This window comes from Bacteroides neonati (assembly GCF_000499785.1).
GTDB classification, from domain to species: Bacteria; Bacteroidota; Bacteroidia; order Bacteroidales; family Bacteroidaceae; genus Bacteroides; species Bacteroides neonati.
Genome location: NZ_HG726023.1, coordinates 507,597 through 595,790 on the forward strand (window position 1 = coordinate 507,597; position 88,194 = coordinate 595,790).

Sequence of the window (88,194 nt, forward strand, 5' to 3'; positions counted from 1 at the left end):
GATAGGTGTTTATCACCTCGGCAGGCTTCATGCGCAGGCTGCTCCCGATGCGCTCAATGTCTTTGTCGGTGATACGCGGTCCCAAGGTGCGGCAGCAGTTGGCACACTCCAGGCAGTCGGTAACACGAAACTCTTCTTCATGCAGCACATGTATCGTGTCGTCCAATTCGCGAAGGCGTCCCTTCTTGATGGCTTTAAAAAATGATTTGCTCTCTTTCTCTACTCTCTTTGCTTTTTCGGGGAGGGAGTTTACATCCATACATTATTATATTAAGGCTGCAAAGCTACAATTAAAAATCAGTTGTCGAAATGCTTGTCTTAAAGTTTAACGACTTTTCAGTGCTGCGTCTTTGCACCGGCCATGCGCAGCCCGCTGATGATAGCGGCTGCTACTGCAAAAGCACCACCCACCAACAGGCAACTTGCCGTACTCTTGCCTTGTGCAACGAAGCTAAAGAGCAGTGCCACGGCCGTTGTTCCGAACGTTTGCCCCAGTAAACGCGCCATGCCCAACATACCGCTCGCACCCCCCGAACGATTGGTGGGAGCCGAGGAGATAATCGTACTGTTGTTGGGCGTTTGAAACAGACCGAAACCGATACCGCATACTGCCAATCGCCAAATGATGGTACTATCGGCTGATGCGCTGGTGAGTGTCGAGAGTGAGAACAATCCGGCGGCAAAGATCAACATGCCGATACTGCCCAGTATGCCGGCGTTCACATGCCGTTCGACCAGAAATCCTGCGATCGGTGCCGAAATCAATGTGGCGATTGGCCAGGGAGTGAGCAATAAACCCGTCATAACCTCGCTGTGTCCCAGCGTTCTTTGCAAGAAGAAAGGCAGCGAAACCATTGCCAGCATTTGTGCGGTGAAAGAAAAAATACTGGTGATGATGGATAGGCTGAAAATGGGACTCTTCATAAGATCGACGGGCAATAGGGGAGAAGGCTCTCCCAGCTGTCGACGAATGTAGTAGATGCCTACCACGACGATGATGACTCCCTGAAGTGCTAACTGCTCCCAACGCTGGTGATGGGCAAAGCCGTCGAGGGTAAAGATCAACAACCCAAAAACAATGGCGTTGGCCAGCGCACTGATGCGATCGAACTTTCCCGGAGAACGCTTTTCTTTGCGAGGCAAATACTTAGCTCCCAGTATCAGAGCAATGATGCCCAGCGGGATATTGATGGCAAACAGCCAGTTCCACGAAGCGATGGAAAGAATACCGCTGGCAACCGATGGGCCGGCAGCGGCAGCAATGGCGATAACCATGGCATTGATGCCCATGCCTCTGCCGATTTGTGCGCGCGGATAGATGCTGCGCAACTGTGCCGTATTGACACTGGTGATAGCCGATGCACTAAACCCTTGGAAGATGCGTGCCACAAGCAGTGTCCAGAAAGAGTCGGACAAAGCGCAAATAAGTGAGGTGATGCAAAACAAACCGATACCCGACAAGAAGATACGGCGGTATCCGAAGATATCTCCCAGCGAGGCAAAAGAGAGCAGTGAAATGACAATCGCCAACTGATAGCCGTTGATGATCCAGGTCGTGATGGAGGGAGAGGTGCCGAAGTCGCTCGAAAGAGTAGGCAGTACCACGTTCACGATATTCACATCGAGCACAGCCATGGTCAGTGCAAACGAAATTCCGACGATGGCTCCTATTCGTTGTCGAACAGGAAGCCCGTCGGTATCGTTGACTCCGGAAGTTGCTTGTTTGATCATAAAGAGATGGTTTTATGATAGAAAACAAACAAAAGAGAGTGTTGTTTATCGTTTCAGTCGTATAATTCGTTGATTGCTGCTGCCCCGAAACTCCAGATAAGGAGAAGAGAGTGCTTTGACGAATCGCCCCTCGACCAGCACGTCAATGTATTCGAGCACCGCTGCCAGACGGGCATCGGCCATAATTTCTTCGTACGTATAGCCCGTATAGCACCAGATATTCTGCCCCGTCTCCCGTCTGATTCGCTGAATGAGTATCAACAAAGCCTCGGGATCAAAAAAAGGGTCGCCCCCCGAGAACGTCACACCGTCGAGTAGCGGATTGGCATTTATTTCGCGGACGATGGTCGATATACGCTCTTCCGTCAGCTCCGAACCCGCTTGCGGATTCCAGCTTTCGAGGTTGTGGCAGCCGGCGCAGTGATGCCTGCAACCGGCCAGATAGATCGAGTAGCGGATACCCTCTCCGTCGACAATGGTTTCGGGATAGGTATATAGAATATTCATGAACCTCACATTATTGGTGCTTCACCCGGTCTTTCTCTTCGGCTCGTTTGGCAGAGTTCCACGAGTTTAAATCTCCGGTCAAATATCCTGTGATACGGCGCATACGCAATATCTTCTCGCTTTGGCAAACAGGGCATTTGTCAAAGATAACCCCTTTGTAGCCACAGTTATGACACGTATCAACCGGATGGTTGATCGAACCGTAGCCAATTCCCTCATCGTGCATTACTTTGACGATCTTGGCAATGGCGCGAATGTTCTTTTGCGCCTCGCCGTCGAGCTCTACATATGTGATGTGTCCGCCGCGGGTGATGGCATGGAAAGGAGCCTCCAGCTTAATTTTCTCGGTGATGCTCACCGATTCGGTTACGTCGATGTGGAAAGAGTTTACATAATAATCCTTATCGGTCACTCCCGGTATACTACCGTACTTTCTGCGGTCCATGCGGGTGAAACGACCCGAAAGCCCTTCGGCCGGAGTGGCGAGTACCGAATAGTTGAGGTCGTATTTGGCCTTGTACTCGTCGGCTACGCGGTTCATCTCCATGACGGCCTCGTACAGGGTATCCCATGCCTGCTGTTTGTGCGCATGTCCTTGTCCGTATAGAGCCACCATGGCGTTGTGTCCGCCGATGAAGCCGATGCCGAGTGTACCGCTGCGCAATACATCGCCCACCTCTTTGGTCGGATCAAGGGCAGCTCCGCCCTTCCATACATCATTGCCCATCATGAAGGGGAACTGACGGGGTAGTGCCGTGCGTTGGTATTGGTAGCGGGCATACAGTTGCTCGGCCAGCAATACCGACATTTCGCGTACCGACTCGATGAAGAGCTCTTTCGCTTTCTGCTCCACTGCATTTTTGTTGTGGCTGTCCTCGACCATGCTTTCGGCTTTGATGCGGGCTTCGATCGCCAAGCGCGGCATGTTGAGGGTGCTGAACGAAAGGTTTCCGCGTCCGAGTGATGATTTCTCACCGGCTACGTTCTCGAATACACGCGTGCGGCAACCCATGGTTGCCAATTCGTAGCGATAACGTTTCGGGTCGGCGGCATCCCACTTGTCGTTTTGGTTGAACGGTGCGTCGAGGAACATGAAGTTAGGGAACAATGCCTTGGCCGTTGTGCGGCAAGCGGTCAGGAAGAGGTCAAAGTTGGGTGTACTGAACTTCATGTTGCCTGATTCGGCAGCTTCGAAATCGCCCATTGCTTTCGCCATATCTGCATCCGAATAAGATACACCGTCTTTGATCTTGAATATCTGGATCGGGAATACGGGTACTTCGCCCCGTGTGCCCAAGCCCTCGATGGTGGCTTTGAGCAGCTCTTCGATCACCATGCGTCCCTCGGCCGACGTATCGGTTCCGTAATTGATGGAGCTGAATACGACCTGGTTTCCTCCACGCGAATGCATCGTGTTCAAGTTGTGAATGAAGCCTTCCATGGCTTGGTGGGTATCTTTTCGTGTCTGAGCAAACGCCTTTTCGATGATGTGGCTCAGGTGCTCTTTCTCAATATTGATTTGCAGCGCGGTGAGTGCCATGCGGAATGTCTCTTTTTCGAGTTCGGCAGGGATGATCGAGGATATATGTTCGGCTGCCAACACGCGAATGGCCTTTTCTTCGACCACCGGTCCGCCATTCATCGAAATATAGAAACTGATGAACGAGGCCAGATGCTTGCGAAACGACTTACTTACTCCTTTGGCCATGAAGAAGTCGAATGCCGGAATCGATTGTCCGCCATGCTGCTCGTTCTGATTGGTTTGAAAGATGATTGTGGCCAGCGTTGCATAACTTTGAATGCTCTGCGGCGTGCGGATGCTGCCGTTCTTGGTTCTGAACCCACGTTCGAACAGATCGTCCATATCATACTGAATACAGGTAGTCGTCTTGGTGGGGTAGTAATCGAGATCGTGGATGTGGATATCGCCCAACTGGTGCGCTTCGGCATATCGTTTCGGCAACAGGTATTTATAGGTATAGTCTTTGGTTACCTCCGATGCAAAAGTCATCATCTGTCCGGCCGGGGTATGGCTGCTCATGTTGGCATTGCTCAGGTTTACATCATTTTTGTCGATGGCCACAATGCCATCCATGACGTGTTTCATCTGAGTTTTCTTTTCGCGTTCGGTGTTGCGCCACTCGCGATAGATAATGTACTTTTTGGCCACTTCGGGACGTACCTTCATCAGCTCCTTTTCCACTAAATCCTGAATCTCTTCGACCGTTACCGTAGGGGTAGCAAACTTGTTGATTACATTCATGGTGATGTCGGCCACCAATGAAGACTCTTCGGTGATGCCGGAGGCATTGAATGCCTTCGTTACCGCACTTTTAATCTTACTAATAGAGAAATCTTCTCTTTTACCATCGCGTTTGATGATACAAATTTCAGCGTAGTTCATGACTTTAACTCCCGAAAGTTTTAGAAATTAATATTATGTTTTTAACTCCTCCGGCAGGTCTTCTGACTTATCTCTCCCTCGTATCGCCTTCCCACACCGGTGTTCGATGCAGTGGCATTATGTACGGATTCTTTGAGAATTACAGCAGCGGGTACTGTCGCCGATTTGCACGGCGTTCCCTTATCACTAAACCTCTTTTTAGTACCGGAATTGGATACAAAGATAATGGATATATTGATAGGTTCGCTTGGTTTGAATAATTAATTTCGGGAAACTTTTCTTTGTGTCTGATACAGAAAGTTTTCCGTTTTGGAAAACTTTTAGCTATTTCTTTTTTATAAAATCATCCAAATAGCGATGATATGCCCAATGCTTCCCAAGAGGACGAAGAGGTGAAAAACCGAGTGCATATAGGGCTTACGTAGTGAATAAAAGGCTGCACCGACAATGTAGGCGGCTCCTCCACCAATGAGCCACCAGAAAGAAGCCGTGGCATGAATGGCCGATAAGCAATCGAGTAGCGGCTTCATGGCTACTAAAATAGAACCACCCATGGCTACGTAGCAAACCGTTTCGAGATTACTGTGCTCTTTCAATCGGGTGAAACTCAAAATGAATCCGACGATTGCCGACAGCCATACGAAAGCAAAAATGCTCCATCCCCACGCGCCGGCATGGCGCATCACTAATAGCGTAAAGGGAGTGTACGTGCCTGCAATATGTAAATAAATTGCTCCATGATCAAATTTACGAAGCAGCTCCTTTCGAGGGCCCGGACGGCTAGCGTGATACCAAGTCGAACAGAGGTAGGAGGAGAGCATCCCTGCCAGATAAATAGAAACACAAGCTACTGCCCAATACGGGGTGTTTCCTATGGCAGCTTTATAGATAAGAATGATTCCGGCTATCACGCCAAGTATAATGCCTCCTGCGTGGCTTAGGGTATTGGCTAGCTCTTCGCCCCGAGAGTATCTATGATTGACTTTCTTCACGAGTTGTATGGTCTTTGTTATTTTAAAAGGTTGTAAAGGTACGTCAATATTCGGAAATCATTTCTTATTCTTTCTTTAAAAATCGAAATCTTTCATTTGCTATCAGGATTGCAAGCCTTGATCGGTCAAATAAAAGCTGTAATCAAGAGGTGAAAAAGGTGTAGAGCTTTTTGAAAAAGCCCGCGGGAAAAATAAAAAAGTCGGCGGCCTTTTTGAAAAACGCCACCGACTTTTGTTCAAAGGACAAGAACATCTACAAATATCTATTATTTATCCTTACTTAGATATATGGTGAGCTTTATTGAAATTGTAGGCTGTTGGCTATGCATTGATATCTCGATAATAGGGTAGAGAAAGTTGCCAGAGAGATAAGTCTCTTGCTAAGAATAACTGATTAGGAATGTAAAAGATGCGTATTAACCAGGAAAAATAAAAACAGGACTCTGTATATTTAATATTTTGAATATAAGTGTTTTATATTGTTTTTTAGGGGTTGTGAAGATTTGCTTTTCCTTGTTTACAAAAGTACTATTTTAAAGGTCTGTTAAATACGTAGTTAATACACCAAAGAATACGTATTCATCTATATCAAAACTACGTATTGTTGTATATTGAAAAATAGGGGAAAGAAACAATGCTTAACACTATTAAAAGATCTGTTGCTATTTAATAAAGGAAGATTCGACCATAAGTGCTTTTTACCATTTATGGGAACCTTCCATCTATTTATTAAACGATTAGTCTATTACACTCTGTATTTCTTGTATTATTTTACATCGCGTATACAACGTACTTGCCATGAGTTTCCTTTATCTTGAAGTGAAAGTCCTACACCAGAAGAAAGATTGCTACCGATAAATGCTCGGTTTCTATTTGCTAGATCCAAAGCTAGGTTATAGGTATAGTCGGAAGCACACCATATTGGATTTGGACCTATTACATTTAAACGCGACATTAACTGTAATTCTCTTTGGTTAGGCATACGCCAAGTTCCTTTATCAGATTGGTTTACAGTGTCTTCAAAGTAGTCACGACAGCTCTTTGCGGGATTGGCTGTTCCTCTAATAGCTGTCCAGGTAAAAGATTCTCCTCCCCATAGAAGTGCCGAAGCTACTTGAAATTTACTTGCAGGTATATTTTCCGGTGATCTCTCTGTGTGATTGGGGTATTGTCCTTGAAAGTAGTCTGTTGTCGTATTACGATAATTTTCACTTTTTATTCGGCTATCTGTCAAAGCAGGATCTACTAGAGAAACAGTGCGGGTAGCGGCTGTGTATGTAACAATATCTGCTGGCTGTTCATCAACTGTGCCATGAAGGTTTCGCATACAGCGTGTGTAGAATTTATCTCGTGCAAGCTTGCCATATGATCCATTTGGCGGCATCGGTAGCCATGCATTATTAACCGGGCCGCTAAGCGGACCGACAGAAGTCCCCTCTTTAGACCAGAGTACTTTAGGATTGCTGCGCTCACTTGCCGAGTTTGCTGTACTAGTCATATAGAGGACATAAGGTAACCGACCGAGTAGGGTATAATATTCAGGAAGACGATACATCTGATCTTCGCGCATAATTGAAGAGGAACCATACCAGATATTAATCAGTTGATTAACAGCAGGCGCATACCAACGCACCTCATCTTTATCAATAAACCCGTTACCATTCAGATCGCGATTACGTGCCATACAGGCATATCGGGCTGTATTTTGTGTGGTTCCGGCTGGTTTGGGTGCAATAATTCCATTTTTCACTAATAGATTCGTTCCTCCTCCATAGATTTGTGCAGGGTCTTTTATAGCTGTGGAATTAATATAATTGTCCCATCGTCTGACGGGGGCTTGCGTCCAGGCTGCTGTACGAGGATCTCCGGTAATTAATTCCCAGTCAAGGCAAGAGTTTTTCCATCCGTCATTGAAATCTGTATTCCCTTTATTTGAAGCTGTCTCATCGCTGTATGTTTCTCCCCAGTTTTCATCCATCACTTCAAAGCCTGCAGCTTTTGTTGAGAGTTTTTCGTCATAGATTGTTCGAATAGATTTTTGTCGTATTATAATAATATTATCGAAAAGAGAACTTTCTTTGTCAGGACTATCATAACGTGTAACGCCGACCATTAACTCTCTGTCGGGTTTGTTAACAAACTCTTTCCAGCTAATTGGAGCTCCTGTTATAGGATGTTGTTCATAATAATATTCATTAACGAAGGCTGTGAAAAAAGCATAGTCTTTACCATCGTTAGGATCGGTGAAATAAAAGCCGGGTGTATTATTTATATGGGCATTTTTCATCGTATTATGAACCGTAGTAATACTCATGAGTAAGTCATTATTCTTACCTGGATATGCTTGGGGGGTTATTCGAGATGCATTATCTGTGTTAGAGTTCTTAAGAAATGTTACCCATCCAATATCATCCTTTCCTGATATGTCAAACGGAGTCTTAACTGAATAGAAGGACTCTAGCGAATTAGCACTCGTAACAGATTCTCTCGGTAATTTTATGACACACGTAACATAGTGAGCATCGAACATATAAGTCGTCTTCGCCTTTATTACCGTCCCCGTAGCGTTGGGTGATGGCTCTATAGATGCATCTGTGGCTTGTGCTTCTGTCGTAATATCATTTACTCCGTTTATGGTAACAGTATATTGATAGTAGTTATTGCGTAGACAGTTGAAATCATTCGGATTAGAATTGATATATCCTAAATGTATAACGTAAGAAACTTCTGCGATAACTGAAGCACCATTACCCTCAGCTTTTTCATAACGTCCTTTTATGATGATATACGTTGCATTTTTATCTGCATGTACATAATCACCATTCAGAACAGGATTAGTCCCGGTCTTCGTTTGTTTTTCTCTAAGTTTATAGGCTGCGTTGCCCGTTTCTGATATGGCTAATTTAGGTCCTTTCCGGTTTTCATATTGATAATAGACGAATGTATTGCCTGTTCCTTCAAAAGTTCTATTCTCTGTATCGAAGAAATCGCTATCTGCTGTCACATTGCCATCAACAGATGTTGTATTTTCTGTTAGTTTAACTTTGCGAGGCACTCGCATTACTCTCCATGATGTGGGGGTAAAACTAATACCTGCACCAGAATTGATGGTAAATCTTATTTTTGAGCATACACGTTTTAATTGCAGATTAATATTATTTGCTCCTGCCTGAATCGTGGATGAGGTTGAACCGGACATAAGAAACTTGCCATCGACTCGGAGAATTGTGTTTATCCCATCTTTATATCCGACAATTATCTCTGCTAGCTGTTGCTTATTTGTGATATTGTCCAATGTGCTTTTCGCTATGTTGGCAATTGGTTGCTTATCATCTATGTTAGCGATAGCGTATATTGTTTTCTCTCCTGAAGTAGTATTTACAGTCACCCATCCAGTCGTATTATTCCCTTCAACTTTTCCCTGTAGAGCATTATAGTCAAAAAAGCCTTTTCCGGAGATTGTGCCGTCGGCATTAAATACAAGTACATAGAGATTGTGTACTTTGTTTTCCTCTGTCTCAGATGTTTCGGCACGAGTCAGTGTCTCTATAGGAAAAGAACCAGTATTAAACGTTATTTTCAGTTGTGCCTGCTGTCCTTCTATGACGTGACACAATTCTTCCGTACAAGAGGCTAATAGCGAGACCAATAATATGATATGTATAAGTTTAAATGATTTCATCAGAGAGCGTTTATGTATGTTATAACTAATTGAATGCCGGTATTGAAATAGATTGTGATGTCCATGGAATTACTTGATAAGTAATTTTCATTTCATAGTCAGTTATAATCGCTACTATGCGATAAAGATTGTTTTTTTTAAGAGAAAATTTATCGGTAGTGCTTAGTGAGCCATCTCCAATATTAGACTCGAATGTTTTAGCTATCCCATCGATGGTTACGTCTAGTTTTATTCTAGTTGATTTTGTTGGATCTACCTCAGAATAAACACTAGCATAAGAATAGAAAGAGCCTTTTGCGTTCGTGTTTATCAGAGTGCTATAATCGAAAGGAACCATCGCTTCCTGATTAATGGTAATAGGCATTCCCTGTAACTCCTTATTTTCTGCTAAAGGTATTTCGGGCATAAGATTGATTGTTGGACCATACGTAATATTGCTCCGCTTCTGTTGGTTGACAAGTGTGACTTTGTTTAAAACCACATTTTTTGTACTCATTCCCATACCTTTGTAGGGATGTAAATCGATACGCGCTGTCATTCGAACTGGACTTATAGAGATATATTGTGATTCGGCTCCCGCATCTATTGTCTGGACAAGCTTCCCTACCATTAACAGCCCATCCGTAGAGGGGTTAAAAAGAGCATTTTCAGCCACAAGAGCATCTAGTTGATTGCGCTGAGTTGTATTAGCAAGAGGATAATTAAATGTTACTCCATGATAATTAACCAGAACATACACCGTTTTAGTACCTGGAAAAAGTGAAACTTCTTTATCCCAATCATATATGGGATGAGTAGGAGATGTTGTAGTAATCCCTGTCTGAAAGAAGCTCCATTCCGCGACTTGGTTATTGTTATTAAATATATAGATAGCAATGCTTTTTATTTTGTCGTCATTATAAAGAGCTTGAGGGTCAGAAGCTCTTGTATTCACTCCTAAGTTAACCGTAATACGCTCGTTTAATATTGTATGTTCTTTGTCACAACTGATTGTAAGTACCGTCAAAGCGATGTATAGAGCGTATATTATTCCTTTATATATATGATTTATTCTATCCATTCTATTTTAATATTAATATTCCGGTATTACATTAATTTCGTTCCATTGCTCTATCGTGACACCTATCCATATATTTTTGAGGAATGCAATTACTATTTCCAGTGGTGCTTCGTTATTTTCATTCAGATTAATACCATGTTCCTTTAAATAATCTTCTAATGTAGTCTTAAATATCGTTTCACCGATATCGTTTTTTAATATAATCGTAATCTGATCAAAGCGTCGATCGATGATATTGGATGAAAACAAATAAGGATTAATATCTGTGTTACCTTTCATATAGTAAGTTTCTGGTTTACCAAAGGGCTCACCATCTAAACCTTTTTTTGATAAGACCCCTTGCAACTCTATACTCATACCCTTAGGAAGGTCGGCTTGCATGCTCTTAATTAGTATATTCAACTTAATATGAGATTTCTTAAACGGAAGAATGAAATCCTCTGAGGTCGGAAAATCTGGGGTTGTAACCTCTATACGCCCTAAATAGATAGGGTCAATTCCACTTTTTTTCTCACTTTCAGATAAGGCGGTAATATAAAAATCATTTAGGTTAAGACGTGATAAGTCTGAAGTCGGATAAATAGCGGAATGTGAAAAAATATTGCCAACTGCTACGAGGGTGTATTTTTTGTTTGAAAGCAAACTGAGCTTCACCGTATTGTCAAAGTATTCTTGTGCGGAGACTTCTCTAACTTCAATAAAAGCACCGTTGGAATCAAATATATAAAGTAATATCTTTTTTATCTTATCATATAGAAGGTTTTCACCCTGATTCTTATATTCAAAGTGTATGTATATTGATGAAGGGCAATCTGAATTATCTTCATTGATATTACACGATACGATAGTCAGGAACAGCAAAATTCCTGAAATACATCCATAAGTATATTGATAAACTGCTTTCATTGGTCTTGTCTTAAACCTCCAAAGAGAAACATGTCTCTTTGGAGGAATATATCAATAATCGATTAAAACGTCGGAGTCACATTTACAACTGTCCAAGGAGTAATAGATACACCGACCCAAACAGACTTTTGAATGACATCTACATCTTCGGTAATGTTGTTTACATCAATTCCGTTTTCTCCCGAAAGATCTAATTTATAAACATTATTAGCAGTAAGACTAGCTACCGAAGTTCCATTGCTCTTAAAGCCTCTGATAACTATATAGTATTTCTTTGTAGCATCATCACCATAGTTTACGTTTCCAGTCAACTTGATGTTAGAAAGCTTTAATACCATAATCGGTGTAGCCGCTGCAGCAAGTTGAAATCCGGCAATATTGCTGCTTGTAAATGTGATCGGAGAGATTAGATTTCTCATGTTTTTATCGGTACCGCTATAAGTTCCGTCACTCTCTGTATAATATGCTGTATTCAGTGTCTGTCCAGCATCTGCAGTAATGTTCGAATAATCAACCAAACTTCCTGCAGTACTTCCTAATGTTATAGTTTGATGTAGCTTTTTTATGAATACTCCGTCAATGGTAAAAGAGCTAATCTGACTACCTGTTTTGGGAGTGACATTGGTCACTTCGACTCTTGCTACCAAGGGGGATACGATTACATTTGCATACAAATCAGCTGCCTGTGCATTAGGACCAAAACCAGCTGTCACTGCATCTGCTGTAAGTATATCTTTTCCATACATGGTGATCGTACCGGTTGAATTTGCGTCCGCTGCTTCAGCTTTTGTATTCATATCATTAATTTGAAGAACAGCGGCATTTAACTCTGCAATTGTTTTATTAACGACGGCAAGGTTGGTGATTGCAGTTGTACTATTCAATACTACATAAACATGAGTGGCTGCAGTAGGAACTTTAATTGTATATCCCTTGTTACCATTTGTGCTAGACATTAGTTGAGTCAAGTCGGATCCTGTAAGGGGTTTTGCAAATACAATAGTAGATGTGTTATCGTTTCCATTTGTGAAGATTACTAAGGCATTTTTGACGAGATTTACTGTTGCTGCTGTGACGGGGGATTCTAAAGAACGTGTTCCCATATTGCCATTAGAAATCTGAATGGTAACATTTTTTTCTGTTCGAATGTTCTCTGGTATCACGGTGTCACTACTGTTACAAGCAACTAACCCCAATGTGATAATTCCAATTAAAAAAAAGTAATTTAGTCTCATAATTAAAAAGTGTTTTTAGATTGTTAATACTATTAATATCTCCAATGGTTCATAGCGCCTGACAAATAGTCTATACTACTGAAGTTTGCAAATATTTTAGTGTTTTAAATTGGGGCGCAAAGATTGTGATTTTAATATTTAAATTCTTTATCATTAAAGGACATTTATTTTTCAAATGAGGTCTCCTTGCTATATTTTTTATATGCCATAAACAAATTGATCCATATATCTAGATGGCATAAATATCCACCACGGAGTAAACTTAGTTCTTTCCAGATTGAAAGTGGGTTGGTTATGATGAATGATTTCTAAAATAATTGAGTTTAGGAACATCTTGATTATACATAGTTGGGTGGTTTATAGGAGGCTTCAGGCTAGGCTTTCAGCTTTTTCATGCTGATAATAAAACATCTTAGTAGAAAAAGGTTGTCTCATTTTGATAAAAAAATGTCTCTTTCTGATAATGAGTGTGCTATTTCTATTCATCATATTTGCAAACAATTTTAGGAATACTTTTGAAGTATATGTAGATATAGAAAACACTTGTATTAAAAAAAAAAGGAGTTCATAGAGTTTGACAAGAAACGACAAAATGGTGTATCATAATTATGCTTATTATGCTTAATTAGAGATTTCTATGTAGTTTGTATGATTTTGTATATTTTTAATTAATCTTTTAAAAACATGAAAGTAAAAACGAAAGCAATTTGCTTGTTATCAGCCTTATTGGTTGTGGGGAATGGTGTTATCGAAGCTCAGACATCGACAACATCCGATAAATACAAAGTAGAGACCAATTCCTTTTGGGATAATTGGTTTATACAAGTCGGCGGAGGCGGACAGGTTTATTTTGGTGATGGTGATAGTCAAGGAAGTTTCGGCAAGCGTATTGCCCCTGCGCTTGATATCGCTGTTGGTAAATGGTTTACTCCCGGATTAGGACTTCGCTTGGAGTATAGCGGTTTACAAATCAAAGGCTTCGGTTATATTCCGGGTAGTTATGCTACAGGTGCCAGAAATGCCAAAGGTGCGTATGCCCAGCAGTGGGATGTAGCACATTTGCATGGCGATATCTTATTTAATGTTTCCAATGTGCTTTTTGGGTATAATGAAAAGCGCGTGTACAATTTCATTCCTTATGTAGGTGTGGGCGTGATGCACTCTTGGGACAAACCTAAGACGAACGAACTGGCGGCTACCGTGGGTTTAATCAATCAGTTCCGCCTTTCGTCGGCCTTTTCGTTAAACCTCGAGGCCAGAGGTACATTGCTGCACGATCGTTTCGATTCTGAAGTAGGTGGTAATGGTAAGGAAGGCTTACTTGCAGTGACTGCGGGTCTTACCTATCGTTTCAAACAGCGTGGATGGACTTCGGGCGGCAAGGTGGTATCCACAGGTATCAGCGAAGAAGAGATGCGTCGTGTTCGTGAGCAACTGGCAGCTGCCGATAGAGAAAAACAGGCGCTACAGACTGCTTTGGATGAAGCTCGCAGAAAGCCGGCTCAAACAATTGTGGAGAAAGAATTTGTAGGCACGTCTCGCATTATCATCTTCCCATTGGGTAAGAGTACGTTGAGTAAGCAAGGACGGGTGAATCTGGAATATTATGCTAAGGCTATAAAGAACGCTCCGGCCGATAAGGTATTTACGATTGTGGGCTATGCCGACAATAAGACCGGTAGTGATGCCATCAATATGCGTTTGAGCAAGGAACGTGCAGAGGCTGTTCGTGATGTCTTGGTGAAAGAATTCGGTGTTAATCCTTCTCAGTTACGGATTGAGTACAAGGGCGGAGTTGATAATATGTTCTACGATGATGCAGCGCTTAGTAGAGCGGTAATTGTCGATTAAGATCGCTATGAAAAAAGGAAAGGAACACTTTTTATTTTTAAAGTGTTCCTTTCAAAATAAAAATAATGCTTAGCCAATAGGGGGAAATCTATAAAAGAACGTTTTCTATATAAATTAAAGATTAATGAGTATTTGTTGAATCATTTTCGCTGTATTAAATTTAAATCACACTCTATGGGACGATTCGATTTGCAAGAGCATCTTTCTTGTTCCTACTATGTAAAAACGATGGACGAGGGGTTTCGCTATTTTAATGGAAAAATGGGCGAATCAATGACAACTAAAAGAACAATTTCTAATCAGATTATATTTATTATAGAAGGAGAACTTGAAATAACTTATGGAACATTTGCCGCCGTAAAGGGATGCTCTGGACAAATGTTTTTTATTCCGCGATATACCTCTTTGGAGTATACTATTATCAAAGAAGGGCTTTTTATTGTGGCTTCCTACAATACTGTTACACATTTTTGTATTACTACCGCTATTTCAGCCTTGTCAAAGACGATACATCAGGTTGCATATGAGTTTAAACCGTTTGAAATCAAGGAGACTTTGGCTTCTTTTCTTAACCTATTATATGTGTATATTCTCGATGGTGTAAACTGTCGGCACATACATGACATAAAAATTGAGGAGCTTTTCTTTATTTTTAAAGTGTATTATAAAAAAGAAGAGTTGGCTGCTTTTCTATACCCTATGGTGGGCACTTCGCTTGACTTTAGAAATAAGGTTTTTAATTACTCAAGTTTCGGATTTAGGCTGACATCCTAATTCTAGACATAAAAAAAGCTTTGAGACTTTCCGTAAATCTCGGAAATTTAGTAAATTAGCAGTGACCAAACAACTAATTAACCATTCTCAAAGCCATGAGCAAAATTACTAAAATTCCGTCAGAAATCCGCAATATTTTGAGTGAAAAACGCCGTTGCTCTGTGATGGACTCATTTTCAGGACTGTTAGAGTCTCTTCATCTTGACAGCCGTTGTCTTGGAGGGAACAAACGTGAAAACTGTCAGTTGACCAATCTTCAGCTGTTTCAGATTCTTGTCCTGATGCCGTTTTTCGCCATAAAAGGTTTTTCCCATTATCCTGATTCGGCTTTAAGTCGAATGTTCGGCGGCAAGAAGGATGTCTTGTATTCGTTTATGTCACATGATAATATCAACTGGCGCAATCTGATATACCGCATTGTTGTCAAGCTGATAGCCAAAGTGACTAACCGTCAGGATTTCAAGAAGAGTCATCTTCCTGTAGTACTCATCGCTGATGACTCTGACTTGCCTAAAACCGGAATGCGTATGGAGTCTATCGGCAAGATATTCTCACATGTTCATCAGAAATGTATTCTTGGGTATAAAGCGCTTATGCTGTGCTGGAGTGACGGGCGCACCCAGTTTATGCTTGACTCATCTCTGCATGGAGAGAAAGGCAAGGTAGAGGGTAAGGAACAGGGGTTAAGCGCAAAGCAACGACAGAACCGTTATAATAGGAAACGAGATGAGAACTCCCATGTGGCCAAACGTAAAGAGGAATATTTCATGAGTAAGGGAAAGAAACTCATTGAAATGGTCAGACGCGCCATCAAAGCAAAGATTCCTTTTGAATATCTGCTTGTTGACAGTTGGTTCACTTGTTCCGGGCTTGTCGATTTCGTATACAACAGTCATAAGAAGTTTCACTTGTTAGGGATGGCAAAGATGGGTAATACCAAATATCTCACCAAAAAGTGGGGTGAACTGACGGCAAAAGCCATAATCAGTAAGCTGCTGGGCTCTAAATCTGTGATATACAGTAGACGGTACCGTTGCCACTATGCGTCGGTGGACGTGATGCTCGGTGGGCGCAAGGTGCGGCTGTTCTTCTGTCGCAGAGGAAAGAGAGAGGGATGGAAAATATTGCTGACAACCAATGTAAAACTTGATTTCTTGCGGGCATATGAAATCTATGCAATGCGTTGGGCTATTGAGGTTTTCTTTGCCGATAGCAAGCGATTGCTTAATCTTGCAGGATGCTCGGCAAGAGACTTTTCCTCGCAGATAGCGCACGTATCACTGGTTATGATACGCTACAATTTGCTTGCCTCGGTAAAAAGGAGTCTGGACTACGAAACAATCGGTGGGTTGTTCAACGATATTTTTGCCGGAGTACACGAACTGACTGTTATGGAGAAGATATGGGCAATCATATTAGAAGTAGTGGCAGTCGTGGCTGAACTCACAGGGGCTGATGAAGAGCAACTGATGATACAGATCATAGAAAATGACAGACGACTTGCAGCACTCCGAGCGTACGCTCAAACGGCTTGATTTCTAAATCCGAAACTTGAGTTAATTATTGTCATCAATCAGGAACGGTACGTGAATTAGCTGAGTTATGTGGAATCTCTTTAAAGACATTCAACAGACAGTTTGTGGCAGAGTTTGGAGAAGCACCGTCTTTATGGATGCAGAAGCGTCTGATCGAAGACATTAAATACAGACTGGCCGATAAACGTATTCCTTTGAAAGAACTCGTTGAAGAGTTTAATTTATCTTCTGTATCTCATTTGGTTAGGCTCTGCAAAAAGTATTTAGGAGAAACCCCAGGAGAGTTTAGGCGGAACTTAGGAAACGATATGAAGTGAATTCACTAAAAGAAGTATCGTTCCTTTTATTGATAAATAAATGTCTTTAAATGATAATCGCCATAAGTAACAAACTTGTCATCTTTGTAAAGTGACTTAGTGATAAGAATCATACTTTTTAAAATAAACACACTCATACACAAAAGAAATTATAGAATACATACATAATGAAGAGATTATTTATACTATTGTTGTTTGTAGGTATGCTTTATCAAGGAATATATAGTCAGCATGTGGGGATAAAGAGTAATCTGCTCTACGATGCTACTACTACGTTGAATCTTGGAGTCGAATATCGTCTGTCTTCTCGATGGAGTCTCGACTTTTCAGGGAACTACAATCCTTGGAGTTTTTCAGCTAATAAAAAATGGAAACATTGGTTGATTCAGCCCGAATTGCGCTATTGGAAAAATGAAGTGTTCAGAGGACATTTTTTTGCCGTACATGCATTGGGAACCCAGTTTAATGTGAGTAATGTACATCTTCCTTTCGGTATATATGAAGGTCTTCAATCTAACCGTTATCAAGGTTGGGCAGTTGGTGCAGGTTTAGGTTATGGTTATGCGTGGAACTTGAATTGCAACTGGAACATAGAAGCAGAGGTAGGAGTAGGGTATGTTTATGCGGATTATAAAAGATATTTATGCACAAAATGTGGACAACAAACAGGTGCTGGAGCAAAGCATTATTTAGGTCCCACTAAGTTGGCAGTTAATTTGGTATATGTCATTGGAGGGCGCGAGCGCTGTTCTTCTAAAAAAAGTCGTGAGGCAGAAATGTTATATGATCAACAGTTGGACAAAGAGGCTGAAGAACGTGATAGAAGAAAGGCTGAGGAACAGGAAAAATCTCGCTTAATGACAGAGCCTACTTTACCTAATGAGGTAGCGATAGATAAATCGGTAAAATCAATCACTGAAAATAAGAACGGAGAATTCAGAATTCATTTTATTGTAGGTCGTACGCTTGTCCTGAAAGATTTTGAAGATAATGCCACTGAACTCAATAAGCTAAAACAATTGCTTGATGAACTCACAAAGAACTCCAAAGTAACCATTACTCGTATTCGTTTGGATGGCTATTCGTCAATCGAGGGAACGGTAATACTTAATAAACAGTTGGCGCAAGATCGTGTAGAGAAAGTACGTGAATATATACGGCAAAATGAATTAGCACAACTTTCGAATTGCATTATCACAGCGCATGGTGAAGATTGGGAGGGTTTGGTTTCTTTGATTAAGCAGGATACCAATATGGCTCATGCGAGTAAAGTTCTTCGGATCATTGAACAGACGGACATCATGAAAGGAAGAGAAAAGCAGTTGATGGAACTTGCGGCCGGTGTGCCTTATCGTTACATGGCAGAACATATGTTTCCTCAACTGCGTCGGGTGGAATGTCTAATTGAATACCAAATAGAAAAATAAAATAGCTTCAAATAAAAGTTACTTATTGGAATAATAAAAATAGATTTTTTTAGAAGCCTTGTCTTGCTTAATTGCGAAATATCAGAGTTTAACAAAAATGAGGAAGCTATGCTATCATTAAACGTAATTGGAGAGATACAGATTTTATCTGTTTTAGATGCTAAGTGTCCGATTAATACGATGGATGGGGATAAACGTGCCACACTTTCGCTCAAAGAATTAAAAGCAAAGTGCACGATCGATCTTACTCATTTTCGTATAGCATTGGTTCTCTTGCTTCAGTCTAAATATATCGGGAAGAACTCTTATTATCCGATTAAGTATTTCCTCCTAAAACCTTTGGAAAATATCTCTCTTTATGATTTGATCAAGGTTTTCCATTCGGGTTTGGTGATCGGTGATAAGAATGTATTGAATACGCTATATAGTGGCTTGAACGAAGAATGGTCTTCACTAGTTTATATGGATGAGCAATTATCGCTAAGTTTTAGCTATCAGCTTCGTCAAATAAAGCTGTCACATTTTAAACAAATGCGAAATGAAGAAAGCGTATCTTCGATTCTCAATGCTCTTAATCCCTTTTTTGTCTATTGTTTGAGAGCTCCTGAAGATGATCGCGAAGGGTAATCTCTTTAACCCCACAATAAAAATAAAAGAGAAAGTTAAGGTATAATTAGAAGACAGCGTATGCTTTGATGTGAATCACGACTACGCTACTGTTTGTTTAGTTTATGTAATCACATTCTTGGCTGGTGAAGCAAGGGGTGTGATTACATTTTTTTATACCGCGTGATCGATCCGCTTTTCGCAGTCGTCCGGCAGAAAATCAACAACGGTATTTTTAGTATTAATATGTTTAGCCCGGCTATTGCTTCATAAAAGCAATAGCCGGGCTAAACATATTAATACTGTATAAGGATACTTCCTTCTTCAGCACTTTTTATAATGGCTTATATCTCTTATTTTGTACCGTTGAACGAAGTGTAGATAACCTCTAATTTCAATTTGTTCTCCTTATTTTCAGGATTAAGACCATCTTTCCCACCTTTCAATTTTGCATAGCCCGGTTTCAGATCATTCTGTATGCTGATAACTTGGGGAGGGTTGGTCGAGGTGTTAAACTGAATAACAACAGGAATCAAAGCTACTTTGTTCCAAGACGGGTTTTCTTTCAACCATTCGTCTTCGTCCCATGCTACTCCGGCCTTTTTGCGAGCTTCTTCTTTTTCTGCCAAACAAGCAGATACTAGTTTGGTTATATTCGGGAAAACATATTGATTGGTTCCTAGACTGTTGTGTTGAGAATAATAGGAAGTTATATTGTCTGTTATTTCATTCTTCTCAAAGAACGTTTCTTTATCTTTTTCACGTACCAATAATACATGGGTTGGCGCACTCATGCTGAATTCATACTTATTATAATCATTGGTTTGATTATAATTTGTAAAGGCCAGTTTTACTGCATTAATTGTATCTTTACTTAGTTGCGTCTCAATTTCCTTCAGAGGTAAGCTTGCTTGTGTGTAAATGCCGGCAGGTGTTTTCAAATATGTCCATTGTGTCTCTTCCTGGCGTTCTTTGATAAGGTTCTTATCGCTCTTGAATTGATTTGCCTGGATTATTTCTTTTGTCGCAACAAACAAACGTCTGCCATAAGCTGTCGAGTCTTTAAGATTTCCCTGCTCATCTTTTTCGTATTTTTTCTTCAGTACTTTCGTATTGGTACTATCTTTTACATAAACTTCATAAGCAATGTTTAGTTCAATCTGATCTACATATAAAACGCTACCGTCGCCGTAATCGCTTTTTACATAAATACCTTTGAAAATTTTCTGGAAATCAGCATTGCTAAGTCCATCTTTACCAGCATCTTTACAGGCTTTATATATCTTGTTTCCAAGACTTTTAGGAAGAGGTACTCGTACAGATGGATAAAATTCCTTCAATTTACGGATTGAATCGCTGATAGACAAATCTACGGCACTATAAGCTTTCCGACCGAGTAAACCGGTTGAGGCATTATAGTATTCGGCAGGATCAATATTGGTATAAAGTGCTGCGTCTTTATTCAAATCTTTGTCAAGCTCGTACACGCTCATTCGGCAAGCGTTCAGAGAATCTCCAAAATAGGTGGAATAAGAAAGAACCAACTCAGCCAGATAAATTTCATCCTTTACCATAACTCCGGTAGGATTCTCTGCGCTATATATAGTTGGGAAAGTCATGTTTTCCGTGCAATGCAATTGAGTCAGAAAGCCGGCTTCGTAAAAGCCGAAATACGGATCGGTAAACTTACCAACATATCCGATGCTTGTTTTGGCAAACACTTTTCCGGAGAGTTCGGATTGGGTTGTTACATCAAAGGTTGTTAAATGTCCTTTGATATTCTGATCGCTGTCCGGAAACATATTTAAGCCCAGCGAACCGGTGTTGTCATCACATCCGAAGATAGTAAGAGCGATTAACGCTGCCCATGCATATTTTAGTTTCATGATCGTTGTTTCTTAGTTCAACTGTTTATTTTTGTTCTGTTTCCCACACCTTATCATAAAACTCGTTACAAGCTTCTGCATAAGTATCGGGAGTTTGATAGTCGAGTACCAGTTTGCCCGATTCACGGGCGTAATTCATAACTTCTTCGTTTACCTTTTCGCTGTTCTGTATAACACCGTCCGAATAATCGACGGCCAGTTTGCAAAGGGCAGCAAAATCTGCCGGTTCTTTCAATGAAGCTACGTCTTTTTTTGAAATACCTTTTAGCAATAACTTCGTAGAAAAATCATCACTAAGGGTACTTTTGAAATCGTCTTCGTAAAGTGAAAAGACTACTTTTGCATCACGGAATGAAGGTTCATCTTTATATGCTTTCTTTATATAAAGTGGTGCCAAAGCGGTCATCCAACCATGGCAGTGAATAACATCCGGACACCAGCGAAGCTTTTTCACTGTTTCTAAAACACCTCTTGCATAGAAAATAGCGCGACTGTCATTGTCGTCGTATTCCACACCGTTCTCATCGCATGTTTGTAGTCTGTTTTGAAAATAATCATCATTATCAATGAAATATACCTGCATACGTGCAGATTGAATGGAAGCTACTTTTATAATTAGCGGGTGATCCGTATCGTCAATAATCAAATTCATACCAGATAAACGTATTACCTCATGTAGTTGATTTCTTCGTTCATTGATGTTTCCCCATTTGGGCATAAAAGTACGGATTTCTCTGCCTTTTTCCTGAATGGCTTGTGGTAAGTTTCTACCAATGTTAGCCATTTCAGATTCTGAAACGTAGGGAGTAATCTCCTGAGTAATAAATAAAACCTTGTTCGCCTTTGTCATAATGCACTCGTTCTCGTAAATATTCTGCAAAGATACAAAAAAAAACGGGCATTAAACAGCATAATCTTTCTTTATATGGTAAATATTAGTTTATTTTGCAGAGTTTTTGCAAACAACGAAGAATCATAAACCTATTTAAGAATAATGGAAGTAATACATACCATCAAAGATCTACAGGCTGAGCTTTCGGCATTGAAGATCTTGGGTAAGAAAGTGGGGCTGGTACCTACCATGGGCGCATTGCACACAGGACATGCATCGCTTGTGAAACGTAGCGTTAGTGAGAATGAAGTAACGGTTGTAAGTGTTTTTGTGAACCCTACTCAGTTTAATGATAAAAATGATCTGGAGAAATATCCCCGTACCTTAAAAGCCGATTGTCAGTTGCTGGAATCGTGTGGTGCCAACTTTGTTTTTGCACCCTCGGTCGAAGAAATGTATCCGCAGCCAGATACCCGTGAGTTTACTTATGCTCCTTTGGATACAGTCATGGAAGGAGCTTTCCGTCCCGGCCATTTTAACGGAGTTTGTCAAATTGTTAGTAAATTGTTCGATGCCGTACGTCCCGATCGGGCTTACTTTGGCGAGAAAGATTTTCAACAATTGGCAATTATTCGTGAGATGGTTCGGCAGATGCAATTAAAGATTGAAATCGTCGGTTGTCCGATTATCCGTGAAGTAGACGGATTGGCTATGAGTAGTCGCAATGCCCGTCTGTCCAAAGAAGAACGTGAAAATGCATTAAATATATCTCGAACTTTATTTAAAAGTCGTACCTTTGCTGCCACTCACGCGGTGAGTGAAACACAGAAAATGGTAGAAGATGCTATTGATGCTGCACCGGGATTGCGCCTTGAGTATTTCGAAATCGTAGACGGAAATACCTTGCAGAAGATTGGTAGCTGGGATGAAACATCGTATGTGGTAGGCTGTATAACAGTATTCTGTGGCGATGTTCGACTGATTGATAATATAAAATACAAAGAGATTTAAACTAAAAAAAGACCAATCCTTATGATGATTGAAGTGTTGAAGTCAAAAATCCATTGTGCTCGTGTGACAGAGGCTAATCTCAACTACATGGGTAGTATTACGATTGATGAGGACTTGCTAGATGCTGCAAATATGATTGCAGGTGAAAAAGTATACATTGTCGATAATAATAACGGTGAACGTTTTGAGACGTACATAATTAAAGGAGAGCGCGGTTCCGGTAAAATATGTCTTAACGGTGCTGCCGCCCGTAAGGTTCAACCGGATGATATCGTTATCATTATGTCTTATGCGTTATTGGATTTTGAAGAAGCTAAACTATTTAAACCTTCGGTGATATTTCCCGACCCGGCTACAAATAGTGTGGTGAAGTAGAAAGAATGAATGTTTATAGAATAAAAAAAGAATCCCGTTTACAAATCGTAAACGGGATTCTTTTTTTATCTAACCAGCTGTATTCTTAGCCTTTTAACTGCTCATTCATTGCAGCAGCAGCTTTACGTCCATCTCCCATAGCGAGAATAACAGTAGCACCTCCACGAACAATATCTCCACCTGCATAAATAGTAGGTATCGATGATTGCATCTGTTCGTTGACCGTGATGGTTCCTCTGCGACTAACTTCAAGCCCTTTTATTGAGCTGGGAACGATCGGGTTTGGAGACACACCTACACTGACAATTGCCAAATCAATATCAATTGTTTCGGTAGCGCCCGGAATGGCAATCGGACTGCGACGACCCGAAGCATCGGGTTCGCCAAGCTCCATCTTTTGCAATACAACTTGCTTAACGCGTCCTTGCTCATCTGCCAGATATTCGATCGGGTTGTGCAGTGTCAAGAATTCGATTCCTTCTTCTTTGGCATGTTTTACTTCTTCCAAACGAGCAGGCATTTCTTCTTCCGAACGACGATAGATAATCATGGCGCGTTCGGCACCAAGGCGTCTTGCCGTACGTACGGAGTCCATGGCTGTATTGCCGCCACCAATCACAGCTACATTCTTACCGAAAGAGACCGGGGTATCTGAATCGGGGCTGGCAGCATCCATCAGGTTCACACGAGTGAGGTATTCGTTGGATGACATGATGTTGATCGAGTTCTCTCCCGGAATATTCATGAAGTTAGGAAGACCCGCTCCCGAAGCTACAAATACTCCTTTGAATCCCTCTGCTTCCAGATCCTCCACACCGATTGTTTTTCCTACAATACAGTCTTTGATGAACTTAACACCCATCTGCGCCAGATTTCCTATCTCAACATCTACAATTTTGTTGGGTAGGCGGAACTCGGGAATTCCGTATTTCAATACACCACCAATCTCGTGCAATGCTTCAAATACTGTTACGTCATATCCGTACTTTGCCATGTCGCCGGCAAATGATAGTCCGGCAGGACCAGAGCCGATAACAGCTACTTTGATTCCATTCTTTTCGGCAATGGTCGGTACGGAAATCTGTCCGCTTTCGCGTTCGTAATCAGCAGTAAAGCGTTCCAAGTGACCAATAGCAACAGCCTCTTTATTCATTTTTAAATGAATACATTTGGCTTCGCACTGCTTTTCCTGCGGACATACACGGCCGCATACAGCCGGCAGGGCACTTGTTTCTTTTAAGGTTTTAGCAGCTTCCAAGAACTCGCCACGCTCGATGTTCTTGATGAAACGAGGAATATCGATACCTACCGGACAGCCTTCCATGCAACCGGGATTGGCGCAATCCAGACAGCGTTTGGCTTCGGTCATGGCTTGTTCCTTCGTCAGTCCCTGATTCACTTCTTCTTTACGGCTGTGCGAACGGTATTCCGCATCTAGCTCGTTCATGTGGCAGCGTTCGATATTTGAGCGCTCTTTAGCCTTTATCGATTTACGTAATTCTTCGCGCCAAGGTGCGTTACGACTGTTCTCGTCGTTTTCTTTGACAGCTTCGCAATGCTCCTCGAGTTTGGTCATCTCTTCGCGTTCGATGCTTTTGAAAGCACCCATACGCTTCAACATTTCGTCGAAATCTACCTGATGTCCATCGAACTCCGGACCATCTACACAAACAAATTTAGTTTTTCCACCGATGGTTATACGACAAGCTCCGCACATACCCGTACCATCTACCATAATGGTATTCAATGAAACGTCGGTTGGAATTTCATATTTTTTTGTCAGTAAGCAAACGAACTTCATCATGATGGCCGGACCGATGGCAAAGCATTTGTCTACTTTTTCGCGTTTAAGAACCTCTTCTACACCTTCCGTAACCAATCCTTTTTGTCCGTACGAACCATCATCTGTCATAATGATTACATCGTCCGAGCTTTCACGAATTTCCTTTTCAAGAATGATTAAATCTTTGCTGCGGCCTGCCAAAACGGAGATTACCCGGTTGCCGGCTGCTTTCAAAGCTTGTACAATGGGGAGCATCGGTGCAGTACCTACGCCACCGGCTGCACAAATTACGGTACCGAAGTTTTCAATGTGAGTAGCTTGTCCCAAAGGGCCTACTACGTCAGTGATATAGTCTCCTACCTTCAATTCGCACAGGCGTGTCGATGATAATCCCACCTCCTGTACAACGAGGGTAATTGTTCCTTTTTTAACGTCGGCACCGGCAATAGTCAGCGGCATACGTTCTCCTTTATCGCCCACACGGACGATTACAAAATGACCTGCTTTACGTGATTTCGCAATCAACGGGGCCTCAATCTCCAGTTTAAATACTTTCTCTGAGAAATGTTCCTTGCTAATGATTTTGTTCATTATATAATTAATTTGTTAGATAGATTACGCAACTACTATCAGAATGATATTTTCACAAAGATATGGCTATTTTGGGAAATATAAAAGAAAAGTAATAAATCTCCCGAAAAAGTATTTAAATGATGATCAATTACTGTTATTTAGTTCTGATTTTGTATCCGGCTATTCCGTGAGTAAACAATAAACAAGAAGCAAGGCAAATAAATCCAGTAAGCATTTTGTGCTCCGGCCATCTCTTTGAATAAGCCAAACAGGGTAGGCATTACTGCGCCACCTACCATAGCCATGATAAGAAGCGATGATCCTGCTTTGGTCAATTGACTTAAATCGGCCATTACCAAAGACCATAGAGCAGGTCACATCAGGGAATAGCCCAATGCCAATAATGCCAGGCAATAAATAGAAAGATCGGCTGGTGTAAGAACAACCGGCAACGAGCCAACAATGGCAACGGTCGAACCAATTTTCAATGCTGTAGCTTGGCTAATGTATTTAGGACTAAAGATGATACTTTATCGTTGAAGTCTTCACCGGCAGCTTTTACTTCGGGTAGCGGAGATATCAGCGAGATAAGTCCAAGTACAATAAAGATAGCGATAATTACGTAGAAAGGTAGAAACAAATATAAGAAACGAGTTAATACCCAATGTGAAGCCGATTGCAAAGAACATGATACCGATAAATGCTAAAGGTAAAGCAACGCTTTTTTGTCATGGTATTATTTTTCTGATATCTATAAAAATACCTCTTGCAGTAGATGGGCTTCATCTTTGCAAGAGGCTGTATTTCGAAATGATTAATCGATGATATCGAAACCGCAGTAAGGTACCAATGCTTTTGGAATTCGAATACCTTCGGGTGTCTGGTTATTTTCAAGCAATGCGGCCACAATACGTGGCAAGGCCAAAGCGGAGCCATTTAATGTGTGGCAAAGTTCTGTTTTCTTATCTGCATTGCGATAACGACATTTCAGGCGATTGGCTTGATACGTATCAAAGTTCGATACGGAACTAACCTCCAACCAGCGTTTCTGTGCTTCCGAATATACTTCAAAGTCAAAACAAAGTGCTGCTGTAAAGCTCATATCGCCACCACATAAGCGGAGAATACGATAGGGGAGTTCCAGCTTCTGCAACAGACCCTCTACATGGTTCAACATTTCTTGATGCGACTCACGAGAGTGTTCGGGTTTGTCAATGCGAACTAGCTCTACTTTGGCAAATTCGTGTAAGCGATTGAGCCCTCGTACATCTTTACCATAAGAACCTGCTTCGCGACGGAAGCACTGTGTGTAGGCACAGTTCTTAATTGGCAATTGTTTTTCGTCGAGTATAACATCCCGGTAAATGTTGGTCACAGGAACTTCTGCCGTCGGTATTAAATAGAGATCATCTACTTCACAATGATACATCTGTCCTTCTTTGTCGGGAAGTTGACCGGTTCCGTATCCTGATGCCGTATTGACCACTGTCGGAGGCATGATTTCGAGATAACCCGATTTGCGTGCTTCGTCCAAGAAGAAATTGATAAGTGCACGCTGAAGCTGAGCGCCTTTACCTTTGTATACCGGAAAACCGGCACCGGCGATCTTAACGCCCAAATCAAAATCGACCAGATCGTATTTTTGTGTGAGCTCCCAGTGAGGAAGAGCATCTGTAGGCAATTCGGTTTCCATTCCGCCCATCTTTGCAACAATATTGTCTTCTGCACAGACTCCTTCGGGCACCTCTTCGTATGGTATGTTGGGGATTGTGTAAAGCAGATTCAGCAATTCGGTAGAAGCATTGCTCATCGCTTCATCGAATACTTTGTTGGCTTCTTTGAGTTCGGCAACACGAGCCCGGGCAGTTTCGGCTTCCTCTTTCTTGCCTTCTTTCATTAGTTGTCCGATGGTTTTCGAAAGCGAGTTTACCTCTGCCAGGTTCTTGTCTAATTCATTTTGTGCATTACGTCTTTTGTCGTTGACTTCGATTACTTGTGCAATCGTTTCGGGCGCACCTTTGAAGCGCTTCTTTTCCAGACCGCGGAGCACCGCGTCTGTGTTTTCTGTAATCTGTTTAATGGTAAGCATATCTATGACTTTTAATGAACTTATCAGTTTAAGAGCACAAAGATACAAATAAAAATGATTGAAGGTAAAATAAGGCTTATTATAAATAATAGGATAAGCCTATTTGCAAAGAAGGTAGAAATAAATTTATTCTGCTCCTTGATTGCAGTGTATTATTTAACGAAGAATACTTATTTCTTGGCTTTATGGGAGCATATATAGCACCTGCTTCTATTTTTGCTCCCCAGTACTTGGCAAAAGCATATTCGTATCCGATATTGAGGTTGATACAAATTCCAGAGTATTCGGCTTTATATGCGTCACTTAGTTTAAACTGAGTATCGCTTATGTATCGCAAATAGCCAATACCAAAGTCAATTAATCCAAAGCAGTTAGCAAATGCTGTCTCTCTCTTTATGAAAGAAATTTGGGGGGCAACATAGGTTATTCTTGTGTTTTCTTTTGCTTGAATAAGCTGATTAGATAAATAGTGATTTTTATGGTGTGTGAAGTCGTAAAAGTAAACTCCATATCCAATGACTTTTTTCTGAGAATAGCTCATGAGCCTGAAAGAGTAAGAAAGTCCGCTAGTACTTTTGTTATCGGCATCTTCCCAGATAGACTCCCCTTTATTAGAGGCACTTGGGCTGAATCCGATACCGGCGTGAAGGATGAGTATTTGCTTCTTTGCTGTACTATCTTCAGAAAAAGGAAGTGGTTGTGCCAGAATGTAGCAGCTGTAAGTAAGTAAGCCCAAGAACGAGATTACTTGCTTACAGTGACTGATGTATTCTGTTATTCTACAGTTGTCCATAGAGAGTAGCTGTTTTCTGCAATTGATAATATCGATTTTAAGTAATCCGCTTTTTCTGAACTGATTGATAAATCGTCAATTTGTTTGTTTATCTGTATGCTAAAAGATCTTACTTTTTCTTTATCGTCTATATTCCCAATGTATGGTATCGACTCTTTTAATGGCTGTTGCAACTGAGGATACTGCGGCGGATACAAGTGTAAGCCTTTAATCTAAATTAGATCTTCTTCCCCATGAGTATCCACAGGCATCTGAATATAGGACAGATAATAATCGCTTGAAAAATCGAGGTCTTCTTGTTTGAGGCTGGTAGTGTTCTTTGTTGAGCCTTTTTGTTTGCAATGTTAATGTTTGGGTTTTAGCATTGTCATTACAATGGATTTCATTAGTGATAACAGGGGGTTCATCTCGAGTAATACATGCACTCAATAAGACTACACATATCAAAATTGATAATAAGGTTTTCATATAGAGATTTATATTTGGGCTATATGCAAATATATATTAAATAATGTTTTATTGGATGCTGCTTATTTTATTTTAGCTTTATTTAACCCCGTTTGGCAAAAAAAGAAAGGAGATGTAATCACACGTGATTACATCTCCTTCTTTTTTGTATTTGTTTAGAAACTTATGCTTCTGTGCTTTCGAGTGGAATAATAGAGCAAGAGCGTTTGTCGCCTTTACCTACTTTGAAGCTTACTGTTCCGTCTACTAATGCGAAAAGAGTATGGTCTTTACCCATTCCCATGTTTTCACCTGGGTGGAATTCTGTACCTCTCTGGCGGATGATGATGTTGCCTGCTTTGCAAACTTCGCCACCAAATATCTTTACGCCTAATCTTTTGCTATGAGATTCACGGCCGTTCTTAGAACTACCAACTCCTTTTTTATGTGCCATTTCTTTTTACTTTTTAATTGATTAAGCTACTACTTCTGTGATTGTTACTTCTGTAAATTGCTGACGGTGACCGTTGCGTTTTCTGTAACCTTTTCTTCTTTTCTTGTGGAAAACGATTACTTTGTCACCTTTTACAAGGTTAGAAACGATTTGGCAAACGACTTTAGCACCTTCTACTGTAGGAGCACCTACGGTGATTGTTCCGTCTTTGTCTACTAAAAGAACTTTGTCGAATTCTACTGTTGCACCATTCTCAGCATCTTGGATGTGGTGAACAAACATTTTCTTTCCGGCTTCAGCTTTGAACTGTTGGCCATTGATTTCTACAATTGCGTACATTTGTTATGTATAGTAATGTAAGTTAGCTCCGTCGGGTGGTCTTTAATCACTTAGAGAACACTTGGTTGAACCCGGTGCGGAATAATCAGGGCACAAAAGTAGTGCATTTATTCGTTAAGAGCAAATATTTCTTTCTTTTTTTCAGAAAAGAATGCTCTCTTACAAGGAAATACGTATGACGCAAATAGTTCCAGATGTAGAGGTAAGTTGCACCATCGCTATTTTAATACTCCTGTAAGATTATCGACAATTTTCTTGTGAGGATACGCTTTCAGCTCTTTATCGGTTGTAATTCCGTTGGTCACTCCGACAAAATCAATATTTGCTGCGGCGGCAGTTTCCGCATCGACAGTGCTATCGCCTATATAGAGTGTCTTTGACGGAGTGGCCTGCAATTGCTCTATGGCTAGCAACAGTCCTTCGGGATGTGGCTTGTGGCGACTTACATCTTCTCCGCCTATAATCAAGTCGAACCACTCCTCTGCCTGACTCTCTTTGAGGTAGCTCACAATCATGTGGCGATACTTCGTTGAAATAATCCCGATACGTACTCCTTGCTTTTTAAGCTCGGTGAGTGTTGTTATGGTCTCGGGAAAAAAGAACGTATTTTTGTTCATGTATTTGGCCGATTCGATCGAGTACTCTTTTCGCCAGGCAGCCAGTGTTTCGGGGTCTTTGACACCTGTTAGGATAGAAAAAGAGTCTTCGAGTGTTTTGCCAATAGTCCGTTTAATCGCCTCGTCTGATACATCGGTATATTGATGCCGATCGAGTACGATCCGGAAGCAAGTAACGATACCTTTCGAAGAGTCTGCCAATGTATAGTCGAAGTCAAATAAATATGTCGTGTACTTCATTCTTGATCTGTTTTAGCTGTAAAAATAACCCTGAATCAGGGCTATTTTACAGCTTCTATTTTATATCCTTGTTGTTCGAGTAAATTGAGTAATCCTTCTTTCCCCGGTAGGTGTAGTGCTCCTACTGCAATAAAGGTCGGAGCCTCTTTCATGATGGTTGGTAGCTTTTTTGCCCAATCTTTATTCCGATGATTAATCATCGCTTCTTTCTCACCGGGTAGCGGATCGCATTCATCTCCTTGCAGTTCTTCCGAAAGTTTATACATGGCATCCAAATCTTGTGCATTATAATAAGCTGTCAGCCTCTTCATCTGATCAATATTTTTGTCGATGTTGTTTAACATGCATAACAACGACTGAGCTTGCCGGGTGAGTGAACTTCCATTGTATAGCAAGTTGAACTGAAACTCGGGAGTCTCCAGGGCTCCTACTTTTTTCCCATTACCGGTTGCCAACGTTTGGAAATATGTATCGAGTTGTTCTTGCGGATTAAAGCCGCCTACGTGTTTCATGTATAGAATCACTATCAGGTTATTGGATAGGAAAGCGGGTTTAACTTTGGGCATCATGGCAATATCGAACATTAAATTCTCTTTGCTGTATTTGTTGATCATGTCATACTCTTCGGGCGTAAAGAGCGATTTGAATGTAGTGTCGCTTGCAATAATCATCGCTTTTTGCATGAGCTGCATGATAGCCGGTTTTTGTACTTCAGACATGAGTAATTCGCCATACACTTGTTTCGTATCGTTCAATGCCTGCTTCATGCCGGCAATGCTGTCTTTAATGCTTAACGGCGATAGGTGATGAGTGCCCATAATATACGAGGGCTGCGTTAAGCCATTGCCCGATACTTTCCACAAAAGCTGTGCTTGCACAGATAGTGTTGCACAGATCAATAATAATAGTCCGAGAATCTTTTTCATCCTGATTGGGTGTTTTTAATGAGATGATTTTTCGTGTATATAGCTTATTCCACGTTGAAGTAATCTTCCAGTTCTTTCTCAGCCGAGTTGTCCTCGTTGTTGATATCGCGAATGATAACGCCATGTTCGAGCAAGGCAATGCGCGGACAGATGTCGACCGTGTGATTGAGGTTATGACTCGAGATGATAACCGTTGCATTATGTTCCTCGTTATACCTCTTTAAAAGGTGTTTAATGATTGATTGCGAACTGGGGTCCAGAAAGTTGAACGGTTCATCGAGTATTAGCAACTGCGGATAATGCAACATGGCCGAGATAATACCGATCTTCTGTTTGTTTCCTGCTGAGAAGTTGCGGATGTATTTCTTCTGCCCCATCACTTCATCACCCATCAAACGTTCGAAAGGAAGCAAGCGTTCGTCTACCTCTTCTTTTTTCAAACCATACATTTTACCGATAAAGTAGAAGTACTCCTCCGGAGTGAGGTAGTCAATCAAAAAGCCATCATCGATAAAGGCGCCGGTGATTGTTTTCCAATCTTCGCTTTGGCTTACGTCAATATGATTGATTGTAACATTGCCTGCATCGGCTTTTAATAGATCCAGCATTAAACGAAAGAGGGTTGTTTTTCCTGCTCCATTGTTTCCTACCAATCCCACCATATCGCCTTGATGGATGGTGTAGTTCTCTATATGAACGGCTTGTTTATCGCCAAAGTTCTTTTGAAGTTGGTTGATTGTAATCATGTATAATAAACGGATTAATGGTTAATGATGAATGAATAAGTTTGCACTTTAGTCACTCTTATTCGCGGCTGTCTCTGAAGCCTTCCATGTTTTTGTAGCGTCGTTTCATGAAGCGGTTGTATACGTTGGTTATCCATATACGCGAAGTCGCTATAAACCCGATGCCGATAACGAGAAGTATGTATAGACTTACTGTTTCATTAAAAATCGACTTTAAGACGAAATACAGCAAAATCGGTAGTCCCAGCGTGGCGAAGCTAACCAGGTTCTGCAAGCCTGTTCCTGAGTTTTGGCGCACGCCTATTTTGGCATTAAGCGGTACCGTCTTCGTGTTGTAAACCACCAACTGAAACAGCGCGAAATAGATAAATCCGATGCTGAATATCGCCCATGATACGGCCATCAATATGGCTATTTTCCCCATCACAATAGCGGGTATCATCAGTACGAGAGGAATCAGCATACCTATGCTGTAGAGATAATATTTGGCTCTCAATAGGCTGAGAATTGACTCTTTGCGACTCATCAGTCCGTCTATGTAATTGCCTTCGTAGCTCATTACGGTAGATAGGAAAAGGAGACCAAAAATGGCGAAATTGTAGATTGCAATAAAGTTGGTCATGAATACGCCGTCGTAAATATCCGAGAAGCTCAGTACTAAACTGAACCCCACTGTTACGAGAAGCACCATGCGCAAGCCGTGTTTACACGTTTTGTTGCGCAATAGGAGTTTAAGTTCTAACCGCATATATTCGCCTACTTCGCCGTATTTATCGAGAAACTTATACTCCGACAGATGTTTCACCTTTGTGTCTTCGGTTTTGTTTAGCTCCGAATAGGCCAATGCCGACATGATTTTACGGTTGATTACCCACATTACTAATATGGCCAGCAAGGTACCTCCAAAGAACAGTAGGTTTCCTTCAATGTATCCTTCGCCCAGATTAACGAAAAAATCGCCTAACAGGCTCTCTTTAGGAATAAAAATCGCTGCTGCTATGCCTCCATAGACTACTATCGGTAAAATGATCCACCAAATGCGCTCGCTTATCAGGGTGCGACAAAGTAAAAACCAGTAGTTGTTGAAAACCATGAGTAGCCAAATACCGATGCTATAGCTCACTACCCCCATTATGCCGAAGTATTTAGGAAGGGTGATGATTGCAAACGGAACGAATAAGAAAAGCCAGAATAGATTAAAGGTATCCAGTCCCGAGCGGATGAGCAGGAAATCAATGATTTTATTCCGCTTAACCGGTAGCAGGAGGTAAGGTTTTACCTCCTGCGTCGGTGTTTTTTGAAACGGAAAACGCATGATAAAGTCGATAGCCAGAACAAAAATCAACCCACTATTCAATAGGTGATACGGTTCCATGCTTTCGGTGTCGAGGGCAAATGCAAAGGTCATACCGAAGAAGACCAGATAACCTGCCCAAAATATCGACATGGCAATCATTAAATACTTGCCGAAGCGGTTTTTGTCATACATTGGATGCCGCTTGGCAGCCAATTTGCCATGTTTGCGTAATTCGTTAAAGAGCATCATTTTGTCTCAGGGCTTGTCATGGTCACTTCCACTTCGTTCTTTTGCTTGAGCAGGTCTGCTGCAAACTTCTGTATATCCTTGGCAGTGACACTATTGATTGTTGTCTCATAATTTTTGGTAATATCCATACCCGTGAGTAAGTATTCGTCGATAGCCTTGAGCCAGTAGCTGTTCTCTTTCACGTTTTCGGTATATTTCTTGAGCATGTATTCTTTTACTTTGCTTAGGTTGGCTTCCGATGGTCCGGATATTCCCAACTTATCAGCTTCGGCAAAGATGATTTTCATCAACTCGGCTTTCTTGCTAGGAGCTGTATCAAATATAATCTGCACGTAAGCATTCTCTTTCGGATAACGGGTGATATCGCCACCTACATATACGCCATAGGTTCCACCGGCTTCTTCACGAACTTTCTCCGTATAAACAAGGTCTAAAATCTGGCTTGTCATATCCATCAGGATGCTGTTCTTTAAATCATATTTACACGTGCCGTTATACAACACAAGTACCGATGTTTTGGGAGTCTCCTGTTGCTTGATGAACTCGTTCTTATAGATACCTTTGCGCATATCCATCTTATTGTCCTTGAATGTTTCCTTGCGGTTGATGGCAGGTAGTGCACCCAGGTATTCGGCAATCAGTGCTTTGTCCTTGGCCGTATCTACGTTGCCTACAAAGATGAAGGTAAAGTCGCTTGCATCTTTGAAGCGGTCTTGATACATCGACATTATCTTGTCATAATCAATCTTATCGACCATATCAGCCTTTAAGCGGATTGCTCTGGGGTGTTTGTTGTAGATTGCAGCTTGAATAGAGTCGCTAAAGGCAACCATCGGGTTGAGTTCTTGATTTTGTAAACTGGCTTTCGCACGGTTTTTGTACGAAGTAAATGCATCTACATCCTTTCGTGGTGCGGTAAATGTGAGGTAAGTCAGTTGCAGCAAGGTTTCGAAATCTTTGGGCGAACAGCTACCGTTTACGGCTTCTGTCAGGTTTCCTATACCGGCTTTTACGCTGGCTTTTTTGCCGGCGAGTACTTTCTCAAGATCTACTTTGCTAAAGTTGCCCAAACCACCTACACCAATCACATCGTTCAACTCTTTGATGTTGATGATTTCCGAGTCGGGGAATAGCGAGCTACCGCCCAGACTAACACCCTTCATTTGTATCTCATCGGCTTTGAAGTCGGTCTTTTTAAGAATTACTTTCACACCGTTTGATAAAGTCAACTCGGTTGTACCAAACTGTTTGTTCTCTTTTTCTGATACGATTTTTCCACCCTTAGGCTTTTCGGCCATCAATGGTTCGGTCGATACTTTGTCTACATAAGCAGTTAGTTTTTCGCTTTTCACTTCTTTGATCGTGTTCAGAATCGCTTCTTTCGACGGGATGACCATGCCTTCTTTTTCGGGGGCAAGAATGGCAACAACCAAGTTGCTGTCTGTAACTAGCTCTTGCATCATCTGGTTAAGTGCTGCTACGGGGATGGCAGGAGCTACTTGGTTGATGATTGCATACTCATTCTCAATTCCCGGAATCGGTTCTTTGTCGAGGAAGTGACGAACATATTCGTTGATATATTCTTCGTTTTTACGTTTGTCGCGTTCGTTGTAGGCCGACTCCAATTGGCGCAGGTACTCTGCACGAGCGCGGGTATATTCCGATTCGGTAAAGCCAAACTGACGGGCACGTTCTGTTTCGCGCAATAAACTTGCGATACCGCTATCCACCGCTCCTTCTTTACAAACAACGATACCGGTAAAGGCATCCTTCGTTTTGGCTACAAAGAAATCCGAGTCATAGGCTCCTGCATAGATAAAGGGAGGGTTTGCAGTTTGGGCTAGTTCGCTCAGGCGAGCATTGAGCATATTGCTTATCAATGTAGTCGCATAGTTTTGAACGAGGTAACCCATATTGTTCTTTTGGTCGGTGGGAGTGGCTTCGTGCTTGTTGAATACCAGAACTTGGATGTGCGGTTGCTCTTTGTCTTTTTCAATGATGACAATGGGCTCTTTATTATCATTAACCGGATAATACTCACGTTTGGCTGCATTGGGCTGTGCAGGAATGTCGGCAAATATCTTTTTGATTTGAGCCTCTATATCATCAACGTTGATATCACCTACTACCACAATACCTTGCAAGTCGGGGCGATACCATTTTTCGTAATAGTCTTTCAGTGTTTGATACTTGAAGTTCATCACCACATCCATTGTTCCGATAGGAAAGCAGGTAGCATACTTTGTACCTTCGTACATCTGTGGCAATAACTTTTCCTGCAAACGTTGCATGGCACTCATGCGGGTACGCCACTCTTCGTTGATAACCCCACGCTCTTTATCGATTTCTTTGGGGTCGAGCAACAAATCGTTCGACCAGTCATGCAAAATCAGTAAACAAGAATCGATTGCTCCCGGTGTTTGTACCGGAACGTTCGAGATATTATAGACTGTTTCGTCGATAGCGGTATATGCATTGAGGTTCTCACCAAATTTAACACCGATCTTTGCCAGATAAGATGTCAGAGAGTTGCCCGGGAAGTGGGTTGTTCCATTAAAACACATATGTTCCAGAAAGTGAGCCAATCCACGTTGATTAGCCTCTTCTTGAATGGAACCTACCTTTTGTGCGATATAAAAATCAGCACGGTTGGCCGGAAGTGCATTTTTGCGAATGTAATACGTCAATCCGTTATCGAGTTGCCCGATACGTACGTTCGGATCGACTGGGATAGGAGGTAGCTGCTGTTGGGCCATTGCTTGTTGAAAGCTGCAACAAATCATTGTTGCAGCTAAAAATAAACCGCGGAATAAATGTTTCATTTTCGTTTTATTTTAAAAGTTATTCGTTCAATGCTACATCAGTCGGAGGAAAGAAGTGAAAAATCACAAACCGGCATAAATATTTAATGATCAGTTCGTCTTACTTGACGGCCTGCCTGATGCGAACTAGCTTTGTCAGTAGTTCTTCCAATAAATCGAGCTTCAGCATATTGGCTCCATCGCTTTTGGCTATAGCCGGATTTTCGTGTGTTTCGATAAATAAACCATCGGCTCCAACTGCTATACCCGCTTTGGCAACAGTCTCGATCAGTTGAGGCATACCACCTGTTACACCGCTTGTTTGGTTGGGTTGTTGCAGCGAATGTGTTACGTCGAGTATCACCGGGAAACCAAATGTTTGCATTTCGGGGATACCGCGATAATCTACAATCAGATCCTGATAGCCGAAGGTCGTTCCACGTTCGGTAATCATTACCTGTTTATTTCCTGCTTCTACTACCTTGTCGGCTGCAAAGCGCATGGCTTGTGGAGAAAGGAACTGGCCTTTTTTGATGTTGACCACCTTGTCTGTTTGTGCGGCGGCTACCAGCAAGTCGGTCTGTCGGCAAAGGAAAGCCGGGATTTGTAGAATATCGACATAAGCCGCAGCCATTTCTGCCTCTTCGGCCGTATGAATATCGGTTACGGTAGGTACTCCGAATGTATCGTGTACTTTCTTCAATATTTTCAAGGCTTGTTCGTCTCCAATGCCGGTGAAAGAATCGAGGCGTGAACGGTTTGCCTTGCGGTAAGACCCTTTAAATACATACGGTATTTGCAAACGTTCGGTAATACCGATTACGCGTTCGGCAATACGCATAGCCATCTCTTCTCCTTCTATCACGCACGGACCGGCAAGCAGAAAGAAGTTTCCGGCCGGGTTGTTTTTAAGTTCTATCATAAATTGTTTATTAATTCGGTATAATCAATGTAATTTTCTCGGGCAGGATACCTATCTCGAGTGGGAAATGTTTGGGCAATATTCTACCATCCAGATCGACGGCTGCATTTTTGGCGCGTAGCACCTTTACCTTTTTGGTGCGGTAGCTTTTCACGACCTTATGATTCAGTATACGCCCTTGTATGAGCATCCACAACCCCGACATGGTTTGTAAGAGTTCGGGACGATAGATAACCGATACATCGAGCCAGCCATTGTAAGGCACAGCACTCGGTGTTTGTCCGTAGCCACAAGCACTACCTACACATACGGTCATGATGCGTCCGCGAATGTGTTCATCGTTAATTCGCAGGTGCATACGATACAAGCTTCGCTCAAAAACCAACAGGAAGAACGCGGCCAGATAGGAGAGGTATTTTACTCCCCAGAAACGTTTGGTCTGATCGGTGATTTTCACAATACGGGCTCCCAGCCCGATATTGATCGCGTTGAGGAAATATCGCTTCTGGTGCTCGGTACCATCAAAGAAACTGCAATAGCCTACATCGATTTTTTTGCGGCGGTTGTTTATAATCCAGTCTACGGCCTGCTTGTATTCCATATCGAGTTCCCAGAATTTGGCAAAATCATTGCCGATACCGTTGGGAATGATACCGATGGCGATGTTCTCTTTTTGTTCGGCATTCGAGTTCATAATGCCGTTGATCGCATCATTGAGTGCTCCATCACCACCTACTACAACGATGATGCGATATCCATTGTTGGCCAGGATGCCGGCAAGTCGTTCTACCGACCCAAAACCTTCGGACTGCACATAGTCATAAGACACCCCTTTGGTATCCATGTACTCTTTTATCTCTTTCCACCGTTTCTGCACTTTTCGTGTTCCGGCTTTCGGGTTATAAATGACACCCCATTTTCCTGGTTCTACACTCATATTCTTTATCTTTTCCCTGTATGTTCTGTTTTCGATCTTTCCTTGTGTTCGTCTGCGCCCGATAAACACTTCGCCAAAGATATTAAACTTCTCTGAGTTTTGTTGTTACAAAAGCTATCTTTTCTTCCATAGGCCATAAAGCATCTACCCAATGAATGGTAAAGCCCCGCCGCTCCATTCCCCTGAACCAGGTCATTTGCCGTTTGGCAAACTGATGAATGGCCACTTCCAGCCCGTTGAACATCTCTTCGTATGTGATTTTTCCGATGACATACAGGGTTAGGTATTTATATTCTAATCCGTAGTATATCAAGTCATCGGCTGCAATGCCTTCGGCGAGCAAACGGCGCACTTCATCGATCATTCCTTCGTCTAATCGCTGTTTCAGCCTACGCGTTATCTTCTCCCGGCGCAACTCCCGATCAATATCCACCCCGATGATGAGGCTGTTCAAGGCGGGGAATTCCCGTTCGGGCACCGGGTTGAGTTTATAGTACTCTTCAATTTCGATGGCTCGTATGGCTCGCTTTACCGTATCTACATCCGTTGAGTTATGTAACGTTTTGTATTGCTCCAATGTTTTCGTTAATTCTTCGAGCGATTTCGTTTCCAGCCGTTGGCGCAGCTCCGGATTCTCCGGAACGGGCATCAATCGATACCCTTTGAGTACCGATTCCAGGTATAAACCGGTTCCTCCACACACAATCGGGAGTAAGCTCCGTTGTTTAATAGTCTCGTATGCGGTTAGAAAATCACGTTGATATTCGAAAACGTTGTATTTATAGCCCGGATCGGCAATGTCGATCAGGTGATAAGGTATTTGTTGTCCGTTTACTGTATAATCGTCCAAGTCTTTTCCCGTGCCCAGATCCATTCCACGGTAGATTTGGCGTGAGTCGGCACTGATAATTTCCGTATGTAGTGTAGCAGCCAGTGCGGTTGCAAATGGCGTTTTTCCCGATGCAGTAGGGCCCAGTATGGCGATTAAATCATAATTCGGCATGGATTCTTGTCTTTTGTTTATGACAAAGATATGAAAAAGGAAGTGAAAACAGGATGCAAAAGGCTTAAATGGTGTTATAAACACTCCGTTTCCGCACACAAAGCTTGCTAGTTTCGAAAAACTGCGTACCTTTGCACTGTGTTTTTCATAGTATTAGATTTAAGGTTAACAAAGGTTGGAGCAAGGCGTTGCTCCTTTTTTTTTATCCATACCCTATCTTTTTGAAAGCACAATGGGGGAATCGGCACCCAATTAAATACCGAAAACGTAGGTGTTATCTTTGGCAATCAATCAATATATTCTTAAAATAGTAAGATAGCTCTGATTAAAAAAAGTAGAAGGGTGAGGGATGACTAGGGAGGTTATATAACTTTATTTATCCGAATCATATATTCTTTTTATTTTCTTTTTTTTTAGAATACAAAGGTTAACATTCTCCCTCATCATCCCTCACACTTGGATGGAAAGTGCTTCACAATGTACTGTAGCTTAGACAAGATAAATAGCATGTAGTAAGATACTTGCTTACTGTTTGCAAAAAAAGTTGGCGGCATTTGATTAAAACGCCGCCAACTTTTATATTTTTCCCGCCGTCTTTTTCAAAAAGGCGGCGGGCTTTTCTTTGCTATTGTTTATACCAAGTGTCCGATCCACTCTTCGCGGTCGCCCGGAAGTAAGTCGATCACCGGTACTTCGACCATGGTATAGCAACCCGGCTGTTGCTTCATAGAAGCACGGGCTACACAAACCAACACCTGTGCTGTAAGTGCCGGGTTATTGATATGCATGTTGAATTCGAACAACTGATTCTGAGTTTTGCCCGATACGCCTTTGCGAGTCAGATTTACACCGTGTCCCATATCGAGCAGGGCATCTACGCTCTCTACCTGTTTTACGTGTGTTTCATCGTTTACGAAATAGGCATCGGCTTTGATGGCTGCTGCTACTTCTTCGAATTTATATCCGTCTTTCACTTCGATATAAACCATGCGGCGATGGATACCCGTACCTGTAGGAATGGTCATAGACAATGCAGCCTGTACACCGGGCACAGCCTTCACGGCTACCGTATGACCCATGCTCATACCGGGGCCGAAGTTGGTATAGGTAATGCCTTTCGGAGCGATGGCTTCGAGCATGGTGCGAACGATAGAATCGCTACCCGGATCCCATCCGGCAGAGATGATCGAAACTGCTTTGTACTCTTTGGCGCAGCCGTTCAGTTCGCGACGAAGATCAAGAATACCGGTATGGATGTCGAAACTGTCGACCGTATTGATACCCATTGCCAAAATCTCCTTGGCGTATTTCTCAACGCTGCGCGTGGGGGTGCAGAGAATCGCTACTTCGACACCTTCGAGCTCTTTTATATCTTTAACTACGGGGTAGTCATTGAGTTCTGCCGGTTTATTTTCGGCTCCTGCACGACGAACAATACCTGCTATTTCGAAATCGGGTGCTGCCTGAAGTGCTTCCAGAACGTAACGACCAATATTGCCATAACCAACGATGGCTGCTCTTACCTTTTTCATGCTTTTACTAATTTAGTTAAACACATTTCTTTTATTTAGGCACAAAAGTAGACATTTTATCTGTTATTTTGCCCGTACAGGTGTTAAAGATCGTTTTTACAGCTCAACTTCGCCGCACACAATATTTCGCGCGTGCCTGCGTTATACAAGTATTATGATAGAATATATTAAGGGCGACCTTGTCGAACTCAGTCCGGCAACCGCAGTTGTTGATTGCAATGGCTTAGGCTATGGAGTGAATATTTCGTTGAATACCTATTCGGCCATTCAGGGAAAACCAAGCTGTAAACTATATATCTACGAAGCAATTCGCGAGGATGCTTACATTCTGTATGGCTTTGCCGACAAACAAGAGAGAGAACTTTTTCTGCAATTAATCTCCGTATCGGGTATTGGAGGCAATACGGCTCGGATGATTCTGTCGGCTCTCTCGCCAAGCGAATTGGTCAATGTGATTAGTACCGAGAATGCCAATCTGCTTAAGACGGTTAAGGGTATTGGACTCAAGACGGCGCAGCGTGTCATTGTCGATTTGAAGGATAAAATAAAAACGGCCGGTTCCGTCGGCGGAACTTTATCGGGCGGTGTGTTGTTGCAGTCCTTGAATGCCGAAGTGCAGGAAGAGGCCATTGCAGCCTTGACCATGTTGGGCTTTGCTCCTGCACCTTCGCAAAAAGTTGTATTGGCCATCTTGAAAGAAGAGCCCGAAGCTCCGGTTGAGAAGGTGATAAAACTTGCATTGAAAAGGCTGTAAGAGTGTATTAATTCCTATCTTTGCATCTCATTAAAACTCCATGAACGTATGGCTATAAGAAAGAGTAATGTCCGCCAAGACAGTGGGCACCCAAAGAGTACCGGCAAAAGCCAGTCGACTGGCAAGCGGATTGGCAAGTCGAAGCCTGCGAAGGCAAATAATCAATTAAATCGTCGCATCAAAGATTAATAATAGATGTGCAGAGGGTCGGACGATCACAGGCAAAGGGTCGGACCATAAGCAACAAAGGGTCGGAACCTTTGCGCTTATGGTTCGACCCTTTTTTTAATATAACACAGCCTCTTGTCAAAGCGGCAACCGCTCAACAACGACTCTGCTGCTTATTTGGCTTGTTCTTCTGCCTTTTTTCTTTCGATCAGCTTCTCTACAAAGCCGATTTTTAATTTAGCCTCTTCGGTCTCTTTCTTTATCTGCTCCATCGACGAGAGCAGTTGCGAAAGCTCGTATATTTTCGTCAGAGCCAGTCGGTCTGCCGGAGTCATATTGAATGTATATTTTCGTTCGCCGATGTACTCTACTTTGATATTCTTATCCCGATTCAAGTAAAGAAAGCTCATCACATTACCGTCAGCTCCCATGGTGAAGTCTGCCTTTTCAATCTTCTCGCCCAGATCGGTGGTTTCGTAGCTGTCTTTGGATGCAGGTGTTTCGGCAAACGTGCCGTCGGGTGCTGTTACCTTGACGGCAAAGTGGTGAATGTTACTCTTGCCGCAGTAGATCGATGTCATGAGCATGATTCCCTGCTCGTTGACCTGGAAACGGAGGAACGAACGGTGCAGGTTCTTCTCCACCGTTTGAGTTGGCCAGAAGTAATTGCCCTCTTCCTGATAGGTGGCATCTTTCTCCAACGTATATTGTCCGACGATGGCTTTGAGCTCCTGTTGCTTGCTTTGCATCATGCTGTCCAGATAGACCAGACTTTGTTGTTGCTCTTTGATTTCGACTTGCTGCATCAGCTTATTGCCTTCGCGTCGCGTGTCGAACTCTTTGGGGTAGAGCAGCTTGATGCTGTCGAGCTGAATCTTAGCCTCGTTATAGTCGCCACGCTCGAAAGCTGCCTGAGCTACAGCCAGCTTTTCGTTTGCTTTTTGTGTTGTATTGTTGCCACACGAAGCCAGCAACAAGGCATAACACACCAGAATGATCCCTTTCTTCATTTTGTTGTTCTTTAGATTAGAGGGACAAAAATACAAATAATATCCCTATCTTTGCATCTTAAAAACGTAAAATAGATAACTTCATGATAGAGTTGACACAAGAGGAGTTGAAGCAGTATTTTCGCGAACCCATCTTTGAACATATTTCAGAAACAGCCGATGAGCTGGGTCTGGAGTGTTATGCAGTAGGCGGTTATGTACGCGATATTTTCCTGCAACGTCCTTCAAAAGATATAGATGTGGTAGTAGTGGGCAGCGGCATTGCTATGGCGCAGGCACTGGGCCACCGTCTGGGGCGAGGTGCGAATGTATCTGTTTTCAAGAATTTTGGTACGGCACAAGTAAAATACCGCGGCACCGAGGTCGAGTTTGTCGGTGCTCGAAAAGAGTCCTATCAGCGCGATTCGCGTAAGCCCATTGTCGAAGACGGTACATTGGAAGACGATCAGAATCGTCGCGACTTTACCATCAACGCCTTGGCTGTTTGTTTAAACAAAGCGCGTTTCGGCGAGTTGGTCGATCCTTTTAATGGGATGAACGATCTCAAAGAGAAAGTGATTCGTACCCCCCTCGATCCCGATATTACCTTCAGCGACGATCCGTTGCGTATGATGCGTTGCATTCGTTTCGCCACGCAATTAAACTTCTATATAGACGACGCTACGTTCGAGTCGCTTTGCCGCAACCGCGAACGTATTTCGATTATCTCGCGCGAGCGTATTGCCGACGAGTTGAATAAAATCATCCTGTCGCCCATACCCTCGAAAGGGTTTATCGACCTTGACCGTAGCGGCTTGCTGGCACTAATCTTCCCCGAAATGATGGCTTTGCAGGGAGTCGAAACGCGCAACGGACGGGCGCATAAGGATAATTTCTATCACACCCTCGAGGTGCTTGATAATATCAGCAAAGTGACCGATAACCTTTGGTTGCGCTGGTCGGCTTTGCTGCACGATATTGCCAAACCCGTTACCAAACGCTGGGAGCCGAAGGCGGGTTGGACTTTTCATAATCATAACTTCATCGGCGAACGGATGATTCCCACACTTTTCCGCAACATGAAACTGCCGATGAACGAGAAGATGAAGTACGTTCAAAAGATGGTGAGTCTGCACATGCGCCCCATTGTCATTGCCGATGATATTGTAAGCGACTCGGCCGTGCGCCGGTTGTTGTGTGAGGCAGGCGATGATATTGATGATTTAATGGTGCTGTGCGAAGCTGATATCACATCGAAAAACATGGAGCGCAAGCAACGCTTCCTGAACAACTTTCAACTGGTACGCCAGAAATTGAAGGATTTGGAAGAGAAAGACCGGGTACGCAACTTTCAGCCTCCTGTGAGTGGCGAAGAGATTATGGAGATATTTAACCTGCAACCCTGTAGAGAGGTGGGGGCTTTGAAGAGTGCCATCAAAGATGCGATTCTGGATGGGGTGATTCCCAATGAATACGAAGCGGCGCGCGCCTTTATGCTCGAACGGGCAGCCAAAATGGGCTTAAAGCGACCGGAGTAGTGATAAGCTTCTGTTTGTACATGAAACAATAAATGACGAAGTGGGCTGTAAAGCACCGGCTTCGTCATTTGTCGTTTATAATCTCTGTTGTTTAGACTCTCTGTTATACTATATGAGGCTACAACTCTATAATCTCTTCGTTGCAGATCGTTAGTTTTTCGACCCCTTCGGTAGTCACTACCCAAGAGTTTTCGATACCTACCGGCCCAATGCCCGGAAGTACGATTTTGGGCTCGAGCGCAAACACCATGCCCGGCTCTAACTTCTGCTTTACACGAGGAGCCAGTACGGGAGCTTCGTTGATTTCAAGACCGATACCATGCCCGATGAAACGTGCTTGCTGGGTGATACCCATGAAGTAATTGGCAAATCCGGCTTGTGTAACCAGGTCGATGGCGGCATTGTACAAATCCTCACATACGACACCCGGCTGTGCCATAGCGGCAATCTGCTCCTGAATATCGAGACATACCTGATGGGCGATGTAGGCCTCTTCTTTAAGCTTACCGATAGAGAATACACGGCTCATATCACCCATATATCCGTTGAAGTTGCCTCCCAAATCGACCATTACGCTATGGCCCTCCTGCAAAACGGTGCCATTGGCTCCACCCGGTAGGGCGGGATCAAACCCTTCGCCTCCCAATGCAAAATCATAGGGCGAAGGTGCGGCGGCATTATCGCCCGTAAGCAAGCTACCCATGAAAATCTCCATGCTTTGACCGAACACGCGGAAGATACCCAGACAGCCTTCGAGGCGCATGAGGCGTTCTATTTCGATAGATAGTTCGAGGTCGGTCATGCCATGACGATAGACGGAGGGGATATTGTTGTATGCTCTGGCATGCGCTGCCCCCGACCGACGGAAGAGTTCTACTTCGACCGGCGTTTTAATACTTCGTGCCTGACGAATGATGGGGGTTCCGTTTACTATTTCGGCATCGGGAAACATACCTGCCAGCCGATTGTATTCGGAGTAAGGCAGTTCATCTCCTTCCAACATCAGTTTGGTAGGCAGGGGGAGGTTGTTCTCTTTTAGCAACTCGAGTATCTGTTCGGGTTTGCGGATGGCGAAGATATGTTCGCCCGAGATGTTGTTGGGGCGTTTTACAAATAGGCGAGCAGGAGCATTGAGGGGTAAATATAGATATCCGCTAACCACACGGCCGTATGTATAGAGCATGTTCACGTTGCAGGTGATGAGTGCGGCATCAATACCTTGTTGAGCCATAAGCCAGCGTATTTTATCGCGGCGTATTTTTAATTCAGGTTGTAGCATCTTGTATCGTTTTAAATTTCGAGAGGCAAAGGTAAGGATTTTAATTCATAATCGTACATTAACAAAGAAAGAGTGCCTTTCGGTCGGCGATATCGCTGAACCGAAAGACACTCTTTGCAAAAATGCTGAATGTTAAGAGTTAGATAATTCCTTGTCCCATCATGGCGTGTGCCACTTTCATGAAACCTGCAATGTTAGCCCCTTTAACATAATTAATATATCCACCGGGTTCGGTTCCATATTTTACGCATTGGGCGTGGATGCCGTGCATGATAGACAATAACTTCTCGTCTACCTCTGCAGCACTCCAGCTCAGGTGCATGGCGTTTTGCGACATTTCGAGTCCCGATGTAGCTACACCACCTGCATTTACTGCTTTACCCGGTGCATACATGGTTTTATGTTCGATAAACAGGTCGATGGCTTCGGGAGTACAACCCATGTTTGATATTTCGCCTACGCAAAGTACACCGTTGTCAATCAGATGTTTGGCATCTTCTCCATTCAACTCGTTTTGAGTAGCACAAGGCAGAGCGATGTCTGCTTTTACCTCCCATGGACGTTTGCCTGCTACAAAAGTAGAGCCGGGGAACTCATCGGCGTATGGAGCTACGATATCATTGCCTGTAGCACGTAGTTCGAGCATATAGTCAATTTTTTCTCCACTGATACCATTCGGGTCATAGATATATCCGTCGGGTCCGGAGATGGTAATCACCTTGGCGCCCAGTTCGGTTGCTTTGAGTGCGGCACCCCAGGCTACGTTTCCGAATCCTGAAATAGCGACTGTCTTTCCTTTCATATCAATGCCTTTGGTTTCGAGCATCTGGTGCACGAAGTATAAACCGCCAAATCCGGTTGCTTCGGGACGAATCAATGAACCGCCAAACTCCAATCCTTTGCCGGTAAAGGTTCCGGTAAATTCACGGGTTAGTTTCTTGTACATGCCGAACATATAGCCTACTTCGCGTCCGCCCACACCGATATCGCCTGCGGGAACATCCATGTCGGGACCCAGATGACGCCATAACTCCAGCATAAATGCTTGGCAGAAACGCATTACTTCACCATCGCTCTTGCCGCGTGGCGAGAAGTCGGAACCACCTTTGCCGCCACCCATAGGCAGTGTAGTGAGTGCATTCTTAAATGTTTGTTCAAAACCTAAGAACTTCAAGATAGACAGATTCACCGAAGCATGGAAACGGATACCGCCTTTGTACGGGCCGATAGCGTTATTGAATTGTACGCGATAGCCCAAGTTTGTTTGAACATCGCCTTTATCGTCTACCCAGGTTACGCGGAAGGTAAAGATACGATCCGGCTCAACCAATCTTTCGATGATTTTAGCTTTTTCAAACTCAGGATGTTGGTTGTATATATCTTCAATAGAAATAAGCACTTCCTTCACGGCTTGAAGATATTCAGACTCACCGGGATGTTTTGCCTCTAAAGAGGTCATGATTTTTTCGATGTTCATAACAGTATGCTTTTAAAAGGTTGTTTCTGATAAAATGTCAGTAGTAACACTGCAAATATATGAAAACTTTCAATACATGATACTTTTACGGGTATTATTTTGATTAAATAATGATAAAAAGATATTTTCTTATGCACGAATAGCCTCAAACAACAAACAGTTAATACATAAGGTTCTTAACTACTTGTTGTTTGAGGCTATTGCTTAGCTTGTTTGATAAATAAAGCTGGGTTATAGGCTCGGTTTCATATCTAAATTGTACATGATGAATCCGTATATATCAGCTTGTTCTTCCAATACTTTGGCCATTGGTTTGCCTGCACCATGTCCTGCTTTGCTGTCGATACGAATGAGCGTTGGGTTGGTTCCATCGTTACATTCTTGCAATGTGGCAGCAAACTTGAACGAATGAGCCGGCACAACACGGTCGTCATGATCGGCGGTGGTTACCATGGTAGCCGGGTATTTGGTGCCCGGTTTTAAGTTGTGCAGGGGAGAGTAGGCTTTCAAATACTCGAACATCTCTTTGCTGTCGGCACTCGTACCATAGTCGCTCGCCCAGTTCCAACCGATGGTGAACTTGTGATAGCGAAGCATATCCATAACTCCTACCTGAGGAATGGCTACTTTGAATAGATCGGGGCGTTGTGTCATACAGGCACCGACCAATAAACCGCCATTCGACCCACCTACAATGGCTATTTTATCTTTGTTGGTATACTTCTCTTTAATCAGGTATTCGGCTGCGGCAATAAAATCGTCGAACACGTTTTGTTTCTGCATCTTTGTACCGGCCACGTGCCACTCTTCTCCATATTCGCCGCCACCGCGTAAGTTTACTTGCGCATAGATGCCGCCATTCTCCAAGAAAGGAATACGAGCGGTAGAGAATCCCGGGTTGAGGCTGATGTTAAATCCGCCATATCCATAGAGGAATACCGGGTTTGTTCCGTCTTTTTTCAAATCCTTCTTATAGGTAAGGAACATCGGCACTTTGGTGCCGTCTTTGCTGGCAAAGAACACCTGCTCGGTTACGAAATCGTCGGCATTGAACTTCACGTTGGGTGCGCGGTATAGCTCGTAACTGTTCTTGTCCATATCATATTTATAGGTAGCACCCGGTGTGGTGAATGAGGTAAACCCGAAGAAGCACTCCTTGTCGTCCTTATCGCCGCTAAAGCCTACCGATCCGAGCGAGGGTAGTTTAATTTCTTGTATCAGCTTTCCGTCGAGGTCGTATACATAGGCATGGTTGGAGGCATCTTTGTCGTAGGTAAGGAAGAGTTTATTGCCGATCACTTTGGTATCCGAAAGTACGGCTTCCGCTTCCGGTACCAGTTCTTTCCAATCCGCCAGCAGGGGTTTATTAACATCGGCTACCATAACGCGTCCTTTGGGAGCACCGTAGTTGGTATAGAGGTACATCTTGTCGCCGATTACTTCGATAGGGTAGTAGCTATATTCAAAATCGGTTGTCAGTTGTTCGATCTTCGAACCTGCTTTGGTGAGGTTTTGCAGGAAGAGGTTGTTGCCTCGTCCGGCTCCTGCTTCGTAGAAGAAGAGCATACGTTCGTCTTCGCTCGTTCCCGCACTATAGAAACGCTTGGGGAAGGCAGGGTTCTGATAGATCAGTTTATCGGCCGATTGCGGTTCGCCCAGCTTGTGGTAATACACCTTGTGATTCTCGTTGACATTAGAGAACTCTTTCCCCTTTTTCGGTGCGTCGTATGCACTATAGTAGAAACCATCTCCCTGCCACGAAGCCCCTGAGAACTTAGCCCACTCAATGTGATCCGGCAGTAATTGACCGGTAGCCACGTCCATGACATATACCTCAGACCAGTCCGATCCACTGCGCGAAATGGTATAAGCTGCATACTTGCCGTCTTTCGAGAAAGAGAGTCCGGTCAGTGCCACCGTTCCGTCGGTCGATAGTTTATTAGGGTCGAGAAAAACGCGAGGCTCTCCATCCAGGGTATCCTGTACATAAAGTACGCTCTGATTCTGTAAACCGTCATTCTTATAGAAGTAATACTTACCGTGCTTCTTGAACGGCGTTCCTATCTTTTCATAATTAGCCAGTTCCGTCAGTCGTTTGAGCAGTTTTTCGCGAAAAGGAATTTTAGACAGGTAGTCGTTGGTTACTTTATTTTCGGCGGCTACCCAGGCAGCGGTAGCAGCACTTGTGTCGTTTTCTAACCATCGGTAAGGATCGGGTACTTGCGTATCGAAATACACGTCTACGGTATCTACTTTGGCCGTTTCGGGATAGACCAGTTTGTTTTGTTGAGAGGCGCATGACATGACCATGATTCCACCGGTTAATAGGATTACTTTCTTCATGTTTATGGGATATTTAGTTAGCTGTCTTATGTATAAGCAGGCAAACACAAGGTTTGATAGAGCGGTAAAGGTAAAAAATCTATTTGAACAAAACAAATATATAATGAGAACAATAAAAATAGTAGTAATGGCGAAAGAATTATTTCAAATCCTTCCTTATATTGCTCAATATTTGATACTTTTGTATAAATCATAACCAGAGAGAACCATGCTCAGTAAATATAAATTAAATCAACTTTACTTTAAAGATACACAGTTTGCCAACCTGATGACGCGCCGTATTTTTAATGTACTCTTGATAGCCAACCCCTACGACGCTTTTATGCTCGAAGATGACGGACGAATCGATGAGAAGATTTTTAATGAATATACCTCGCTTTCGTTGCGCTATCCGCCTCGTTTTACACAAGTCTCTACCGAAGAAGAGGCAGAAGCACAGCTCGAAAAGGTCTCTTTTGATCTGGTTATCTGTATGCCCAGTACCGGCGATAATGATAGTTTCGACATCGGTCGGCACATTAAGAGCAAATACGATCACATCCCCATTGTTATCTTGACACCCTTTAGTCACGGTATCACCAAGCGAATCAAAAACGAAGACCTTAGTGCCTTCGAGTATGTGTTCTGCTGGCTGGGCAATACCGATCTGCTGCTTTCTATCATCAAGCTGATAGAGGATAAGATGAATCTGGAGCATGATGTGGCCGAGGTGGGCGTACAACTTATTCTGTTGGTCGAAGACGGTATTCGCTTCTATTCGTCTATCTTGCCCAATCTTTATAAATTTGTATTGAAACAGAGTCAAGAGTTCTCTACCGAAGCCTTGAACGCGCATCAGCGTACGTTGCGTATGCGAGGTCGTCCTAAAATAGTACTGGCACGTACGTACGAGGAGGCGATGGCAATTTACAATAAGTATACCAACAATATTCTCGGTGTGATTACCGATGTGCGTTTTCCCCGTGTAGAGCGTGGCGAGAAAGATCCGCTTGCAGGGATCAAGCTTTGTGCCGAAGTGCGGAAGCGGGATGAGTTTGTTCCGCTCATTATTCAATCGTCCGAGTCGGGGAACGCAGCCTATGCCGCTAAGTATGGTGCCAGCTTTATCGATAAGAACTCGAAAAAGATGGATGTCGATTTACGGCGCATAGTAGCCGACGACTTTGGGTTTGGCGACTTTATTTTCCGAAATCCCGATACACTCGAAGAGATAGCCCGCGTGCGAAACCTGAAGGAGTTGCAAAACATCCTGTTCGCTATCCCTGCCGAATCATTTCTGTATCACATCAGTCGCAATCACGTGTCGCGTTGGCTCTATTCGAGAGCCATGTTTCCGGTTGCCGAGTTCTTGCGCCCTATTACTTGGAACAGTCTACAAGATGTCGATGCTCATCGAAAGATTATTTTCGAGGCCATCATCAAGTATCGTAAAATGAAGAACCAGGGTGTTGTTGCTGTATTTAAGCGCGACCGCTTCGACCGTTACTCCAACTTTGCCCGCATTGGCGAAGGCTCATTGGGCGGTAAAGGGCGCGGTCTGGCATTTATTGACAATATGGTGAAGCGCTATCCCGAGTTCGAAATGTTTGAGAATGCGCAGGTTGCCATTCCCAAAACGGTGGTACTCTGTACCGATGTGTTCGACGAGTTTATGGATACCAACAACCTCTATCAGGTTGCGCTTTCGGATGCCGATGATGATACGATTCTGAAATACTTCCTGAAAGCTAAGTTGCCCGATAGCTTGGTCGAAGACTTCTTTACTTTCTTCGATGTGGTCAAAGCTCCTTTGGCTATCCGTTCGTCTTCGTTGCTCGAAGACTCCCACTATCAACCGTTTGCAGGAATCTACAACACCTATATGATTCCTTATCTGGATGATCGGTATGAGATGTTGCGTATGCTTTCCGATGCCATCAAGGGCGTGTATGCTTCGGTCTATTTCAAAGATAGTAAAGCCTATATGCAGGCTACCTCTAACGTGATTGACCAGGAGAAGATGGCAGTTATCCTTCAAGAAGTGGTGGGCAATCAGTACGGCGACCGCTACTATCCGTCGATGTCAGGTGTGGCGCGTTCGCTCAATTACTATCCGATTGGAGACGAGAAAGCCGAAGAGGGTACGGTGAATCTGGCTCTGGGACTAGGCAAATATATTGTCGATGGCGGCATGACGTTACGTTTCTCTCCCTATCATCCGCATCAGGTATTGCAGACCAGTGAGATGGAGATGGCACTTCGCGAAACCCAGACTCGTTTTTATGCGTTGGATTTAAAGAATGCAGGCGAAGAGTTCTCGATAGACGATGGGTTCAATCTCTTGAAACTTCATGTAAAGGAAGCCGAAAAAGATGGTGCGTTGCGTTATATCGCTTCTACCTACGATCCGTACGATCAGGTTATTCGCGACGGACTTTACCCCGGTGGGCGCAAAGTCATCACCTTTGCCAACATCTTGCAACACGATGTGTTTCCGCTGGCACATATCTTGCAGTTAGTGCTGCGTTATAGTGAGCAAGAGATGCGCAGACCGGTCGAAATAGAGTTTGCCGCCACCTTGAACCGCGAGTACGATAAAACAGGAACGTTCTATTTGTTGCAAATACGCCCCATTGTCGATTCGAAGGACATGCTCGATGAAGACCTTTCGATTATTCCCGATGATGAGATCTTATTGCGCTCAAATAACTCACTCGGACACGGTATTATCAATGATGTGTGCGATATCATCTATGTGAAAACCGATGGATACAGTGCTTCCAATAATCAAACGATTGCCTGGGAGATCGAAAAGATGAATCAGCAGTTTGTAGCCGAAGGAAAGAATTATGTATTGGTGGGTCCCGGTCGTTGGGGAAGTAGCGATACATGGCTGGGTATCCCGGTTAAGTGGCCCCATATTTCTGCCGCCCGGGTCATTGTAGAGGCGGGATTGACCAATTACAGGGTAGATCCGAGTCAAGGAACCCATTTCTTTCAGAATCTTACTTCGTTTGGTGTGGGTTACTTTACGATCAATGCGTTTATGAATGATGGCATATACAATCAGGATTTCCTGAATGCCCAACCGGCAGTGGAAGAAACAACGTTTCTGCGACACGTTCGTTTTGAAAAACCGATAGTGGTCAAAATGAATGGAAAGAAAAAGCTGGGAGTGGTGTTGATGCCTAATGCATCAAAATAGAGGTGTACATTCAGTTGAATAAAACTTGAATAACCGGACTATTAAATTAATAAAAAACTCTAACTTTATTTATGCTGAACTGTTTTATATAATATAACTGAGTGAAGCATGATAAACAATGAAATGATGCTCGATGAATGGGTGGAGAGTATGCTCTCCAAGTCTCCCGACAAGGTGATAATCGAGCAAGGGGACATTGACATTCCTTGTCGGGAATTTTTGGAATATGCCAACAAACTTTCCCATTGGTTGAGGAAAGAGGGAGTCGAAAGGGAAGACAAAGTAATTATACTTCTTCCACGTTGTTACCAAGTCTATATCGCTATGCTGGGGGTGCTTAAAAGCGGTGCGGCTTATATTCCTCTCGACCCTGAGATACCGGCCGAAAGAGTTAACTTCATTGTTTCCGATTCGGGAGCCAAAGTCATAATTACCGCCGATTCAATTCTGGAAAGAACAGGCTCTTTTCTACCACAAGCTCGTCTCTTTACAATGGAGCACGATTGGAATTACTTAGATAGCTTTCCGTCGCAAGCCCCTTTTGTTCCTAATCGTACAACGAGCGATCTTTGTTATATTATTTATACATCCGGTACCAGTGGAAACCCCAAAGGAGTGCTGCTCGAGCATCGGAATGTTATCAATTACCTGAAAGCTGCTCAACAAATCTATCCCATCGCTCCCGACGACCGTGTGTTGCAAGGGTTCTCCGTATCTTTTGATGCCTCGGTCGAAGAAATCTGGTTGCCTTTGTCGGTGGGTGCCACATTGGTGGTAGGAACCTACGATATTATGCGTAGTGGCGATCGGTTTTCGTCTATCGTTGCCGATTTGCGTATTACCTTTCTCTCTTGTGCTCCCACCTTGCTTTCTATGGTAAAGGAGGAAATCCCCGGCTTACGCATTTTAATATTCGGTGGTGAGGTTTGCCCCACCCATCTTGCCAAGCGGTGGTGTAAAAACGGGCGGACGGTTTACAATACCTATGGACCTACCGAGGCAACGGTGATTGCCACCTATTCGGTGCTTGATGGAGAGTCGGAAGTAACTATTGGGAAACCTCTCCCGGAGTATGATGTTTTTCTGGTCGATGAGAATCTCAGTCCTGTTGGTGTGGGCGAGGAAGGCGAAATACTTATTGGTGGCGAAAGTGTTGCCCGTGGATACTTGAACAGGGAGGATCTTACTTCAACGAAGTTTGTTCACACCGACCGGATGAACGGACAACTTACCCGCTTTTATCGTTCGGGCGATATTGGTCGTTACAATGCAGATGGCGACATTGTTTTTGTAGGGCGTTCCGATGCTCAAATCAAAGTACGCGGTTTTCGAGTAGAATTGGCCGAGATTGAAGTACTACTGTTAGCTTCTAATGGTATTCAAGCTGCTGCGGTAGCATTGGATGTAGAGTCCCAACAGTTGGCAGCCTACGTAGTGATGGAAGGCAATGAAGAGCTCAATCGTAATGAAGTAGCCAAGTTGCTACGCGATAAGCTACCTTATTATATGATTCCTTCTACGCTCGATATTATTGATTCACTACCCGTTACAACCAGTCAGAAGGTGGATCGCAAGCGATTGCCCAAACCTTCTGCTCCCTTAACAAAACCTTCCTCTCACCGAACAATTATTTCTCCTAAAACAGAACTGGAGAAGAAGTTGATTCACGCTCTTGCTACTCATTTTGATCGCGAAGATATTTCGTTGTCCGATCACTTTTTCAATGACCTTGGCGGACACTCGCTGTTGGCTGCCGTTATCGTTTCCGAACTTCGCGAACAGAAATTATTCTCCAACCTTTCGGTAATGGATATTTATCAGCATCCTGTATTGACCGATTTGGTCGACTGCCTGACCCTAAAATCAATTAAAGAGAATCATTACCAACAGCGAAAGATACATATTCCTTCCAACCTCTCCTTTTATCTATGTTCGCTGGCACAAGGCGTAAGCATGGTATTCATTGCCTTATTGTTTGGTATTGAGTGGTTGGGACCGTTTTTCGTTTACTCCTATTATTATCAGGCAGACAATGGGGTTCTCTATTCATTGTCCATGATGCTGTCGATGTACTTCGCATTACTGCCTACCCTTTCTTTGTTGGTTATTGGGTTGAAGTGGTTGGTGATTGGTCGTATTCGGGCGGGCGACTACAAACTCTGGGGATGGTACTATTTCCGCTTTTGGCTGGCCGATAAGTTTATCATGATTTGTCCGGTTGTTTACTTTACCGGTACTCCCATTATGAATGTTTTCCTGAAACTGTTGGGTGCACATATTGGTAAGAATAGCTACATTAACACCAATGCCATATCGGCTTATGACCTGCTTACTATTGGCGACAATGTGAGTATCTGCACCGACTCTCACCTCAAAGGCTTTATCATCTCAGACGGTTACCTGCATATTGGTCGAATTGATATCGAAGATCAGTGCTTTGTTGGTACCCGTTGCCACCTTTCTCACAATACCCGGATGTGTCGCAACTCTTCGACCGAAGATCTGACCTTGATTCCCGAAGGAACCATTGTGCCTGAGAATGAAAACTGGCAAGGTTCAGCAGGAGAAAGGATAGGAGTGAATGGTAAACAAGAAACCCGTAAACTCTGGACCTTATCGGGCACCTTGCTCTATGGTATCGGTGTCTTTCTGATTCCCCTTATCACCATGATTGCCTATGTGCCGGGTATGATGCTTATCACCCATGTGGACTATAAGTATGAGAATTATTATTTTCTGTTTCTAACGTTGGTCGTGGCGTTTTCTTTTGTTGTCATTCTTACATTGTTGATCGCTTTGTTTAAATGGACCTTGTTGGGACGGATCAAAGAGGGACGCTATCCCATTAATTCGACCTTCTACTACCGGAAATGGTTTTTCGATCAGTTAATGAAACTCAGCCTGCAAGTCATTGGTACGCTCTATACCACCCTTTACTTGCAACATTGGTTCAAGTTGCTGGGTGTGAAGATGGGAAAACGGATGGAGGTCTCTACGGTCGAGTTTATTTCGCCCGACTTGCTGGTCACTGGCGATGAATGCTTCCTTGCCGATTCGGTTTCTGTCGGTGCTTCGCATGTTCGTAACGGGTATATTACCATTGCTAAAACGTATATTGGCGATCGAACTTTTGTGGGCAATAGTGCTGTACTTAGTCCCGGTAGCCGATTGGGTAGCGATGTATTGGTGGGTGTTTTGTCGAAAATGGACAAACAAGACCTGCCTGCCCCTGATGGTACTTCGTGGTTCGGTTCGCCTGCTATGTTTCTTCCCAAGCGAGACATCAATACGGAGTTTTCGGTAGATCGTACTTATAAACCCAGTCGTAAACTTTTTGCTTTGCGCTATTTTGTTGAGTTTTTCAGGGTAGTACTGCCATCGACTTTCTTTATTGTACTGGCATCATTGATTACGAATATATCCTCCAATTTGCAGGTAGAGAAATCCTTAATTGAGCTGTTCTTTATCTTTCCTTTCCTGTATTTAGGAACCGGTATTCTGGGTTGTTTTATTATGGCTCTTTTCAAATGGATTATCATCGGACGTTATCGGCCTTGTAATAAACCCCTGTGGAGTGGTTTTGTGTGGCGTAGCGAATTAGTAACAGGGTTGTATGAGAACTTTCTGGTACTCTTCTTCTTGAATATGCTGACCGGAAGTGTATTTATTAAATATCCCTTGCGTCTGCTGGGATGCAAAATCGGTAATAAATGCTGTCTCTACTCAACACAAATAACCGAATTTGACTTGCTTCATGTAGGCGACCGTTCGGTGTTGAATGATAATTGTACCATGCAAACCCATTTGTTTGAGGATCGTGTGATGAAGATGTCGGATGTGGTTATCGGCGAAAACTGCAATGTGGGTGGAATGGCAGTTGTGTTATACGATTCGCACATGGAAAATGGATCCTCGCTCGAACCGCTCTCTATCTTGATGAAGGGAGAGTCATTACCTGCTGAAACAACCTTTGTCGGAGCACCGTCAAAGCGCGTATGATACAGAGTGAATGAAACAGAGAAAGGGATGACAAAATGTTACTTTTGTTCATCCCTTTCTTACTTATCGTTTCGACTATTGGCTTTCTATCGTTTTGCTGATTATAAAATGCCTTGTGCCATCATTGCTTTGGCTACTTTCATAAAGCCGGCTACGTTGGCGCCTTTCACGTAGTTCACATATCCGTCTGGTTCTGTACCGTATTGTACGCATGCTTCGTGAATGCTTTGCATGATGCTCTTCAGCTTTTCGTCTACCTCTTCTTCGCTCCAGCTTAGTTTGATAGAGTTTTGTGTCATTTCCAAGCCCGATACAGATACTCCACCGGCGTTGGCTGCCTTGCCCGGAGCATAGAGAATCTTTGCATCCTGGAATACTTTAACCGCTTCGGGTGTCGAAGGCATATTGGCACCTTCGCTAACAGCGATACAGCCGTTGGTTACCAGCGTACGAGCGTGGTCACCGTTCAATTCATTTTGAGTAGCCGAAGGAAGGGCGATGTCGCATTTCTCTCCCCAAGGTTTGGCTCCTTCTACGTACTTACAGCCGTATGTCTCTGCATACTCACGGATACGTCCACGATACAGGTTTTTCAGTTCCATGATGTAGTTCAACTTCTCGCGATCGATGCCTTCTGGATCGTAGATATAGCCGTCAGAGTCTGAGCAAGTCACTACCTTACCACCCAGTTCGATTACTTTCTCAATGGTATATTGAGCTACGTTGCCCGAACCCGATACCACACAAGTCTTGCCTTTCAGATCGGTACCTTGCTTTTTCAGCATCTCCATTAAGAAGTAGATGTTACCATAACCGGTAGCCTCAGGGCGAATCAGTGAACCACCGAACTCGCGACCTTTGCCTGTGAAGGTTCCGGTGAATTCGCGTGTTAATTTCTTGTACATACCGAACATGAAGCCTACTTCGCGGCCGCCTACACCAATGTCACCTGCGGGTACATCGGTCTCAGGGCCAATATGACGCCACAATTCAAGCATAAATGATTGTACGAAGCGCATTACTTCGCCGTTTGACTTGCCACGTGGAGAGAAGTCTGCACCACCTTTGCCACCACCCATCGGGAGTGTAGTCAATGAATTTTTGAATGTTTGCTCAAAAGCAAGGAATTTAAGAATGGAGAGATTGACAGAAGCGTGGAAGCGAATACCCCCTTTGTATGGACCGATAGCATTGTTGTGCTGTACGCGGTAACCCATATTGGTTTGTACGTTGCCTTTATCATCTACCCAGGTTACACGAAACTGGTATACTCTTTCCGGAATACAAAGACGCTCAATCAGGTTGGCTTTGTCAAATTCAGGGTGCTTGTTGTACTCTTCTTCAATTGTAGAAAGTACCTCTTCTACGGCTTGATGATACTCCGGTTCGTTGGGGAATCTTCTCTTCAAATTTTCTAATACCTTCTCTGCATTCATAATTCTGTTTTTTTATTCTACGTAATTGTGATTATTTGCTTTTTCCATTGCAAAAGTAAACATAAAAATTAAACTTACAAGCAAATTATAAAGAAAAACGGCATAAAACATTAATTTTGATGTTTTATGCCGTAAAAAACGAATAAAAAGATATTATTTATTCTTTTTCATTGATTTATAGACAGGAATAAACACAAAAGCAGCAGATAATGCAAGCGTTATGATTGTAATTCCATCAATTCGTTCTGAATAGACGATAATCATATAGCAAAGTGCCATCCAAAGAAGGATAATGCAAACTATTTGTGATCTGGATAACTTTCGTTTCATCGGCTTATTTTCTTCTTAGCAACAATCGCATCGATAACAGCTACGGCGGTGATATTAACAATGTCGCGCACCGAGCTTTCGATGTCTGTAAAATGAATCGGTTTATTTAATCCCATCTGAATCGGTCCGATCAGCTCGGTATCAGTCATTGCCTGAATCAGCTTATACCCCGAGTTGGCCGAACTCAGGTTCGGGAATACCAAGGTATTGACCTCTTTGCCGAACAACCGGGTAAAGGGATATTTCTTATCGCGCAGTTCGCGGTTCATGGCAAAGTTTACCTGCATCTCGCCATCGATAGCCAGTTCGGGAAACTCTTGTTGCATCGAGGCTACTGCTTCGTGCATTTTCAGCGGGCTACCTATGGAGTCCGAACCGAAGTTAGAGTATGAAAGCATAGCCATAACCGGTGTCTGGTTAAAGAACTTCACTGTTTCGGCCGCCAGTTTAGCTACATCGGTCAGTGTTTCCGTATCCGGATGACGGTTGATCAGCGTATCGGCCAAAAAGTACGTTCTCTTTTTGGAGTTCAATATATGCATGGTACCGAAGTGTTTGTATCCGGGCTTAATACCGATCACCTCTTTGGCTACCTTAATTGTATTGGTGTATTTGGTATACAGTCCGGTGATAAATGCATCGGCATCACCCGTCTCTACCATCATCATACCAAAATAGTTACGCTCGAACATCTTGTCTATTCCCTCCTCATAGGTAGCACCTTCGCGGGCACGCTTCGTAGCCAATATCTGCGCATATCGTTCGCGTCGTTCCGTTTCGCAGTCATGGCGCAGGTTTACGATCTCTATACCTTCAAGGTTTAGGTCGAGCTCTTTGGCCAATTTATGAATACGTTCGTCGTTTCCTAATATAATAGGTTGGCAGATACCTTCCGACTTCGCTTCAACTGCGGCCTTCAGCATATTGGGGTGACCTCCTTCGGCAAATACAACACGTTGCGGGTTGCGACGGGCAGTATCGTAAAGTTGGCGGGTTAGCTTCGATTCATAACCCATCAACTCGCGTAAGCGGAGTTTATAGGCATCCCAATCTTCAATATCTTTACGAGCTACCCCACTCTCCATAGCAGCGCGAGCCACCGCACATGATACTTCGGTGATAAGGCGTGGATCTACCGGTTTGGGGATGAAATATTCGGCACCAAAGCTAAAGTTATTCATATGATAAGCCTCGTTCACCACGTCGGGAACCGGCTGTTTGGCGAGATTGGCAATGGCGTATACGGCCGCAATTTTCATGTCTTCGTTGATGGCACTGGCTTGTGTGTCGAGTGCACCACGGAAGATGTAAGGGAATCCGATTACATTATTAATCTGATTCGGATAATCGGAACGACCGGTTGCCATCAGTACATCCGGGCGTGCGCTCATTGCATCTTCATACGATATTTCGGGTGTAGGGTTTGCCAATGCAAATACAATAGGCGACGAGGCCATGCTGCGCACCATGTCTTGGCTCAACACATTGCCTTTTGACAGGCCAAGGAACATATCGGCACCCCGTACGGCTTCTTCGAGTGTATGTATATCGGTGCGGCTTGTCGCAAAATATCTTTTTTGATCGTTCAGGTCTTTGCGTTCCAGGTTGATAACACCTTTACTGTCTACCATGACAATGTTTTCGAGGCGGGCACCGAGCGATACGTATAGTTTGGTACACGATATGGCCGAAGCACCTGCTCCGTTCACTACGATTTTTACCTCTTCAATTTTCTTTCCGGCTACTTCGAGTGCATTGAGTAAGCCCGCACTTGAAATGATGGCCGTTCCGTGTTGGTCGTCGTGCATCACCGGAATGTCCAGTTCTTCTTTGAGTCGACGCTCAATCTCAAAACATTCGGGTGCTTTGATGTCTTCGAGGTTAATACCGCCGAAAGTAGGAGCAATCGCTTTTACCGCTTCGATAAACTTCTCCGGATCTTTCTCGTCTACCTCGATGTCGAACACATCGATACCTGCATAGATCTTGAAAAGCAATCCCTTTCCTTCCATTACCGGCTTACCACTCAATGCACCGATATCTCCCAAACCAAGCACGGCTGTTCCGTTTGAGATAACAGCAACCAGATTGCCTTTGGCTGTATATTTGTAAGCGTTTTGCGGATCTTTTTCTATTTCCAAACAAGGTTCAGCTACACCGGGCGAATAGGCCAGCGAAAGATCTGTTTGGGTACTGTAGGGCTTTGTAGGCACTACTTCAATTTTGCCTGGTTTACCCTGTGAGTGGTAGAGTAAAGCGGCTTCTTTGGTGATTTTAGCCATGATTCTAACTATTTAATAAAGGTTATCAATTGCTCGCAAATGTAGCAATAAAACAGATGAATTATAGCTTTTTTAGTATAATTTCTGTTTAAATTATAACAAAAAGGCACAAAAATACAAAATATTGTTTTGCTTTTGTGCCTTTTTGCATAAGGTTGGTATGATTATTGATTCAGTGCCTGTTCGATGTCGGCAATAATGTCATCGGCATTCTCAATTCCTACCGATAAACGGATCAAATCCGGGCGTACACCTGCCTCTGTCAACTGTTCGTCGGTTAGTTGTCGATGGGTATGACTGGCCGGATGGAGTACACACGTACGAGCATCTGCCACGTGTGTTACGATGGCTACCAGTTGCAATGAATCCATGAAACGGGTGGCCACTTCGCGCTCTCCTTTGAGCCCGAACGAAATAACTCCACACGAACCGTTGGGTAGGTATTTCTGTGCTAAGTCATAATACTTGTTGCCCGGCAGGCTGCAATAGTTTACCCATGCTACCTTCTCGTTTTTTTCGAGGTATTGTGCTACCTTCAATGCATTGTTGCAGTGTTGAGGCATACGCAAGTGGAGTGTCTCTAATCCCAGATTCAGCAAGAATGCGTTTTGCGGTCCTTGCGCACTGCCCAGGTCGCGCATCAGCTGTGCTGTTGCTTTGGTTAGGTAAGCCATTTTACCGAATGCGGTAGTATAGGTCAGTCCGTGATACGATTCGTCCGGAGTACATAGTCCGGGGAATTTTTCGGCATGCGCTTCCCAATCAAAGTTTCCACTATCGACAATACAGCCCCCTACGCTTGTGGCGTGTCCGTCCATGTATTTGGTGGTCGAATGTACAATGATGTCTGCACCCCATTCAAACGGGCGGCAGTTAATCGGGGTGGGGAATGTGTTGTCTACAATCAAGGGTACACCGTGGCTGTGTGCTATGCGAGCGAACTTTTCAATATCGAGTACCTCGAGTGAGGGGTTGGATATCGTTTCTCCGAAAAGAGCTTTCGTGTTGGGGCGAAAAGCTGCTCCGATCTCTTCCTCACTTGCATCGGGGCTTACAAAAGTTACCTCCACACCCAGTTTCTTCATGGTTACGCCGAACAGGTTGAATGTACCTCCGTAGATAGCCGATGAGCAAACGAAGTGGTCGCCGGACTGACAGATATTAAACAGTGCATAGAAGTTGGCTGCTTGTCCGCTAGAGGTAAGCATGGCTCCTACACCCCCTTCGAGAGCAGCAATCTTGGCTGCTACCGCATCATTCGTGGGGTTTTGCAAGCGCGTATAGAAGTAGCCGCTCTCTTCGAGGTCGAAGAGACGTGCCATTTGTTCGCTTGTTTCATATTTAAATGTAGTGCTTTGATAGATAGGTAACACACGAGGTTCACCTTTTTTCGGATTCCACCCTGCTTGTACACACAAGGTTTCGGGCTTGAGATGTTTTGCCATAAGGATATTGGTTTTATTGATTGAACACCTTAAATAAAGAGAATATGGCGCAAAAGTAGCTAAAATTATTGTAATTTTGCTCGCAAATATGACATTGTATATCGTAAGTATGAAGAAACAAATTTGTTTGTTGGCATTCCTGTGTTTGGTTATATTCCCTCTGTCACTCTTTGCTCAGGAGCGAGCTACTCCAAGGCGTGGAGAGGGAATATCGACTTTTCTCGAACGCCATCATCGCAGTGGAATGCGCTATCAGAAATCATTTATCGAATTAAACCGTAAGAAGTTAGGGAAGAGCGAGACACTTAAACTAGGTGTTAGTTATGTGTTGCCACCACTTCGCGAGAAACAAAGATCGGACGTGCAAAGCGATGTTTCCTCTACGAAAGCCCGTTCTAAAAAATCTACTTTCAACGAGCCTCTTTTTGGCAAAGCATCGGCTCACGTTAAACCTACTTCTACGCGCTTGCGCAATGCTTGCTTTTATGTTGTGAGTGGGCATGGCGGTCCCGATCCGGGTGCTATCGGCAAAGTAGGCAACCGAGAACTTCACGAAGATGAATATGCCTACGACATTGCCTTGCGACTGGCACGCAACCTGATGCTCGAGGGTGCTGAAGTGCGCATCATCATTCAAGATGCAAAAGACGGTATTCGCGATGAGCCTTACCTTTCGAATAGTAAACGCGAAACGTGTATGGGAGATGCCATCCCCCTGAACCAGGTCAAGCGTTTGCAGCAACGATGTGACAAGATCAACGCGCACTATCGTGTTGATCGTAAACAGTACCGTTATTGCCGTGCCATTTTTATTCATGTGGATAGTCGTAGTAAGAAGCAACAAACCGATGTTTTCTTCTATCACTCCACGCAAAAAGCAGATAGTAAGCGACTGGCCAACACGATGAAAGATACTTTTGAGTCGAAATACGACAAGCATCAACCCAACCGGGGCTTCTCCGGTACCGTGAGTGGTCGTAACCTTTTTGTGTTGTCTCATGCCCGGCCAACTTCTGTTTTTGTTGAGTTGGGCAATATTCAAAACTCTTTTGACCAACAGCGCTTTGTGATGAGCTCAAACCGTCAGGCACTTGCCAAATGGTTAACCGAGGGCTTTCTAAAGGATGCAGCACAGTAGTTTGCTAATTGATTTATATCAAGAGATGTGTATATAAATGTGTTAATTGTTAACAAGAAAAGGCTGAATTGTTAATCGCGAAGGTAATCTCTTAAACCGTGTTATAATATAGCCTCTTTTGCTTGTATAATTTGCTATTCACGCAAAAGTGCTTACCTTTGCACTGTGTTTTTCATAGTATTAGATTTAAGGTTAACAAAGATTGGCTGTCTGGGAAGATAGCCTTTTTTTATATCTTTTTTGTCAGTATGATCTTTTTATAAACTCTTTTGTGTAATTTTGCACATTCAATTTAATGCAAAAGAACATGAAAAACTTAATTGGCCATTGTAGGCAGAAAAAAGCAATTTTGCTTATGATCGCCTTGCCTTTGATGTCTTCCTTTACGCCTGTTCAGGCAATGCAAAGGCAGGAAAGTACAACCACAGTAGCGCAACAACGTGTGACTATTGTCAGTGCGAAACAAATCAATCCGACTACGATTGAAGTACTGTTTTCTGATAACCAGCGAATGGCATTCGACTTCTACGGAGAGAATATCTTCAGGGTATTTCAGGATAATTCGGGAGGGATTATCAGAGATCCCCAAGCCAAGCCCGAAGCTCAGATTCTGGTGAATAATCCTCGAAAATCTCTTTCAAAGCTAACATTAAATGATGAAGGTGGTCTTATATCCATGACTACCGGTACGGTGAAGGTGCAGCTGGATAAGCAGACTTCGCTTCTGAAAGTCACCAACCTGGCTACCAATACAGTTGTTCTCGAAGAGATAGCACCGGTATCGTTTCAAAAAGGCAAAGTTCAGCTTACGCTGAAAGAGAATCCACAAGAGTATTTTTATGGGGGCGGTATACAGAACGGACGCTTTTCGCACAAAGGGAAGGTTATTTCGATTGAGAACCAGAATAGCTGGACGGATGGGGGAGTGGCTTCGCCAAACCCTTATTATTGGTCTACGGGAGGATATGCCGCTATGTGGTATACGTTCAAGAAAGGACAGTATGACTTTGGTGCCACCGAACAAGGAAAGGTGAAGTTGAGTCATGAAACCGACTATCTCGATGTGTTTTATATGATAAACGACGGAGCAGTTGCTCTGTTGAATGATTTCTATCAGCTAACCGGAAACCCGGTATTGCTCCCTAAATTCGGTTTTTATCAAGGACACCTCAATGCTTATAATCGCGATTTCTGGAAGGAAGACGAAAAAGGGATTCTGTTCGAAGACGGTAAGCGTTACAAAGAGAGCCAAAAAGATAACGGTGGAGTCAAAGAGTCGCTCAACGGCGAAAAGAATAACTACCAGTTCTCCGCTCGTGCGGTGATCGATCGGTATAAGAATCACGATATGCCCTTTGGATGGTTGCTTCCTAACGATGGTTATGGTGCCGGATACGGGCAGACCGAAACGTTGGACGGAAACATTCAAAACCTCAAAAGCCTCGGCGATTATGCTCGCAAGAACGGAGTAGAGATTGGCTTGTGGACGCAATCGGACTTGCACCCCAAACCCGAGATCAGTGCTTTGCTGCAAAGAGATATCGTGAAAGAGGTGAGAGATGCAGGTGTACGCGTACTGAAAACCGATGTAGCCTGGGTAGGAGCCGGCTATTCGTTCGGATTGAACGGAGTAGCCGATGTAGGCCATATCATGCCTTACTACGGCAATGATGCCCGTCCGTTTATTATCTCACTCGATGGTTGGGCGGGAACACAACGGTATGCCGGTATATGGTCGGGCGACCAAACGGGTGGCGTATGGGAATATATTCGTTTCCACATCCCCACTTACATCGGTTCGGGACTATCGGGACAACCTAACATCTGTTCGGATATGGACGGTATTTTCGGCGGTAAGAACCTGGTGGTAAACACACGCGACTTTCAATGGAAAACCTTTACCCCCATGCAACTCAATATGGATGGATGGGGATCGAACGAAAAATATCCGCATGCATTGGGAGAGCCTGCCACCTCTATCAACCGATGGTATCTGAAACTCAAATCGGAGTTGATGCCCTATGCCTATAGCATTGCCAGAGAGGCTGTCGATGGTTTGCCGATGATGAGAGCAATGTTCCTCGAATACCCCAATGCCTATACCCAAGGCATGGCTACTCAATATCAGTTTATGTATGGCCCCAGCCTGTTGGTTGCCCCCATTTATCAGGTTACCAAGGCCAATGACAAGGGCGACGATATCCGCAACGGCATCTACCTGCCCGAAGGTTCATGGGTCGATTACTTCAGCGGAGAGCTGTACGAAGGAAATTGTATCCTGAACTCCTTTGCATCTCCTTTGTGGAAGTTGCCCGTCTTTGTGAAAAACGGAGCCATCATCCCCCTGACGAACCCCAACAACAATGTATCGGAGATCAATAAGAACGTACGTATGTACGAGCTTTACCCCTATGGAACCACTTCGTTTGTTGAATACGATGACGATGGAACCTCGGAAGCCTACAAACTGGGTCAGGGTGCAACGACTCGCATCGAATCGGTTGTCGATAACAAAGGTCGTGCAACGATCACTTTGGCACCCACTACCGGTAGTTTCGATGGATTTGTCAAAGAGAAAGCAACCGAGTTTACCATCAACGTAACCCAACAGCCCAAGAAAGTATGGGCAACGATCGGTCGGAAGAAAGTGAAGCTGGTCGAAGCTGCTTCGATGGAGCAGTTCATGGCCGGTGAGAATACTTATTTCTATGACGCAACACCCAATCTGAATAAGTTTGCTACCAAAGGCAGCGAATTCGAGAAGGTTGTGATAACTAAGAATCCTCAGGTACGCGTTAAATTGGCTGCTTCGGATATTACTGCACAAGCCACTGTGCTTCATGTAGAAGGTTTTGTCTTTGCTCCTGCCAACCAACAACGTGTGTCGTCGGGCGCACTTACCGGTTCGCTCAGGGCACAGATAACCCCTGAAAACACCGAAGCCTATACGCTGAAACCCACCTGGAATAAAATAGCCAATGCCGATTATTACGAAATAGAGTTCAACGGCATGCTTTATACCACGATCAAAGATACCGAATTGCTGTTCGACGGATTGTCTGCCGAAACACCCTATCGCTTTAAGCTGCGCGCTGTCAACAAAGACGGTTACTCAGACTGGACGGAGTTTGGTGTCACCACTAAATCAAATCCGTTGGAGTTTGCCATTCAAGGTATCGAAGCCGAAACATCGGCCAAGAATCAAGGAGGCTTTGGTGTGGATCGTTTGTTCAATTTCGATGAGTCGGGTGATAACTGGCACACAAAGTATCGTGTCAATGCCATGCCAATCGAAATGGTTATCGACCTGAAAACAGTCAACCAGTTAGATAAATTCCACTACCTGCCCCGTACCGATGGTGGCAACGGAACCCTACTCAAAGGCAGTGTAGCTTATAGCACCGATAAGGAGAACTGGACAGAGGCGGGCGCCTTTACTTGGGAGCGCAACGGAGATGTGAAGGTATTTAGCTTCTCAGGACATCCCTCGGCTCGTTACATCAAGCTGCTGGTTACCGAAGGTGTAGGCAACTACGGATCGGGCAGGGAGCTTTATGTATTCAAAGTGCCCGGCACAGAAGGCTATCTGCAAGGAGATGTAAATAACGACGGCAAGATCGACAAGAACGACTTGACCTCTTATACCAACTATACCGGATTGAGAAAAGGCGATGCCGACTTCGAAGGCTATATCAGCAACGGCGATATCAATAAGAACGATTTAATCGATGCTTACGATATCTCAATCGTGGCTACCCAACTTACCGACGAGGACGATAGTGCCGCAGATGAAGAAGAGGCCAACGCAGAGGCAGCCAAAGATTCTATCCACGTAGGTGGAACCATTGAACTGACCACTGCCAAGAAAGTGTATGCAAAAGACGAAACCATCGACGTGCTGGTGAAAGGCATCAACCTCTCTTCGGTCAATGCGATTAGTTTTGCCTTACCTTACAATCAGCAGGATTATGAATTTGTCGGCATACAGCCATTGAATATGAAAAAGATGGAAAACTTGACGAACGACAGGCTGCATACCGATGGCTCGAAAGTATTGTATCCTACTTTTGTAAACGTAGGCCGGAAAGAAGCTCTTGAAGGCTCTGCCGATCTGTTTGTACTGAAGCTTAAAGCCAAACGAAAAGTAACGTTCGGTTTGAAACCGCTCAGCGGATTCTTGGTCGATAAGCAGTTGAATACACATAAGTTTTAAAAACGAGTTGTTGTAAATAATAAGAAGGTTGGCTGCCATGGAATGTATATTCTGTGGCAGCCATTTTTTTGTGCGTATACACTATTTAGCGATTCGGATAACCTCTTGTGTAAGAGTATGTAGTTTTGGCACCAAAGAGTACGTATTCTTGCATACCAAAACTATATATTTAACGCAGCGTTAAAATAGTTCTTATTCAAACAACGAAAATGACTATGATATATGCTTGGTGTAAATGATTTAAGTGGTTTATATACAATTGTTTATAAGCTGTTTTCCCTTTTGCTCATCGTATCTGTTTCTTTCTTTGCTTGATCTGTTTTTCTTTTCATCTTTCACTTCTAGGTAATGATACTTGTTCTTTTGATAACTAGTCTCGAACTATTTATTCTTTATAAGGTTGCCATTCTGCTGTCAATCAGATAATAATAGCACCTTATGGTCCTTTCGTGATGAATACTCGGGATGAGTTAATACAGGTCTTTGACTATTTTAATAATGGGAAATTTGGGTATTTGGAAGATTAAACATCAAGGTGAGAGTACAATCTTTAAGGATTTTATAGCTCAATTATTTTTGATATATTAATCTGGTCAATAAAATGTTTATCATGAGAGATGACTAACAGTGTGCCCCGATAATCTTTAATTGTATTAGTAAGGATAGCAAGGCTTGACAGATCAAGGTTGTTAGTGGGCTCGTCCAGAATAAATAGGTCGGGTATATGATTAGAGATCATCAGGCAACAAAGGTATAGCCTCATTCTCTCGCCTCCACTTAGCTCATTGCAAGGCTTATCCCATACCTCTTTAGGAAATAATGCCCGGTGAAGCCGCAGTTTTATTTCATGATCCAAAAGATTCTTATGGTTATACTCCTGTACCAATTCCAGCAATGTTTGTGAGGTGCTAACTTTGCTGTACTCTTGGTCGAGGTATACGAATGAAAAAGCCGCTCTTTGTATCGTGCCCGTACTTGGCTGCAATTCTCCAATCAATAGGTTTAAGAGAGTGGTTTTGCCTGTACCGTTATTGCCCCGTAGATGAATACGCTCTCCACTCCGGATTTCAATATCAAGGGGAGTGTGCCAAAGAAATTTTTCTTGCTCATATTTGAAATTAATTCCTTGAGCAGTAACCAATCGTTTTCCATGCTGTATTCTTGAATTGTCGAAATTCAATTTTAAGTCGCATTTAATGTTTTGTTTTCGGCGTAGATCTGTGAGACTATGTTGCGAGGCCTGTGTAATGCTAGTATGCGTTTTAGATAGCTTGGCAGCTGTCTCTTCTCCTTTATCCTGCTTGCCTTTCAGAATAATGCGAGGCATCCCATCTACAGCCTTTGCTCCTCGATTGATTCTCTTTTCTTGTCGTTCCTTTGTTTCACGAGCTTTTTTGCGTGCCAGCCGTAATGTGCTTTCTTCTGCCTCGATTTGCTGATTCAAGGCTTGTATTTCTATTGTCTTTTGAGCCTTGTAAAAATCGTAATCTCCACCATATAATTTTAGTCCTGTAGGAGAAAGCTCATGGGTTTCTTCGAGTAAATTTAATAAAGTGATATCATGACTGACAACTATTACCGTTGCTTTGCTAACAGAAACAAGTTCGTAAAGCTGTTGTCGACTGCGATAATCGAGGTGGTTAGTTGGTTCATCAAGCAGGATAATATCCGGTTGATGAATAGATATGCCTGCAAGAAATATTTTAGTTTTCTCGCCACCACTAAGCAAATGAATAGGTGTTGTGAACTCGATATTGGATAGTTTCCACGAATCTAGTGCTGCGCGACTACGAGATTCTATATCCCAGTCATCAGCTAATAGATCGTAATATTCATACTTGTCGCTACCGCTATAAATAGCACGTAGTGCTTCTACCTTGTCGGATACACCCAATGCTTGGCTAACGGATATTCCCGTTATGCCTACCTGCTGTGGAATATAATAGGGAGTTGAAGCACAATGGATACTACCGGAAGAGACATGCAGTTCTCCGGCAATTAGTTTTAAAAGAGTGGATTTTCCTGTTCCGTTATTTCCAATAATAGAAACTTTGCGACCCAAAGGAGCAGATAGATTTACACACTCAAATAATGGATGCTGATTGTGATAGTGGAAAGATACACCACTAAGAATAATACTCATATGTAAATAATTAATAGGAGCCTCTACAAAAAGGCTATTAAACCGATAGCTAACTTATCTCTTGTATAGTGTCGGCTTTCTTAGAACCAACTATTAATTATTTATTCTCATTGCGGTATTTTTTTGATTCGGGTACAAAACTAATATCTATATTGCAATTTACCAAATGTTTTCTGCTTTTATCTGAAAATGAATGGGGTAAATCATTCATCTTAATCAATAGAGATGGTTGAGGGGGCGGTTACTTTAGTATCTTATGGCGAAGTGACAAAAGATGTTGATCCTTATTGATAATATGTCTGTGCGACGCAATGATTATATTTGTATCAGACAATAATTTTCATAAAATTATTTGATGTAAAATGGGTTTTTGCTATATTTGAGCCAGCTAATAAAGAATCTGATAAAGAATAGATTGATACACCATGTTGTTCGGTTTGACGAATATCTGGTATGTTGAAATTTACTTGGTCTGCGCCAACGTTTGAAGTAGACGGAATGGATTTCAGAATCCGAATACGTCGGCTATTAGTCGATACGGAAGAAATTACTGGCATTGGAAGTCTGTCTAATAAACGTATGCATTGATTGGAACGATTTCTGCCTATTGAATGTTTATGTGCTGGTAATTATGTGCTAACTAAAAAATAGATGTCACCTTTGCTATTCATTTGCACTTGACGGAGTAGCTGATAGAAGTTGCCCGAGCAAAAGTCCTCGGATATTGACAAAATGGCTACATCTAAAATTGAATCGATTATAAACCATTAAATTTGAAATTATGGAAGGACATCCCCCAGGCGTTTACATCAAAATTGAAAATGCCTTTAGTTATTCAGTAGTGGAAGCTGCAACCGCCATTCCTGCTTTTATTGGCTATACCGAGAAGGCTGTGAACGGAAATGACAGCCTGATGAATGTTCCTTGGAGAATCTCGTCGATGAGCGAGTTTATGCAGTATTTCGGTGGAGCACCGGAAGTTAAGTTTACGGTAGATATAAAGAAATATTTTTATCTGTCGGAAAAGCAAAAGAATATGGGAAAGACGCTGTCGGATACACTGTCTGAGCCTGTATCCAAGGTTTTTAAATATTGTGTATGTCCATTGGGAGAAAAAGGAAAGGTAATATTCAGAAATAACGTTGGAAAGGAAGAAGATGAAAGCGGTGAAGATACGTCTGTCGGATATGCTTTCTATATAAATGGAGATAATAAATATACCCTATACTACAACATGATGCTGTTCTTTGCCAATGGAGGCAATGTTTGCTATATCGTATCAATAGGAAGCTATGGTCCTGCTAGTGAGGTGATGCTGGACGATAAGAAAGTGGATACAGCTTTAAAAGCTTTGGAGAAAATACAGGAAGTAACCATGATTATAGTGCCGGAGGCGGTAGAGAACGAGACATGTTTCAATATACAGCAATTGATGCTGAAACATTGTGGAAAAATGACTAACCGCTTCACTATTCTTGACGTATCGCCCAAATACCTAAGCAATGGTCACTTGAATACCCGGATAGAAAATTTTCGGGAGAGTATAGGAAGTAGTTATTTGTCTTATGGAGCAGCTTACTTTCCGTGGCTGAACGCTTCCGTATTGGGCGATAGGGATTTGACAGGAAATATGTTTGTATGGACTACAAATGCATACGCCTATAGAATGAAGTTTTTGCAGACTGACAGCCAATTGCAAATAGTAATGGAACTATTTATGAAAACAGCTATCACAGTTGAGAAAGATAAAATGGTAACAATTGGGAATAAGGAATATAAGTATGAGGAGCTGACAGAACAGGCTTTGAAGGAGAATTTAGGTGAGAAAATTTCCGTAGTAGTAAGCGAAAACCCTATAGTGACTCCAAATAAGAAAACCATCACTATCTTATCCGCTGATGTAGCTGACAAAAATGGTTTCCATCAGGCACTGGTCAATGGATCCATTCTTTATAAGCAAGCCATGGCGGGTGTGAAGAAGCATCTCAATTTGCTTCCTCCTTCCGCAGCCATGGCAGGTCTTTACACAATGGTGGACAACAGTCGTGGTGTATGGAAAGCCCCTGCCAACGTCGCTATGAACTACGTGCACAGTGTAACGGAAGAAATTGACGATGATGCGCAGGCTGAACTGAATACTCCGTTGAACGGTAAAGCCATTAACGCAATTCGTTATTTTATTGGAGAAGGAATCAAGGTATGGGGCGCACGAACGTTGGACGGCAACTCGATGGACTGGCGCTACATCAGTGTGCGTCGCACGTTGCTCTTTCTTGAAGAATCTGTGAAGAATGCTGCTCGTGCCTACGTATTCGAACCGAACGATGCCAGTACATGGACCAACCTGAAGTGCATGATAGAGAACTTTTTAAAGAGTGTGTGGAAACGTGGCGGGCTAGCAGGAGCTTCACCTGAAGATGCCTTCGAAGTACACATTGGACTGGGCGATACCATGACTGGAGAAGATATATTGGAGGGAATCATGCGAATAAGAGTACTAGTGGCCGTATCGCATCCAGCTGAATTTATCGAAATCACCTTCCAGCAGCAGATGAGGGAGAGTTGATAAAAATGAATCAATTAAAAAGTATCAGTTAAAAAATATACGATTATGACAGATAATGGATCAGCGCATGGTGCAAATACACCGGTATGGCCGTTGCCGAGTTTTTATTTCAAAGTATCCGTTACGCATGTAGGCGATATGTCTTGTAGCGAAGTATCAGGTCTCGAAATGGAGTCCGACACTATTGAATACCGTGTAGGAGATGGTTCGGCATTTACAAAACTGAGAATGCCCAACTTAAAAAAGCCTTGTGACATTACGCTGAAAAAAGGTATCTTTAAGGATGATAAAGCAATGTGGAACTGGATCAATAAGGCCAAGTTAAATACCATACAGCGTGAGACTGTGACTATAAGTCTGTGCGATGAATCGGGTAATCCTGTTAATACATGGGAAGTGGTGAACGCATGGCCAAAGAAAATTACTGTTGAGAGTTTCAAGGCAGATGGAAATTCCGCTGCTATCGAAACTTTAATATTGGCACACGAGGGTATCCAAATTGTATTATAGTTCGTTTATGAGAATTTCTGGTTGAACTCTTAACTATTGGTTGAGCTTTCAGCCTAAAACAGACGAAAATGAAGGATATATAAACAAAAAAAGAGCTACTTTATTCAAGTAACTCTTAGATTATCAAGTGGTGCCACCAGGACTATAACCTTGGTTGTTACCACCTGTATATCAGGTTGATACGATTTCAAAACTTTGAAAGCTACCGAATTTGCAACCTCGCAATTTTTGCGTTTTTACTCACTCTGCTTTGTTGGTTCCAATACTGCAAATGTAGCAAATCTTTTGAACTCAAGAAAATAATTTGAACGAAAATTTTGCCGAATTAGAAATATTGAGTAAATTTGTTTGTAGTATTGAGTAAATTAATAAAGTATGTTTGAACGACCTTATCTAAAGTCAGTTAAAGCAAGAATAGAAGAGCCTAGAAAGTTTATTCAGGTTATTCTTGGACCTCGCCAAGTAGGTAAAACTACTATGGTAAATCAGCTGTTGTCTTAACTCTCCACACCAAATATATACGAATCGGCAGATGCTATTTCAGCCACTAATTCGGCTTGGCTAATGCAGGTTTGGGAAACGGCAAGATTGAGAATGAAGGTCTCTGGTGCAGCGGAGTATCTTCTCGTGATTGACGAAATACAAAAAATAGATAACTGGAGCGAGGTCGTTAAGCAACAATGGGATAAAGACACTCGTGAGGGAGTGAACATTAAAGTCATTCTATTGGGGTCATCCCGTCTTCTTATTCAAAAGGGCTTGACAGAATCTTTGGCTGGGCGTTTCGAGACGTTTTATTTAGGTCACTGGTCATTTGCAGAAATGGAATCGGCGTTTGATTGGACAATAGAGCAGTATGTCTATTTTGGTGGATACCCCGGTTCTGCATCACTGATAAGCGATGAGGAGCGTTGGAAAAGTTACGTGAAAGATTCACTTATTGAAACGAGTATATCTAAAGATATTCTGATGCTTACTCGTGTGGATAAGCCTGCACTCCTTAAACGTTTGTTTGAGCTTGGTTGCTTGTATTCAGGACAAATTCTCTCATACACTAAAATAACAGGACAATTGCAAGATGCCGGTAATACGACCACTTTGGCAAACTATCTTAGGTTGTTGTCAGATTGTGGTATGTTGGGAGGATTGGAGAAATATGCCGGAAGTGTAGTTCGCCAAAGGTTATCCAGCCCGAAATTTCAGGTTTATAACAATGCGTTACTCTCATCGCAAGATGAAGAGACCTATTCGAGTGCTATTGTAAATCCAAAACTGTGGGGAAGACTAGTTGAATCATCCGTAGGAGCCCATCTGCTTAATCATTCGGTTTCAGAGAGATATAATCTTTACTATTGGCGTGAAGGTAATAGTGAGGTTGATTTCATACTTGAGAAAGGAGATAAGGTAATTGGATTAGAAGTAAAAAGTGGCGCAAGTGCTGATAATGCAGGAATGGGAGTATTTAATGATAAATTCAATCCAAATAAGATGTTGATAGTGGGTACAAGTGGGATACCATATGAGGAATTCCTTAAAATTAATCCAAAAGAATTGTTTTAAAAGATGAGCAACGAACTGCAGAATATTAGTTCAGGAGGTTTACTAGTAAAAATACGGAATAGTGAGTCTTGTAGTAATGTTTACAAAACATGAATATAACTAACCAAGAACTTTGCTGCCATGAGAGTTGTAATTATTGATAAAACAAGTGGTTTGTTTAATAAATTAGTTTTATTATGCTGTATATTAGATTTTTAAGTGTCGGTTGTGCTGATGGAATACACATCAGATATTATGGAATTGATAATAAGTGGCATAACATTTTAATTGATGGAGGAAGGAATAGTACATATCACTCTAAAGTCAAACCTATCTTGGAGGAAATAATTAGTAATGATGAGTGTATTGACATATGGATTATTTCTCATATTGATGATGATCATATTGGAGCTTTGCTTTATGCTTTAGAACATGATATAGCAGCGATTAAAAAATGTATATCAACTAACACGAAAATGTTTTACAATCACAATATTGATGATGATTATACTCTAAATTGTGATAACGGCGAGTTGAAATCTGTACCACAGGGCATAAAGTTAGTTGAATTTTTATCTAACAACAGAATTTCTGTTATAAATAATATTACAAATGATTCAGATGAAGTTAAGCACTATGGAGCAAATATAAGATTCCTATCTCCCTGTAGAAAATACTACGCAGACTTTCTGGAAAAATGGCATTCCAATCAAATAAAAAAGGATCGAAAAAAAGATATTGAATATAAAGCAGCTCAGCAGAGCGACTATAAAATTCCATATAGTTGTTTGATTCATGGACATTTCGAGGAGGATAGAAGTGTGTGGAATAAAAGTAGTATTGCGTGTCTTTTTAGGTTTTTAGGATATGATTTTATTTTCTCGGCAGATGCTTCTCCAATAACTATATGTGAAAGTTTGCAGCAACTTGGGTATTCTTCCGTAAATAAGTTAGACGTTGAGTTTATGCAATTACCACATCACGGCAGTAAGTATAATATTTCTAATGAGCTATTAGAAATCATTAATTGCAATAACTATGTGGTAAGTGCGAATGGAGTAAACAATCACTGCCTTCCGAATAAAGAAGCAATAAGCCGTGTCATATACACAAATAGGCATAAACAAGCAAATATATTTCTCACGGATAATACAAAAGAACTTCGAGAGATGTTTGCCTATGAAGCAGATGAGAATGTACGTAAAACGCAATTTTACTTTAGAAATACAGATATATTAATATCACTTCAAAATGGAAAAATCATATATAGCACAGGTCAGCACAAGCAATGATAGCGTGGGCAGTGGATTCATTTATACTGCAATCGATCATTATTATGTATTTACAGCTAAACATGTACTTTGTGGTGAGTCGAATGAATATATAGATAATATTGGAGCTATTAATATTAAATACAACAAGCAGAGCTACACTATTGACAGAACTATAGATGTACTGTGTTTAAGTGCAGATGGAATTGATTTGGCAATAATAGCTGTAGAAAAATCAAGATTAAGCAATGTTGGTTGTACTCCCTTTTTAAGTCAAACTTTTCAGACAGAAATAAATTGTCGTATATCAGGCTATCCTAAAGCAAGAGCAAACGAGAATATCTTATCGATAGTTCAAGGAGTTGTTAAATGTGATTCAGATGATATTAATCAATTGCAGTTAGAAATTAATGATCCTATTGTCTATGATATAGAAGCGGATTCTTTAACAAGAGGTTATTCTGGAAGTGGTGTGTTTTATGAAAATAAACAAGGCATATTCGCTTTAGCGCTTATGTTTGGATACAATAATAAAATCAAAAGAGTGTTTTGCGTTAATTGGAATTCAGTTAATGCTATGTTAGAGCAACATGCACTTCCTTTAGTAATATTCAATAATATAGAATTTGATAATGCGATCTTAAATGATATTGACTTACTCTCTTGTGCCTCGAAATCATTGATGGGCAGGTTCAATAACAAAATTGGCAATACTCACTTAGATAGAAATGAAACTAAATCAGCCATAAAGGACTCTATACAGAACAATGATGTTATGATAATTTATGGTGATGCAGGTACTGGTAAATCTGCTATTGCCAAAGAAATTATAGATGAGTATGTGGCTGATGAAAGTTGTTTTGTATTTGCTCTCAAAGCAGATTCTTTGGATAAAGAATCACTAGTGCGGTTGTCAAATAGTTTGGGGCTGAAAAATAGAATAGACAAAATTTTAAAGTCATGTGTACTCAATGGCTCTAATATACTATATGTCGATAGTGCAGAGCAGTTATTAGAGATAAGACATTGGGATACCGTTATCGATTTTATTAATTTAATAACCTCTGTCGGCAACTTTAAGATTGTATTTTCAACAAGAAGTTATTCCGTTCCATATATTCAAACAAGACTAAGCTCTATAACAAGCTCATTTGCATCATATAAGATTGATATTATTACACTTGAAGAGTTGTTGAATATTGCTGCAAAATATGAGTCAGTAAGAGTTTTGCAGAAAAATATTAGAATCAACAGCATTCTTAGAGTACCATTCTATCTAGATTATATAACCAGAATAGAAAGCATGAAGCTAGTGGGTGGTGATATTTCTGAAAATGATTTTAGAGAGTTATTATGGGAATATATAGTAGAAGGAAGCGATAAAAAAATCTCTTGTAATAGATCTGAAGCGTTTATGGCAATAGCTATGTTGAGAGCTAGCCAAATGCAGCCATTTGCAACGATCAACGGCATTGATGTAAATCGAGATATTTTAGACAATTTAGTTCACAATGGCTTGATAGTTAAAGAAAATAATAATGAGCGATATGCACCAGCACATGATATCCTCGAAGATTTGGCATTATGTCGTCATATAAATTCAATATATAACGATTGGCAAGCAACACAGAATACCATATCTTTTTATGAGAATATTGGCAAAGAGCCATCCATCAGACGTGCATACAGGTTGTGGGCAACTCAAAAAATGGAAACAGAGCAAGAAAACTACAAGCTATTTGTTGAGTATTCACTTAACTCAAAGATACATCAGTATTGGAAAGATGAGTTGTTGCTTGTTATCTTATGGTCCAATTTTACAAAACTGCTATTAGGAGAATATTGCTCAATGCTTATATCTGACAACGAGAAATTGTTGCGTAGATGTATATTACTAATGAAAGTTGCATGCAAAGAAACCGATGAAGTCATGATGCAATTAGCAAATTCCAAAAGTAGCAAGAAATACTTTCCTATGGAGTTTCTGAAACCATCAGGGGACATCTGGTGTATGATGGCTAAATTCATTTTCAAACACAAAGATGAATTTGATATTAAAGACAAGGTATATGTAGATTTTATTATTGATTGGAGTGGTAAGATTTGTTTTGTGGATAAGTCTTACCCAATAGAGGCTCGTGGCATAGGTTTGTTGATTGTTGAAATTTTGAATCACTACAAACAGGGAGGTTATAAGTCATATAAGCAGCAGGATCTTATATTAATTCTTTATAAGCTCTCTGGAGTCGTTTCTCTTGAGACCGAGGAGCTATTCTCTTGGGCTGTCGAACATAAAGAGTCATACTTAGGTGAAAAAATTATACCCCTAATACAAGAGAGCCAGAATTGGCAAGTCCCATGTCTATATGCACATAAGTCAGTGATAAATATTTTGAGATCTTCTTGGGTTTTTATTGAAGAGGAGCATCAAAAAGAGATTACAAAATCCAGATTCCATTTGCGAAATAAGTCGCGAGAAGAAGTGTTTGGATTCAAAGAAGAGTTAAGTATATTGAAGATGGGGGCATTGGGAACACCTATGTTCTCATTGTTAGACAATCACCCTTGGGATAGTATTAAATTTCTTGTAGAGCTACTAAATCATTCTCTCGATACGTTGTCGAAAGATGAAAATCTATCGCTGGAATTAACGTCTATTGCGATAGAGATCGAAGGATCCATGTGTAATCAGATAGGCTCTGAAAGACTCTGGTGTATGTACCGAGGAGCTACTGCTGAATGTAAGATATTAAGTGCCATTCTTATGGCATTAGAGAAAATGTTGCTTGATTATGCAAAATATTGTGACGAATATGATTGTGTTAGACAGTTTGTTGACAAAATATTTGTGTACATATTAAGTAATTGCAGGAATGTAGCATCTACTAGCGTTATAGCAAGTGTCCTAATGGCATACCCTAAGTGCTGGGGTGATAAAGTATTCTCGATTTTGAGAGTTAGAGAATTTTATCAATGGGATTTAACAAGATATTCACATGAAATCGCAGCAGAAAATTATTCTACCGATATTATTATCGCCAAAGAAAGAATAGAATCAAATTCATTACCACATAGAAAGGAAATATTAAGGGGGGTTATATTGCAGTTATCGTTTGATGAATCAAATAGACAGAAGTGTTTTGATATTATTGATAATTTTATTGCAAATGATGATAAAAGTGAAGTCAACTGGTCGATATCTTTAGAACATATGGATTTGCGCAAACAACAGCTCATTCAAGTTTCTGAAGACAAGATAATGTTGAAAACAAGCCACACCCCTGAGGTGGATGAACATATTAAAGAATTTAACAAGTTTCATTCAGATACATTTTTGAAGCCAGTTTGTCTTAGCAACTGGGTACATTCAGTCTTAAAAGGAAATGTTGATGTGGCTATTGTTGACTGGGAAAATAAATTAGACGATGTAATTAGTAGTGGTAGTAGCTTATTTAGTAGATCCGTTGAATTTGCAGGTATAGGCATCGTCTTTCTTTGGAATAACTTAAGGGCAGAACACAAAAATTGGTGTGTAAATAATATTAATGGCTTTTTTAATAACTCTTTAGGTAGTAGTGATTTATTGCCTTTGATACCATCAATGTTGGATATAGTTAAAAATGAGAAGTATATTGCTGATATAAAAATACTCATTTTAAATATCGTTATTTATTACCAACCAGAGCACATGTTAAATGGGTTTTATGCATCCCTGAGACAACATACTAATCAAGATGCCATTCTCTTCTATAAGTCCTGTATCTGGGGAGTTGCTAATTATTTAAATGAAGGTCAAATTGATAGCAGTGATTTAAAAGCTATTTTGAACAATGAATATTCTGTAATACCTGAAAATATATCTGCATCAAATATTAATAACATAATATCTACTCTTCAGATGATTCCTAATGAGCAATTGTCAGTAGATGCTGATATTTGCGCTGCCATAAACAGGGTACATGAAGTAATATGCTATGATATGCGTAATAGTAAATATGGTAATCAGCATTTAAACGTACATTCTGAATTTGCATTTTGTATAATTTACGCAAACTGTATTCTACGCATAGACAATAACCAAGATAGATTACGCATATTCAATGAGCTAATAAACAATATATATAATATTGTAAATGAAGATAAATTTAACCATAAACCTATAATAGATTATTTTGATAGAGTAATGTATGAGATGGCTGTATTGATTGGTGCAGATCCAAAATTTCACAAATATTTCTGGCAGTTATGGAGCTGTTTGTTTTCATTCTCCAGAGAAAAGAATACTAAGATTTTCATCGAATCATTGATGTTTGAGAAAATCTGTACATATCCATATGAAATAGAAAATTGGAATGGTATAAGAGGAAAAAGATTAGATGTGTCTGAATGTGTTAGGTTTGTTAATAATCCCATACTTACTATGAAATTAATAAGGTCTTGTGGTTATGACGAACTTTTACCATACTTGTTGCCTGATATTGAGAGTATTTTAATGGATAATATTTGGAAATTAACTGATTGTCAAAGTGCACTTGAAGAAATTGCGTTTAAACTATTCGCTGACAATAAGAAACGTATTCAGATTAAAACAAACAAAATATATTCTGATAGTTTTATAAGTATACTAGACCTCTTAATTAACAATGGATCTGCTAAATCATTTATAATAAGAGATGACTTTATTGCAAGATTAGCGAGGTAGTTTTCGTTTCTTGACAACGTGATAAAAGCTGCCTTGATATATAAATAAGCACTATCTAAAGCTTCAGATAGTGCTTCGACTTCATACAATTTGCCACTTTTACCATGCAGCTTGTTATCAAAGAGATGGAGTTATTAATATGATGGTGCCTTTATGAGTTGTTAATTCTTATCCGAAATTTACCACGAACTTCTCCATCTGATTCAGTTTTTGGGAAAGAGCTGCCATATCTCGATTGATAGCCGTGTCGCTGATTCTGGCGTAAATCTGAGTCGTTTTGATATTCGTATGCCCAAGTAAACGACTGATAGTTTCTATTGGGACACCATTGAGCAGACATACCTCCGAGGCGAATGTGTGACGCGAGACATGCCAGTTTTATGGAAAGTGGATAGAATAGGGAATAAGTAAGGGCTATTCGTCTTGCTGTACTTTTCTATCAATTCAATTGCTTGAAGTTGCAGAGGTAGTTTTATCAACTTGCCTGTTTTGAGTCTGGTATAAACTAACCTGCTGTCGACAATATTATCTCTGGTGAGATAAGCTATATCTACAAAGTTGATTCCACCCATATAATAGGTGAAGGCGAACAAATCAATGGGGAAGTTCATAAATTTGTTTTTTGAGCTGTACCCTATGATTCTTTTTATTTCTTCTTTGGATATGGCGCGTTTGGCTGTTTCTTGATGTAATTTAGAAACCTTGTAACTTTTGAAAGGATAATGTTCAGTCTTAGCTATATTATCTTCAATTGCCAAATTATAGATAGCTCGCAAGGTTCTAAATCTGATTCCTATTGTGTTTTCAGCAATGCCTTTCTTTCGTAACCACGTTTCATATCTTCTTAGCCAAGCCACATCAATATCTGGAAAGTAGATATCCAAATGCTTATTGAACTCCATGAGAGAATTATAGACTTGTTTGGTAGAAAGCATATATCCATGTCTGTTTTCGTCCGTAAGGCGCTGAATTTGTTCCAAAAACACATCATTCACAGTTTTTGGTTGAACTTTCTTTGTTGACTTCTCTATTAATCTATTGACTGTAAATTGTTTACGCTCTGATTTCAGTTGAACTATCTGCTCTGTGAAGTCATTTTCCTTATCTGCGATAATCTTGTTAATGTACTCTTTATTAGGGCAATTAGCCTTTGGTCTATTCTTTTTAAAATCCCAATAGACAGGATTAACAGAAACGCCTAAGCTTTGATATTTCTTTTTTCCATCTTTACAGACCCTTATCATTAAGGGATGCTCACCATTAGATAGTGTTTTCCACTTGTAACACAGTATGTTAACTGTTGTATTCATGAGAATTTCTGGTTGAACTCTTGGTTGAACTTTCAGCCTAAAACAGGCGAAAAACGAAGGATATATAAACAAAAAAGAGCTACTTTATTCAAGTAACTCTTTGATTATCAAGTGGTGCCACCAGGAATCGAACCGGGGACACAAGGATTTTCAGTCCTTTGCTCTACCAACTGAGCTATGGCACCTTCTTGTTTGCGATTGCAAAGGTAGTGAAACTTTCCGAATCTGCAAATGTTCCCGAAATAAAAAACGCTGATAAAAACCTATATGGTTTATTATCAGCGTTTAGTAAATAGAGAAAAAATGTTATTTTTTCTCTTCAAGTGGATTCCAGCCTTGGGCTTTGAGCTCAAACTCTTGTCCGTCGCGAGTGATAAGGGCATAGCCCAGTTCGGGGCGGGTGATATGTCCGATCAGCTTAACGCCTTCCATCTCCGATACCTTGCCGTGATCGGCAATAGGCACGGTGAAGAGCAGTTCGTAGTCCTCGCCGCCATTCATGGCACAGGTGGTCAGGTTCATGTTGAACTCTTCGGCCATCACTGCCGTTTGGTAGTCGATGGGAATGTGCTCTTCGTATACCCGGCAACCCACGTTGCTTTGGGTACAGATGTGCATCAGTTCCGACGACAGACCATCGGAGATATCCATCATAGACGTAGGCACGATATTTTCTGCAGCCAACTTCTCGATGATGTCTTTGCGAGCTTCGGGTTTCAACTGGCGTTCGAGCAGATACTCCTTGCCGGTAAAGTCGGGTTGAATATCCTTGTCGCCTTTCAGAACGGCTTTTTCGCGTTCGAGTAGTTGCAGACCCATATAGGCGGCACCCAGATCGCCACTTACACAGATCAGGTCGGTGTCTTTAGCCCCGTTGCGGTAGACTACTTTGTCTTTATCTGCTTCGCCGATACAGGTGATGCTGATGGCCAGCCCTGTGAGCGAAGAGGTGGTGTCGCCACCTACGATGTCTACTCCATACTGTTCGCAGGCAAAGCGTAGTCCGTCATAGAAATCGTCCATGTCTTCTATGCTGAACCGTTTCGAGATGGCTAGCGAAACGGTTATCTGCTTCGGGGTGCCGTTCATGGCATATATATCGGAGAAGTTCACCACGGCTGCTTTGTAGCCGAGATGCTTCAGCGGCACATAGGTGAGGTCGAAATGAATGCCCTCCATTAGTAAGTCCGTGCTTACCAATACCTGCTTTCCGGTGGGGTAGGAGAGGACGGCAGCATCGTCGCCCACTCCGTATTGGCTCGATTCGTTTTTCAGTTCAATCCCCTTGGTGAGGTGTTTGATTAAGCCAAACTCTCCCAGGGTTGCTATTTCTGTTCTCATATTGTTTGTTTACGCGCGGTTTATTAATTCACGCATGATGGTAGTCATTTTAGGTTGTGCAGCGTCGGCAGCCTTCTGTACCTCTTCGTGCGAAACTTCGACGATTTTGCCCTCTACGCCCAGATCGGTTACTACCGATACGCCGAATACTTTAATCTTGCAGTGGTTGGCTACGATTACTTCGGGTACGGTTGACATACCTACCGCATCGGCTCCCAAGATGTGGAACATCTTATACTCGGCCGGTGTTTCGAACGTAGGGCCTTGCGTACCCAAGTATACCCCGTGTTGTACCTTGATGCCCTTTTCGCGTGCAATCTCATCGGCTTGTGCAATCAGTGCTTTATCGTATGCCTCGCTCATATCGGGGAAGCGATCGCCGTAGAGGTTCTTTCCACGCAAAGGATGTTCGGGGAAGTAGTTGATGTGATCGGTGATAATCATCAAGTCGCCTATCTCGAAATCGGGATGGGTGCCTCCGCTTGCATTCGATACAAAGAGTGTTTTGATGCCCAACTCTTTCATCACCCGCACAGGGAATGTTACTTCCTGCATCGAATAGCCTTCGTAATAATGAAAGCGACCTTGCATGGCCATGATATCTTTATTGCCGAGCTTGCCGAAAATCAGCTTGCCGCTATGTCCTTCGACTGTCGACAAGGGGAAGTTCGGAATTTCCTCATACTTAATCTCATACTTCTCGGTAATCTCATTGGCCAAACTGCCTAGTCCTGTACCCAGGATGATGGCGGTTTCAGGACTTGTGTGCATCTTTCCTTTCAGGAAGGAGGCTGTTTCTTGGATTTTCTGTAACATAGTTAATGATGTATTGGTTGAAATTATGTTGTTGATTTTGTAATATCTCTACTTCAATGGGCAGCGCATAGATGTATGGCTTCAGCGCATCGTCCAATGCGGGATGCCCAATCAGCCGTGTGGCGTCCTTTTCGGTGGTGATGATTAGTTTTCGATCTCCCTTGAGTTGATGGAACCGTTCGCGAATCAGTTGCATGTCTTGTTTATCAAACGAATGATGGTCGTCAAAAGCCAGCAAGTCGATGTGTTGGGTGTGGGTTTCGATCTGTGCCATGATCGTAGCAGGTGATGCGATACCTGTTAGCAGCAACACTTGTTCGTCGGTTTGTAGTGAAGACAGCTTACGCACTTGCGGTTTGGGCGAAGGTACTTCCGGGAAAATTCGTTCCAGACTTCCATAGCGGAAGCATGAGAAGAACAACTGTTGGTAAGGAAACAGATTAAGTTCTTTGGTTATGATGTTATAGTCGATAGGCTTTAAATCGTGTGGACACTTGGTGACGATTACGATCTGTGCTCGCTTCTTTCCGTCGATCGACTCTCGCAACCGACCTGCCGGCAGGAGTGCATCGTTGCTGAAGAGGCGGTGATAATCGGTCAACAGAATAGTAAGTCCCGCTTTTACGTAGCGGTGCTGAAAAGCATCATCGAGCAAAACAACGCCTACCTTCGGATCGTTCAATTCTAGCAACTGCTCTATACCGTGACAGCGATTCTCATCGACTGCTACCCGGATATCGGCAAATTTGGCATGAATCTGATACGGCTCGTCTCCAATCTCGCTTGCATTGCTTTGAGGAGTAGCGAGTCTGTATCCTTTGGTTTTTCTTTTATACCCACGGCTTAAAACCGCTACTTGGTGGTTCTTATGGAGTAGTTTTATGAGATATTCGGTATGGGGGGTCTTGCCCGTTCCGCCTACGGCAAGGTTGCCGATGCAAATAACAGGAACGTCAAAACTCTTCGACCGGAGATACCCCCAGTCGAAGAGTTTGTTTCGGAAGGCTACCCCGGCTCCGTATAAGAGCGAAATGGGGTAGAGTTCTTTGTGTATCTTGATAACGTTTTCCTCCATGCAGTGCGGGGTTACTTAATATTCAACTCGAAAGGTAGACGTGCCTGTATCATGGCGCGCTCTTCGATATTCTTTAAAAAGCTAAAATCCTTGTAATACGATCCGAGCTTGCTGTTGAGTAGTTTAGACTCTACATAATTAGCCGATTGCGTGCTGAGCAGCGAAGTCAAAAAGTCTTCCTTGTCGGGATACGAAACTACCGAATAGCCCTCGATGGCAGCTTTCTTCACCGCAATATCCAGTGCTTTGTCTATACCACCAAGTTCGTCGACTAATCCCAATTGTTTAGCTGCTTCGCCGGTCCATACTCGTCCTTCAGCTACTTTCTCAATGGCTTCTTTGCTCATGTGGCGTCCTTCTGCACAACGGTTTACGAACAAATCATATCCCCGTGCCACCATCATCTGCATCAATGCTTGTTCGTCCGTGTTAAGCGGGCGCATGATGTTACCGAAGTCAGAGAATTGGTTGGTCTTCACCACATCATACGTGATGCCTATTTTGTCGGCCAGCCCTTTGGCATTTGGAAACATGCCGAAGATTCCGATCGAACCGGTCAGCGTGGTTGGTTCGGCTACAATCGTATCGGCTATGCTCGAGATGTAGTAGCCGCCCGATGCGGCATATCCACCCATCGATACGATAACTGGTTTCTTGCTTTTGAGTTCTTTCACGGCATGCCATATCTGTTCAGAGGCAAAGGCACTTCCGCCCGGCGAGTTTACGCGTAGTACAACGGCCTTCACATCGTCGTCCTCTTTGAGTTTGCGTAGGTCGCGAATCACCTTACTACCTACAATACCCTCTTCAGAGACCGAAGAGATAGGTTGATCAGTGATCTCGCCCGATGCATAATACACCGCTACGATGTTGCCACTCTTATCTTTGGGTACGTTCTTCTTCACGCCCATCATATCGGTAAGCCCCAGTATTGGCAGGCGGTCGTCTTCCTCTACCTTGACCAGTGTTTTAAGGTAGTCGCGCACATTGTTTTTATAGATCAATGTGTCTACCAGGCCACTGTTTAAGCTTGTCTCTGCCGGATAAAACATCAGCATGCGATCGGCGTACGCGTTGAGTGAGTCGGGGGTAATCTTGCGCGAGGTCGATACTCCGTCTACAATTTGTCCCCAGATAGACCCGATGAATGCTGTTACTTGCTCGCGGTTAGCAGGGCTCATCTCGGTCGAGATAAATGGCTCTACGGCCGATTTGTATGTGCCTACCTTGAATACTTGCATCTCGATACCCAACTTATCGAGCAAATTCTTATAGAATATGGGAGATGAAGCAATTCCTCGCCACTCTACCATACCTTCCGGGTTCAGCATCACCTTGTCGGCCACGCTCGAAAGGTAATACAGTCCTTGTGTATAGGTGTCGGCATAAGCCACAATGAACTTTCCACTCTCTTTAAAATCGACCAATGCAGTGCGAATGGCTTGGAGCGAAGCATACGAGGTACCCAGCGAGGTGGCTTGTATGTAGATTCCTTTGATGTTATCGTTCTCTTTGGCTTTCTTGATCGAAGCCATGATGTCGTCTAGTCCATATACGTTCGTCTCATCCCCCGATAGCTTGGATAAGAGTTGTTCCAGTTCTCCTTGGCTCCGTTCCATGAGCGTACCATTGAGATCGAGCATCATTACCGAGTTCTTTTTAACGATCGTTTCGGTATCTGCCGACGATACGATGCCGAAAACCGTTACGATTCCGATAATAAACAAAACAATACTTGACAGTATAATACCGGTTACTGTGGCAAGGGTGAATTTAAAGAAATCTTTCATTGTCATTTTGTTTTTGAGGAGTCAGCTCCGTTAAAGCTAACAAAGATAAATAATAGAGTTCATATTTATCTCATAAGTCGCATTGTTTTTTATTTTGTCACAACTTTCCCTGTGATTTTTTCTAAAAGTTAAACGTATCGGGCCACAGCTTTCCATCGCCGTAACCCATATTTACAGCTTGTATCAATGTACCATCGGTAGCATAGAACAATTGATACTTAATATCCATGTTCTGTTGTCCCACCTCAATGACGATTACTGTGGGTCGTTTCGGGAAGGTAGCTTGGGTTACATCTTCTACTTGTCCGGCTGCATACTCGCCCATGGCGAATGCATTATACACCGTAGGGGATAACGTGTCGGTCGATTCCAGATCGGTTAGTGTCATTATCCAATTTGCGTTGGCGTCGAGCCACACGTCGGTTTCGTATCCGTTCGTTATGAAGTCGGCTACGTAATAGTTGTTTTCGCGGCTCCATGCTATATCCGTAGCTTCCGGATACATGGTTTTGAGTGCTGCCTGCACTTTGGCAGGTGCATAGCCTGCCAGGGCGGAAAGCGGCATGCACAATGCCATTGCCCATAAGAGTGTTCTAAGCTTTTTCATGATTGTTGCTTTTTGAGGTTTTTGTTTACTAACAATCCGGCTCGTTTTTTGTTTCTCTTTAGGCGGATATAACTGCTTTTAGGGGATGCAAACAAAGCAAGCTTCTGCTTGCTTCTCTTATCAAATGAGGTGCTCTTTGTATACAAAAAATAGCGACCTTCACACTTGGGGGGCTGTTGTTCCCGAAATCTATCACATTTAAGGATACGATAGAGATTGTTGTGGGCAAAGGATGTGATTTGGACAAGGCCTTTTGCGCATTGTTTTGCTGTCAGTGATACGCTACCTTAAATAATTTTTCTGTCGATCGCGTGGTTGCTGGGATTTGTACCCTACATTAAAGTTGCTTTATTCTATACTTGTGTACAGCCTGCTATTTAAGCGTGTATATAGTAACTACGATATTAGTCTCGATTGCAATGTGAATGGGAAAATTAAACCCGAGAGGCGGATTGAGCAATGTCTGTGTTGCAGGTGGGTGGTGAATTGCGTTAAAACTGTTCTCTGTCTCTCAAATGAAGCTTCGTTCGAGAGGTATTTGTGTTCTACATACGCGCGCGTATATATTATAATGAGTAGTTCATTTTATGCTATTTCTTACTATTTGAAATTATGTTTTATAACACAACTATCAATCAGCTTATTACAAACTAATTTCATGTTTATTCAAAATAAAAGCTAGTAAAGTTTGGCTTGTATGGGTAAAAAGCCTACTTTTGCATCCGCTTAGCAAGAGAAGCTAAGTCGTTTAGTTGACATTCTGATAAAAGCAGTAGAAAGCAAAAGAGAAAGAGTAGATTGAAATAATTCTGAAAAGATTTGGAGTTATCAAATTAAAATGTGTATCTTTGCAATTCAACTCGCAAAGAAAAAGGTCTTTTTGATTGCAATGAAAGTTGTGATAAGGAAACAAAAAAACTTCTCAAAAGTTTTGGTGTTTTAAAAATAAAGTCTTACCTTTGCATCCGCTTTTAAAACGAAGCATACTTAAAGAAGCGTTCTTTGAAAGATTTACATAAACAATACAAGTAGTACAAGAGCGAGAGACTTGTCTTTTTAGATAGGAATCT

The 88,194-nt window shown here is 42.3% G+C and carries 61 protein-coding genes, 1 tRNA gene, 1 pseudogene and 1 riboswitch (1 of these 64 cut by a window edge); of the genes and pseudogenes, 21 read left to right on the plus strand and 42 right to left on the minus strand.

Annotation, left to right across the window (positions count from 1 at the left end; all coding sequences use genetic code 11):
* The 9 genes from TY03_RS14735 to TY03_RS14775 form a co-directional block, all read right to left on the minus strand.
* Positions 1-259, minus strand: partial view of a YkgJ family cysteine cluster protein gene (locus TY03_RS14735; protein WP_042371253.1) — the 5' portion only. 224 nt of this gene lie to the left of the window's left edge; only the first 259 of its 483 coding nucleotides appear in the window; the start codon lies at positions 257-259; its stop codon lies beyond the left edge, outside the window.
* 77 nt (positions 260-336) lie between these two features.
* The gene (locus TY03_RS14740) at positions 337-1,731 is read right to left on the minus strand and encodes an MFS transporter (protein WP_042371255.1); all 1,395 of its coding nucleotides are present in this window, start codon (positions 1,729-1,731) and stop codon (positions 337-339) included.
* A gap of 45 nt (positions 1,732-1,776) precedes the next feature.
* Entirely contained in the window at positions 1,777-2,238 is a 462-nt protein-coding gene (gene nrdG, locus TY03_RS14745; RefSeq protein ID WP_042371258.1) for an anaerobic ribonucleoside-triphosphate reductase activating protein, read from the minus strand.
* A 10-nt stretch (positions 2,239-2,248) separates the two neighbouring features.
* On the minus strand, positions 2,249-4,642 hold the full coding sequence (locus tag TY03_RS14750; RefSeq protein ID WP_042371260.1) for an anaerobic ribonucleoside triphosphate reductase: 2,394 nt from the start codon (positions 4,640-4,642) through the stop codon (positions 2,249-2,251).
* Positions 4,643-4,677: 35 nt separating this feature from the next.
* Positions 4,678-4,866, minus strand: a riboswitch (cobalamin riboswitch).
* A gap of 111 nt (positions 4,867-4,977) precedes the next feature.
* Complete coding sequence (gene trhA, locus TY03_RS14755; protein ID WP_148335671.1) at positions 4,978-5,634, minus strand: PAQR family membrane homeostasis protein TrhA; 657 nt, start codon at positions 5,632-5,634, stop codon at positions 4,978-4,980.
* Between the two features lie 766 nt (positions 5,635-6,400).
* Positions 6,401-9,316, minus strand: a complete 2,916-nt coding sequence (locus TY03_RS14760) for a fimbrial protein (RefSeq protein WP_042371264.1) — start codon at positions 9,314-9,316, stop codon at positions 6,401-6,403.
* A 25-nt stretch (positions 9,317-9,341) separates the two neighbouring features.
* Positions 9,342-10,376 carry a fimbrial protein gene (locus TY03_RS14765; RefSeq protein ID WP_042371267.1) on the minus strand — a complete coding sequence of 345 codons (1,035 nt, stop codon included), beginning with the start codon at positions 10,374-10,376 and terminating at the stop codon, positions 9,342-9,344.
* A gap of 12 nt (positions 10,377-10,388) precedes the next feature.
* The gene (locus TY03_RS14770) at positions 10,389-11,282 is read right to left on the minus strand and encodes a FimB/Mfa2 family fimbrial subunit (RefSeq protein ID WP_042371268.1); all 894 of its coding nucleotides are present in this window, start codon (positions 11,280-11,282) and stop codon (positions 10,389-10,391) included.
* A gap of 62 nt (positions 11,283-11,344) precedes the next feature.
* The gene (locus TY03_RS14775; protein ID WP_042371270.1) at positions 11,345-12,517 is read right to left on the minus strand and encodes a hypothetical protein; all 1,173 of its coding nucleotides are present in this window, start codon (positions 12,515-12,517) and stop codon (positions 11,345-11,347) included.
* 684 nt (positions 12,518-13,201) lie between these two features.
* On the opposite strand from TY03_RS14775, the gene TY03_RS14780 reads away from it, so the two are divergent.
* The 6 genes from TY03_RS14780 (at position 13,202) to TY03_RS14805 (ending at position 19,048) form a co-directional block, all read left to right on the plus strand.
* Positions 13,202-14,368 carry an OmpA family protein gene (locus tag TY03_RS14780; RefSeq protein WP_042371272.1) on the plus strand — a complete coding sequence of 389 codons (1,167 nt, stop codon included), beginning with the start codon at positions 13,202-13,204 and terminating at the stop codon, positions 14,366-14,368.
* Positions 14,369-14,542: 174 nt separating this feature from the next.
* Positions 14,543-15,142 (plus strand): hypothetical protein, encoded by a 600-nt coding sequence (locus TY03_RS14785; protein WP_148335672.1) that lies wholly within the window; start codon positions 14,543-14,545, stop codon positions 15,140-15,142.
* A gap of 95 nt (positions 15,143-15,237) precedes the next feature.
* The gene (locus TY03_RS14790; protein ID WP_042366734.1) at positions 15,238-16,677 is read left to right on the plus strand and encodes an IS4 family transposase; all 1,440 of its coding nucleotides are present in this window, start codon (positions 15,238-15,240) and stop codon (positions 16,675-16,677) included.
* Positions 16,678-16,781: 104 nt separating this feature from the next.
* Complete coding sequence (locus TY03_RS21535) at positions 16,782-16,994, plus strand: helix-turn-helix domain-containing protein (RefSeq protein ID WP_074434186.1); 213 nt, start codon at positions 16,782-16,784, stop codon at positions 16,992-16,994.
* Positions 16,995-17,161: 167 nt separating this feature from the next.
* Positions 17,162-18,421 carry a DUF3575 domain-containing protein gene (locus tag TY03_RS23120; protein WP_081713109.1) on the plus strand — a complete coding sequence of 420 codons (1,260 nt, stop codon included), beginning with the start codon at positions 17,162-17,164 and terminating at the stop codon, positions 18,419-18,421.
* Positions 18,422-18,529: 108 nt separating this feature from the next.
* A complete protein-coding gene (locus tag TY03_RS14805) occupies positions 18,530-19,048 on the plus strand; it encodes a hypothetical protein (RefSeq protein ID WP_148335673.1) in 519 nt (172 codons plus the stop codon).
* A 332-nt stretch (positions 19,049-19,380) separates the two neighbouring features.
* On the opposite strand, the gene TY03_RS14810 is transcribed toward TY03_RS14805, so the two are convergent.
* Complete coding sequence (locus TY03_RS14810; RefSeq protein WP_042371277.1) at positions 19,381-20,913, minus strand: DUF4270 domain-containing protein; 1,533 nt, start codon at positions 20,911-20,913, stop codon at positions 19,381-19,383.
* A gap of 25 nt (positions 20,914-20,938) precedes the next feature.
* On the minus strand, positions 20,939-21,763 hold the full coding sequence (locus TY03_RS14815; RefSeq protein WP_042371281.1) for a glycogen/starch synthase: 825 nt from the start codon (positions 21,761-21,763) through the stop codon (positions 20,939-20,941).
* A gap of 144 nt (positions 21,764-21,907) precedes the next feature.
* On the opposite strand from TY03_RS14815, the gene panC reads away from it, so the two are divergent.
* Positions 21,908-22,756, plus strand: coding sequence for a pantoate--beta-alanine ligase (gene panC / locus TY03_RS14820; protein ID WP_042371284.1), 849 nt, complete (start codon positions 21,908-21,910; stop codon positions 22,754-22,756).
* Positions 22,757-22,777: 21 nt separating this feature from the next.
* Positions 22,778-23,131, plus strand: a complete 354-nt coding sequence (gene panD, locus TY03_RS14825; RefSeq protein ID WP_042371286.1) for an aspartate 1-decarboxylase — start codon at positions 22,778-22,780, stop codon at positions 23,129-23,131.
* Between the two features lie 85 nt (positions 23,132-23,216).
* On the opposite strand, the gene TY03_RS14830 is transcribed toward panD, so the two are convergent.
* The 15 genes and pseudogenes from TY03_RS14830 to TY03_RS14900 form a co-directional block, all read right to left on the minus strand.
* Positions 23,217-25,505: a bifunctional dihydroorotate dehydrogenase B NAD binding subunit/NADPH-dependent glutamate synthase gene (locus TY03_RS14830; protein WP_042371288.1), complete on the minus strand. Its 2,289-nt coding sequence runs from the start codon at positions 25,503-25,505 to the stop codon at positions 23,217-23,219.
* Between the two features lie 136 nt (positions 25,506-25,641).
* Positions 25,642-26,127: pseudogene (locus TY03_RS22225) on the minus strand (hypothetical protein); the annotation flags it as partial.
* Positions 26,128-26,301: 174 nt separating this feature from the next.
* Positions 26,302-27,576, minus strand: coding sequence for a serine--tRNA ligase (gene serS / locus TY03_RS14840; RefSeq protein WP_042371290.1), 1,275 nt, complete (start codon positions 27,574-27,576; stop codon positions 26,302-26,304).
* 79 nt (positions 27,577-27,655) lie between these two features.
* Positions 27,656-28,369: a hypothetical protein gene (locus tag TY03_RS14845; protein WP_042371292.1), complete on the minus strand. Its 714-nt coding sequence runs from the start codon at positions 28,367-28,369 to the stop codon at positions 27,656-27,658.
* Between the two features lie 631 nt (positions 28,370-29,000).
* Positions 29,001-29,270: a 50S ribosomal protein L27 gene (rpmA, locus tag TY03_RS14850; RefSeq protein WP_042371294.1), complete on the minus strand. Its 270-nt coding sequence runs from the start codon at positions 29,268-29,270 to the stop codon at positions 29,001-29,003.
* A 21-nt stretch (positions 29,271-29,291) separates the two neighbouring features.
* A complete protein-coding gene (gene rplU / locus TY03_RS14855) occupies positions 29,292-29,609 on the minus strand; it encodes a 50S ribosomal protein L21 (protein WP_042371296.1) in 318 nt (105 codons plus the stop codon).
* Between the two features lie 218 nt (positions 29,610-29,827).
* A complete protein-coding gene (locus tag TY03_RS14860) occupies positions 29,828-30,466 on the minus strand; it encodes an HAD-IA family hydrolase (protein ID WP_042371298.1) in 639 nt (212 codons plus the stop codon).
* A gap of 41 nt (positions 30,467-30,507) precedes the next feature.
* Positions 30,508-31,392 carry a TraB/GumN family protein gene (locus tag TY03_RS14865; RefSeq protein WP_042371299.1) on the minus strand — a complete coding sequence of 295 codons (885 nt, stop codon included), beginning with the start codon at positions 31,390-31,392 and terminating at the stop codon, positions 30,508-30,510.
* 44 nt (positions 31,393-31,436) lie between these two features.
* On the minus strand, positions 31,437-32,138 hold the full coding sequence (locus TY03_RS14870; protein ID WP_042371301.1) for an ABC transporter ATP-binding protein: 702 nt from the start codon (positions 32,136-32,138) through the stop codon (positions 31,437-31,439).
* A gap of 58 nt (positions 32,139-32,196) precedes the next feature.
* A complete protein-coding gene (locus tag TY03_RS14875; protein WP_042371303.1) occupies positions 32,197-33,684 on the minus strand; it encodes a DUF5687 family protein in 1,488 nt (495 codons plus the stop codon).
* Positions 33,681-36,506, minus strand: a complete 2,826-nt coding sequence (locus tag TY03_RS14880; RefSeq protein WP_042371305.1) for a M16 family metallopeptidase — start codon at positions 36,504-36,506, stop codon at positions 33,681-33,683. The genes TY03_RS14875 and TY03_RS14880 overlap by 4 nt, the downstream gene beginning before the upstream one ends.
* Positions 36,507-36,606: 100 nt before the next feature.
* On the minus strand, positions 36,607-37,407 hold the full coding sequence (gene kdsA / locus TY03_RS14885; RefSeq protein ID WP_042371307.1) for a 3-deoxy-8-phosphooctulonate synthase: 801 nt from the start codon (positions 37,405-37,407) through the stop codon (positions 36,607-36,609).
* 10 nt (positions 37,408-37,417) lie between these two features.
* Positions 37,418-38,344: a diacylglycerol/lipid kinase family protein gene (locus TY03_RS14890; protein WP_042371440.1), complete on the minus strand. Its 927-nt coding sequence runs from the start codon at positions 38,342-38,344 to the stop codon at positions 37,418-37,420.
* Between the two features lie 82 nt (positions 38,345-38,426).
* A complete protein-coding gene (gene miaA / locus TY03_RS14895) occupies positions 38,427-39,347 on the minus strand; it encodes a tRNA (adenosine(37)-N6)-dimethylallyltransferase MiaA (protein ID WP_042371309.1) in 921 nt (306 codons plus the stop codon).
* Between the two features lie 632 nt (positions 39,348-39,979).
* Positions 39,980-40,879, minus strand: coding sequence for a diaminopimelate dehydrogenase (locus TY03_RS14900; protein WP_042371311.1), 900 nt, complete (start codon positions 40,877-40,879; stop codon positions 39,980-39,982).
* Between the two features lie 154 nt (positions 40,880-41,033).
* Between TY03_RS14900 and ruvA the strand changes: the two genes are divergently transcribed.
* Both ruvA and TY03_RS22680 read left to right on the plus strand, forming a co-directional pair.
* Complete coding sequence (gene ruvA, locus TY03_RS14905) at positions 41,034-41,633, plus strand: Holliday junction branch migration protein RuvA (protein WP_042371314.1); 600 nt, start codon at positions 41,034-41,036, stop codon at positions 41,631-41,633.
* 48 nt (positions 41,634-41,681) lie between these two features.
* Complete coding sequence (locus TY03_RS22680) at positions 41,682-41,822, plus strand: hypothetical protein (RefSeq protein ID WP_187374001.1); 141 nt, start codon at positions 41,682-41,684, stop codon at positions 41,820-41,822.
* Between the two features lie 152 nt (positions 41,823-41,974).
* Here TY03_RS22680 and TY03_RS14910 read toward each other — a convergent pair whose 3' ends face one another.
* On the minus strand, positions 41,975-42,811 hold the full coding sequence (locus tag TY03_RS14910) for an outer membrane protein assembly factor BamD (RefSeq protein ID WP_042371317.1): 837 nt from the start codon (positions 42,809-42,811) through the stop codon (positions 41,975-41,977).
* An 83-nt stretch (positions 42,812-42,894) separates the two neighbouring features.
* On the opposite strand from TY03_RS14910, the gene TY03_RS14915 reads away from it, so the two are divergent.
* Positions 42,895-44,328 carry a CCA tRNA nucleotidyltransferase gene (locus TY03_RS14915; protein ID WP_042371319.1) on the plus strand — a complete coding sequence of 478 codons (1,434 nt, stop codon included), beginning with the start codon at positions 42,895-42,897 and terminating at the stop codon, positions 44,326-44,328.
* A gap of 118 nt (positions 44,329-44,446) precedes the next feature.
* Here the strand turns inward: TY03_RS14915 and TY03_RS14920 are convergent, their stop codons facing one another.
* The 3 genes from TY03_RS14920 to TY03_RS14930 all read right to left on the minus strand — a co-directional run bounded on the left by TY03_RS14920 (position 44,447) and on the right by TY03_RS14930 (position 49,427).
* Entirely contained in the window at positions 44,447-45,607 is a 1,161-nt protein-coding gene (locus TY03_RS14920) for a M24 family metallopeptidase (protein ID WP_042371320.1), read from the minus strand.
* Positions 45,608-45,746: 139 nt separating this feature from the next.
* Positions 45,747-47,084 carry an NADP-specific glutamate dehydrogenase gene (gene gdhA, locus TY03_RS14925; RefSeq protein WP_042371322.1) on the minus strand — a complete coding sequence of 446 codons (1,338 nt, stop codon included), beginning with the start codon at positions 47,082-47,084 and terminating at the stop codon, positions 45,747-45,749.
* Positions 47,085-47,315: 231 nt separating this feature from the next.
* Positions 47,316-49,427, minus strand: a complete 2,112-nt coding sequence (locus TY03_RS14930) for a prolyl oligopeptidase family serine peptidase (protein WP_042371325.1) — start codon at positions 49,425-49,427, stop codon at positions 47,316-47,318.
* 208 nt (positions 49,428-49,635) lie between these two features.
* On the opposite strand from TY03_RS14930, the gene TY03_RS14940 reads away from it, so the two are divergent.
* A complete protein-coding gene (locus tag TY03_RS14940; RefSeq protein WP_042371328.1) occupies positions 49,636-52,611 on the plus strand; it encodes a PEP/pyruvate-binding domain-containing protein in 2,976 nt (991 codons plus the stop codon).
* Positions 52,612-52,719: 108 nt separating this feature from the next.
* A complete protein-coding gene (locus TY03_RS14945; protein WP_042371330.1) occupies positions 52,720-56,610 on the plus strand; it encodes a Pls/PosA family non-ribosomal peptide synthetase in 3,891 nt (1,296 codons plus the stop codon).
* A gap of 101 nt (positions 56,611-56,711) precedes the next feature.
* Here the strand turns inward: TY03_RS14945 and TY03_RS14950 are convergent, their stop codons facing one another.
* The 3 genes from TY03_RS14950 to TY03_RS14960 all read right to left on the minus strand — a co-directional run bounded on the left by TY03_RS14950 (position 56,712) and on the right by TY03_RS14960 (position 62,103).
* Complete coding sequence (locus tag TY03_RS14950; RefSeq protein WP_042371333.1) at positions 56,712-58,046, minus strand: NADP-specific glutamate dehydrogenase; 1,335 nt, start codon at positions 58,044-58,046, stop codon at positions 56,712-56,714.
* 326 nt (positions 58,047-58,372) lie between these two features.
* Entirely contained in the window at positions 58,373-60,658 is a 2,286-nt protein-coding gene (locus TY03_RS14955) for an NADP-dependent malic enzyme (RefSeq protein WP_042371334.1), read from the minus strand.
* A 164-nt stretch (positions 60,659-60,822) separates the two neighbouring features.
* Positions 60,823-62,103: an O-acetylhomoserine aminocarboxypropyltransferase/cysteine synthase family protein gene (locus TY03_RS14960; RefSeq protein WP_042371337.1), complete on the minus strand. Its 1,281-nt coding sequence runs from the start codon at positions 62,101-62,103 to the stop codon at positions 60,823-60,825.
* Between the two features lie 109 nt (positions 62,104-62,212).
* On the opposite strand from TY03_RS14960, the gene TY03_RS14965 reads away from it, so the two are divergent.
* From TY03_RS14965 to TY03_RS21980, 3 genes are all read left to right on the plus strand, one after another.
* Positions 62,213-63,241 carry an N-acetylmuramoyl-L-alanine amidase family protein gene (locus tag TY03_RS14965; RefSeq protein ID WP_042371442.1) on the plus strand — a complete coding sequence of 343 codons (1,029 nt, stop codon included), beginning with the start codon at positions 62,213-62,215 and terminating at the stop codon, positions 63,239-63,241.
* A 307-nt stretch (positions 63,242-63,548) separates the two neighbouring features.
* The gene (locus tag TY03_RS14970; protein ID WP_042371444.1) at positions 63,549-67,454 is read left to right on the plus strand and encodes a TIM-barrel domain-containing protein; all 3,906 of its coding nucleotides are present in this window, start codon (positions 63,549-63,551) and stop codon (positions 67,452-67,454) included.
* Positions 67,455-67,882: 428 nt separating this feature from the next.
* Complete coding sequence (locus TY03_RS21980) at positions 67,883-67,981, plus strand: pirin-like C-terminal cupin domain-containing protein (RefSeq protein ID WP_262482521.1); 99 nt, start codon at positions 67,883-67,885, stop codon at positions 67,979-67,981.
* 32 nt (positions 67,982-68,013) lie between these two features.
* On the opposite strand, the gene TY03_RS14975 is transcribed toward TY03_RS21980, so the two are convergent.
* Positions 68,014-69,597, minus strand: coding sequence for an ABC-F family ATP-binding cassette domain-containing protein (locus TY03_RS14975; protein WP_042371339.1), 1,584 nt, complete (start codon positions 69,595-69,597; stop codon positions 68,014-68,016).
* 781 nt (positions 69,598-70,378) lie between these two features.
* Between TY03_RS14975 and TY03_RS14980 the strand changes: the two genes are divergently transcribed.
* The 5 genes from TY03_RS14980 to TY03_RS15000 all read left to right on the plus strand — a co-directional run bounded on the left by TY03_RS14980 (position 70,379) and on the right by TY03_RS15000 (position 80,185).
* Positions 70,379-72,163 (plus strand): phage tail sheath family protein, encoded by a 1,785-nt coding sequence (locus TY03_RS14980; RefSeq protein ID WP_042371341.1) that lies wholly within the window; start codon positions 70,379-70,381, stop codon positions 72,161-72,163.
* Between the two features lie 45 nt (positions 72,164-72,208).
* Entirely contained in the window at positions 72,209-72,673 is a 465-nt protein-coding gene (locus TY03_RS14985; protein WP_042371343.1) for a phage tail protein, read from the plus strand.
* Positions 72,674-73,267: 594 nt separating this feature from the next.
* A complete protein-coding gene (locus tag TY03_RS14990; RefSeq protein ID WP_316929670.1) occupies positions 73,268-74,233 on the plus strand; it encodes an ATP-binding protein in 966 nt (321 codons plus the stop codon).
* A gap of 176 nt (positions 74,234-74,409) precedes the next feature.
* Entirely contained in the window at positions 74,410-75,504 is a 1,095-nt protein-coding gene (locus TY03_RS14995) for a ComEC/Rec2 family competence protein (protein WP_042371345.1), read from the plus strand.
* Positions 75,464-80,185: a trypsin-like peptidase domain-containing protein gene (locus tag TY03_RS15000; protein ID WP_042371347.1), complete on the plus strand. Its 4,722-nt coding sequence runs from the start codon at positions 75,464-75,466 to the stop codon at positions 80,183-80,185. Before TY03_RS14995 ends, TY03_RS15000 begins: the two co-directional genes overlap by 41 nt.
* Before the next feature lie 168 nt (positions 80,186-80,353).
* Here the strand turns inward: TY03_RS15000 and TY03_RS22230 are convergent, their stop codons facing one another.
* The 8 genes from TY03_RS22230 to TY03_RS15035 all read right to left on the minus strand — a co-directional run bounded on the left by TY03_RS22230 (position 80,354) and on the right by TY03_RS15035 (position 87,124).
* On the minus strand, positions 80,354-80,521 hold the full coding sequence (locus TY03_RS22230) for a tyrosine-type recombinase/integrase (protein WP_081713113.1): 168 nt from the start codon (positions 80,519-80,521) through the stop codon (positions 80,354-80,356).
* Complete coding sequence (locus tag TY03_RS15005) at positions 80,500-81,495, minus strand: site-specific integrase (protein WP_081713112.1); 996 nt, start codon at positions 81,493-81,495, stop codon at positions 80,500-80,502. Before TY03_RS15005 ends, TY03_RS22230 begins: the two co-directional genes overlap by 22 nt.
* Positions 81,496-81,607: 112 nt before the next feature.
* Positions 81,608-81,680, minus strand: a tRNA-Phe gene (locus TY03_RS15010).
* Positions 81,681-81,801: 121 nt separating this feature from the next.
* Positions 81,802-82,836 (minus strand): thiamine-phosphate kinase, encoded by a 1,035-nt coding sequence (gene thiL / locus TY03_RS15015; protein ID WP_042371349.1) that lies wholly within the window; start codon positions 82,834-82,836, stop codon positions 81,802-81,804.
* 9 nt (positions 82,837-82,845) lie between these two features.
* The gene (locus TY03_RS15020) at positions 82,846-83,652 is read right to left on the minus strand and encodes a purine-nucleoside phosphorylase (protein ID WP_042371351.1); all 807 of its coding nucleotides are present in this window, start codon (positions 83,650-83,652) and stop codon (positions 82,846-82,848) included.
* Positions 83,591-84,727, minus strand: coding sequence for a tetraacyldisaccharide 4'-kinase (gene lpxK, locus TY03_RS15025; RefSeq protein WP_042371353.1), 1,137 nt, complete (start codon positions 84,725-84,727; stop codon positions 83,591-83,593). Before lpxK ends, TY03_RS15020 begins: the two co-directional genes overlap by 62 nt.
* Positions 84,728-84,738: 11 nt before the next feature.
* Complete coding sequence (gene sppA, locus TY03_RS15030; RefSeq protein ID WP_042371448.1) at positions 84,739-86,517, minus strand: signal peptide peptidase SppA; 1,779 nt, start codon at positions 86,515-86,517, stop codon at positions 84,739-84,741.
* 121 nt (positions 86,518-86,638) lie between these two features.
* Positions 86,639-87,124 (minus strand): PepSY-like domain-containing protein, encoded by a 486-nt coding sequence (locus tag TY03_RS15035; protein WP_042371354.1) that lies wholly within the window; start codon positions 87,122-87,124, stop codon positions 86,639-86,641.
* Between the last annotated feature and the right edge of the window lie 1,070 nt (positions 87,125-88,194).

Excerpts from the sequence above, each read along its gene's own strand:
- TY03_RS14740 (WP_042371255.1), bottom strand. The coding sequence starts at position 1,731 with ATGATCAAACAAGCAACTTCCGGAGTCAACGATACCGACGGGCTTCCT.
- nrdG (WP_042371258.1), bottom strand. The coding sequence starts at position 2,238 with ATGAATATTCTATATACCTATCCCGAAACCATTGTCGACGGAGAGGGT.
- TY03_RS14750 (WP_042371260.1), bottom strand. The coding sequence starts at position 4,642 with ATGAACTACGCTGAAATTTGTATCATCAAACGCGATGGTAAAAGAGAA.
- TY03_RS14760 (WP_042371264.1), bottom strand. The coding sequence starts at position 9,316 with ATGAAATCATTTAAACTTATACATATCATATTATTGGTCTCGCTATTA.
- TY03_RS14765 (WP_042371267.1), bottom strand. The coding sequence starts at position 10,376 with ATGGATAGAATAAATCATATATATAAAGGAATAATATACGCTCTATAC.
- TY03_RS14770 (WP_042371268.1), bottom strand. The coding sequence starts at position 11,282 with ATGAAAGCAGTTTATCAATATACTTATGGATGTATTTCAGGAATTTTG.
- TY03_RS14775 (WP_042371270.1), bottom strand. The coding sequence starts at position 12,517 with ATGAGACTAAATTACTTTTTTTTAATTGGAATTATCACATTGGGGTTA.
- TY03_RS14780 (WP_042371272.1), top strand. The coding sequence starts at position 13,202 with ATGAAAGTAAAAACGAAAGCAATTTGCTTGTTATCAGCCTTATTGGTT.
- TY03_RS14785 (WP_148335672.1), top strand. The coding sequence starts at position 14,543 with ATGGGACGATTCGATTTGCAAGAGCATCTTTCTTGTTCCTACTATGTA.
- TY03_RS14790 (WP_042366734.1), top strand. The coding sequence starts at position 15,238 with ATGAGCAAAATTACTAAAATTCCGTCAGAAATCCGCAATATTTTGAGT.
- TY03_RS23120 (WP_081713109.1), top strand. The coding sequence starts at position 17,162 with ATGAAGAGATTATTTATACTATTGTTGTTTGTAGGTATGCTTTATCAA.
- TY03_RS14805 (WP_148335673.1), top strand. The coding sequence starts at position 18,530 with ATGCTATCATTAAACGTAATTGGAGAGATACAGATTTTATCTGTTTTA.
- TY03_RS14810 (WP_042371277.1), bottom strand. The coding sequence starts at position 20,913 with ATGAAACTAAAATATGCATGGGCAGCGTTAATCGCTCTTACTATCTTC.
- TY03_RS14815 (WP_042371281.1), bottom strand. The coding sequence starts at position 21,763 with ATGACAAAGGCGAACAAGGTTTTATTTATTACTCAGGAGATTACTCCC.
- panC (WP_042371284.1), top strand. The coding sequence starts at position 21,908 with ATGGAAGTAATACATACCATCAAAGATCTACAGGCTGAGCTTTCGGCA.
- panD (WP_042371286.1), top strand. The coding sequence starts at position 22,778 with ATGATGATTGAAGTGTTGAAGTCAAAAATCCATTGTGCTCGTGTGACA.
- TY03_RS14830 (WP_042371288.1), bottom strand. The coding sequence starts at position 25,505 with ATGAACAAAATCATTAGCAAGGAACATTTCTCAGAGAAAGTATTTAAA.
- serS (WP_042371290.1), bottom strand. The coding sequence starts at position 27,576 with ATGCTTACCATTAAACAGATTACAGAAAACACAGACGCGGTGCTCCGC.
- TY03_RS14845 (WP_042371292.1), bottom strand. The coding sequence starts at position 28,369 with ATGGACAACTGTAGAATAACAGAATACATCAGTCACTGTAAGCAAGTA.
- rpmA (WP_042371294.1), bottom strand. The coding sequence starts at position 29,270 with ATGGCACATAAAAAAGGAGTTGGTAGTTCTAAGAACGGCCGTGAATCT.
- rplU (WP_042371296.1), bottom strand. The coding sequence starts at position 29,609 with ATGTACGCAATTGTAGAAATCAATGGCCAACAGTTCAAAGCTGAAGCC.
- TY03_RS14860 (WP_042371298.1), bottom strand. The coding sequence starts at position 30,466 with ATGAAGTACACGACATATTTATTTGACTTCGACTATACATTGGCAGAC.
- TY03_RS14865 (WP_042371299.1), bottom strand. The coding sequence starts at position 31,392 with ATGAAAAAGATTCTCGGACTATTATTATTGATCTGTGCAACACTATCT.
- TY03_RS14870 (WP_042371301.1), bottom strand. The coding sequence starts at position 32,138 with ATGATTACAATCAACCAACTTCAAAAGAACTTTGGCGATAAACAAGCC.
- TY03_RS14875 (WP_042371303.1), bottom strand. The coding sequence starts at position 33,684 with ATGATGCTCTTTAACGAATTACGCAAACATGGCAAATTGGCTGCCAAG.
- TY03_RS14880 (WP_042371305.1), bottom strand. The coding sequence starts at position 36,506 with ATGAAACATTTATTCCGCGGTTTATTTTTAGCTGCAACAATGATTTGT.
- kdsA (WP_042371307.1), bottom strand. The coding sequence starts at position 37,407 with ATGATAGAACTTAAAAACAACCCGGCCGGAAACTTCTTTCTGCTTGCC.
- TY03_RS14890 (WP_042371440.1), bottom strand. The coding sequence starts at position 38,344 with ATGAGTGTAGAACCAGGAAAATGGGGTGTCATTTATAACCCGAAAGCC.
- miaA (WP_042371309.1), bottom strand. The coding sequence starts at position 39,347 with ATGCCGAATTATGATTTAATCGCCATACTGGGCCCTACTGCATCGGGA.
- TY03_RS14900 (WP_042371311.1), bottom strand. The coding sequence starts at position 40,879 with ATGAAAAAGGTAAGAGCAGCCATCGTTGGTTATGGCAATATTGGTCGT.
- ruvA (WP_042371314.1), top strand. The coding sequence starts at position 41,034 with ATGATAGAATATATTAAGGGCGACCTTGTCGAACTCAGTCCGGCAACC.
- TY03_RS22680 (WP_187374001.1), top strand. The coding sequence starts at position 41,682 with ATGGCTATAAGAAAGAGTAATGTCCGCCAAGACAGTGGGCACCCAAAG.
- TY03_RS14910 (WP_042371317.1), bottom strand. The coding sequence starts at position 42,811 with ATGAAGAAAGGGATCATTCTGGTGTGTTATGCCTTGTTGCTGGCTTCG.
- TY03_RS14915 (WP_042371319.1), top strand. The coding sequence starts at position 42,895 with ATGATAGAGTTGACACAAGAGGAGTTGAAGCAGTATTTTCGCGAACCC.
- TY03_RS14920 (WP_042371320.1), bottom strand. The coding sequence starts at position 45,607 with ATGCTACAACCTGAATTAAAAATACGCCGCGATAAAATACGCTGGCTT.
- gdhA (WP_042371322.1), bottom strand. The coding sequence starts at position 47,084 with ATGAACATCGAAAAAATCATGACCTCTTTAGAGGCAAAACATCCCGGT.
- TY03_RS14930 (WP_042371325.1), bottom strand. The coding sequence starts at position 49,427 with ATGAAGAAAGTAATCCTATTAACCGGTGGAATCATGGTCATGTCATGC.
- TY03_RS14940 (WP_042371328.1), top strand. The coding sequence starts at position 49,636 with ATGCTCAGTAAATATAAATTAAATCAACTTTACTTTAAAGATACACAG.
- TY03_RS14945 (WP_042371330.1), top strand. The coding sequence starts at position 52,720 with ATGATAAACAATGAAATGATGCTCGATGAATGGGTGGAGAGTATGCTC.
- TY03_RS14950 (WP_042371333.1), bottom strand. The coding sequence starts at position 58,046 with ATGAATGCAGAGAAGGTATTAGAAAATTTGAAGAGAAGATTCCCCAAC.
- TY03_RS14955 (WP_042371334.1), bottom strand. The coding sequence starts at position 60,658 with ATGGCTAAAATCACCAAAGAAGCCGCTTTACTCTACCACTCACAGGGT.
- TY03_RS14960 (WP_042371337.1), bottom strand. The coding sequence starts at position 62,103 with ATGGCAAAACATCTCAAGCCCGAAACCTTGTGTGTACAAGCAGGGTGG.
- TY03_RS14965 (WP_042371442.1), top strand. The coding sequence starts at position 62,213 with ATGAAGAAACAAATTTGTTTGTTGGCATTCCTGTGTTTGGTTATATTC.
- TY03_RS14970 (WP_042371444.1), top strand. The coding sequence starts at position 63,549 with ATGAAAAACTTAATTGGCCATTGTAGGCAGAAAAAAGCAATTTTGCTT.
- TY03_RS14975 (WP_042371339.1), bottom strand. The coding sequence starts at position 69,597 with ATGAGTATTATTCTTAGTGGTGTATCTTTCCACTATCACAATCAGCAT.
- TY03_RS14980 (WP_042371341.1), top strand. The coding sequence starts at position 70,379 with ATGGAAGGACATCCCCCAGGCGTTTACATCAAAATTGAAAATGCCTTT.
- TY03_RS14985 (WP_042371343.1), top strand. The coding sequence starts at position 72,209 with ATGACAGATAATGGATCAGCGCATGGTGCAAATACACCGGTATGGCCG.
- TY03_RS14990 (WP_316929670.1), top strand. The coding sequence starts at position 73,268 with ATGAAGGTCTCTGGTGCAGCGGAGTATCTTCTCGTGATTGACGAAATA.
- TY03_RS14995 (WP_042371345.1), top strand. The coding sequence starts at position 74,410 with ATGCTGTATATTAGATTTTTAAGTGTCGGTTGTGCTGATGGAATACAC.
- TY03_RS15000 (WP_042371347.1), top strand. The coding sequence starts at position 75,464 with ATGGAAAAATCATATATAGCACAGGTCAGCACAAGCAATGATAGCGTG.
- TY03_RS15005 (WP_081713112.1), bottom strand. The coding sequence starts at position 81,495 with ATGAATACAACAGTTAACATACTGTGTTACAAGTGGAAAACACTATCT.
- thiL (WP_042371349.1), bottom strand. The coding sequence starts at position 82,836 with ATGAGAACAGAAATAGCAACCCTGGGAGAGTTTGGCTTAATCAAACAC.
- TY03_RS15020 (WP_042371351.1), bottom strand. The coding sequence starts at position 83,652 with ATGTTACAGAAAATCCAAGAAACAGCCTCCTTCCTGAAAGGAAAGATG.
- lpxK (WP_042371353.1), bottom strand. The coding sequence starts at position 84,727 with ATGGAGGAAAACGTTATCAAGATACACAAAGAACTCTACCCCATTTCG.
- sppA (WP_042371448.1), bottom strand. The coding sequence starts at position 86,517 with ATGAAAGATTTCTTTAAATTCACCCTTGCCACAGTAACCGGTATTATA.
- TY03_RS15035 (WP_042371354.1), bottom strand. The coding sequence starts at position 87,124 with ATGAAAAAGCTTAGAACACTCTTATGGGCAATGGCATTGTGCATGCCG.